The organism is Phytopseudomonas seleniipraecipitans (assembly GCF_900102335.1).
Taxonomy (GTDB): domain Bacteria; phylum Pseudomonadota; class Gammaproteobacteria; order Pseudomonadales; family Pseudomonadaceae; genus Aquipseudomonas; species Aquipseudomonas seleniipraecipitans.
The window spans coordinates 236,723-347,679 of the sequence record NZ_FNBM01000004.1 but is presented as its reverse complement, the minus strand read 5'-3'; the positions used below and the strand labels follow the sequence as shown (position 1 = coordinate 347,679).

The window sequence follows — 110,957 nt, the reverse complement described above, 5'->3', positions numbered from 1 at the left end:
TTTTACCCACGATGCTGCCGCGCTGTTCGTGAAAGGTTTGCATGTCGGCCAGCAGCTGGCACGGGTGCAGGTCATCCGACAGGCCGTTGATCACTGGCACGCGGGAGTTGGCGGCGAATTCGGTCAGGGTGCTGTGAGCGAAGGTGCGGATCATGATCGCATCGAGCATGCGCGACATGACGATCGCCGAGTCGGCGATCGGCTCGCCGCGGCCCAGCTGGGTGTCACGCGGCGACAGGAAAATCGCCTGGCCACCTAGCTGAATCATGCCGGCCTCGAAAGACAGGCGGGTGCGGGTCGAAGCCTTCTCGAAGATCATCCCCAGCACGCGATTTTTCAGCGGCTCGAACAGAACGCCGCTGTTGCGCAAGCCTTTCAGCTCCATGCCGCGTCGGATCAGGCCCACCAGTTCATCCGGTGTGCAGTCCTTCAGCGAGAGAAAGTGTCTTGCGCTCATCGTTAACTACCTTTTGACAACAGGGCGCAGGTTCCTTTTTCACGGGAAAACGGAAGAACCTGCAGCTGGGGGCCGCATTGTGCGACGAAACGGGGAAGCCGCCGATCTTATAAGTAAATGACGCTTACGCGCAAATATCCCCGGATTTCCAGATGTGATGCTCTAAAAAGCCCGTCACAGACGATTGATCCGCCAGCCTGATGGGCTGGGATTCACGCCGCCGAGGCTGCTGGTGCGGCAGCTCGGCGGCCCCCATGATGGTGGCTTGAACAAGAAGACGAGGCTGGCCATGACCACGACCCTCCACCACCGCGCGTGCCACTTGTGCGAGGCCATTTGTGGCCTGACCCTCGAAGTCGAACAGGATGCTGATGGCGAGCACCACATCCGCTCGATCAAGGGTGACCGTGACGACCCGTTCAGCCGCGGCCACATCTGCCCCAAAGCGGTGGCGCTGCAGGATATTCAGAGCGACCCGGATCGCTTGCGCCAGCCGATGCGGCGCCTGGGTGATCGCTGGGAAGCGATTGGCTGGGACGAGGCTTTTGCGCTGGCCGCCGAGCGCCTGGCGGCGGTCCAGGCGCAACACGGCCAGAACGCGGTGGCGGTCTATCAAGGCAACCCCAGCGTGCATAACTATGGGCTGATGACTCACAGCAACTACTTTCTGGGCCTGCTGAAAACCCGCAATCGCTATTCCGCCACCTCGGTGGATCAGCTGCCTCATCACCTGACCAGCCACCTGATGTACGGCCACGGCTTTCTGATCCCGGTGCCCGATATCGATCACACCGACTTCATGCTTATTCTCGGTGGCAATCCGTTGGCTTCCAACGGCAGCATCATGACCGTTCCGGACGTGGAAAAGCGTCTCAAGGCTATCCAGGCGCGCGGCGGCCGGCTGGTGGTAATCGATCCGCGGCGCAGCGAAACCGCCGCCATCGCCGATCAGCATCTGTTCATCCGCCCCGGGCAGGACGCCGCGCTGTTACTGGGGATGCTCAGCACCCTGTTCACGGAGGGCTTGAGCCGAGCGACTCATCTGCCGATTGGCGGTCTGGATGAGGTAGAGCAAGCCGTACTGCCATTCAGCGCTGAACGCATGGCTTCGCGCTGTGGCGTTCCTGCTCTTGCGATCCGTCAGCTGGCGCGTGACTTCGCCGCTGCTGACCGTGCGGTTTGTTACGGCCGTATGGGCGTTTCCACCCAGGCATTCGGCACGCTGTGCCAGTGGTTGGTGCAGCTGATCAATCTGGTGACTGGCAATCTCGACCGGCCTGGCGGCGTGCTGTGCACCGAGCCGGCAGTCGACTTGGTGAGCACAATGTCCGGAGGGCATTTCGATCGCTGGCAGAGCCGGGTGTCCGGTTTGCCCGAATACGGCGGAGAACTGCCGGTGAGCGCCCTGGCCGAGGAAATGCTCACGCCCGGCGATGGCCAGGTCCGTGCGCTGATTACCGTGGCCGGCAATCCAGCCTTGTCGACGCCCAATGGCCGGCAGTTGGAGGAAGGGCTCGAAGGCCTGGATTTCATGCTCAGCGTGGACCTCTACATCAACGAAACGACCCGCTATGCCGACCTGATCCTGCCCTCTACAGGGCCGTTGGAACACGACCATTACGACACCACCTTCAACCTGTTCGCGGTGCGCAACGTGACCCGCTTCAATGAGGCGGTACTGCCCAAGCCGCAGGGTGCGCTGCACGACTGGGAGATTTTCATTGGTCTGGCAGAGGCGTTTGCCGCGCGTAGTGGCGTCGCGCTGAAACCGACGCAGCCGCCACAGCAGATGATCGACATGGGGCTGCGTACAGGCCGCTACGGGGACGGGTCGCCGCTCAAGCTCTCGCTACAAGCGCTGCGCGAGCATCCCCATGGCCTGGATCTCGGCCCGCTCGGCGCGAATCTGGCGGCACGCCTGAAAACCGCTGATGGCCAGGTTCAGGCCGCACCGGCGTTGCTGCTCGGCGACCTGCAGCGCTTTGCCGCTCAGCCCTCGGGCGATCCCGAGCAATTGTTGTTGATTGGCCGTCGACACGTGCGCAGCAACAATTCCTGGATGCACAACTATCACCGCCTGGTGAAGGGCAAACCGCGCCATCAGTTGCTGATGAATCCGCACGATATGCAGTCCCGTGGGCTCAGCGATGGCCAGCGAGTCAGCATTCGTTCTCGGGTGGGGGCAGTGGAGGTCGAGGTGCTCGCCAGCGACGAAGTGATGCCGGGCGTGGTCAGCTTGCCGCACGGCTGGGGGCACGGACGGCCTGGGGTGCACATGGGCATCGCCAGCGCGACGCCTGGCGCCAGTGCCAATGACCTGACCGATGAACGTCTGCTCGATCGTCTGTCGGGCAACGCCGTACTCAACGGGGTGCCGGTGCAGGTGGTAGCGGCCTGAGCGGCGAGTGCATGCGGGGATAGCCCGACCGAGCATTGCGCTCAGGTTTTGGTTACAATGCCTCCACGTATCGACCCGTGTGAGTCGGATAGTCCAGTTCTGAGGTGCCCCCATGGAAATCATCGAAACGATTAAAGAGCAGATCGCCAGCAACACCGTTCTGCTGTACATGAAAGGCGCTCCAAATGCGCCACAGTGCGGCTTCTCGGCTCGCGCTGCGCAGGCCCTGATGGGGTGCGGTGAGAAGTTCGCCTATGTCGACATTCTGCAAAACCCGGAAATCCGTACCAACCTGCCGAAGTACGCCAACTGGCCGACCTTCCCGCAGTTGTGGGTTGGCGGTGAGCTGGTCGGCGGTAGCGACATCATCAGCGAAATGTACGAAAAGGGTGAGCTGCAGACCCTGATCAAGGATGCCGTGGAAAAAGCCGGCGCCTGATCGACTGAGGCTCCAGAAAAACCGCCGCCTGCGAGGGCTGCGGTTTTTTTTCGTCTGCGCAAAAGTGGCGGTTGCCGAGAGGCCTGTCGATTGTCCCAGGACGTACGGAATTTGATCGTTGATCGTGCCCACGCTCTGCGTGGGAACGCATCCTGGACGCTCTGCGTCCGGTCGCGCATGTTGCCAGCCAGCCAGCCAGCCAGAGCGGGTGCGGGGCGCCCCGGCCTGTCGGCGCGTGGGGCCATCAAGGAGATAAAACCCACAAGTTGATCAAGCGCCCGTCTACGGCACTGTGACAGCCAGCACGCGTATGCAGCCTGGTTGTGGATAGTGCCAATGTACGTCGACGTCCCATAGACGTACGCCATAACGGCGCTCCGGCTGGGGTTGCTGGTAGGCGGGGCGAGGGTCCTGCGCCAGGCACTGTTCGATCAGCTCGACCAGTGGCTCGTTGAGGCGCATGCCGTGTTCGCGGGCCTGAGTCAGCGCGCTGTCTTGCCACCGCACCTCGATCCTGATGGGCGCGTCGGCAGCCATATGGTTGTGGGCATCAGCCACGCTGTCGGCGTAGGGCACATAGGGTTTGACGTCGAGCACCGGCGTGCCATCGAGCAGATCGATACCCGATAACCACAAGCGCCCCTTATCGACGCGATCCAGGCGCACCACCGATTGGCCGATGCCATTGGGGCGATGCGTCGCCCGGGTCGCGAATACGCCCACGGCGCGGTTGCCGCCCAGGCGCGGCGGGCGCACCTTGAGCCGTGGCGTATCTTCTAGCGCCTGGTGGAAGAGAAACAGCAGCCAGACGTGGCTAACCTGTTCGAGCCCCTGCACGGCGTCGCCCCCATCGAACGGCGCGCACAGCTCCAGCACGCCACGTGCAGCCGGCGCCAGTTGTGGCTGGCGCGGAATGGCGAACTTTTCCTTGAAGCAGGAGCGCACGTAACCGATGGGCGAAACCTGGTAGCTCATGGATTTCAGTCACGCAGGCGCTGGGTCAGGCCCTTGAGGAAGTTGCGCAGGAACTGATCACCGCAGACCCGGTAGTTGCTAGTGCCTTGCTTGCGGAACAAGGCGCTCATTTCCGGCTTCGACACCGGGCAGTCAACGCTCTGCATGATGGCGTGCACGTCATCTTCCTTCAGCTCGAATGCCACGCGCAGCTTCTTCAGCACCTGGTTGTTGGTGACCGGCAATTCCAGCGCCGGAGCAGGGCGGCTGTCGTCCTTGCCGCGCTTGAAGTACACCACGCCATCCAGCGCATGGGCCAGCAGCTCGTCGCTGCAGTCCTGGTAACCCGGCTCGTCATCCTTCTTAAGTACCGCTGTGATCTCGTCGACGGCGACGGTTTTGCCGCCTAGTTTGACGATCTCGGCCAGTTGCGCATCGCTGACATCGAGCATGTAGCGCAGGCTGCGCAGCACATCATTATTGAGCATGAAAATTCCTGATAAGAAAGGCCTCGCCAGTTGCGAGGTGAAAAGTAGGGTTAGAAGCGTTCTTTAGCCCCCAGATAGCGCCATTGTCCGGGCTGCACCTTGGACATTGGCACGCCACCGACGCGGATGCGCTTCATGCCGAGCACCTTGAGGCCCACGCTGTTGCACATGAACACCAGTTGACCGGGCAGCGGATTCTTCAGGGCGAAGCGCAGGCGGGTTTCGTTCTGCCAGCTGACCTTGCAGGGAGCCAGCGACGTGCCGTTGAACACCAAACCATGGTTGAGGCGCTTGAGGTCTCGCTCGGACAGCTCGCCGCTAACCTCGACCACATATTCCTGCTCGAGCTTGCTCAAATCGTCCTTGAGCTTGCGCTCGATACGCCAGTCCTGCGTCAGCACGTGCAGGCCGTCGGCGCCTGCTTGCAGGGGAATACACGGTGTCAGGTTGGCGAAATGGCCTTTGAGCGTGCGCTGCTCGGAGCGGTCTTCCGGCCAGCGGCTGTCCGGGCCGATCTCTTCGGCTGCGCGCTCGGGAAATCGTCCGCTGGGAATGTGCAGCAGCAGGGTGACCGGGACCAGCGGCTCGGCAACGGCGTCAGGCAGTAGGACGACGGTTTCGTCGGTGACCTTGCGCTGCGGCTCGTCGACCACTTCGCCGTTGACCGTCACCCAGCCACCCTCGATGTACAGTTCGGCCTCGCGGCGTGAGCAGCCGGTCAGTTCGATCAGGCGTTTGGAGAGGCGTAAGGGGTCGGTCATGGCGGGACATCGTCAGCAAAGTGATGCCCATTGTAGCGCCGCGCGGCGTGTGATGCGCGCAGGATGAAGAAAGCCGGGCAGAGCGCCCGGCTTCCAGGTGCTGCCGATCAGAAAATCAGCGAGAAGATGCCGATCACGACCAGCAGGCCGATAAGAAAGATGATACCGATGGTGCTGCCGAGGAACTTCAGCATGGGAGCGACTCCTTAATTGTCCATTCAGTATTGGGACTGGAGGCCGCTCGGCATCGTTCAGGGTAAATCTGTCCCCATGGCCGTTGCGACTATGGGGACAGATTGGATCAGCGGGACTTCGAAACGCAGGGGCTCCCGGTGGCCTACTAGCCGCCCAGGTACGCGTCTCGCACCTTTGGATCATTCAGCAGGTCATGACCGCTGCCCTGCATGACGATGCGGCCGTTTTCCAGCACATAGCCGCGGTCCGCCAGCTTGAGCGCCTGGTTGGCGTTCTGCTCGACCAGAAACACGGTCACACCGTCTCGGCGCAGCTGTTCGATGATCTCGAAAATCTGCTGGATGATGATCGGTGCCAGACCCAGCGAGGGCTCGTCGAGCAGCAGCAGCTTGGGCTTGCTCATCAAGGCGCGGCCGATGGCGAGCATTTGCTGCTCGCCACCAGACATGGTGCCGGCACGCTGCGCCAAACGTTCCTTGAGACGCGGGAACAGGTGCAACACCTTGTCCAGCTGCTCCTGGTTATCCGCCTTGCTGCCGAAGAAGCCGCCCATGGCGAGGTTTTCCTCGACGGTCAACCGTGCAAACACGCGGCGGCCTTCCGGCACCACGGCGATGCTCTTGCGCATGATCAGCGGGGTTTCCATGCCGACCAGCTCTTCGCCCTGGTAACGGATGCTGCCGCTGGTGGCCTGCGGGTTGCCACAGAGAGTCATCAGCAGGGTGGATTTGCCGGCGCCGTTGGCACCGATCAGGGTGACGATCTCACCTTGGCGCACTTCCACACTGACGCCGTGCAGCGCCTGGATCTTGCCGTAGAAGGTGGAAACGTTGTCGAAATACAGCATTACGCTTCCCCCAGGTAGGCTTTGATCACGTCCGGATTGTCGCGTATCTGCTCCGGCGTGCCGTCGGCCAGGGGCGTGCCCTGGTTGATCACGAAGATGTGGTCGGAAATGCTCATGACCAGTTTCATATCGTGCTCGATCAGCAGCACGGTCACGTTGTGCTCGTCACGCAACACACCGATCAGCGCTTTCAGGTCATCGGTTTCCCGCGGGTTGAGGCCGGCGGCCGGCTCGTCGAGCATGAGGATGCTCGGGCGGGTCATCATGCAGCGAGCAATTTCCAGGCGGCGCTGCTGACCGTAGGCCAGAGTGCCGGCGGTGCGGTTGGCGAATTCGGTCAGGTTGACCTGCTCCAGCCAATGCGCCGCGTAGTCCATGGCCTCGCGCTCGCTGCGGCGAAACGCCGGGGTCTTGAACAGCCCGGAGAGGAAGTTGGTGTTGATGTGGCGGTGTTGGGCGACCAGCAGGTTTTCCACCGCAGTCATTTCCTTGAACAGCCGAACGTTCTGGAAGGTGCGCACCACGCCTTTGCGGGCGATTTTGTGGCCCGGCAGGCCTTCGATTTGTTCTCCATTGAGAAGGATGCTGCCCGAAGTCGGTTTGTAGAAACCGGTCAGGCAGTTGAACACCGTGGTCTTGCCGGCGCCGTTCGGGCCGATCATCGACACAACCTGTTTTTCATTGACCGAGAGGCTGACCCCGTTGACGGCCAGCAGGCCGCCAAAACGCATGGACAGGCCGCTCACTTCTAGAATCGGGCGGCTCATCGTTGTTTCAACTCCAAGTGGGGGCGCTGCATGGGCAACAGGCCCTGCGGACGCCAGATCATCATCACGATCATGGTCAGACCGAATATCAGCATGCGGTACTCGTTGAAGTCGCGCATCTCCTGCAACAAGGTCATCACGATGGCGGCGAAGATGATGCCCAACTGCGAGCCCATACCGCCGAGTACGACGATCGCGAGGATCATGGCCGACTCGATGAAGGTGAACGACTCCGGCGTCACCAGCCCCTGACGGGCGGCGAAGAAGCTACCGGCGAAACCGGCAAAGCTGGCACCGATGGTGAAGGCCGAGAGCTTGACGGTGGTTGGGTTCAGGCCCAGCGCGCGGCAGGCGATCTCGTCTTCGCGCAGCGCTTCCCAGGCACGGCCGATCGGCATGCGCATCAGGCGGTTGATCACGAAGATGGCCAGCAGTACCAGCAACAGGGCGATCAGGTACAGAAAGATCACCTTGTAGGTGGAGTTGTAGGCGATACCAAGGAAGTCATGCAGGGTCTGGCCGCCATCCGGCGCGCGGCGATCCAGCGACAGACCGAACAGTTCCGGCTTGGGAATCGAGCTGATGCCGTTCGGGCCACCGGTGATCTCGGTAAGGTTACGCAGCATGATGCGGATGATTTCACCAAAGCCGAGCGTCACGATGGCCAGGTAATCGCCGCGTAGCCTGAGTACTGGGAAACCCAGCAAACAGCCAAACGTAGCGGCCATCAGCCCTGCTATCGGCAGCGCCGTCCAGAAGCCGAAGCCTGCGTACTCGGCAAGCAGCGCATAGGTGTAGGCACCCACGGCGTAGAAGCCGACGTAGCCCAGGTCGAGCAGGCCGGCGAGGCCGACCACGATGTTCAAGCCAATACCGAGCATCACGTAGATGAGGATCAGTGTGGCGATGTCCACCGCGGCCCGGGAGCCGAAGAACGGCCAGGCCAGGGCGACCACGAACAGCGCGAGCATGATCCAGCGCTGCACGCTGGGCAGGGTCAGCGCGTCCTTGAGGTTTTGCGGCACGCTGGGCAGAGCGCCCTTGAGCTTCTCGCCACCGAGCAGGCGATCACGCAGCACCAGGTGCCAGATGAACAGCAGGGCCGCGGCGATACCGATGGTCCACAGGGTCTTGGCGCTGGCGCCTTGTACCTGCAGGCTGATACCGACGACGCTGAGCTTGAGACCGAGGATCGGATAGGAAATCAGCAGCAGCAGGATACTGCTGAACAGGGCGGTCTTGAGGTTCTTGCTCATACCTTTTCAACCTCCGGGCGGCCAAGAATACCGGTCGGACGGAACAGCAGCACCAGCACCAGCAGGCTGAATGCGACGACGTCCTTGTATTGGTCACCGAAGATATCGGCACCGAATGCTTCGGCCACGCCGAGCACCAGGCCGCCCAACACGGCGCCAGGTATGCTGCCAATGCCGCCCAGTACTGCAGCGGTGAAGGCCTTGATGCCGGCGAGGAAGCCCAGGTGCGGGTTGATCACGCCGTATTGCATACCCAGCAGCACGGCGGCCACGGCAGCCAGTGCAGCACCGATGACGAAGGTCAGGGCGATAATGTTGTTGGTGTTGATGCCCAGCAGGTTGGCCATCTTCAGGTCCTCGGCACAGGCGCGGCAGGCGCGGCCCAGGCGGGAGCGGGAGATGAACAGGGTGAGGCCGATCATGGTCAGGAAGGTGACCACGAAGATCAGCACCTGCATGTAGGAGATCACCACGCCATTCATGGCGCTTTCGCCAAACACGAAATTGCCCGGTAGCGGGTTGGTGATGGCCTTGTCTTTGGAGTCTTGAGAAAGCATCACGGCGTTCTGCAGGAATATCGACATGCCAATCGCGGAAATCAGCGGGATCAGCCGATTACCGCCGCGTAGCGGCCGGTAGGCAACCCGTTCGATGCTGTAGCCGAAAGCACTGGTGACGATGATACTCGCCGCGAAGGCGCAGATCATGATCAGCGGCAGGCTGTCGAGGCCCATCATGGCCAGCAGGGTGATGGCGATGAAGGCGACGTAGGAACCGATCATGTACACCTCGCCATGGGCGAAGTTGATCATGCCGATGATGCCGTAGACCATCGTGTAGCCGATGGCGATCAGGGCATAAGTACTGCCAACGGTCAGCCCGTTAAGCAGTTGTTGCAGGTAGTGATAAAGATCAGGCATTGCCTAACTCCTGGGTTTACGCGCACGGCAGCGCTCGTGGCGCAGCGCGAAACCGGGGTTCTTTCATAAACAAAGCCCACTGCAGCAGTGGGCTCTTGGTTAAGAAGCTGTCCATGATCTGCTGCGAATTGGCCCTGCTGCGTTAAGACCAGGCCTGGAATGCGCATGTACACACGTACGCTGCGCTTCCTAACCTGTTCCTGCCGTGCAGGGCGCTAGCTCGCTAGCTCATGAATCAGCTTCTTTGGCGGGGACTTACTTGGCTTCGCTCTTGGTGCCGTCCTGGTGCCATTCGTAAACCACGAAGTTGAAGTCTTTCAGGTCACCTTTCTCGTCGAAGCCGAGGGTGCCAGTCGGGGTTTCGAAAGTGTTGGCGCGCAGTGCGGCCGCTACTTCGGCGGTGTCGGTGCTGCCGGCTTTCTCGATGCCACCCGCGATGACCTGCACAGCGGCGTAGGCCGGGAACACGAACGGACCACTCGGGTCTTCGTTCTTGGCCTTGAACGCTTCAACCAGCGCCTTGTTCTTCGGATCCTGGTCGAAAGACTGCGGCAGGGTGACCAGCATGCCTTCGGAAGCCGGGCCGGCGATGGCCGAGATTTCCTTGTTGCCGACGCCTTCCGGGCCCATGAAGCGAACGTCCAGGCCTTTTTCCTTGGACTGACGCAGCAGCAGGCCCAGTTCCGGGTGGTAGCCGCCGTAATAGACGAAGTCCACGCCTTGCTGCTTGAGCTTGGCGATCAGCGAGGAGAAGTCCTTGTCGCCGGCGTTGATGCCTTCGAACAGGCCGACTTTCACGCCTTTGGATTCCAGGGTTTGCTTGACGGCGCTAGCGATGCCTTCACCGTACTGCTGCTTGTCATGAATGACCGCAACGTTCTTCGGTTTAACGTGATCAGCGATGAAATTACCGGCGGTTGGGCCCTGCAGGCTGTCCAGACCGATGGTGCGGAAGATCAGTTCGTAGCCACGGGCGGTGATTTCCGGGCTGGTGGCAGCCGGAGTAACCATCAGGATGCCTTCGTCTTCGTAAATGTCCGAAGCAGGCTGAGTGGAGCTGGAGCACAGGTGGCCAATGACGAACTTGGCGCCATCGTTGACGATCTTGTTGGCAACAGCCACGGCTTGCTTGGGATCGCACGCGTCATCGTAGACCACGCCTTCGAGCTGAGCACCGTTGACGCCGCCGGCCTTGTTGATTTGCTCGATGGCCATTTTGGCACCGACGAACTGCATTTCGCCGTACTGGGCAACAGCACCGGTGACCGGACCTGCCATGGCGATCTTGATGGTGTCGGCAGCGACCGAGTAGCTGGCAGCGCCAGCGAGGGCCATAGCGGCGAACAGTTTGGAAACCTGCTTAGTAGCGTTCATTAGTGCTCCACTCGTTGTGTTCATTGTTGTAGTTCTGGTAGCCAAAGCAGCAGAACCGGAGTCGACATCCAGACCATACCCCCGGCAACTGTACCGATACAGTGTAGAGCGCAGATTTGCGCCTTGGAAAGGCGGCAATTGCGAGCGTAGGGTAAGAATGTCGCGTAATTGCAAGAAATGTATAGAAAAACGGCGGATTCCAGACTGGCGGATGGTTGACACAGGTTGCCTGCGCGCGCTCCGTCGTTATCATGGCGGCCGCTTAAAAACGGCTCTCTACATTGGAATCTGCCATGCACACTGAACCAAGCACCCTCTATGCCAAATTGCTCGGCGAGACTGCGCCTATCACCTGGCAGGAGCTGCAACCCTTCTTTGCACGCGGCGCATTGCTGTGGGTCGACAGTGGCGCGGATCTGATTGCGGTTGCCGAGGCTATTGCCGAAAACCATCACGACACCGTCGCCGCCTGGCTGGAGTCGGGGCGAGTGGCCGTGATGAACGACACCCACGCCCAGGATCTGCTTGCCCGTGATCCATCGCTTTGGGCCGTGGTTGTGGCGCCTTGGGTGCTGGTGCAGGAGCGCGCTGGAAAGTAGCGTGATCTGCGTGATTCGGCTCTAGCCGCTCTGGAATGGGCCTTCCAGGACCGAATTGCTTTTCTTCTGCTCTCTTTAGGGGCGCGGCATGCACCAATAACGTGCACGCCGGCGCCGGCATCATTGTCGCGGCGAGGTGTCTATGCTGAGGATTCGACGCCTGCCAGGCGTTCAAATGACACGCTCAGCAGAGGAGACCAGTCATGTACGAGCCCGGCCATTTACATCGTGGTAACAGTTTAGCGACGAGTGACACGCCCACTTACGCCATCGACCTGCACTACGAAGTGCGCAAGGATGCGGTCGAAGGGCCGATGCTGCACATGACCCTCAAAGGCGATATCGCCGGCACGGCGTTCGATGAATCGTTCGAGCTGCACCGTGATACCGCTTTCAACTTTGCCAGCGTGGTCAGCCGGCTGGCTCACAAGCATGGCCTGCCGACGCATGTGCTGCTGATCAGTCACGAGCATGAAGAATTCGATCTGATGTTCGAAGACATTCGCCAGCGGCTGGATGCCCACAGCGGCGATCCGGTCGACCTCGATCATCTGGAAAAAGATGGTTTATAAGCGCAGCTGATTCGCGCTGTCTTTCTAACGTGCTGCAGTACGGAGTGATGCATGAAGCTGTCCGCCAATCTGACCATGCTGTTCACCGAGCGTCCGCTACTGGAGCGCATCGTGGCAGCTGCCGCGGCGGGTTTCGATGGGGTGGAAATTCAGTTTCCCTACGAAATCCCGGCGTTGCGTTTGCAAGACCAGCTGGCGCGAGCGGGCATGCCGCTGGTGCTGATGAATTTTCCAGGCGGCGACTTCGTCACTGGCGGGCCAGGGTTGGCGGCAGTGCCAGAGCGACAGGCCGCTTTCGATCTCGCCTTGCAGGAGTCGCTGACCTATGCGGCCATGGTGCGGCCGCAGCTCATCAACGTATTGCCCGGGCGTTTGGCCGCGGGTGTTGCGCCTGAGCACGCAATGGCGACGCTGGTCGGCAATATCCGCAAAGCCGCCGAGGCGTTTCAGACCTTGGGCATCGGAGTGGTGAGCGAGGCGATCAACCCTATCGACATGCCGGGTTTTCTGGTCAACACGCCGACGCATCTGCAGGCACTGCTGGCGCAGGTCGGGCATGGCAATTTTCGGGCTCAGCTGGATATCTATCACATGGCACGCCAGGGGATTGATCCTGTCAGTGCCGTGGAGACGCTGGCCGGTCAGATCGGCCATGTGCAATTCGCGGATTGCCCGGGGCGAGGCGCGCCGGGCAGTGGCGACGTGAACTTCGTCGCGTTGCGCAAGGCGTTGAAGGAGGTCGGTTATCAAGGCTGGCTGGGCGCCGAGTACCGCCCCGAAGGAGACGATACCCGTGCCAGCCTTGATTGGATGACCGCGTGGCGGTCAGTTGACCAGGGGTGAGGAGACGCCGACCTCTGGCATCTTGAGCGCCAGGTTGGCCTGGCCGGCCTGCTGCGGCGCGCTCTGGTTGTAGGCATGGCGCCACAACGGATGCTGTTCGGCCTGCTGCCACAAGTGCGCATGCAGGCGAGCGAGCAGCACCGGATCGCTGAGCAACGCCAGCTTGCGCTTGCCGTCGAGTTTTTTCGGGCCGAGTTCCAGTGCCTCCTGCAGCGCTCGCTGGCGGGCGCGCTCGATCAGCGCCGCTTCGCCATGTCGGGCAGTCGCCATGGCGCAGGCCAACGCATTCGGGAAGGGCCGCAGCACCGCTTCCAGAAAGCCATTCTCCATCGCGTGGTCGCGGTTATGCCGGGTGTAGGCGTAAGTAGAGAGCAGCTCCTGCGGTGGGTTGGATTCTTCGGGGATCAGGAACAACTTGCTGCTCTTGCTGCGCAGGCCCAGGCTCAGGCGGCTGGAGAACACCGAGACCGGAATCGACAGCATCAGCGACACCACGATTGGCGACAGCCACCACAGGAAGTTCGGGTCAAGCCAGGCCACGCCCGCTGTCCACACGATACCCAGCAATGCCTGCCAACCGTGGCGGCGCGTGGCGTCGCCCCAGGTGGTGATGCCATTGTCACGCTGCGGCGAATTCCAGGTGGCCGACCAGCCCAGGAACGCCGCAGTCACGAACATGGTGTGGAAGAGCATGCGCACCGGCGCCAGCAGCACCGAAAAGAACATTTCCAGCAGCATGCTCAACGTCGCCTTGAAAGCGCCGCCGTAGGCCTTGGCGCCCTTGATCCAGATGAGGATCACGGCAAGCAGCTTGGGCAGGAACAGCAGGGTCAGGGTGGTGGAAAACAATGTCACGGCCAGTTGCGGGTTCCAACGTGGCCATACCGGGAACAGCTGGCCTGGTACCAGAAAGTACTGCGGTTCCATCAGCGTGTGGATGGCCAGCAGCGCCGTGGAAAGCAGCAGGAACATGAACCACAGCGGTGCCGACAGGTAGGACATCACGCCGGTGAGAAACACCGCACGGTGCACCGGGTGCATGCCCTTGACCAGAAACAGGCGGAAGTTCATCAGGTTGCCATGGCACCAACGGCGGTCGCGCTGCAGTTCGTCGATCAGGTTGGGCGGCAGTTCTTCATAGCTGCCCGGCAGGTCGTAGGCGATCCATACGCCCCAGCCGGCACGGCGCATCAGCGAGGCTTCGACGAAGTCGTGGGACATGATGGCGCCAGCGAACGAGCCTTTGCCTGGCAGCGGAGCCAGGGCGCAATGCTCGATGAATGGCTGCATGCGGATGATCGCGTTGTGGCCCCAGTAATGGGATTCGCCCAGCTGCCAGTAATGCAGGCCAGCGGTGAACAGCGGGCCATAGGCGCGGGTAGCGAACTGCTGCAGGCGCGCATAAAGGGTGTTCATGCCCGCGGCTTTCGGCGACGTCTGGATGATGCCGGCCTCGGGATTGGCCTCCATCAGCCGTACCAGTTTGGTCAGGCATTCGCCGCTCATCACGCTGTCGGCATCGAGCACCACCATATAGCGGTAGTCATCGCCCCAGCGGCGGCAGAAGTCATCGATATTACCGCTCTTGCGCTTCACGCGACGGCGGCGACGACGGTAGAAAATATTGCCGAAACCCTTGGTTTCCTGACACAGCTCCAGCCACGCGCGTTGTTCGGCGACTGCAATGTCGGCATCGCCAGTGTCGCTGAGCACGAAGAAGTCAAACTGATCCAGCTCGCCGGAAGCGGCGACCGATTCGTAGGTAGCGCGCAGGCCGGCGAAGACTCGCGGCACGTCCTCGTTGCAGATCGGCATGATGATCGCGGTGCGGGCCTTGGCGTCGATCTTCTCGTCGCCGGCGCTGCTGCCGGAAATACCGTAGCGGTCATAGCCGCGCAGCAACTCCCAGAAGCCCATCAGGGCTGTCCAGAAACCCGCCGACACCCAGCAGAAGAGCAGCGAGAACAGCGCAAGAATGCTGCCTTGCACCACGTAGGGCAGCACTTGTAGCAAGCTGGCCTGCCAGCCTTGCTCCATGACTTCCTGCAGGTTGATCAGCGCCCAGCCCTGATAGGGCAGGATGCTGTTCATGTACCAGGTGGCGACTGCAGTCTGCCCGAGCATCAGCAGCAGCAACACGTAGCGGCGCAACGAGCCGACCCGGCGCCAGCGTGCCGGCGTCAGTTCGCGTTTGGGCGGGCGTGGCGGATTGCTTTTGCCGAATAGCGAGCGAAAACCGCGGGTCAGCAGGTTGGTGCGCCACGGTTCCGGCGTCATCTTGGTGCGGCGCAACGGCGGCGCGGCGCGCAGGATCGGTCGGCCAGCGGCGTCCAGTGAGAGCAGGCCGGTAGCTTCCAGCGGCTCGCCGGCGCCAAGCTCGATCCGGCGGGCAGCCGACTTGTGAACGGCCTCTTCAGCGCCAGCCGCCTGCTCACCGGCGAGGCGGCTGTGCAGGTCGGTAAAATCGCGGCAGTCTGCCAGGGCTTCACGCTCGGTGGCACTCAGCGGCAGGCTGTCCAGGTACTCGTCCAGGGCGGACTGCTCGGCGTTTTTCATTGGGGAGTAACCGTGTTAGGCGGGAGTTGATAGCTCCAGGTTTCGCTGAGGGTTTCGTCACCCTCGACCAGAGCTGCGCGCATTTCTACCGCTTGCTTGGGGTCTTTGACCTTGAAGCGCAACGCCAGGCGCCAGCCTTTGGTTGCGGGGTTGTACTGCAGCTGGTTATCCAGCAGCTCAGCGTTGTCGTTGACGCTGAAGTTGGATGTTACCGCCGTGTCAGGCTTGAGCTTGGCAAGGGACGGCCCCTGGAAATCCACCAGCAGGGCAATGCTGCCGTCGAGCTTGCGGGTGAGGTTGGGCTGTTTGACTTCACCGGCGCTGCGCATGGTCTGTTTGACCCAGGCCGTGTCATTGCCCAACTGAGCGCGCTCGTCCTTGGTCCAGTGCATGCGGTAGTCGAACTCCATCGGCTCGCCTGGCTTGGGCTGCTCGTCAGGCGTGAAGAACGCCACGATGTTGTCGTTGGTTTCATCCGGCGTCGGAATCTCTACCAGCTCGACCTTGCCCTTGCCCCAATCACCCTTGGGTTCGATCCATACGCTGGGACGTTGCTCGTAGCGGTCGTCGAGGTCTTCATACTGAGCGAAGTCGCGGCCGCGCTGCAGCAGGCCGAAGCCTTTCGGGTTCTCGACTTCGAAGGTGCTCACAGCGAGGTTCTGCGGATTGTTGAGCGGGCGCCAGATGTGCTCGTCGTTGCCGGTATGGATCGCCAGGCCGTTGGCGTCGTGCAGGGCAGGCCGGTAGTTGGGCTTGCTCGAGCGCTGGCTAGGGCCATAGAGGAACATGCTGGTCAGCGGCGCGACGCCGAGTTTGTTGACGTTGTCACGCAGGAATACCCGCGATTGCACATCGACTACTGCATCCTTGCCGGGGCGCAGGATGAAGCGATAGGCGCCCGTAGCGCGGGGCGAGTCGAGCAGAGCGAAGATCACCAGGTGCTTGTCTTCTGCCTTGGGCCGCTCGATCCAGAACTCGCGAAAGTAGGGGAATTCTTCGCCACTCGGCAGCGCGGTGTCGATGGCCAGCCCGCGGGCCGACGAGCCGTACACCTGATCCTTGCCAATCACCCGGAAATAGCTGGCGCCCAGCAGGCTCATGATTTCGTCGGAATGGTCTTTGTTGTTGATCGGGTACATGACGCGGAAACCGGCGTAGCCGATATCCTTGACGGCGCCTTTATCGATCTTCAGGTCACCGAAGTCGAAACGCTCAGGGTCGTATTTGATTTCATTGACGCTGGTCGCGGTCACTTCGTTGAGTTTCACCGGGCTGTCGAAATGCATGCCCTGGTGATAGAAGCTCAGCTTGAACGGGGTCTTGCTGTCGGCCCACTGGTAGTTGTCTTCACGCGCCTTGATCTTCTGGTAATCGGCGAACTGCAGCGTTCGCAGCTCATTGGGCAGCGTGCTGGCGGGCGCTACATAGGGCTTGTCGAGCAACTCCTTGGCCTGTGAAGCGACATCGTCGAGCGAAAAAGCCAGTGCGTGAACACTGAACAGCGAGGTGGTGCAGGCCAGGCACAGCGCGGCTGGAAGCATGCTGTGACGGACAGATGCCTTGACGGTTTTGAGGATCACGGATCCCTCCAGAAAACAGTAGAAACAGCGGCACGGTGGGCCGAACATCTCATTCCGACCGCCATGCTTGCGGATGATTCCTCGGAATTTCTCCCGCTTCGCTCAGGATGTGCTACGCCTCACCGGCAGCCACTTGAGCAACTGCTTGCGGGTCGGCACTACAGCGTTCTCCTGGGCCCATACGCAGAGAATCACGGTAAGTAGCAGGAACAGCGGGTAGAGGGCGATCGACAAGGTCTGTTCACCGGCCTGGATTGCGCACTCGCTCCAGTTGGCGAAGCACTCGCCAGACGCCACGCCGAGCACCTTTTCCGACCGTGAAAAGAGCGTGAACGCCGGTACGTGGAGCACGAATAGCGGCAGCGAGGCCGCCCCCAGGCGCTGCGACCAGCGGCGCACCGGCTCACTGCTCGGCGAAGGCATCAGCGCGCACAGATAGATCAACATCATCTGCGAGGGCAGCAACAGGCCGTTGTGCAGCAGGTAGTACCAGTACTGCTCACCTTCGACCAGCCAGGCGGCGCCGAAAAAGCAGGTCAGCACGGTCGCGATCATCAGGCCAATGCCGGCAGCGCCCGGTTGGCGACCGGCGTCGCGCATGTCGCGAAACAGCCCATAGGCAAGGATGCCGGCCAGAAACTCCGGCAGGCGCACCAGCGGGTTGCGGTGCAGGATGCCGGTAAAGGGCATGCCGAAATCGCCGTTGAGGATCACGTAGATCGGCGGAATCATGTAAATCAGCGTCAGCACGCCAAGCCACAGTACCTTGTGCTTGAGGCGCGCCAGGCGCGGCGCCACGAACGGAAAGGTCAGGTAGAAGAAGAACAGCGTGGAAATCGACCAGAGTGGCGGGTTGAAGGTCAGATAGAGCGGGTTCCAGGCCTGCAGCATGAACAGTTGCAGCACGGTATTGAACGCCAGCTCGCCGTTGCCCATGAAGTGCTCGAGCGTGGTGCGCGAGATACCGGACATGTCTTCGTTGGTGTCGTACACCACGAAACGGATGGTGGCCTTGGTCTCGTCCGGCGGAATGCCCAGGTTGCTGATGATGAAGATGACCGCAATGGTCAGCAGCAGGGAAAAGATGTGCAGCGGATACAGGTTGGCGAAGCGTTTGCTCCAGAAGCTCATCGCTGGCTCGCGCAGGTCGCCGCGCTTGCAATACACGTGGGCGAGCAGAAACCCGGATAACACGAAGAAAGTGCTGGTGGCGAAGAAGCCGACGCCGCTGAGCTGCTTGATGATCGGCAGCTTCTGTTCCGCATAATTGTGCAGCGTATGGAAGACCACGATGTACAGGCCGAGTATGAAGCGCAGCCATTCGAGCCCGATGAAGTGTTCCTTGTCGGTTCGGGTCATCCCGTTCTCCTTAATGCCTCTGTCTGGTGCTATCGGCCGCCCTTTGGGCTGGGCGTGATGCGCGCAGTATCGCAAGCGCAGCCCTTCGGCTTCCGGGCGGCTTTCTGACAGCACAAATCGATTTTTGATCGATCTGCTTTACTCCTCATGCCGTGGCGCCAACGCCATCGCCCCTCATAAGCATGACGAATGATCATGGGGCTGCCGCTCATTCGGGGCCAACATGAATACGCCAGGGCCGGCGACGGCTTGGGCTCCAACAACAATAAGAGAGCACCGTCATGTCGCAGACCCAGCAAGCCGCGAATGCGTGGCGCATCCTGTTTTTGCTGTTCCTCGCCAACCTGTTCAACTTTTTCGACCGCACTATTCCCGCGATCATCATCGAACCGATCCGCATGGAATGGCGGCTGAGTGATTTTCAGCTGGGCATGATCGGCACCGCATTCACCTTGGTGTACGCCATCGCCGGCCTGCCATTGGGGCGCATGGCCGACACTGGCTCGCGTCGCAAGATCATGGGCTGGGGCCTGGCGGCCTGGAGCGCGTTGACTGCGGTGAACGGCCTGGCCTGGAATTACTGGAGCTTCCTGCTCATTCGCATGGGCATCGGGATTGGTGAGGCGAGCTACGCACCGGCCGCCAATTCGCTGATCGGTGATCTATTTCCGGCCCACAAACGGGCGCGGGCGATGGGCATCTTCATGCTCGGCCTGCCGCTGGGACTGTTGCTGGCGTTCTTCTCCATCGGTGCGATGGTTGCCGCGTTCGACAGCTGGCGCGCGCCGTTCTTCATCGCGGCGGTACCGGGGCTGATCCTCGCGGTGTTCGTGTTCTTCATCAAGGAGCCGCGGCGCGGCGCTGCCGAGGATATTCAGGTGGCTGCCACACCGGTCAGCCAACCGCTGCGCAAGGTGCTGCGCATTCCCACGTTCTGGTGGCTGGTGCTTGCTGGCTTGGCGTTCAACTTCGCCACCTACGCCTGTAACTCGTTCATGGTGCCGATGCTGCAGCGCTACTTTCTGATGCCGCTGCAGGAAGCGGCAGTCGCAACCGGCGTGATCGTCGGCCTCACTGGGCTGGTCGGCCTGACGCTGGGTGGCTGGATCGCCGACCGGATTCATCAGAAATACCGCAACGGGCGTTTGCTGTTTGCCGCTTTCAGCATGCTCGTCGCCACCCTATGTACCGGCTATGGCCTCTATGCAGGGCGCATCGAGATCGGCTTGTTCGTGGCGCTGTTCAGCCTCGGCTGGCTGTTCGCCTACAACTTTTATACCTGCGTCTATACCGCGATTCAGGACGTGATCGAGCCGCGTCTGCGGGCGACTGCCATGGCGCTGTATTTCGCGGGGTTGTATCTGCTGGGTGGAGGCCTGGGGCCTATTGCAGTAGGGCTGCTGTCCGACCACTTTTCCTCGGCAGCCATGCTGGCGGCAGGTGCCGACGAGATGAGCGAAACCTTCAAGGCGGTTGGCCTGCACGATGCCCTCTACCTGGTGCCGGTGGCCTTGCTGTTGACCATGCTGGCGCTGCTGCAGGCTTGCCGCTGTTTCGTGGGTGATGCGCAGCGGATGCGGGAGGGGCTCGTCGAATCGGCCGCAGCGGATGCGGCCGTCGTCAAGTAAGGGGTGGGATAACCCTGCTGACATGACACGAATCCGCGTCATGTCAGCAGGTTGAGCAGCCGACTTAGTCGAACAGCACCTTGGCGACATCGCTGTAGCGTTTGGCGAAATGCACGGTGATGCCTTCCTTGAGGTATTCCGGCAGTTCCTCGTAGGAACCGCGGTTGGCCTCGGGCAGGATCAGCTCGTAGATTTTCTGCCGGCGCGCGGCGATAACCTTCTCGCGCACGCCGCCAATCGCCAGTACCTGGCCGGTGAGGGTCAACTCGCCAGTCATGGCCACGCCTTTTTTCGGCGCCTGGTTACGGGCCAGAGACAGCAGAGCGCTGGCCATGGTTACACCCGCGCTCGGGCCATCCTTGGGCGTGGCGCCTTCTGGTACGTGCATGTGCACCAGTGCCTGATCGAAGAAGGCCGTGTCGCCCTTGTAGGTCTTCAGGTTGGAGCTGATGTAGCTGTAGGCGATTTCCGCCGACTCCTTCATGACCTCGCCGAGCTGGCCGGTGAGCTTGAAGCCGCGGTTCAGGGTATGCACACGTGTCGCCTCGATCGGCAGCGTGGCGCCGCCCATGCTGGTCCACGCCAGGCCGGTGATCACACCAACGCCGGAAAGCACTTGCTCGCTGCGGAATACCGGCATACCCAGGTACTGCTCCAGGTCCTTGGCAGCGATCTTGACCTTGCTCTGCGGGTCTTCGAGCAGCTTCACCACGGCTTTGCGCACCAGCTTGCCGAGCTGCTTCTCCAGCTGGCGCACGCCAGCTTCACGGGCATAACCCTCGATCAGCGCACGCAGCGCGCTGTCGCTGATCGACAGCTGTTTGGGCGATACGCCGGCCTTGTTCAGTTGTTTGGGCCACAGGTGACGTTTGGCGATTGCCAGTTTTTCTTCGGTGATATAGCCGGACAGGCGAATCACCTCCATGCGATCGAGCAGCGGGCCGGGGATCGAGTCCAGGGTGTTGGCGGTACACACGAACAGCACCTTGGAGAGGTCCAGGCGCAGATCCAGATAGTGGTCGAGGAATTCGACGTTCTGCTCCGGGTCCAGCGTTTCCAGCAACGCCGAGGCCGGGTCGCCCTGGAAGCTGCTGCCCATCTTGTCGATTTCGTCGAGCATGATCACCGGGTTCATCACCTCGACATCCTTGAGCGCCTGCACCAGCTTGCCGGGCAGGGCGCCGATGTAGGTGCGGCGGTGGCCCTTGATCTCGGCTTCGTCGCGCATGCCGCCGACGGAAAAGCGATAGAACGGGCGGCCCAGGGATTCCGCGATGGATTTGCCGATGCTGGTCTTGCCGACGCCGGGCGGGCCGACCAGCAGCACAATGGAGCCGGCGATCTCGCCCTTGAAGGCACCGACAGCAAGGAACTCAGTGATGCGCTCCTTGATGTCGTCCATGCCGGCATGGTGGTCATCGAGCACGTTGCGGGCGTGTTTGAGGTCGAGTTTGTCCTTGCCGACCACGCCCCACGGCACACTGGTGGCCCAGTCCAGGTAATTGCGGGTTACCGAGTATTCAGGTGAGCCGGTTTCCAGCACCGAAAGCTTGTTCATCTCATCATCGATGCGCTTGCGCGCCTGGTCGGGCAGGGTCTTGCCTTCCAGGCGCTGGCTGAACTGCTCGGCATCGGCGCTGCGGTCATCCTTGGTGATACCGAGTTCCTGCTGGATGATCTTCAGCTGTTCCTTGAGGAAGAACTCGCGCTGATGCTCGCCCACCGAACGGTTCACCTCGGCGGACAGCTCGTGCTGCAGGCGCGCTACTTCGACTTCCTTGCGCAGCAACGGCAGCACTTTTTCCATGCGCTTGAGAATTGGCACGGTATCGAGCACTTCCTGCAGTTCCTTCGACGGCGCCGTGGTCAGCGCGGCGGCGAAGTCGCTGAGCGGCGAGGGCTCGTTGGGGCTGAAGCGGTTGAGGTAGTTCTTCAACTCCTCGTTGTACAGCGGGTTGAGCGGCAGCAGCTCTTTGATCACGTTGATCAACGCCATGCCATAGGCCTTCACCTCGTCACGCGAGTCATTGGCGTTGCGCGGGTACTCGACTTCGGCCAGGTAGGGCGGGCGGTGATGCTTGAGCCAGCCGCGGATGCGCACGCGGGTCAGGCCCTGAGCGACGAATTGCAATTTGCCGTCGTCGTTGCTGATGTGATGCACGCGCACCACGGTGCCGTGCTCCGGCAGGCTGGACGTATCGAAATGGCGCGGGTCAGTGACCGGCTGATCGACGTAAAAAAGGGCCAGGGTGCGGTGTTCGGTCTTGCTGACCAGCTCCAGGGTTTCTGCCCAGTGTTCCTCGTTGAGGATCACCGGCAGTACTTGTGCGGGGAAGAACGGCCGATTGTGGATCGGAATCACATAGAGTTTGTCCGGCAGATTCTGGCCGGGCAGCATCAGGCTGTGGCTGGTCTGCTCCGAAGCGATCTCGATATCTTGCGGTTCGTTCATGCGGCACCTGTCTTTTCACGTTGAGTGTTAGATGGGGGGTTGCCGGCTTTTTTCAACATTTATTCGTGTGCAGGCTGGCCACAGCCTGTGTGCGAATGTTCCTTGCACTGCCACGCTTTCCACCGGTCGTGGCCCATACAGTTTTTGCATGCAACGCGGTAGAGTGCTCGCTTCGCTCATCGAGTCGCGAATCATGCTCAACGCCCGCCTCATGCGCCTGGACGACCAGGCCCACGAACACACTCACGACCACCATCAGTTGGTGATGTCGGTGTCCGGGCGTGCCGAATTCGAGGTAGTGGGGCGCGGCGGCGAGGTGTGCCGAATGCGTGCCTGCCTGGTGCCCGGCGATGCCGATCACCAGTTCGCCGGCATCGGCGATAACCGCATGCTGATCGTCGACCTCAACGATCAGGATATGTCTGCCGAAGACCTGCAACTGCTCGGCCATTTGTTCGACACGCCGCGTTATCCGCAGCTGGATGCCGACTTCCAACATTTGCTGTGCTATGCAGGTGCTGAGCTGGAGCGCTACGGCACTGATCCGCTGCTGGCGCGCTCGCTGGGCGGCGTGCTGCTGCGCGCCTTGCACCTTCGGGTATTCGGCGAGCAGGCCGAGCGCGGACACGGTTCACTGGATGTGCAGCGCCTCGATGCCTACATCGGCAGCAATCTGGCGCGGCGCATCAGTGTCGCCGAGCTGGCGCACGTCGCGTGCCTGAGCCCCAGCCATTTCCACGCCCAGTTCAAGGACAGCGTTGGCCTCACACCGCATCAATATCTGCTCAAGGCGCGCCTCGACTATGCCACGCGGCTGCTGCGCGAAAGTGGCCTGCCCTTGATCCGCATCGCTGAAGAGTGCGGTTTCTCCAGCCAGAGCGCGCTGACCACCGCAATGCGCCGCTATCTCGGCTTGACCCCGAAACGCCTGCGCGGTTGCGAATAGCCGCTTCGGCGGCTGGCGCGCGGCATTTCGTCCGTTATCCGGCTGGCTAGTGGCATTTTGCCTCTGCTTATCTCGATAAAAGCGTGATCTTATCCATTCCGCCAGCTAATCTTTCCGGCAGCCCTTCACATCACCGAAGAGCGCGCGTAGCGGTCTCGATAGAAGCCGGCGTGTCCTGGACGAGTTCATCATGATCAAACGGTTTTTCCTCACACTGCCGCTGTTATTTGCCTCGCTGGCCGCTGTCCAGGCCGCCAGCCTGCAGGGCGAGCTGGTGGACTCCAAGGGCGCACCGCTGGCCAATGCAGTGGTCACTCTGCAAGGCTCGGCGGTTGGCGCCGCTGCCCCTGGCAAGGCTGTGGTCGACCAGCATGAAATGCGCTTCGTGCCCAGCGTACTGGCCGTGCGCACCGGCACCGCGGTGACCTTCCCGAACAGTGACGACATCCGTCACCACGTGTATTCGTTCTCTGCGCCCAAGCGCTTCGAGTTACGTCTGTATCAGGGCACGCCCAGCGCGCCGGTGGTGTTCGACAAGCCTGGGCTGGTGGTGCTCGGCTGCAACATTCACGACTGGATGGTCGGCTACGTATACATCACCGATGATCCCTGGTTCGCCGTCAGTGACGCCCAGGGCAAGCTCACCATCGACAACCTGCCAGCAGGGGATTACCGCGTGACGCTTTGGCATTCGGCATTGCCGTCCATGCTGCCTCAGCAGGGCGGCAGCGTGACGGTCGGTGCTACTGCCGTACAGCAGCGCTTCCAATTGCCAATCGAGGCTCCCAGCGAAATCGAACCGCCCGGCGAGCCCGCCAGCGCCTTTGGTGACGCGTTCAAGAAAGCCGTAGAACATGGTTCGCACTAGCTTTCAGGCGCGCATTGCCAGTGTGTTGATCCTGCTGTTGCTGGTAGTGATCGGCGCTCTTTACTTTGCCGTGCAGGCTGCCACGAACGCCTCGATCCGCACCCAGGCCCGCGAGCAGCTGGATGTGGGCACCGCCATGTTCGGGCAATTGCTCGATATGCACGCGCGCCAGCTCAAGGACGCGGTGCAGGTGCTGACTACCGATTTTGGCTTTCGCGAGGCGGTGGCCAGTGATGACGAGGCGACCATTCGCTCGGCGCTGTTGAACCAGGGCGCGCGCATCAACGCCGGCGTGGTGATGATGTTCAACATGGACGGCAAGCTGACTGCCAATACGCTGGCCCCCCTGTCTGCTGCTCGTGCCGAACAGATCAACGCGCAGCTGAGCGGTCAGGGACAAAGTTTTCTAATGCCGTTCGATGGCAGCATCTATTTGCTGGTGCAGGCCACTGTCAGCGCGCCGCTGCCGATCGCTCGCCTGGTCATGGGGTTCGCCATTGATGACAGCTTCGCCCGTGAGTTGAATCAACTGACGCACCTGGATCTGACCCTGACCGGCAGCATGGAAGGGCAGCCTGATGTGCGCGTGAGCACGCTCGATGACATGCCGATGATCAGATTCGAGGGCGACAGCGGCGAAGTGCTGCACGGCGGCGAGCCATTTCTGGTGCAGCGTTTGGTATTGGCCAGCGGAGATGGCTTCCGCGTGCAGGCGCTTTTGCAGCGTTCGCTGGAAGAGGCGCGTAACTCCATCGCTGCGCTCAATCAGAAGATTTTGTTGATCGCCATGGCTGCGCTGGTGGCATCGCTGGTCGGTGCCTTGCTGCTGGCGCGCAGTTTGTCGCGACCGATCCGCCGTCTGGCAGACGCCGCAGACCGGGTCGGGAAGGGCGATTACGACGTCCCGCTGGCCCTTGACCGAGCCGACGAGCTGGGCAGCTTGGCCAAGGCATTCCAGGGCATGCAGCACGGCATCGCCGAGCGCGAACGGCAGCTGGCCTACAACGCGCTGCATGACTCGTTGACTGGCCTGCCCAACCGCAATCTGGCGCTCGAGCGCCTGGGCAGCGCGATCAGCGCCGACCGGCATATCGCTCTGCTGTACCTGGGCATCGGCAATTTCCGCACGGTCAGCGAGAGCTGCGAGGCCGGCGGCGGTGACCGTGTCGTGCAGCAACTGGTCAACCGGCTTCAGGTCGCACTGCGGCCCAGGGACAGCATGGCGCGGCTGGTGGGTGATGAATTCGTGCTGTTGCTCGAAGGCTCCGATGTCGACAGCGCGGTGGCCACCGCCGACCGCATCCAGCAGCTTTCCATGAAACCGTTCAAAGTAGATAACGTGGACCTCGCGCTGGACTGCCGAATTGGCATCGCCGCTTATCCCACCGACGGCTCCACACCTGAGGAGCTGTTACGTCGCGCCGCTATCGCCATGCAGGATGCCGGGCATCATGCAGGGCGGATTCAGGTGTACGAAAGTGGCCGCGACATCGCACTGCAGCGTCAGGTGCAGCTGATTCGCGACCTGCGCCGGGCCGCTCAGCAAGACGAATTATTGCTGCACTACCAGCCAAAACTGGATCTGCGTGATCGCACGAAAATTCAGGCCGAGGGCCTGTTGCGCTGGCAACATCCGCAGCTGGGCATGATCTCGCCGGGTGAGTTCATTCCGCTGGCGGAGCGCACCGGCAGTATTCAGCTGCTCAGCGCCTGGGTGATCGAAGAGGGTGTGCGGCAGTTACAGCACTGGCGCACGCTTGGTTTCTCCGTGCAGCTGTCGCTGAACATCTCCACCGAAGACCTTCTGGACACCGAGCTGCCAGCGCGGGTCGGTGAGCTGCTGGCTCACCATGACGTACCCGGCTCACAGCTGACGTTCGAGATCACCGAAAGCGGCGTGATGCTCAACCCGACTGTGGCGCTGCAGGTGCTGCACGGGCTGCGCGAGAAAGACATCTGCCTGTCGGTGGACGACTTCGGCACCGGCTACTCATCGCTCACCCAGCTCAAGCGCATGCCGGTGCAGGAATTGAAGATCGACCAGGCTTTTATTCGCGACCTGCACGAAACCAGCGAAGACGCCATGATCGTGCGCTCGACCATCGAGATGAGCCACAGCCTTGGCCTCACGGTAGTGGCAGAAGGCGTCGAGCTGCAGCGCAGCCTGGATTTGCTCGAGCGCTGGAACTGCGACAGCGTGCAGGGCTACCTGATCAGTCGGCCATTACCAGTGCAAGCCTTCGAAGCCTGGATGCAGCGGCCATCATCGTCTCCCAATTCTCTGGTGCATTGACCATGTTCGTAGCGCAAATGACCGGTGCCGTTCTGTTCGGCATGCTCACCACGGCAGCGTTCGCTGGTGAAGGACGACTCTTGGTGACCGGCGGTGCTACCAGCCTGGAAGGCGCTGCTGGTGGCGGCATCACGCCGTGGGCCGTGTTGTCCGGTTACGGCGAGCAGGGCGAGTGGGGCGCGGACGTATTCGCCACGCGCGTGGAGACTGGTGACTATCGGCTCGACGTGGCCGGTGTGGCCGCCGCCTATGGCAATCGCATCGAGCTGTCCTACGCTCGCCAGCGCCTCGACCTGGGCAACCTGGCGCGCGATTTGAGCCTACCCGAGAACAGCCTCAGCCAGGATGTCTTTGGCCTCAAGGTGCGGCTGTTCGGCGACCTGATCTACGATCAGCTTCCGCAGGTTTCCCTGGGTATCCAGCACAAGCGCCAGAAGGATTTTCTGATTCCCAGTCTGGTGGGCGCCCAGCGCAGCGAAGACACCGAAGGCTACCTGACCGCCAGCCGCCTGTTTCTCGGCGGCGCCTTCGGCTACAACCTGTTGCTCAATGGGGGCGTGCGCTACAGCCGGGCCAACGAGCTCGGGCTATTAGGGTTCGGTGGCGATCGCCGCGACCGCCACTCGGTGCTCAAGGAAGGCTCCGTGGCGGTGTTGCTCAACCGCTACTGGGCGGTTGGCGTCGAATACCGGGAGAAACCGGACAACCTCAGTTTCGCCGGTGAGAGCGACTGGGCCGACCTGTTCGTCGGCTACTTCCCCAACAAGCACCTGGCCATTGTGTTGGCGTACGCGCGGCTGGGCGAAATCGCCACGCTGGATAACCAGAACGGTGCTTATCTGTCCGTGCAAGGGAGCTTCTGAACATGCTGCGTTCACTGTGCATTGCGGCGTTTTCACTGGTCTTGCTGGTCGGCTGCGCCCAGCAACCCGCCAAGGATGACAGCCTTTACCGTGAGCTGGGCGAGAAGCCCGGTATCACCCGCATCGTCGAGGGCATGCTGCTCAACGTGGCGCGCGATGAGCGCATCGTGCATTTCTTTACCAAAGTCGATATCGCCGGGCTGCGCGACAAGCTGGTCGACAAGTTCTGTGTGATCGCCGGCGGGCCGTGCGTGTATTCCGGCGACACGCTGGAGGAAAGTCACAAAGGCCAGAAGCTGACGCCAAGTCACTTCAACGCCCTGGTCGAGGATCTGCAGGTCGCAATGGACAGCGAAGGCGTACCGACGCCGACGCAGAATCGCCTGCTGGCGCGCCTGGCAGCGTTGCGCGGGCAGATCATCGCGCAATGAGGCGCTGTGCCGCGTTTGTTTTCTCGTTGAGCAAATAGGCTTAAAGTCGCTGCCGTCTTTCTGCCTATTTTTCGCGAGCCTCTCATGTCCGTTACCTGGCACTGCAAACCCCACTCCGACCTCAGCAAGCACGAGCTGTACGCCGCCCTGGCGCTGCGCACCCAGGTCTTCGTCGTCGAGCAGAACTGCCCGTACCTGGAAGTCGATGGCCGTGATCTCGAAGGCGACACCTGCCATCTGCTGGGCTGGCAGGGCGATGAACTGGTGGCTTACCTGCGCCTGCTTGATCCCGCGCTCAATGAGGGTGATGTGGTCATCGGCCGTGTGGTCACCGCCGCCAGCGCACGCGGCGCCGGGCTTGGCTACGGCATGATGGAACAGGCGCTGCAGGCCTGTGCCCAGCGCTGGCCGGGTGTGCCGGTTTACCTGTCCGCCCAGGCGCACCTGCAGGGTTACTACGGGCGCTACGGTTTCGCCGCGGTGACCGACGAATATCTGGAAGACGATATCCCGCACATCGGCATGCGCCGCACGCTGTAAGCGACAGGCCTGCGTCGCCAGCCACTTTGTAGGAGCGCGCCATGCACGCGAAGTAACGGGCATGATCCGTTCCCACAACCTTGCGAAATCATCAGCCCGTAGGATGGGCGGCTGCCCATCAAGCCTGTAGCCGAACGACAAAGGCGGCCCGCTGCCGCCCATCACCGCTCAGTGGAAATCCCGACTGCGCACGTCCAGCCCCAACAGCCAGTCGGTCAGGTCGACCAGTCGCCCGGCGATCACGTGCTGCACGCCATTGGCGGCTTCCAGGTGGCCGTCGATGCGCAGCAATTGAGCCTGCAGTAGCGTCTTGCGTTGGCGCTCGGCGAGGTCCAGGCGCACCAGCACGTTGATCATGCCGAACTCGTCTTCGAGGGTGACGAAGGTCACGCCGCTGGCGGTTTGCGGGCGCTGGCGGCCGATGACCAGGCCAGCCACGCTGACCATCCGCCCAGGCTCCACGTGCTGCAGCTCGCGGCGGCTGCGGCAGCCGGCCGCGCGTAGTTTGCTGCGTAGCAAGGACAGTGGGTGTGGGCCGAGCGTGGTGCCCAGCGTCGCGTAATCGGTCAGCAGGTTTTCGCCGATGCTGGGGCGCGGCAGCGCGATGCTGGTTTCCGTCTGCGCCGGCAGGCTGGCGAACAGCGGTAACTGCGGCTCAACGCCGGCGATGGCCCAACGCGCCTGATGACGGTGGCCAACCAGTGCCTGCAGCGCGCCGGCATCGGCCAGCCGGGCGCGGGCATTGTTGTCCAGCCCTGCGCGCTGGCACAGGTCGGCAATGTCGTGGAAGGGCGCAACGCTGCGGGCGGCGACGATGCGTTGCGCCGCGTCCTCGCGAAAACCTTTGACCAGGCGCAGACCGAGGCGGATCGCCGGTTGTGGCTTGTCGATGGCTTCCAAGGTGCAGTCCCACCCGCTGTAGCGCACGTCCACCGGATGAATGCGCAAGCCGTGGCGGCGTGCGTCCTGCAGCACCTGGTCAGGGTTATAGAAGCCCATCGGCCAGCTGTTGATCAGCGCGCAGGCGAAGGCCGCGGGCTCGTGGCACTTGAGCCAGCAACTGGCGTAAGTAAGCAGGGCGAAACTGGCCGCATGGGATTCGGGAAAGCCATAGCTGCCAAAACCCTTGATCTGCTCGAAGATGCGGCCGATGTATTCGAGCGGATAGTTCTTCTCGAGCATGCGTTCTGTCAGCCGCTTGCGGTGTGGCTCCAGGCCGCCGTGGCGCTTCCAGGCGGCCATGGAGCGGCGCAGCTCATCGGCTTCGCCAGCGCTGTATCCTGCTGCGATGATCGCCAGCTCCATCACTTGCTCCTGGAACAGCGGTACGCCCAGGGTGCGCTCGAACACCGGCTTCAGTTCCTCGGACGGGTAGGTCACCGCTTCTTCCTTGTTACGCCGCCGCAGGTACGGGTGCACCATATCGCCCTGAATCGGCCCCGGCCGCACGATGGCCACCTGGATCACCAGATCGTAGAAGGTCGCGGGACGCAGGCGCGGCAGCATGGCCATCTGCGCGCGGGATTCGATCTGGAACACGCCCACGGTGTCTGCCCGGCTGATCATCGCGTAGGTGGCCGAGTCTTCCGGTGGCAGGCTGGCCAGCGTCCAGCGTTTGCCGCGGTAGTCGGCCAGCAGGTCGAAGCAGCGGCGCAGGGCGCTGAGCATGCCCAGGGCAAGCACATCGACCTTGAGCAGGCCGACGGCGTCGAGGTCGTCCTTGTCCCACTGGATCACCGTGCGGTCGGCCATGCTGGCGTTTTCCACGGGCACCAAGGTGTCCAATGGGTATTCAGAAATCACGAAGCCGCCAGGGTGCTGCGAGAGGTGGCGGGGAAAGCCGATCAGCTCGCCCGCCAGCACCAGCGCGCGGTGCAGCACCTTGCTCTGCGGGTCGAAGCCGGCTTCGCGCAGGCGCTCGGCATCAGGAATACGGTCGCTCCAGCGGCCACAGCAGGCGGCCAGAGCATTGATCTGGTCCGGCGGCAAACCCAGCGCCTTGGCGACATCACGAATCGCTCCGGCGCCGTGGTAGGTGCTGACCACCGCGGTCAGTGCCGCCCGCTCGCGGCCATAGCGGCGAAACACGTACTGGATGACCTCCTCGCGACGGTCATGCTCGAAATCCACGTCGATATCGGGCGGCTCGTTGCGCTCGCGGGACAGGAAGCGTTCGAACAACAGCCGGCTGTTACCCGCCATCGGGTCCAGCTCGGTGATGCCGAGGGCGAAGCACACCGAAGAGTTGGCCGCCGAGCCTCGTCCCTGGCAGAGAATCGACTGCTCACGGGCGAAGCGGACAATGTCGTGCACGGTAAGGAAATAGCTTTCGTAATGAAGTTCGCAGATCAGCGAGAGTTCTTTTTCTATCTGTGCGCGTACTTTTTCACTGATGCCGCCAGGCCAGCGCCAGCGGATGCCGTCCTCAACCAGCTTGCGCAGCCATGAGCTGGCGTCGTGGCCAGCCGGCACCAGCTCATGGGGATACTGATACTTGAGTTCGTCGAGGTCGAAACGGCAGCGCTCGGCAAGGCGCAGGGTTTCGGCCAACAACCGCGGCGGATACAGCTCGGCCAGTTCCTCGCGGCGGCGCAGGTGCCGCTCGCCATTGGCGAACAGGTGGGCGCCGGCTTCGGCTACCGGCAGATGGTGACGGATCGCCGTCATGCAATCCTGCAGGGCACGGCGGCCGCGGGCATGCATGTGCACATCGCCGCAGGCGACCGGCTGGATAGCCAGCTGCCCGGCCAAGCTCAGGCAATGTTGCAGGTGCGCCTGGTCATCGGCGCCACGGTGCAGCTCCACACCCAGCCACAGCCGTTCAGGGAAGCGCGCCTGCAGCCAGGCGCCAGCGCTGTTGTCATCCTCCGGGCGAGGCAGCCAGATGGCCAGCAAGCCTTCGGGTGCTGCGGGCAAGTCTTCATTCAGCAGCCGGTAGCGACCTTTTTCTGCCCGCCGCCTGGCACGGGTGATCAGCCCGCACAACGCCTGGTAGCCGGTCAGGTTCTCGGCCAGCAGGACCAGCCGGGCGCCGTTCTCCAGCAGCATTTCGCTGCCGACGATCAATGCGACTTCATGCTTCTTGGCGGCCTGCCAGGCACGCACGATGCCGGCCAGGGTGCATTCATCGGTGATCGCCAGCGCGCGGTAGCCGAGCAGCTGCGCGCGCTCGAACAGCTCATCGGCGCTGGAGGCGCCACGCTGGAAGCTGAAGTTCGATAGGCAGTGCAGCTCGGCATACTCGGGCAGGCTCATGCGAACCATCCGTGCAGCTGCAGCGGGCCGTCTTCGCCGACACTGCGGAACGCCCAGCCGCGCTGGCCGTTGCGGGTTTCTACCAAGTAGTAATCGCGGCGCACGTCTTCGCCATCCCACCAGCCGGACTCGATGCGCTCCGGTCCCATCAGAATGCGCAGCCCGCCTTCACGCAGCACCTGCGGTTCCGCCAGCAGCCAGGTGGGGCGCGCGCCGCTGTGGCGGGTCAGCGAACTGCTGGCCGTCTGCGTGCGCCAGGCTTTTTCCGGGCGGTGGTCGGCATGGGCATTCAGGCTTAGCACTGCGTCGTCACCCAGGCGCGCCCGCAAGCGTTCGCGCAACTGCTCCCAGCCCAGGGTCTGCTGCGGGCGCTCGTCGAACAGGGCCTGATGCTGCGGCACGAAAACCGGCAGATCGCGGGCCACCAAGCGGATCGCCAGCACCGGCGAGCGCAGTTGCAGCTGTTCCAGGCGGCCGCGGGTGAACTCCAGCAGCATCGCCGCCTCCCGTTCAGTGCTGAGCAGGCCGACTGGCACCTGACTGTCATCGCCCTCACGGTGTTCCAGGTGCAGCACGAAACGCTGCACGCCGCAGTCCCGACCTGCCAGGTAAGCGGCCAGGTCTGCCGTCAGCCGGCGCAGCGGAAACAGCAGCGCCTGGGTCGACTCCACCTCGAAATGCAGCTCCAGGCGCGTATCGAACACATCTGGCGGCCGGTAATAGTCCAGCGCCAACGGGCGTACGCCGAGCAGGGTATCCAACTGGGCGAGCAGTTCCGGCGGAAAGCGCCGCGCCAGGCTGTCACGCGGCAGCGCCTGCAACTGGCGCACCTGACGCAGGCCCATGCGTGCCAGCGCTGTGACCAGCTCGGCAGGCAGGCCGATGCGATCCAGTGGCATGGCCGCGATGCGCTGGCGCAGCGCCTGTTCGTCGCTCACCGCCAGGCCATCGTGGAGGTTGGCGAGCATCCGCGCCGCGGCCGGGTTATGCGCCAGGGTGATGCGGTGCCGAAAGCCCAGCGCCGTCAGCTCCTCGCGCAAACGCGCCTCGAAACGTGGCCAGGGCCCAAATAGCGCGAGGCTGGATTGCACCTCCAGCAGCAGGCAACGCGGGTAATGCAGGCTCACCTGGGAACTGAAGCCATAGGCCCACGCAGCGAGAAAATTACGCCAGCGCTCGATCTCCGCGGGCTCGTACTCGGCGCTGGCGAAGGCGCAATTGAGCGACTGTGCGGCCGTCAGCGTCTGCCCAGGGCGCAAGCCAAGCGCCCGCGCCGAGGGTGTGACGGCCTGCAACAGCCGGCGCTGCGGTGGGCCGCTGAGCAGCACCAGCGGCGTGTCGCTGTCTTCGCGGCCACGCAGTATTCCGTCCATGGCCAGTTGCGGCAGCAGAATGCAGGCCCAGCGCATGTCATCGACCCCACGCGGTCAGCGGAAACGCGCGTGCTGGCGGCTGCCCGCCACGGCACTTGAGCACGCGCACCTGGGCTGGCTGCGCCTCAATGGTCAGGCGCAAGGCCGCGGGTGAAGGGTTCTGCGCCTCATGCAGCGGGCGGTAAGCGAAGGCTAAGGTCTGCCCGGTTTCCGCGGCAATCTGCAGGCGGCGCAAGGCGCGATCGTCGGCGCGCTGCGGCCAGAGCACCACCGCACCACAGCTGCCCGAGCGCAGGCACTGTTCGGCTGCCCACAAGGCATCACGGGCAGATGCCTGGATAATCGTCAGCTGCGCCATTTCCACCCCGGCCGCCAGCCAGGCGCCGGGGTAGGGCAGATACGGGGGCGCGACCAGTACCACCCGCTCCCCCGCGCCACTCAAGCGCGCCAGCGTCGCCAGCAGCAAACGCAGCTCACCAACGCCCGGTGCTGCCACCAGCAACTCGCTCAACGCCGCTTCCGGCCAACCCCCGCCTGGCAGTGCTGCATCCAGCACAGGGTTGCCCGTGGGCTGATGACCGCTAGGCGCGACAAAGCTCTGGCCACGCCAGATACGGCGTTCATTGAGTAAATGATCGAGGGCAACGACAGAGGACATGGCAATCGGACGACAGAAAAATACTGTTTAAATGTACAGTATTTTGCGCAAGCGACAAGCCAGCATCCGCTGAGTGGATCACTCCGCATTCTGCTCAATCGACAGCAAATCGGTGGCAGACGCCAAACTACCCAATGTCTCGATAGCCTGGGAGGCTTCAACCACAAGGCCTGGGGCCGTTAGCCTGTCTGGTTGGCGTGAGCCGTTGTCAGGCAGATTGAGGCAAGCAATTGAAACCAAGCGAAAAAAATCGCCTGACGGGCTTCGCCAAACCGAATTCTGCTGATATCATGCGCGCCGCCTGGGAAGATGCCGGAGTGGCCGAACGGGACGGATTCGAAATCCGTTGTATCAGCGATGGTACCTAGGGTTCAAATCCCTATCTTCCCGCCATATCTCAAGCCTAAGCCCCTGAAATTCCTAGAGTTTCGGGGGCTTTTGCTATCTGCGGCATGCAAAGTGTCGAAGAAGTGTCGAAGAATCGCTAATCCGACGCACGGTAGGCCGCTGGTAGGCTCTTGCGCTGTGCTAACGTTGTGAAAACTTCCAAGGAGTACGGAATGAAATTTACCGGTAAGGCTTCTGCGTCGAGCTCTATCTTGAAAGGACTGGGTAAATTAGCGATAGGCACTGGCAAGGTTGCTCTAGCTGTTCTTGAGTTGAGTCAAGCAGGCCAGAGAGCACACGAGAAGCGTGAAAAGGCTCGCCTTGCAAAATACTCGTCTACACCGTCGCACAGCTCTTTTGATGATTTTATTGAGCGCAACGGTGATAGACCGCTGAGTGAATGCAGGAATGAACTGCGCAATCAGATGGAGCAAGTGCGCCAAGACTCTTACCAAGAAGGTGGAGAGGCGCTTCGTAAAGGTGTGTTGCGCGAAGTCGAGTGAAACCATCGGCATGCTAATCACCTAAAGAGAGCTGGGAAATCCAATCTAGGGCCCAGCTTTATCGCATCTTGCAAATGATCGGGTGCCAAGTGCGCATATCGCATGGTCATGGTTAGAGATTGATGGCCAAGGATCTTTTGCAGAGTGAGGATGTTTCCTCCGTTGATGACAAAGTGGCTGGCGAAGGTGTGCCGCAGAACGTGGGAAGCCTGACCTGCAGGTAAGACCAGCTTGGTAGCATCCAGGGTCTTGTCGAAGCTGTTGAGGCAGTTCGAGAACACGCCATGAAGCTTGAAGTGCCGGTGGATCTGCTGTTCCAGCAGCGGGTCTATCGGGATAGAGCGGACACGCTTGCCCTTGGTGTTTACGAAGGTCACCAGCCCACCCCGTACACGTTCTGGCGTCAAAGCTTGTGCCTCACCCCATCGAGCACCCGTAGCGAGACAGATCGCGGCGACCATAGCGACATGGGGCGTCCTGCAGCGCTCATGAATGACCTCGAACAGGTGGTCGACCTGAGCATCGGTCAGGTAGGCCAGTTCCTTTTCCTGCAGGCGTAGCGGCTTTACCCTAGACAGCGGGTTGGGGTAGTCGATTTCTTCGAGCTGGTGCAGCACGTTGAACACAGAGCGAAGATAACCAAGCCGGTTATTGAGCGTCTTGGGGTTAGCACCTTGAGTGAGCTGTTTTGCCCGGTACTCAGCGTATTGCTTGCCAGTCATCTTGATGGCTATCGGATTGCGAAGGTCTTTAGCCATACCGTCCAGCAGGCGACGGCGAGCGTCACCATCCGAAAGCGTGTGCGCATGCAAGGTGGCCCAGCGATCAATCAGTTCCTGCAGCCGACGAGTGTCTTTCAGCCTAGGTGACCATTCAGGTGTTTCAACGACCTTGGCCCGGCAGGTTGACTCAAACCGCATAGCTTCGGCTTTGGTCTTGAAGGTCTTACGGAAGCGCTTGCCTTTGGCCGGTTCGATATCGGCCTTCCAGCGACCGTCAGGAAGCTTTTCGATTGCCATCAGATGGCACGCCCCCATCGAACATGCCTCTCTGTGAGTAGATCCCTGATATGGCGATATAGATCGTCCTGGGTCATGTCCTTGGCGGCGTAGTGATCGCGGATGACCGGCCAGCAGTCCCATTGCTGGAGGGTCTTAAACGCCTTTTTTGCGCCCACCTTTTCCCTTGCCAGCAGGCTGATGAAGTTTCCCAGGAACAGCTCAACGTTCTTGCCGGAGAAGCCCCGCGAGGTCTTGTAGTAACGCTTGTACTCGGTGTCATCGAGCAGCGAATCAACAGGCAGATCGACACGCACGTCTTCACGGATAAGCGTCCAGATGGGCTCAAAATAGCCAGGGCGGCAGAGCAGCTTGAATTGGAGCAGGCCATAGCGCCACAAGCCGTCCAGATGCCCAGCGAAGGCAGCAAACGAGCTGGTGTCGATCAGGGCGCCGGACTTCAGGTCAATAGAGCCACTGGCGAATTGCTGGATGACCGAGTGGTGATAGCGCAGCTCTACGCGCCATACATCGGCGTCAGGATCGTAGTTGTCCGGGTCTTGTGGATCGAAGCTGTCGCGGCGCTTCCAGACGCTTTCCCAGTAGTCGAGCTTGTCGGTTGCCCTAGCCTGTTCGGTCTTGTTGTAGATCGCCAATTGCACGCCACTGGCCGAACCGAACATGAAGGTTTCACCGCGACCATAGGTGCTGGATTTAGTCGTCCAGTTGATTTCATTGATGCCCGAAATATCGCGTTGAGTACGTGCACGGCAGTGCATGCGAGCCACCAGATCCACGGGCGGTTTCCAGCCTTGTAGGTCTAGGGCGAGGTGGACGGCGCACTGGTTGATTTCACGGTGACTCAGGACTGCTGCAGCGTAGTAGTCCATGTGTTCCTGCAGGCGCTCAGGCGACAGGGCGTCGATGGCATGGGGCGAGACTTCAATTTTCAGGTGGGCGCCGATGGCATCGATCTTGGCGTTGAAGTTCTTCACCAGCAGGATGATGCCGAGGTCAGAATTCTGCAGCTTGTACTGGTAGCCAGAGTCTTTGCTGACACGGCCCGAATGCCAGATCTGGTCAGCGAATTCGACCATGGTGCCGGGTTTTTCAAACAGGCTCATTACGTCAGGCCGGATCATGCCCCGGTACAACTGGCGCACGGTATCGACGCCACAGCGGAGCAGGCGAACATTCGTTAGATCAGTGATAACGGCGGTATGGGAATCAAAAAAGACACGGCCATTAGGCGTTTCTTTGAATTCACGGTTAACCCTGAGTTGGTCTTTTGCTGCCATTGCCTGTTTGCTCCAAATTGACACGAATCGACACTGTGTATTTGCTTCTTTCTGACGTGTTACAGGGACGTCGCGAAGGCGCGTGCCTCGCTCGCGCCTTCGCTCTGAACTGAACCTCTCCGGCGCTCGCTCGTTAGCGCCACGGCCGACTTGCGTACTCACCATCGGGCACCACATTCACGTTCTGACGGGCAGGAGTGAGGCTTCCTGCCATGGCTGGCTGTGAGGGTGTCGCACGCACGGGAGAGCCGTTTTCGAAGCGGCGCGCGGCTTCCTCTCGCTGTGCCGGTCGGCCAGGGCAGAAGGCTTTGCCCTTGAATCCCATCGGGTGGCTGATATCGACGATGCAGGAGCCGCGTATGTGGATCTGGTAGCCGAGCTGGTGCAGGTCGGCCAGCGATTGGCGGATAACCAGCCCCTCGGAGTCGACCACATCGAATTGGCCTATCTGCATGGACTTGCCGCCAGTCTCGGTGGTCATCACGGCTCGCACCACGAACGATCGCGGGGCGTAGGGGTGATTCAGCTCAATAGGAGGAACAGCAGCTTGTTGGCTGCCCAGAAGAGAAACAGAAAGAGGATTGCTCTTATCAGGAGGAACTGCAGGATTCTCAGCAGCAAGCGCAGGAGTGTTCGCAGGGGCTTGAGCAGCGGGGATAGGCTCTGACTTAGTAGCCGTAGAAGGGCCGAAGCTGACTCCACCAAGAGAAAAAACAGCCCCAATAAGAAGGGCCATAAATACCAGGAGAGCCAGAAGCTTAGGCGACCGGAGGAGGCTTTTGCCTGCCTTGGTATCCTGGGCAAGTCCGGTGGCAGTGGACTGGTAGAGTTTGAAGGTGTCGGGCTTGATTTTTCGGAACTCGACAATGGTTCCTTTCTCGGGTGGTCGGTTGAGCTGTGCATCATGCTGAGCCTCTTTGTAGCGGCCGCCGATGCCAATCACGGCCAGGTTCGAATGCTTGTAGGCCATCTCGCAGGTCATGCGGATGTCGTCGCGGATGTAGCTGATGTTCGGGGTGGTCAGGACGATGTCCCAGTTCCAGTGGCGGTGACGGGTCCAGCCATCGAGCCAGGAGATAGGGCGATCTGCCTTTTGGGCTTCCTCGGAGCCACCCGGATAGTCGAAGCGCTCTAGATCCTTTTCGCGCCACGCCTTGGGGAACACCAGCTGGGTTTCGTCGAAGATCAGGAACGCGCCCCGCGGTGCCCACTGAAACCATGTACGCATGCGTTCCATGTCATCGAGCTTTTCGAGGTCGAGGTTGATGATGTCGACCGAATCAGGAAGATCAGGCATCACCTGCAGCACCCGCTCCAGGGTGAAACCGCGCACGTTGGTGATGATCAGCCGGCCCTCTTTGAGCGCCCTAACAGCATCATCCTGAATCGCGCCCGAGGTCTTGTAGGAGCCGTTCGGGCCGTGGTGGATTTTGATCGACATGGTTACCGCCCAATGAACGGCACGAACTTCAGGGCGAAGCGTGTCGAGAGAGCGGAAAAGATGATGTTCAGGGCTTGGGGAATGCCGAAGAACGACAGGGTGCTGGCTACATCGCCGGGTAGGTCGCCATAGCGTTGGCGAACAGCCTCAGCCACGCCGATATCGGCCATGACACCCTGTGCAGCCTCATAAGCGACCTCAAGGGCGATCAGCTGGATCTGAATCCATGAATACATGGCGGCCTTAGTGAGCAGCACCATGGCATCTTTGACGAAGGCGTATATGCCGACGCTGAGGAAGTCCCACACCCATTGGAAGAATTGGATGATCTGGTCAAGGAAACCACCGAGCCATTCGAACATGTTTAACCTCGCAGGATGATCACAGCAGCAAGCGCAGCCGCACCGAGCAGCAGCGCATAGCGCAGGTAGGAAAGTGGGTCGGAGTAATCAGCAAGGCAGAAACGCAAATTGGTGGTCGTTGTGCCGAAGGAAATAGGGATGTTCTCGCAGGGGAGCGAGCCTCCGCCTGTACCCAGGTCGAGGTCGAACACGCCCTTGAAGAGGCTGGAGTACTCGCCTAGCTTTTGGTCGAGATCAGCGCGCACATCGGTGATGCGCTGATCCCACTCGGTGATGCCTTCGGAGAAATCGCCACCTTCGCCTTGCTTGAGGGTGCCTTCTGGGCCGGGTGGGCCTTCGCCTTCTTCCTCACCTTCGCCCTCTCCATCACCTTCCCCTTTGCCGTCGCCACTACCGCTGCCATCGCCTTTGCCATCGCCGGTGCAGTTAGCGCCAGTGCAGCTGGACGACTCACCACCCTTGGTGCCATCGGCATTGGTGGTGCTGTTGTTAACGTTGGTGGTGGTGTTCGAGCTGCAGGCACCGGCACCGGAGCAGTTCTTTTGCTCGGTGGTTTTGGTGGTCTTCTCGGTTTTGGAGCCATCAGGCTTGGTGGTCGTCTCGGTCTTGGTGGTGGTCTTGGTCTCATTGGCCTTGGGGCCTTTGTTGGCAGCTACGCACTGCATAACGCCGTTGACGCTGCCAACAGAACCGCCTTTAGCGACACAGCCTTGGTTATCCACTTCAACCTTAGTTTCGGTACAGGTAGAAACCTGTGAACCATCATCGGTAGTGGTGGTGGGTGTGCACTCGCTGTCGGACGCTGATTCGGTGGGTGCGGGTGGGTTGTTGTCAGTGCCATCAGACGCGGCGCATTCCTCACCGGAAAATATGCCAGTGACCCACCAGTAGGTTTTGGAGATATCGCCTGGCTTCTTGTAGGTTGCAACGGGATCTGAGGAAGATGCATCGACAACGACAATGCACTTATCGACGCAGGTTTCCATCTGGCCCATATCGCCACCGAAAGAATGGGACTGGCCTATTTTTGACTGGCACTGATTGGGTTCAGTCTCTTTGGCGGGATCACAGTCGCCTGTTGCTGGATTATAAATATCATCAGGACGCGGACAAGTTGAACCATAACGAACAACATAGCCCGCTTGCATCCAATAGTTATCCGCTTGCCGGAGCACCTCGCACCAAAACCTATTATCACCATACTCACGAAGGCGTAAAGTTGTATCGGGGTGAGCGGCGGAGCAAACAGATATTGGGGAAATGCCTTCTATGCCGGTCGAACCATGTTTCCAATAATAGTTCTGAGCAAAAACAAACTGCCCCGATCCAAGTAGGACAAGAGCAAGAACAACACGATAAAAAGAATTCCCCATACGCAATAAAAGAAGGGGCTTATTAAGCCCCTTCGACCCCATCAGAAAAACTCGCCGATTCGGAAGCCGGTGATGAATGCCCCGGCAATGAACGCGCCGAGCATTACTGACCAGAGCATGTGGGGTTACGACTTGCGCAGCATGCTGAAAATGACGCCTGCGCAGGCCAGCAGAGCGAGCGCAATAGCGACATAACCCGCAATGGTGCCAGCGCTGGTGGCGCCGGAGTTGATCTGAGCTTCAACGCCGCTGGTATCAACCTCAACCAGAGCAAAAGCTGGAGAGGCTGCGACACCTACAAAACCAGCAATGGCAGCATTGCGGGCGAAGCGACGAGCGCGACCGAAGTTGGAAGCGGTGTTTTTGAGCTGGGTTTTCATCAGTTGCATGGGTGTTACCTCATTCTTCGTAGGATTGATGCGACCATTCCACCGGAAAGGCCGATTGCGAAAACCAGTAGCGTTCCGCCAAAACCAACGGCGAAGGCTTCCGGCGAGAAACCACCCGCGACCAGGATGTCTACATATCCAGCGGCCTCGGGCGGAATCAGGTAGGCCTGTTGCCATCCAAGCTGGGTGCAGGTCATGGATGAGTCGGAACTGACCCACTCCATGCACACTTGAACGGCAACGACCGACATTCAGGGCGTCCTTAATGGGAGAACTGGCCGGCTACTGGAGCCAAGCGCACCGCATAGGCGAAGCCATCAGCGTTGCCCCAGGCGTAACCGCCCACAAAGGCCAGTGCAGCGATGAACAGATAGCGGCTCATGGCTCAGTCTCCCCAGCGCTTAGGGCTTGGCCGGTTCGGCAGGTTTGTTCGGAGTGGCAGCAGGCGCTGGGCTGGCAGCATTGCGGGGCTTGGTATCCACGGCTTCGATATGCAGGGCGAGGTTTTTGCCCTTGTTCTGGCCACCGCGGGCCACATCGAAGGTGATACGTACGAGCTGCAGGGGCTCGAACTGGGAGCCGGCGGCAAACACTTCGTCGGCGGCGTCTTCAGCGATAGCCATGCCGATGATCGACAGGCCGTGTTCGGTCTTGCCGTCCGGCTCATCGCCGTAGAAGACCTTGGCGTATTTGGTGTCTTCAACTTGGGTCATCTGAGTGCCCAGGAATGCAACTTCCATAGTCGAACGTGCCATTGGGTGTTTCCTCTTTTCAGTTGCGCGTTATTGCGCGGTTTACCTTTTTGCAGGCCGAGAGAGTCCCGCGAATGAACTGTTAAAGTTTCATTGCTCAGTATTAATCGGTCTGCGTGGTGAAACTATTGTCGCTGTATAAAGCCTGTAAGTCTCATTGCATTATTCTTGCTTGCTTTTCGCAGTGGCACTAATTGGCACGCAATGACACGCTCAATTAATTTGTTGATTAGTTCTGCCTATAACACCAAGGGCTTTGCCCTTGTGATCCCACTCTTGCCGCCGAGGGCTCAGGAGCGCGGGGCGGAGAAGCTGCCCCACACTCATGAGCGGAGGCTGGTTTTGTCCGGAGTGCGTTCAATAGTTCGCTCTGCCCGTGCCTCCGTTTGGCCGAACGATGAAGCGTGTTCGGACAAGCCGGGGGCGCGGCTATTGACCGTTGCCAAACGGGGTCGAAATGCCAGTTAGACGAGCCCGTACATGAAGACCGGGAGCAACAGCACCAGCACAGCGCCGGCCAGAATGAAGCCCATCTCAATGAGCGTCGGGTACTTACCGAACATAAACCACCCCATGAACGACCGGGCCTTGAAGGGCCGCGATGATCTCTTTCCAGTCATCGACACCCCAGTTCTCGGGGATGCCTTTTTGGTCGGCTACGTCCTGTTGGTGCTGGATGCGGCCAAGCTGCTGGCTGGCCAATGGCAGCAGCTCAGCCGCTTGGGCTACGGTCAGGACGATGCCGGGCATTACTCAGCCACTCCGCATGCCAGGACGACACGGCCCAAGGCATCAGCGAACACTTGATCCATTACTTGGGTGATTTCGCCCAGCTGCCAAACGCTCAAGCCCGTGCCAATTGCGATGCCGCCAAGAACAGGAATGCTCCAGCTGTCGATAATTCGGGCGATCAAACGAGCGTGACGGATGCGGTTAGCCTGCATAGCTCAGTTCTCCGACTCGAACAGATCCCAGCGCGGGACGTAGGGCGTTGGCTTGCCGGTGTCTTGCACAACGCTCCAGTACTTCGGCGGTCGCTGGCTTGGCTTGTGTTTCACGCAGTACGAAGCAGGCGTAGCGATCAATCGTCCATTTACCGTGGTGACGGTTGCGCGGCGGCACTGGGTGCACTGTGTGAACTGGAAGGGATCGGGTTTCGCCAGCTCGCGTTTCGACCAGCAGACAGAGCAGTCGCAGTCCGGCGCGTGCGGTTGGTGCAGATATTTGTGCATGAGTCACCGCCATTTCTCCGTAACGATCCGAATACCGATGCCAATAAAGACAACGAACGCCGCCAGCATTGAGAAAGCAGCTTCGAACGTGGAGTCCAGTAGCAAGGCCCCAAGCTGCTTAAGCAGGTGGGTGAACAGCACGCAGAAGGCGGCGTAAGCCGAGAACCAAAAGAGCCAGACGCAGAGGTCTTTGAACTGCTGAATAGAGAGCAGGTAACGCACTTTCATGCCGTCCACTCCTGCTCAAGCAGCCAGTGGCGGAGCATGGCGCTGTTGACCATGCGGCGTTTGCCGAGCTTTACAGTGGGGATCACCCCGCGCATTGCCCAAGCGCGGGCAGTGTCGTAGGTAAGCCCGTTGCGATCCGCCCACGATTCGACGGTTTCAACGTCCTGTTGCGGTGCTATCAGCTTGTTGGCGTCCAGCTGTTCCAGTCCCATGTCGTTCCGTGCCTATTCGTGTCAATATTGGGCAATGCGACGTTATCCAGCATTGCGCTATCCAAAATGGATAATCTCGAAACGGATCATGCCATTACTGATCCATATTGGATATATCACATATAGATCATTTGGTTATGATTAAAGAACGCGTTATAACAATCCTTAAAGCATCCCAAATGCGACTTCCAGAATTGGAAGAGAAGACTGGGATCAGTAGATACACGTGGAACAACCTCAAAAACCCAGCGCGTAATAGAGAGATCAAGGCCGAAGAGATTGAGGCGGTCGCTAAGATGTTCCCCCAGTACCGATGGTGGATGCTGACCGGCGAGGTCATGCCGGACAAAGGACAAGTCAGCCCAGAGTACGAAGAGGCCAACCGAAACTTGCCCAATCAAAACGCGGGATAGCCATTACAACGGAAATATCTAGGCGCTGGTATGCCCGAAGTCATAACTCTAAAGAGTTAGTAGGTTGGGGTACTTTTTTATATAAATAATTAGAGCCGGAGAGGCGTCTGTGGGAATTGTTAAAAGCTTAAAGATATCTGGTGCAGAAGCAGAGGGAGTTGGTTTAAAAGATGTTTTTATATCAAGAGCTGGCAGAATAGTTGCGTTAGCTGGGAAAAATGGATCTGGGAAGTCTAGGATTCTTAACTCCCTAATTAATGCTATGAATGCGCACTCTAGTTATCTTAAAGGCAAAGACAATCATGAGGCGCAGGTTAGACAATTTAGTGCCCTGATTAATGATCCGAATAATTCAAAACATTCTAGCATTCAGGCTTGGAGAGATACTCTCGAAAGTAGTTTGATTTTTGAGCGTCTCGCTCTTAGTATAGAAGTGTCGCCTGATCAGAGCTATGGTTATTTAAAGTTCGTTCCAAAAAATCTGTCATTAACTGATCCGCGGGAGCACAATTCTCTCCAACAAGAAGCTAGGTATAAAGAAACTGAAGGGCAAGGTGCTGAAAACCATGCCCACTGTCTCTTTTATATTCAAGAGTGCCAAGATCAATGGCGAGAAGCGACTCATCAAGATAAAACTGGGAGTTTTATCGATCCGGATGCTGAGCGCTCGTATTTGAGACTTGATGACTTAATATTTTCAATGATGAACGTACGGCTAGGGCGTGTAGGAAAATTTGCAACCATATTTGGAAAACCTATAGCTATTGCTGGTCTTTCTGATGGCCAAAAAGTTATTCTACAACTTTGCGTTGCTATTCATGCTCAAAAAACAAGGTTGGCAAATACAGTTTTTGTTTTGGATGAGCCAGAGAATCATTTGCATCCGTCGGCATCTATAGACTTATTCAAGGCGATTTACGAGTCCAATGAATCATCCCAGATATGGGTGGCTACTCACTCTGTGCCGTTGCTTGCTTATATATTTAGCGTTGAGCCAATGTCACTTTGGTATGTCGATGGCGGTAGTGTAAGTAATTCCGGTCGGAATCCTAAAGCTGTTTTAGAAAGCCTTCTAGGGGATGATGAACAGATCGGTAAATTAAATTCATTTACAGGATTGCCCGCAATACTGGCAAATGTGAATTATGCGGCTGAGTGCTTGCTGCCACCAAAAGTGATTAGCGGCAATGGTAGTAAAGATCCACAGGCGAGCCAAATTCAGACAGTGATCTCTGGGATTGCAGCTGTTAGGGAAAAACTTAAAATTTTGGAGTTTGGTGCCGGTGAAGGTAGGCTGCTTGATTCTTTAGCTGCTGAGCTGTCAGAGTACGGCACATCAATCAGTGATTTTTTTGATTATTATGCATATGAACCATTTCAAAATGATGGCGCGTGCTTGAGAGTTATTGAGAAATTTTATGAAAATCCCAAAAAAAGATTTTTTAGTGATGTAGATAGTTTTTTCACGGAAATGGATGATTCATCTGTTGATATTGTAGTGATGTGTAATGTTCTACATGAAATTTCGCCAAGAAAATGGATTGAAATCTTTTCAGAAGGCTCTTTGATGATGAGGGCTTTGAACGATAGTGGCTACCTTCTGCTTGTTGAAGATCAAAGGCTGCCTACCGGTGAAAATGCACATGAGTATGGATTCGTGCTTCTGGATACCCCTCAGCTTAAAACTCTATTCGATGTTGGTAGTGATGATGTTAAAGAAGGTAGATTTCTAGTTGATTCTCAACGAGATGGGCGACTTAAAGCACACTTAATATCGAAAAAATTGCTTTCAAGAGTAACCTTTGATTCAAGGCGAAGCGCTATAGAGCAATTGGCTAAGTCTGCAAAAATAAAGTTAGGAGAGTTAAAAAGTGCGGGAGGTACGTACCAAAATGGAATGCTGTATGGATTCTGGGTACACCAGTTTGCGAATTCTTCCATGTGTTTAGAAGAGTTATAATGGAAAAAGAGGACAGATTTATTTTAGCCATGGAGAGGTCGATAATATGAATGCAGATTGGGATGACGCGCCTTCCAGAGTTCAGCGCAAAGCTGGAAACGCCATTGTATGGTGTGTGTCGCTGATATTCGGCGTAGGTATCACAGGCGGTGGTCTCTATCTGGCGTCAGGGCAGATGAAACCAAACCCGCGAGCAGAAGCACAAGTGGCGCGGTTGAATGCCGAGGCGATACGCAAACACAACGAAGATGTGCGAGCACGTCAGCTAGCCAACCAGCAGCGCTATCAGCCACCACCCATGCAAGAGAAGAACTGGATCAGATCCAGCGAAGATCAGCAGAGAGAAGCGCAGACACAGCGAGAGCTTCGGGAGTGGTCACAGGCCCGCGCGCAAGAGCAGCACGCCCGGCAAAACTCATTCAGCGACGCTACCTATGTGCCTCAAGGCGCGAGGAACGTTGTGCCGTCTACTCCAATTCCAAGAGAGACATATAAGCCGAAGCCAAAGCAGCAGGAAATAGTGATTGTTGGCAAAGCTGATCCAAGGCTTCGCGACTACTGCCCTTATTCAAAAGGAAGCATAGAGCATCGCAATTGTAAAATGCGTATGGACTTGCATAGTAGAAATCAAGGTGGAAGTAGATAACTTCCGCTCTTATTAGGTAGGTTAATAGCCGCTAAGGACTAGCGAATGCTTCAAAGTGAGACCGATAAGCTTCTTAGATACCTTATGAGCGCCAAAAGGTATAACCCACCTATGCATCGAAGTAAGTATGCAGGCAGAGCTGAAAGCGTTTCGAACAAGGTAATGTTCTGTGCTGCAGCTCTATTTGGTGTACTGCTGGCCTTGGCTGCATATGTTTATTTCGCAGGCAACGCCTCTGAGGGCGTTAAACTAGCCGGTCGGGTGGTGGGTGTATTTAGCATGTTGCTTGCTACTGGTTCTTTGGTTCTAATGATATTGAGCAGCATAATATCATTTGTGCGGCTATCTAAAGATTTTTGTGACGACTTAATAGATCAAAAAAAACATGATATGGCTAATGCCAAATTTGTGATGAGTGTAACGGCGTCTGCTACTGAGTATTGCCAGAAGGTTTTAGAGCTGAAGCTGCGGAGAATCGAATATAGAATGTCCCAGTTCTTCGGTAATGGCGATAATTTGGCTCTAGTATCGCTTGGCGCAATGGGGTGGGCTGTTTATAAGGAGGTGGGTCAGGGTGCGAGCGTACTGAGCGATCTGCCTACAGTCGTTTCTTCCGCCATTATTCTCGCGCTTGCCTTCATGCTGGGGGTGTATATCGGCGCTCTGGTTGCCAGAAATGTTTCATATCAGTGCAGGTACGGCCTTGAGCTGATAGAGCTGGCCGAAACCCTCAAGAAGAAGGGATGAGTGTCGAAAAAAGTGTCGAAAACACTGTGCCGCATAGCCACGAATCGACACGCTAAGCCCCAGCAAAATCACACATTGGCACGCACTGTGCCGCACTGAAACCGCTCAAAAACGGGTTCAAATCCCTATCTTCCCGCCATATCTAAAGCCTGAGCCCCTGAAATTCATAGAGTTTCGGGGGCTTTTGCTATCTGCGGCATGCAAAGTGTCGAAAGCTACCGCAGCTTGCCGCTCAGCTTAGGAGTGGAGGCCACGTTCTGGCCACATGCACCAGGGCAAGAATCCACGCCGGGTCAGTTTCAATCTGATACACGAGCCGATAATTTTCGTGGGGAATCATTTCGCGTGTGCCGACGATCTGACCCTATGTCCCTTGTCGGGGAATTCTCTCAGATATGCTGCCGCAGCACTGAATAGCTCATCCATGCGCAAGGCAGCCGGAGGATTCTCCGCCGCGATGTATTCCCATATATCCAAACGATCCTACTCGGCTTCGGGCGTCCAGATGACCTTCATTGGTGGCCGAGCGCCTTGGCACGGCGTGCAGCGAATGCAGCTTCTACCTCTTCATTGGACCGGCCACGACCAGCCTCGACCGAGGCTCTGGCAACAGCCACCTTGTGCTGAGCGAATTCCTCATGCGCTTTGGCTTGCTGCTGCTGACGAATGTAATCGCGCATTACCTGGGAAGTCGGCAGGTGGGCAGCCTGTGCCGCAGCCATGAAACCGTCACGCAGTTCAGGCTCCAGCTTCAGGTTGAATACAGCTTCTTTAGCCATGACAGTTACTTTTGATCGTGTGTACGACGTATATACGTTTCAAGCATGTTAGCCATGCCTCAGAGGCTGTCAGCAAAGAGGCATCACGGTGTGATCAGTTCGATAAACCGCCGACAGACCAGCGTTTGACAGCGTCCTGCCACTGATCCGTCGACCGATCTACTCCGGCATTCTCGGAGCTTGGGTAGAGGAGGTGATGATGCTGGCCAACAGGCGATGAAGGTCTCTACGGTGGCCGCTGTGGGCTGCCGAGGCATGCTCGTCTGAGGTCATGACGACGGTCAAACCAAGCCGCGGCACCAGGTAAAGCATCTGGCCGCCATAGCCCCAGCCGTAGCGGATGTCTTCGCCTGCGATACGGGTCAGGAACCACGCATAGCCGTGCCCGTCGCCCGTCCAGGGCGAGCGCGTGCGCTGCTTCCAGGACGCCTCGATCCACGCTTGCGAGACCAGACGCTGGCCTGATGCCGTAACGCCGCCGCGACGGTAGAGCTCGCCAAAGGCCAGCAAGGAGCGCGGGCTCATGGCCATCTCGTTGCCGCCCATGTAGATGCCCTGCGGATCGCGGGTCCAGCTGGTGATCTGGAAATTGTCCAGAGGCCCGAGCCAATCGCGCGCCAGTTGCAGCGTCGAGCGCCCGCTCTGCCGGGTCAGTATTGCCGAAAGTAGATGCGTGGAGCCTGTTGAATAAATCATCCTGCCGCCGGGTTCGTCCTCGAAGGGGCGCGCCAGGGCCGCTCGTACCCAGTTGCGGCTGCCGACCCAGGCGCCGTAGTTCCGGCCGGATGTGGAGCCCAGCCCGGCTTGCATCGAGAGGAGGTTGCCGACCGTCAGCCGCTGCAGGCGTGGGTCGGGATTGGCCGGCAGCTCTGCCGCCACCAGCGGCGCCACTCGCTGGTCGATGCCCTCGAGAACGCCCTTGTCGATGGCGATGCCGATCAGCGCTGATAACACCAGCTTGGACGCCGACTTTATATTGGTGGCGGCGCTGGTGTTATGCCCTCGATAGCCACGCTCAGCGACGATCTGCCCCTCACGGGCAACCACCACCGTCTCCAACGGCACAAGCGCGGCAGCCTGATCGAGAACATCGTCAAGCGTGGTGGTTTGCGGTGCGGCCGCGGCATGCACAGGCGTGCTCCACGCCAGAGTCAGGGCGAGGGCGAAAGCACAGTGCGCCAATACTGCATGTACGCGGCTCGGTGGAAAGGTGATGGATACGATCATCGCTGAGCTGGCTCCGAGGCTGGCGAAAAGCAGGCGCTCATTCTGGATGGAGATGAGTTCCGATCCTGTTACCTTGTGTACTGTTGGTTAGCCAAAAATGATATTCATCCGGGTTCGGAGACGAACGCCCTGATTCCAACGTGTCTCAAGAGACTACTCGATGAGCGAAGCTGAGGTTTGCCCAAGATGCTCCGCGCATTTTTCGGCACGTGAAGCGTTGGTTTCCAGCGGCGTAGGTCTGACCCAAACCGTATTTTCCGGCAAAGACGTCCAGCTGAAAGTGCGCTGCCCGCATTGCCTGCATATCTTTTCGGCGAGCACGCTTCGCTTGTTCGGTTTTCTCTCCGCCAACGGTTTGCGTTGGGTCGTCGTTGGCATTCTCGTACTGTGCGTCGTGCTGGCTAATTATTTACCCGCTCACTGATGTTATTTTCCACGTTCGAGCCCGCCAGTGATTGGCGATAGTTTTATCTGAAAGCAAGCCAGCGGAGTCCAGGAGCCCTATTTTTTCCGTCATACCCAAAGAAGCCCGGTGCTGAAAGCAGCGGGGCTTTATCGTTTCTGCTCATCTAATTTCGACCGAGCCTGACGTAACAGTCGAATTAGAGGCGTTTTCTCCTTATGGCCAACGGCCAGAATTGCTTTGAATGTGCGAGGATTCGGCTTGCCATAAGCGCATCAATTGCTGAGCGCAACCAGCCCGAAGAACTGGCAGAGGTGGAGATCAGGGCTACCTACTTGGCAGACCATAAAGTGGGGTAGGGCTCGCGTGGTTAGAAATTACTTCGAAAGTAGCTAGGCACTGGTATAGCCAGGTTAAATCTAAGAGAGAAAATCAGGGAAGAAAATGACAAAAATAGCAAAGCAAGATTTTATATTTAAAAAGAATATGTCAATCGGTGAAGTTGATGCCGAGAATGACATGGTATTTCTTGAAAGTTGCTTTATGGATACGGGCGACTATGAGGCCCTAGAAGACACCGCAAGCTCAAAGTGCATAGTTATGGGCAGAACAGGCGTAGGTAAAAGTGCACTTCTGGAACAGCTTGAGAAAAACTCAGAGCGAGTAATCCGAATCAATCCAGAAGAGCTAGCGCTAAAGCATATTTCTAATTCCAATGTGTTGGGTTTCTTCGAAAGCCTTGGTGTGGATCTTGATATATTTTACAGCTTGCTGTGGCAGCACACATTAGTTGTTGAGCTGATAAAGAATAAATATGACATTGACTCTGCTGCAGCGAAGCGATCTTTTTTTGAACGCTTAGCGTTTCTTTCTTCCGACCCAAAAAAACAACAGGCACTTAATTATATTGAGGAGTGGGGAGATAAATTCTGGGTTGATACTGAAACGCGCATAAAAGAATTTACAGAACGCCTAGAGGAAAGTCTCAAGGCTTCAGTCGGAACGAATATTCCTGGAATAAAGTTTACTGTGGCTGCAGGTAAAACTTTAACTGAGGAGCAAAAAACAGAAGTAGTAAGCTATGGTAAAAAAGTAGTTAGTGCTGTTCAAATTGCAAAGCTAGCACAACTCATCAAGCTGCTTGAGGAGGATATATTTACAGATCCTCAGAAAAAAACGTATGTTTTAATTGATCGATTAGACGAAGATTGGGTAGAGGACAAGCTAAGGTATAAGTTAATTAGAGCCTTGATAGAGACGGTTAGGAAGTTTAGGAATATCAAAACTGTGAAGGTGGCAATAACCCTCAGGACAGATTTGATGGAAAGAGTTCTTGAGCACACTAAATCATCGGGCTTTCAACGAGAAAAATACGATAGCCTTTTTCTTCGCGTTGCCTGGGGGCGAGAGCATCTAGGGCAACTTCTAGATAGAAGAATAAATTATCTTTTAAAACATAAGTATACAAGCGCGGACGTATGTTTTGAGGATATTTTTCCGGCTAGAATTGAGAAGCAATCATCTTTGGATTACATGCTGGATAGAACGTTCCTACGTCCGCGTGACGCAATAATGTTTGTAAATGAATGTTTGGTTGAGGCTCAGGGTAAGACGCAAATTACCAATTCGATAGTCCAGCTTGCAGAAAAGAATTATTCGATAAAACGATTCGAGTCGCTGACGTATGAGTGGTTGGTTGAACATCCTAATCTATCCAAATATTTAGAGTTTCTCAGTCAGAAGAAGAGCTCTTTTAAGGTGAGTTCAATCAGCAGTGATGAGTTGGATTCTCTTGTTTTGGAATTGTCTGGTGAGCCGTTAGAGGGAGCAGATTTGTTAGTGAAAACATCGCATGAGTATATGCTGGCCAAATACCCAAATTCAGTTTCACATATAAACCTTTTTAAGCAGTACCTTTTATTTATTCTATATAGAGTTGGGGCGGTTGGTATTAAGGTAGATGGGCCAAGCTCAGTAAAGTGGATACATGATAGAACTCAGGATCTATCACCAAGAAAAATCGAAGGAACCTCAATCGTTTATGTGCACAAGATGTTATGGAGAGCATTGGCAATTGATAAGACTAGCTAGTATTTTCTTGAAAGAGTCACAGCTTGATGAGTAAAAGTGAACAGATTTGTTTATGAGCACAAGGAGCAGTGATGAGAGCTGACAAGGACGATATTCCTGATTATCTAAGGCCTAGCAAGAAACAAGGTCCGTGGCGAATGCTGGCGATCCTGGGTGTTGGCTCTGCAATCTTTTGGGGCTTGGTCACAGTATTCACAAAACCCATCGTGATCGACGTGGCGCAGCTTAAGCAGGCTATCCGCTTTGGTGGTGAACCCATATTCAACCAGCAGCCTGTACAGCCTCAGCAGCCACCAGCTGAAGCACTACAAGGCAACGATCAAGATTGGATCAGATCCAACGAAGCCCAACAGACCATCCAAGCCAACCGCGAGCTTGAAGAATGGTCACGGCAACGCGCCCAGGAAACATACGAGCGGCAAACAGTATTTAACGATAATAATTACGCGCCGAAGCAGCCAGTGAACACGTACAAGGCAGCGCCCGCACCTGCAGCACAACAGATTGCTTCAGCAGAGCGACCAAGGCAGCAGCAACGCACCGTGCAGCGCGAGCATACCTCGGAGTGGATCAAAAGCTGGAATGGCGGCACCAACTATCTTGCAGAGTGGATATCCGTCAATAACCACATCGACGGCACTACGGTTTGTGCGAACCACAAGCGCGGATCAATCGACTACCGAGAATGCCGTAAAGCTGCGAAGCAGCATTATCACGATGAGTGCAATACGTGGCGTGCTCGCTACAGCGAAGACCGAAAAGAAAGAAGTGACCGCATGAAGGAAAGGTATTGCGGTGCGGCAAGTCGCTTTAATCCAATGGGGTAGTATCGTCGTATTAAAAGAAAGATATTCGGGGAAGTAGAGGTCAGCATGGAGTTACCGTGCGTGGCGCTATAATGTCTTGAGGGTGGCGGTACCCATCGTTTTATAGTGTATGTCGACTTCTATAGGTTCGGATAATGCAATTTTATTCAGTATGATCTCTTTAGAAGCGGTTTAATTGGAAGGTGGTGCCGCTAGTAAAGGTTTATATTGGTTTTATTTAGCCGTTACCTGTTTGGGTGTGGGGGCTTACATTAAAGGTGTGGTTGGCGTTGCGATAATTGCTTTAGGCTATATTGTTGGGTTTATATGGGCTGGCATTAAATCAGTCAAGTTGTATGGATTTGTCAATGCCGTCATTGATAACGCCTAAATTCTAGCGTTGACCATGACTGCTAAACCAAGCCGGGATATCGCACGTACCATGCAGTACACGCCACACATCGATATGTTCTGTACTGTCGACGTAGAACACCATGTATGGATAGCCCTTAACTGGCCATGAACGCAGCCCAGGTAAGTCCAATTCGTGAGCATAGCGTGGTGAACCTGATTCGGGATAACGGCCTATCTGTCTGTAGGCGTGTTCCAGAGCATCAATAAAGCCAAGGGCCGCTGCTTCAGCTTGCTGCTCAAGGTAATAGGCGATGGCTTGGTCTACATCCTGGCTGGCCAGGGCTCTCGGGATGACTGGTTTTTGCGTCATCCGCGATCGTTCCTTACCCGGTCGCGTAGCGATTCGAAATAGTCAGTATCAGCGGGAGCAGCAGGAGCCGAAGCGGCACCCGCCAGCAGAAGGCCACGCAGGTTCTGACGATCCTGATCTTTGCGGATCAGTTCGCGCACGTACTCACTGCTGGTGCTGTAGCCGCGCTTATTCACCTGATCATCCACAAAGCTTTTCATGGTTTCGGGCAGGGAAATATTCATCGTGCTCATGGCTAGATACCTCTTTGCCAAATTTTGCCAATCATCCTAGCAGCTTCGGCGGTGTCGAAAAAGCGTCGAAAACACTGCGCCGGACAGCCACGAATCGACACGCTGAGGCCCAGTAAAATCACGCATTGGCACGCACTGCGATGCAACGATATCGCCTAAAAACGAGTAAAAATCCGCCATACAAAACAAGCCCCGATGCTTTTCAGCATCGGGGCTTTGTCGTTTCTAACCTGGATAACTCAACGCTCCAGCGTATTCGCGGCTCAAGCCTTATCCAGATCCGAAGCTTCGTGGCGCTCGGGTACTTGCTCGGCTTCATCACCCCAGGTGCGATTGACGCGTTTGCCGCGTTTTACTGCGTCGCGGTTGGCGATTTCGTCGGCCCAGCGCAGGACGTGCGGGTATTCATGCACGGCGAGGAATTCTGCTGCCGAGTAGACGTTGTTTCTCACCAGCTCGCCGTACCAGGGCCATACGGCGATGTCGGCGATGGTGTAGGTGTCGCCGGCCAGGTAGCGGTGCTCGGCCAGGCGTTGGTTGAGCACGTCGAGCTGACGCTTGGCTTCCATGGTGAAGCGGTTGATCGGGTACTCGAATTTCTCCGGTGCGTAGGCGTAGAAATGCCCGAAACCGCCGCCCAGATAAGGCGCTGCGCCCATTTGCCAGAACAGCCAGTTAAGGGTTTCGGCGCGGCCGGCTGTGTCCCTCGGCAGGAAGTCGGCGAATTTTTCCGCGAGGTAGAGCAGGATCGAGCCGGACTCGAACACGCGGGTGGGCGTGTCGGTGCTGCGGTCGAGCAGGGCGGGAATCTTCGAGTTCGGGTTGACGCCCACGAAGCCGCTGGAGAATTGATCGCCTTCGGAAATGCGGATGAGCCAGGCATCGTACTCGGCGCCGGCATGCCCGCGAGCCAGCAGCTCTTCGAGCAAGATAGTCACCTTCACGCCGTTGGGCGTGGCCAGCGAATACAGCTGCAAGGGATGTTTGCCGACCGGCAATTCCTTCTCGTGGGTGGCCCCGGCGACCGGCCGGTTGATCTTGGAGAACTGGCCACCGGACGCTTCCAAGTGTTGCCAGACCTTGGGCGGTACGTAAGTAGATTCGCTCATCGATTCCTCGCTATCGGCTCATGAACACTGCATGTGCGACCTAGGCTATCTGGATTGCGCGTGTGATTCGAATAGGTATCGCGCATGTTGATCATCAGTTTGGCTGATGCTTTCAGGCTGGAAAAAATCCGCTCGCGATGGAACCGGCCAGCAGATGCAGGAACCTTGGGCGTGCCGCCTGCTGTCAACGTGCCTAGTGGACAACAACATTCATACGCACAGAAAAGGTGGGCATGTGACCGAAAAGCGCATCACGGCGCAGCAGCTCGGGCTGAAGGCGGGGTTGGACGAGGCAGATGAAGCGGCGCTGTTCAAATGGCTGCTGGCGAGTTTCCTGTTTGGTAAGCCCATCCAACAGTCTGTGGCCGAACGGGCTTATCGGGTCATCGTCGAGCAATATCGGCAAGACAACCCAGCGAAGCTTCTACGCTGCGGCAAGCGCGAGCTGGTGCACATGCTTGGCCAGGCCCGTTACGTGCGCTATGACCTGTCCACCGCTGAGCGCCTTCTGAAACTGAGCAGGAAGCTTATCGACGACTATGACGGGGCGCTCACCACCCTCCGTCAGCGCAGCTCCAGCCAAGAAGACTTTGCGCGGCGCCTGGCCGAGTTCGAGGGAATAGGCCCGAAGACGGTGGAAATCTTCATGCGCGAGGCTGCGTTGGGTTTGTACGGCAGCGTATCGTCAGAACCAGGATGAGCGCTGCAACCTTTCGGCAGCGCTCGCATTCGTTCTCGGGTGTGTGCGAGTGGCGCTACTGGCCCTGCGTGCGACCGCGCTCGCGAGCGGTCTTCTTCTGCAGGATCAGCGACGCTTCGTTGTAGGCAGTTTGGAAGGCTTCGCTGCCGATCCACTTCACCGCCGCGTCCTCGTCATCATCATGGAAGATACTGCGGTAGGTGATCAGCAGGCCCATCATGAAGTCGGTCGCCGCGTCTTCCGCCTCCTCGGCTACCACTAGCTCCAGCACCGGGTATTGCAGGAACACCAGGCACATCGCGAGCAGGCTGATGCTTTCGCCCGCTTTCATGGCCTGGAACAGATCGTCGAAGTGAGCCGGGTCGAAGCCGTTCTCTTCGATGTCCTTGAAATCGAAGGTGCTCAGGTCGATCTCCACGTCATCGAAGGGCTCGTCGATCATCGGGTTGGCCAATACCGGATGGATGAGATTGGCCTTGGGCTTACCCATGCGGTTCTGCTTGGCCTTGGTCTTGGCCCGCTGGGCGCGTTTCTGCTGTTTATCAGGGGAAGCCATGGAGGCGAGTTCCTTGTCTGGCGCAGCCATCTTCATGGCCCAGGATAATCGGGCGCACATTGTATGCAGTCTTGCAGGGTTCGTCGGTGCTGGAGCGGATTTATTCTTGCGGTTCTGGCTGTTGCGCAAGAAGCGCGCGCCGGGAGCAACAGGGTATTTTGCATCGCGGGCCGGCGACCGGCGGGCGGTGCGCGTGGCTGATGGATTGCCCCGCTGCGTTGTATGCGATTACATTTGCAATGTTAAATAGCCATACCGACTGCATTGAGCGCCTCGATATTTCAAGGTACGTGCGTTCCGTAGTGCCTCCACTGCTCAGCTCCTGCTGCTGTATCTCCCTTGCGCGAATCTATGATCACCACCGTTGTCCTCAGCATGCTCTGCGTGCACTTGCTCTGTTTTTGCGTGATGTTTCTGCTGATCAGCAGGCGGCTGAGCGGCAAGAAATGGGGCATGGAAGTTTTTGCGCTCGGCAATCTTCTACTCGGGCTTGCCTATATCCTGCAGTTGCTCGGCGGACCCGCAAACTGGGGACTGCTGAGTGTTATCAACCACACGCTGACCCTGTGTGCGCCTGCTACGTATGTGCTGGGCGCCCTGCGTTTTTTTGATCGGCCCACGCCAGTATGGAGGCCGCTGTTCGCCTTGGCGGGTACCTACACGGCAACGCAGGTGCTGGTGTACTGGGTGCTTGGGACTGAGGCTCGCCATGCGTTGTTGGCGGGCTCGTGCGCATTGCTTTTTCTGGCCATGACCATGGCAGCGCTCTATGCCGGGCGAACCTTTGCCAAGGATCTGCGGGTTGAAATGCTCGTGTTTGCCACGTTGATTGGCGGTATCTGCGCTCTGAACGCAGCAAAGTTGCTGATCATCGTCTACGGGGGAGTGGGGGCGCTCGACATGAACAGCGGCTTTCAGAAGACCTTTTATATCTATATGTCGTTTCTGGGGACCGTACTGCCTCCCAGCGCCGTTTGGCTGGTTCTGCGCCGCCTTACCGATGAGCTGCGCGCCATGGCTGCCCATGACCCGCTCACTCGATTGCTGAACCGAAGGGGGCTGATGGATGGCCTGGATGCGCACTTCCGTTCGCGAACTGCGCGGCCTGCCTACTTGTTGGTCGTGGACGTCGATCTCTTCAAGCGTATCAACGATACCTATGGCCACAGCGTGGGCGATCTGGTGCTGCGCCATGTTGCCGATGTTCTCAGCGCCAACGCCCGCCAAGGCGATCTGACATGCCGGCTGGGTGGAGAGGAGTTTGCGGTTATCTGCCTCGATACTGACAGGGACGGAGCCCTGCAATTGGCCGAACGCATGCGTGCCGCGATCGAACTCAACGAAGTGTCTGGCGTCAGCCCGGACCGGCCGATTCGGTGCACGGTAACCATCGGCGTCTCTGGCGATTTCGCCAGCACGCAGGCGCTTGACGCGGCCATGCAGCAAGCAGACGGCGCGCTCTACCGAGGCAAGACGTCAGGGCGCAATCGCGTTGAATGGGGCTCCACACAAGAGGCCCGGTAGACCATCGCGGCGCACGAGTTCGGGCGCTTGCGTGCTGATGATTCTGTGATGAGCTACCCAGGCCGGGCCATGATCACCTTGGCAAACCCTTCGCCTGGTTCTAGATTGCCCGCTGCGCAGCCCGCGCCTCGTAGAGGATTGATGACTCATGCTCGGTCGCCAGATGCTTCTGTTGTTTCTGCTCTGCAGCGTTCTCTGCGCGCCTGCGCTGAGCCAGGTGTACACCTGGGTGGATGAAAACGGGCAGAAGCATTTCGGCAGCCAGCCTCCGGCCTCGCAACGAGGTGCCGAGTCGGTGAGCATCATCCAGGGCTACGTAGCCGAGCGCCAGGCTTCTGCGCCCGCAGCGCCTGCGCAGAACACAGCTGCCAGTGCTGCGCCAAGCCCAGGCACGCTCTCGAAACAAGAGATGTGCAAGAGCGCGCTACGCTGGACAGCCAGCGACCTGGAAAACCTCAAGGAACTGGCAGAGGCGCGCAAGGAGGCCGGCCGCATCACGGCTGCCGAGTATGCCGAAGGGCAAAAGAACCTGGCGGGCGTCGAAGAGCGAATCACCCGGCAGGGCTGCTTGACCAGCTCTGGCGAGGATCGGCAGCGCTACGAATGCCTTTCCAAAGGCGCCGGCGTGCTGGTTTGCTCGGGGCTGGCAGCCGCCGCGATGGAAGAGGCGACGGACGAGGCCAGGATGCGCGCGCAGAAGCGTTGAGCTGCTCATGTTGAATTGACCGGTTCCTGCTGAGTGTTCCTGCAAGCGAGGCATCACCTCACCGCGCACGTACGTTTCCTGACGCCGCCCCGGATGTCAGATGGCTGGCAACCTGCCTGCAATATATCCGTAACAAAGTCTTCATAAACTCACCGCACATACCCTCTCGTTCGAGTTTTCCCATGAGCCTTGGTCGTTCGCTGCGTGCCCAATTAGTAACGCTGATTGGCGGTGGTTTGGTGTTGATGCTGTTGATTGCGTTAGCCGGGTTCGCATTGTTGTCGCGGCAGCTGGATGGCTATCAAGCGTTGCTCAGCGGCCCTCTCGAAGAGGCGCGGCAGGTGGATGGGGCCAACCTGACGTTCAAGATCCAGGTGCAGGAATGGAAGAATGTGCTGCTGCGCGGCGCTGATGAAACGCAGCGCAATCGCTATTGGCAGCAATTTCAGGAAGAAGAACGACGGGTACAGACGCAAATCGGCCAACTGATCGACACCGCTGACAGCGGCGAGCTGCGGCAGCGCCTGAGCGAATTGCGCCGCGCCCACGCCGAGATGGGCCAGGCGTATCGCCGCGGTTATGAGGCTTTTGCTGCGGCCGGGTTTTCTGCGCAGGCTGGAGACGCCGCGGTGAAGGGCATCGACCGGGCGACCACCGAGCAGCTGTCGTTGCTGGTCGATGAGCTGCACGCGCGCAGCCAGGCCAGTGCCACGCAGTTGAGCGAGGTCGCCCAGCGCAGCGTGCTGTTCGGCAGCCTGGCGATGCTTGGTTCGGGTGTGCTGCTGGCGCTGTTCAGTGCCTGGCTGGTCAACCGGCGCATCACCACGCCGCTGTTGCAGGCGACCGGGCAGCTCGATCTGCTCAGCCGTGGGCAGTTCGGTGCGCGTTTGAGCGAAGGCCGCGAAGACGAAGTGGGCCGCTTGGCCCAGGCTGCCAATCGCCTGCGCGAGTTCATGCAGACGCTATCGCAACAGCTGCGCCGCGGCACGGGTGAGCTGGACGCCGCCACCCATGAGCTGAGCAGCGTGGCCGGGCACATCGGCCACGGCATTCGCGAGCAGTTTTCGCGTACCGACCAAGTGGCGACGGCCATGCACGAGATGAGCGCGACGGCTGACGAGGTGGCGCGGCATTCCGCAGCTGCAGCAAGGGCGGCGGATGAGGCCGATCAGGCCGCGCAGGAAGGCGAGGCGACCATGGCCCGTACTATCGCCACCATCGAGCAGATGCACGGCGAAATCACCCGCACCTCGGAAGTGATCACCCGTTTGGAAAGCGACAGCGAGCGCATCGGCGGTGTACTGGAAGTGATTCGCGGCATCGCCGACCAGACTAATCTGCTGGCGCTCAACGCCGCCATCGAAGCGGCGCGGGCGGGCGATGCTGGTCGAGGGTTCGCAGTGGTCGCGGACGAGGTGCGCAACCTGTCGTTCCGTACCGCCAGCTCGATCAATGAAATCCATCAATTGATCGCCAATGTGCAGAGCGCCTCGAAAGAGGCAACTGCGGCCATCAATGCTGGCGCCCAGCAGAGCGCTGCCGGGCGTACCCAGGTTGGCGTGGCGGGTGAGCGCCTGCACAGCATCACCCAGGCAGTCGAGGCCATCCGCGATATGAATCGACAAATCGCCACGGCTGCCGAGGAGCAAACCTCGGTCGCCGAAGACATCGCCCGCAACCTGGCGGAAATCGTCTCCATCGCCCAGAGCAACGAAGCCGACCTGCAGCGCAGCGAGTCGGCAGGTCGTGCCATGCAGGGGCTGTCTGGCGACCTGTCGACGCTGGTTGCTCGCCTCAAGGATTGATCGGCAAACCGCTCTCGCTGGGCTGTTTGGTCAGCCCTGCAGCAACAGACCCAGCATGCCTAGCGCCAAGGCGATCAATACCACTCCCGAGGCGCGTTCCAATGTTGGTAGCGCGCGCTGGAAGCGCAGCAACAGCCGCCCATTGCCAATGGCCAGTGCCACGAGCAGGTCCCAGCCAAGCACGACGGCGAACATCCACACGCCATAGAACAGCTTCCAACCAGCGCTGCTGTGTGCGCTGCCCAGCATGCTCGCCAGGCTGACGTAGAACAGCGCGTTCTTGGGGTTGAGGATGGCGGACAGAAAGCCCAGGCCAGCCGACTGCAACCACGTCACGTTGCGTACTGCCGTGGCGCGCGCGGAAGTCTTCAACTCACTGCTGCCGGCGTGGCGGATGAACAGTCCGCCGAGATAAATCAGGTACAGGCACCCGACCAGCTGCAGGGCGATGAAAGGCACGCTGCCCGGCTGCAGCACCGACACGCCGGTAAACGCCGCGCCGATGAACACACCGTTGGCCACGGCGATGCCCAGGCAGGCGCCGCTTGCGACTCGCCACCCCGCAGCCAGCGAGGTGCGAGCCACCAGGAAGAAATCCGGGCCGGGGGAAAGCAGCGCCAGGAAATGGGCGGCGGCAATGATCAGGAACTCTTGCATGGCAGGCATCGCTTCTCGAGACAGGATGCCAGCAGTCTGTGGCTGCGCGAATGGGGCTGTATTGAAGGAAATCGTCAGCCGTCACCCTGGAGTGATGGCTGACGCGTTGCGCTAAGCCAGCGGCTACGAATCTGTCAGCGCTGATGAACTCACGCCACCACGGGAATCAGCGGGTCGGCGGCCGCCAGGGCTGTCTCGCGGATGGCGGCCGGTGGATAGATCCACTGGGTGTTGATTTGCGTCTTCAGCTGCTTGCCTTCGGCGCCGGTCAGCACCACTTGGCGATCCCAGCCTTCGGTGTACAGCGCGCCCCATTCGCCGAGGTCCAGGCAGGTGACGTACTTGGTTTGGCTGTAAGGCATCGGCGCGACGCCGAGCAGGTCGGCGGCCGCATTGTTGCCGGCCGAGCGGCCCAGGGCGATGGCGTGCTGGCAGGTCATCAGGGCGTGATTGCCGAGGTCATCGGTGGCGGCAAAGGCGGTATCGCCGGCGGCGTACAGGTTATCCAGGCCCACGACCTTGAGGTTGCGGTCAACGTGCAGGCGGCCGTGGGCGTCGCGTTGGGCAGGTAGCTGTGCAGTCAGTGGCGAGGCGTGCACGCCGACTGTCCAGATCACCGTGAGGGCGTCGATGCGCTCGCCATCGGCGAGGGTGACGCCGCCTGCATCCACCGCGCTTACCGAACTGCCCAGGCGCCAGGTAACGCCCTGTTGAGCGCTGGCTTCGGCGACCACCGGTGCGACCTGTGCGCCGAGGCTGGCGCCGATCTGGGCGCCGCGGTCGACCACGATCACCCGAACATGGGCTTGTTCGCCGAGGATCGCCCGCAGCCGCGCTGGCATCTCGGTAGCGGTTTCGATGCCGGTGAAGCCGCCGCCGGCCACCACCACGGTATTGCGTGCCGGGCTGTCCGGCAGGTCGCGCAAGCCGGTGAGGTGGCGTTCAAGAGCTTCGGCCTGTTCCAGGCTGTCGACGTCGAAGGCATGCTCGACGCCGCTCAGGGCAGGGCGATTCACCTGGCTGCCGCTGGCGAGGATCAGACGGCTATAGCTCACGCTTTGCTCGTTCAGGTCGGCGTCACGGTAGGTGAGGGTTTGCCCCTCGCTGTCGATCCCGGTGACCCTGCCCTTCACGAAGCGCACACCGACCACGGCGAACAGCGCGTCCAGCGGTGCACGCATCCGCGCCACATCCGCTTCGTAGAAGCGTGGGCGAACATGCAGTTGCGCCTGGGGCGCGACCACGCAGATTTCGATGTCGTCGCGTGCCTGCAAGTCGAGCTGACGCGCCGCGCTCAGAGCGCTCCACAGGCCGGCGAAGCCGGTGCCGACAATCAGAATTCGTTGTTTCATTACAGAGTCCTCGAAAACGGTGACCTGCTCGCGGGTGGCGATGCAGGCGGGTCGCTACGACGTTAAGTGGTTATTAGCGGCTGACGAGGTGATTCTCTGCTTGAAGTGGATCAGCGTATTGATCCATAAAGCACCAAATGGATTGATCCAAGTGAGGTCGATATGGCAGGCAAACAGCAGGCGCCTCTGGTGGTTTCTCTCCCGCTCGGTGCGCCGCAGCCGGGCGAAAGCCTGCAACGCTGGCTGTATGCCGCGCTGCGCGAGGCAATTCTCAGCAACCGCCTGCCTTCGGGCAGCCTGCTGCCCAGTACGCGGGCGCTGGCCGAGCATTACAGCCTCGCCCGTGGCACGGTGCAGGCCGCCTACCAGCAACTGCAATCCGAGGGTTACCTGGATACCGGCAGCGGTTACGGCACGCGGGTCAGCGCGGTGCTGCCGGATGTGACGTTAAACGCCGGCTACGTGCGACGACGCATCACGCCGCCTGCAGAGCAGCAGCGCGAGGCGCCGATCACGCAATGGGCGCAGCGCCTGTCCGCCGAGAAGCCGGTGTTCATGGGCGGCGCCGTGCAGCCTGGGTTGCGACCGTTTTTCCCGCACCGCGGCGACGTGCTGGCGTTCCCCATCGACCTGTGGCGCAAGCTGCACACCGGGCACCTGCGCTCGTCACGCCTGCTGGATATGCTCGATGCTGACCCGGCGGGCCTGCCGGCGCTGCGCAGCGCCATCGCCCAGTACCTGTCGATTGCCCGCGGCGTGCAGGTGGGGGCCGAGCGCATCGTGATTCTTGGTAGCGTCCAGCAGGCGCTGGATTTGACCTTGCGGCTGGTGGTCGCGCCCGGCGAGCGGGTGTGGATGGAAGACCCGGGCTATCCCGGCGCGCGCCAGCTGATGAGCGCCAGCGGCGTGGCGATGGTCGATGTACCGGTCGACCGCGACGGCATGCAGGTCGAAGAGGGCATGCGCCTAGCAGCGGATGCGCGCATGGCCTATGTCACGCCATCGCATCAGGCGCCCCTGGGTGGCGAGCTGTCACCGGCTCGGCGTCTGGCGCTCCTGCGCTGGGCCAGCGAGAACGGCAGCTACATCTTCGAAGACGACTACGACAGCGAATACCGCTTCGTCGCCAAACCCATACCGGCATTGCGCAGCCTGGCTAACACCGATGCCTCGGTGATTCTCGCCGGCACCTTCAGCAAACTGCTGTTTCCGTCCCTGCGCCTGGCCTACGTGGTGTTGCCGCCGCAACTGGTGGAAAGCTTCACGCGGCTGGTCTCGCTGACCGCGCGGCACGCCAACAGCTTGTCCCAGGCTGTGCTGGCCGACTTTATCGCCGAGGGCCATTTTGACCGCCACCTGCGCCGCATGCGCAAGCTCTACGCGGCGCGGGCCGAGGCCTTCAGCGATGCGGCGCAAAGGCATTGGCAAGGGCTGATCGACGTACCGCCGATCCGTGCCGGGCTGGATGTGGTGTGTCGCCTGCAGGCGGGCGATGAGTTGGACGCCAAGGCGCGGCTGGCCGCGGAAGGCATCGATGTGATGCCCTTGCAACGCTACTGCGTCAAGCCGCAGCCGCCAGGGCTGGTGATGGGCTTCGCGCCCTATAACGAAGCTGCCATCGAGGGCGCGGCGAAGGATGTGGCGCGGATTCTTAGCCGCCGTTGAGGCTGGTTCAGCGCGCGACGATGATCACGGTGATGCAGATCATCGCCACCACGCCGAAGACCATCCGTGCGATCCATGGCGCTGTGAGCCAGGCGTTGTGGCGCCGGCGACCTGGCCGACGTTCTTTTCCGACAGCCAGCGATTGCCAGGCTGCTGACCCATCGGGTTGCCACAGTGTGGGCAGGCGTGAGCCTTGTCGGAGATACGGTTCTGGCACTCGGGGCAGTCGATAAGGCTCATCGCCCTCTGATGGGTGGCGATAGCGAAGGTGAGACTGAGCGGGTGCAGGCGAACTCCGCCACAGAGCAGAAGAAACGGGGGCTGTAGGGTTTTTGCAGGGGCAACTAGACAGCGCCCGCAGCAGGCTGCGGGCGCTTTATCACGTTACTTGCGGCGCCACTGGCCCTGCTGCTGGATGTACTGGCCGGACGGGGTCTTGTCGATGGCTTTCTGGCCAGCGATGGTCTCTACGTCCGTAAGCTGGATGCCGTTCTGCTGGGCGAGCTTCTGGTACTCGGCGCGGCGTGCGGCGTTGATCAGCTTGGCGATCTCGTCGGCCTGGCCACCGGGCTTGACCACGCCGAGGTAGCCGTTGGGCTGCTCACCGAGTTGGCCGCTGGACTTGGCATCACCCAGGGCGGACATCGCCTCGTTGAGGCTGAGAGCGTACGCCGGCAGGCTCAGGCTGAGCAGCAGCAACAGGCCGGCAAAAGGTTTGATCAGACTCATGTGCGCTTCCTCAGAACAGTCCGCTGGATTCACTGAACATGCTGTCCAGCGCCTTATCCACCTTGATATAGATTTCGTGCTCGATCTTCACATTCAGGTTGATGTTGATCGGCTCGTTGGGCATCGCCAGTTGTACCGTCGGGGTACAGGCTACGGTCAGTAGCCCCAGCAGCAGGGCGGTGATGCAACTACGCAAGCGCATGGCGCTTTCTCCTCGTCAAGGCTCCTTGGGTGCGGTGTCGCGGTGCAACAATCGCTGTTGCACGCGCCGCGTAATGATCTCGTTGACTCGATCCGTCAGCTGCAGGCTGGTGAGCAGCTTGGGGATGTCTTCCTCCAGATTGATGTTGAAATGAATGGGCCGGCCATTTTCGATGGCCGGGTTCTGACCTTCGAGGCGCATGCCCAGCAGCAGTTTGCCGTGCTGATCATAGTCGACCGAGCTGTTCAGGGTGGTGAACCTGAAGTCCTCCAGGGATTGGGTGACCAGCTGCATCGCCGGGTTGCTGCGGCCCAGTGCCTTGATCTTATCGGAGCTGAATTGCAGGTGCCCGCCCGGCTGGCGAGAGGCGATCTGCCCTTGCTCTATCTCGATACCGTTAGGCCCAAGGCGCACGGGCAGGTCGCCATCCAGCGTGCCGCTACCGGCCAAACCTTCTGCCGGGTAGAGGGTGAAAAGCTGCTGGAGTTCCAGGCCGCGAATCTGGATAGGAAACAGCTGGTTACCGGCCGCCAAGTCCCATTGTCCTGGCGTGAGGGTGACGAGCCCGCCCATCAGCGCGGTCTGCGCCAGGTTCACCTCGAGCGTGCCCTGGTCGGCGCTGCTCAGCGGCGCCACGTAGCGCATGCGCGCCTCGAGCGGGCCGATCGGCAGGCCGGGATTGGCCTGCTGGATTTTCAGTTGTTGGACGTACAGGTCAAAGCGCTGGCGCGCCAGCTTGAATTGCATGCGGGTATCCACGCCGCTGAGCTCGGAGCGGTCGTAGATGCCGCCCAGGCCCTTGCCAGTCAGCTCCAGGTCGACACTTGGTGCGTTGCTGCCGGCGGCCAGAGCCAGGTTCGCGGTGGCGTTCAGGCGCCCGCTGTTGAGGTCTAGCAGCGCCGGCCACTGCACCAGGGTTTTCGCCAGCGGGTTGCCGGAACGCAGGAACAGTTCGCCCAGGGTCGCCTTGAGCTGCAGGTTCTGCGCAGCGTCGAGGCGGGCATCGAGGTCGAGTTGCAGTTCACTGTCGTTGTTCAGCTTTGCGCGCAGAACGCCGGCCAGGTCGGCTGCGTCGAGCTGGCCCTGCAAGCGCCAGCCCTGAGGCTGAAGGTTGGCCTGTTCCAGGCGCGTGGTGCTCAGGTTAAGCGGGCCCTTGAACTGCCAGTGCTGCACGGCGCCGGCCTGCAGCTGCACGTTGAGGGTGCTGCCGCCAAGCCCGATTTGCAGCTGCTGTGCGTTCAAGTCGGTGCCCCTCACGGCGGCCGCCTGCAGCCGAGAGCCTTGAGCCAGCGTCAGCTCTACCGCCTGGCTATCGGCGCTGCCCGCCAGCATCAGCTCACTGACCAGATCGCTGGCTTGCCAGCCGGATTGGCTCGCTTTGCTGGTGCGTGTGGTCAGGCGTGTGTCGGCGAACTGCACCGCCCAGGGCGGCGCACTGGCCAACGCCAGGCGGCCTTGCAGCTCCAGATGGGTGGCGCCTTGCAGTGAAAGCACCAGCTTTAGCGGCAGGCTGCGCTCGGCCAGGTCGGCCCGCAGATCGCCGAGCGGCGTATCGGGCTGCAGCTGAACGCGTAGGGATTCGCTACGCAGCTCCGCCGGCACGGCGTTCAGCCAGTCGCCGGTCGGTTGGCTGAGTTGCAGGTCGGCCTCGACACGTCTGGCGATCCAGTGTTCGCCGTCGTTATGCGCTGCCAGCGCCAATTGGCCCTGCAGTTGTCCCAGACCAGGAAAGGGCCAGGGTTGCGGCAGGTTGCCTTTGAGGTCGAACTGGCCAGTGGCGGCCAGCAGGTTGTCCACGCTCAGCTCGCGTCCGGGCAGCTTCAGTTGCCAGGAGCCTTGCACGCCGACTTCGCCCGGCGCTGCGGGCCACTGGGTGTCTGCCGGTACCGTCCAGGCACTCAGCCAGTTCTGCAGAGCGGTCGCCTGAGTCAGCCCGGTGGCGTCGAGCTGACCGCTCCAGGCCAGGCCGTCGGCAACTTGTGCGAGGTTGCTGTTCGCGGTCATTTGCGGCTGCTGATCGACGGCCAGGGTCAGTTGCAGGTCTAGCGCGTGGCTGTGCGGTTGGACGGCGAGGGTGACGTTGATCCGCTGCGCCTGGTGGTCGAGATCAAGCTGCAGGGTGGTGCGATCAACCTCGTCACGCTGCAGGTTAAGGGCTCCGCTGGCGCTGCACTGGCCGCGGGCGCAGGGCAGGGCGGCGTCGAGCTTGTGGATAAAGAGGCTGCGCGGCAATAGCGCAAGTGGGGCGGCCAGTTGCTGGAGCTCGAGATCGGCTGGGGGCGTGGTGGGTGGTGCCTCGTCATCGGCGGGTAGCCAGCGGATCGCCAGGCGGTCGATATCGACGTGCTGCCAAAACGGCAAGCTGACGCCGAAATCACGCCAGGCCAGCTTCAGACCATGGCTGTGCAGGCTCAGGGTGCCAGCGCCGCTGCGTTGAGTCAGCTGCAGATTTTCAAGGTGCACGCCGGTGCCGGAGAGCGAAATACCGCTCCAGTCGAGTGTCTCGACGCCATTGCGCTGCAGCAGGTAGCGGCCGCTGAGATAAAAGGTGGCGATGAGCACCACCAGCAGCATGAAAGCAACAGACAGTCGCAGCGTGGAGCGGCGGCTGAGCATGGGCATTTATCCATCGGCAAGCGGATTGGCGACGGTAACCCGAAGCGGCATGGGCTGCCAAATGGGCTTTCGCGAAGGGAGTGGCTCACAGGTTTATGTCGTCGGCATGACAGGGGCGTATTTTGGTGCGTGGCCAGAACGCCCGTCTGTCAGGGCGCGGTGGCTATTGCAGCGCCGTCATGCCCCGCAAAAGGGCGTTGTAGGCGGCTTGCCGCGAGACTTGTGCACAATCGCGATGCGGCTTGTCAAGCAGCATATTAGCGCTTGCGAAAAGCCTATGAATGTCGTAGGTAATAATTTAACTATATGAAAAATATAGACTTTTTTGATGTGGCGAAAAAATAGCCAGTTTGACTCGGGGCCCCATACCATCGGCGTTGGGCGCCGTTTCGCCCATCATATGCACATAGTTATCCACAGCTTCTGTGGATTGTCACAAGCAGGCCAGACAGGAGTAGGGCGGGGTTTACCTGGCAACAAAAAAGAGTAGAGTGGCGCGCCTGTTCCGTAGCCCCGCTTTGTCTCTTATGCCCCGCGCGTTACCCCATCTCGATCTTCATACGCTTCCCGTCCGTGCTCAGGTGCCGGTCCGTTTTGCTACCTGGCTGCTGGATCGCTCGCGTCTGGGGCATGCCCCCAGCGTAAAGCGGATTGCCGGCCGTTTGCTCAAGCAACCTGCACGCCAAGGTGTGATTCAGGCGCAAAGCCGCCTTGGTCAGATTCTCTGCCGTGATTGCGGCAATACCCGCGATCGCCGAGTCGGTCTGGAATTGCTGCGTCAGGCTGCGCGAGCCGGTGACGGCGTTGCCCAGCTGGAACTGGGTCGTCTCTATTGTCAGCCTCGCCATCTAGAGCCGCAGCAAGCCAGGCACTGGCTGGAGCTGGCGGCGCTGCAAGGTGTCGACGAAGCCAGGGACCTGCTGGATCGTCTCTAGGGTCGGCTGACGCTTTCCTGGCGGATCGCCCGGCAAGTCCCGCATGCGCCGTTGGGGAGTTTGAAAGCAGAACGCCGCTCGCTGCGTGCTCCGCCTTGCGGAGCGTCGCCCGGCCTGGTGAGACTTCTCGCAGCAAGCGGCTTGCGCTGAAACCTCGGCAGACCCTACGGCCTGTTAATCAGGCCGCGTGGTTATACTGCGCGGCAGTCTCGCCTGGATATTGATATGCCCTTTGATCTCGTTTCGCTGCTGCCGGCCTTTCTGGTCGGCGCGCTCGTCGCTGCCGTTCCTTTATGGCTGCGTGCCGTCGCCCTGTCGCGCCAGGCCGAGGAGATGCGCCTGCAGTCCGGGCTTGCCCAGGAGCGCATGAATGCCGCCCAGCTGGCTCAGGCCGGGCTGAGTGCGCAGCTGGACAGTTGTCGCAACGAGCTGGCCGACATTCACGAGATTAAGGCAGACCAGCAGGCCGAACTCGCCGCGCTGCGTCGGGAAACGCACCTGCTGCAAAACGACCTGCAGCTGGCGCGTGAAGACATTAAAGACGGCCATACCCTGCGTGAGCAGCGCGAAGCCGAGTTGCGTCGCCTGGATAGCGAGCGAGCCGGGTTGGCTGCCGAGCTGCACGAGCAGCAGGAGCACCATCAGCAGCGCCTCGAAGACCTGCAAGGTGCCCGCGATGCGCTGCGGGCGCAGTTCGCCGAGCTGGCCGGCAAAATATTTGATGAGCGCGAGCAGCGCTTCTCGGAAACCAGCCAGCAGCGTCTCGGGCAATTGCTTGACCCGCTCAAGGAGCGCATTCAGTCCTTCGAGAAACGGGTCGAGGAAAGTTACCAGCAGGAGGCACGCGAACGCTTTTCACTGGGCAAGGAGCTGGAGCGCCTGCAGGGGCTCAATCAGCGCCTGAGCGAGGAGGCGATGAACCTGACCCAGGCGCTCAAGGGCCAGAAAACCCAGGGCAACTGGGGCGAGCTGGTGCTCGAGCGCGTGCTGGAGCACGCCGGCCTGCAGAAGGGGCGCGAGTATCACACCCAGGTCAGTCTGAAGAGCGCCGATGGCGAGCGTTTTCAGCCGGACGTGCTGATTCAGCTGCCGGGTGAGAAGCAGGTGGTGGTCGATGCCAAGGTCAGCCTGACCGCCTATCAGCAGAGCGTGGCTGCCACCGACGAGCCGACGCGGCAACTGGCCCTGAAGCAGCATGTGCTGTCCCTGCGCAGCCACCTCAAGGGGCTGTCGCTCAAGGACTACCAGCACCTCGACGGGCTGCACAGCCTGGATTTCGTGCTGCTCTTCGTGCCCATCGAAGCGGCATTCGCGGCGGCGCTGCAGGCCGATCCGGGCTTGTTTCAGGAAGCCTTCGACCAGCACATCGTGATCGTCAGCCCGACCACACTGCTGGCCACGCTGCGGGTCATCGACAGCCTCTGGCGCCAGGAGCGGCAAAGCCAGAATGCCCGTGAGATTGCCGAGCGGGCTGGTGCGCTGTATGACAAGTTCGTGGCGTTCATCCAGGACCTGGACGAAGTCGGCATGCGTCTGCAGCAGCTCGACAAGGCGTATGCCGGAGCGCGCAACAAGCTGGTCGACGGTCGCGGCAACCTGATTAGCCGGGCCGAAAATATCAAGCTGCTCGGCGCCCGGGCCAGCAAGAGCCTGCCTCCCGAGCTGCTCGAGCGAGCCGCGGGCCTGCCACTGGATGAACCGCTGGACGACTGACTCACGCCTGAAACATCCGCTGCCAAGGTGATTTGACCTACGGGCTGGACGTGCCCGAAATTTTGGCTATCTTGTCGGTTGTCATACTTCTAAAGGGTGTGGCAATTCAGCCTGGCTGAATGCTCGCCGAGCTACGTGCTCTTGGCGAATTTCAGTCTATTCAACAGATTGGCCATAACAAGGATAAGAATATGCCGCTCATCGAGCGCTTCACTGCGCCAGCAGCACCTCGCGTCTGGCAAGCAAAAAAGTATGTTGTCGTACCGCTTGCCTTGTTGTTCAGCGCTTCTGCGCTGGCACTGGATGCCCCGCAAAAGATTCAGGTCCCGACCCTGGCTTATGACGACAGCCAGATCATTCTGGTGTGGGAGAAGCCGGAAAACACCGCCGGCATCGTCGATTACCACGTGTACATGGACGGCAAGCGGCTCGGTGGCGCCAACGCCAACAACGATCGGTACTCGCCGGCCAAGCCGTATATCGACCAGTTCTACAAGGACGATACGGCAAACTTCCACCACCGTATTTCCCTTCACAACTACACCGTCGATGGCCTGAAGCCCGAGACCGAATACCGCTTCACCGTGCGTTCGGTGGACGCCAAAGGCAAGGAGTCCGCCGACAGCCCGGTGCTGGTGCAGCGAACCACGGCGGTGCCCGAGGTGTTCAACGTCGAGAAGCAGGGCGCCAAGGGCGACGGCAAGACGCTCAATACCGCTGCCATCCAGAAAGCCATCGACGCCTGTTCGCTGAACTGCACGGTGCTGATTCCCGCTGGCGTGTTCAAGACCGGCGCGCTGTACCTCAAGAGCAATATGACTCTGGAGGTCGCCGAGGGCGCGACGTTGCTCGGCTCGGAACGCGCTGAGGATTACCCGCTGGAGGGCTACATTCAGTACCCGTACTCAACCATGGTGCGCCCGGCGTCGCTGATCAACGCGCTGCCGCGTGACCCCCGCCAGCACCAGTCGTTCGAGAACATCCGCATCGTCGGCAAGGGCACCATCGACGGCAACGGCTGGAAGCGAAACGACGACAGCCAGGACCAACTGGGCAATCCGCTGCCGTTCTATCGGGCCAGCGACAACACCCGTTACATGGAAGACGGCATCCTCGCCAAGGATCAGGTCGAGAAGGCGGTGGCGCGCGGCATCATCGTCAAGGACGCGTACGGGCAGATGCGCTCGTCACTGATGACCCTGCGCAACGTCAAGAACGTGTTCTACGGAGGCTTCACCGTGCTTAACCCGGCGTACCACGGGATCATGAATCTGGAGACCGAGAATGTGGTGATGGCCAATACCGTGCACAAGACCTACGACGCGAATAACGGCGATGGCATCGAGTTTGCCAACAGTAAGGGCGCCATGGTTTTCAACAATTTCTTCGACACCGGCGACGACTGCGTCAACTTCGCCTCGGGCACGGGCGCCGATGCGACCAAGCAGCCGCCTCAGGAAGATGCCTGGATCTTCAATAACTACTTCCGCCGCGGCCACGGCATGGTGGTTGCCGGCAGCCACACTGGCGGCTGGATCCAGAACATTCTTGCCGAAGACAACGTGTCCGATGGCACCGACACCGGCCTGCGCATGAAAAGCACCAATTTCATGGGCGGCGGCGCGCGCAATGTCACCTTCCGCGACTCGGCGATCCGCAACACGGTCAAGCAGGGGGTGATCATGACCCTCGATTACCATGACCCCAACGCCATTCTCGACTACAAACGCTCGACCGTGCCGGGCCAGTTCCGCGACATTCGCGTGGCCAATGTGACGGTGGAAGATGCCGCCGGCGCGGCGATTCAGGTCAAGGGTGACAGCGCTCATGACGCCTACCACGAGAACATCGCCTTTGAGCAGGTGCGTTTCAAGGGTAAAGCCAAGGCGCAGATCGACGGGCTGCGCAACGCCAACTTCACCGATGTCAGCTTCGTCGGCAGCGACGGCAACCCCTGGGACATCAAGGGCAGCGAAGGCCTGAGTTTCGACCGTGTCGAGCCGCAGCCAAAGCAGTAGCGGTAAACAGCTGGCGCGGGTGGCTCAGTCGTCCCGCGTCAGCACTTCGAGCAGTTCAATGTCGAAATTCAGGTCCGAGTTGGGCGTAATGTGTGCGCCCATCTGGCGCTCGCCGTAGGCCAGGTGCGCGGGCACGAACAGGCGCCGCTTGCCGCCGACCTGCATGCCGATGATTCCCTGATCCCACCCCTTGATCACGCGACCGGTGCCGATCACACACTGGAACGGCTTGCCGCGCGAGTGGGACGAGTCGAACTCAGTGCCGTCTTGCAGCCAGCCGCGGTAGTGAGTGGTGATCAAGGCGCCCTTGACCGCGGCCTTGCCGTCACCCACGTGCAGATCTTCTATGCGCAGTTCATCACTCATGTTGCCGGTCCGGTCAGTTGTCGAGGGCCTGCGTTTTCGCAAGAAACGCTGCGCTTTGCAACCGCTGAACGCCTGTAAAGGCGTGTAGTCCGTTCACGACCGGGTGAGGCGTAATTCAACAGTGAGGCAATGGCAGCCATTGGCCGGAAACCGTCCGTGATACTTGGCCACGCGCGGCCGACGTCAGAGATCAGCATGCCTTATAGCAGCCGAAAGGCTTCCTGGCTCTTCGCCAAGGACAGATCACTGGGCTGGGGCGCATATTTTGCGCAGAACTAACCGGCGATTAGAGTCTCCATAGACGACTGGTCTAATTGTTGGTAGACTATTTTCACTATGAAGAAACCCGCTAACGAAATGCGCGAGCACATCCTTACTGTTGCCAGGGCGCTGATGACTCACAAGGGCTACACCGCAGTGGGCCTCAACGAGGTGTTGAGTACCGCAGGTGTGCCCAAGGGGTCGTTTTACTACTACTTCAAATCGAAGGAAGAATTCGGGCAGGCATTGCTTGACGAGTATTTCGATGAGTACCTGGCGCGTATAGCCCCGATTCTCAATCAACAGGCCAATGGAGCAGAGAGCCTTCTGGGTTACTTCCAGTACTGGATCGAAACCCAGCATGACGACTCGCTCTACAACAAATGCCTGGTGGTGAAACTGGGTGCGGAAGTTTGCGACCTCTCCGAGGTCATGCGTCAGGTGCTGGATAAAGGTACCGGCAGAATCGTCAAGCTGATTGCCGGGAGCATCGAGCGCGGTATCAGTGATGGCAGCGTCGTTACCACGGACAGCGTTGCGCTAGCCGAGGCCCTTTATCAGATGTGGCTCGGCGCCTCTCTGATGGCCAAAGTAAACCGCTCTACTCGGCCCTTCGAATCGGCACTGACCATGACGAAAAGCCTGCTCGGGTGAGCGGCTTTTTTTTACCTGAAAACTAGACGACTGGTCTACTAAATAGGATTTCACATGACTGACAATACCACTCGTACCGACCTGTTCGAGCCCACCCGCATGGGCGCCATCGAGCTCTCCAACCGCATCGTCATGGCCCCGATCACTCGCAGCCGCTATGCGGAAGACGGTATCCCCAACGAACTGCACGCCACCTACTACGCCCAACGCGCTTCGGCTGGCCTGATCATCGCGGAGGCCACGAACATTTCCGCGCAAGGGCGTGGCTATGCCGCTACGCCAGGAATCTGGAGCGAGGAGCAAACCGCTGGTTGGAAGAAAGTGACCGAAGCCGTGCATGCCGAAGGGGGCAAAATCGTGCTGCAACTCTGGCACGTCGGCCGCTTCTCCAGCGTCGCGCTACAGCCTGATGGTCAGGCACCCGTTGCACCCTCGGCGATCAAAGCCGAAGGCGATACCTACACCACCGAGGGGTTCGTGCCAGTGTCCATGCCCCGCGCGCTGGAAACCGGCGAGGTCCCCGGGATTATCGAGCAGTACCGCGTCGCAGCCAGCAACGCCAAGCGTGCCGGCTTCGACGGTGTGGAAGTTCATTCGGCCAACAGCTACCTGCTCGACCAGTTCCTGCGCGACTCAACCAACCAGCGCACCGACCAGTACGGTGGCTCTATCGAGAACCGGGCACGCCTGACCCTGGAGGTCACCCGCGCAGTGATCGAGATATGGGGCAGCGAACGTGTCGGCATCCGCCTTTCCCCCGTGACTCCCGACGCCGGTAATACACCGCCGGATAGCAACGTAATGGCCCTGTTCGGCTATCTGGTGCCTGAGCTCAATTCGCTCAACCTGGCCTACCTGCATTTCGTCGAAGGCGCAACGGCGACCAGTCGCGACGTGCCGGAAGGTGTCGATATGGATGCCTTGAGCGGTTTGTTCGCGGGCCCATACATCGGCAATAACAACTACGACCTGGACATGGCCATCGAACGTCGCGCCGAGAACAAGATCGACGCCGTCGCATTTGGCCGCCTGTTCATCGCCAACCCGGATCTGGTGCAGCGCCTGCGCACCGGTGCAGCTCTGACGATCGCACCACGCGAGAGCTACTACGGCGGTGGAGCCAAGGGCTACACCGACTGGCCGACGGGTAACTACTGAGAGCCGTCCGGCGCCACGCAGCCGGAGCCATCCATGGCGAGTGCCCAGGCATTCGCCACCACTCACGCGCTCGCTGCTGCGGGCGCAGGTATGAAGGGTCGATACATGAATTATCTGGATCAGAAAGTCATCGTCATTACCGGCGCGTCTTCCGGTCTCGGCGCCGCTGCTGCACGTGCGTTGGCCGCTCACAACGTGCGCATCGTCGCCGCGGCGATCGACGAGCCAGCTCTCGATGCGTTCGTCGCGGAGCTACGCGCCAGCGGCGTTGAGGCGGTCGGCAAGGTAACTGACGTGACCAACCTCGACGACGCCCATGCCCTGGCGCAATTCGCCAAGGACACCTACGGCTCCATCGACATTCTGATCAACAACGCGGGCCTGATGCTGTTCTCCAACTGGACCGACCTCGCCGTCAACGACTGGAACAAGATGATCGATGTCAACATCAAGGGCTATCTCAACATGATCGCTGCGGTACTGCCGCAGATGCTGGCGCAGAAGTCGGGCCACGTACTCAACATGGCCTCAGTCGCGGGTCATCAGGTCGCTGACGCTGCCGGGGTGTACAGCGCCAGCAAGTTCTTCGTGCAGGCGATGACCGAGTCGATGCGCAAGGAATTGGGCGTCAAGCATGGCATTCGTGTGGGCACTATCAGCCCAGGCGTGATCGACACCGGCTGGGCAGACAAGGTTGAAGATCCCGCGGGGCGCAAGGCCGCCAAGGAACTCAACAAGATCGCCATCTCCCCCGACGACATCGGCAAAGCAGTGGTTTACGCACTCAACCAGCCGGCCAACGTAACCGTGAACGACTTGATTATCTCGCCAACCCGACAGGACTGGTGAGGGCCCAAGAGCTATCGCGCGGGAACCCACAGGGCTGATCTTCTTACCCGAAGACGCTTGCGGGCTTATTCATTAATTTCCAAAGAAAGGATCACATCATGAGCAAACCAATCTACGTACATGAATACCAGGCCATCGTCGAAGTACTGAACCAGTACAACGAAGGCGGTAAGCACGCCAAGAGCAGCATCATGAAACCGGCCTTCAATGAGCAGGCAACCATCTTCGGCGTCGATGCCGACGGCAAGTTGGCCGGCGGCCCGATTCAGAGTCTGTTCGATACGATCGACAACCCGCCTTTCCGGCCCTCCCCTGAGGCTCAGGGCGTAATCGTCACTATCGATATCGTCGGCACTGCCGCTAGTGCGCGTATCGATACCAACGATATCTCGGGCTTCTGCTTCACCGACTTTTTCAACCTGTTGAAAGTCGAGGGCAAGTGGATGGTAGTCAGCAAGATCTACCACACCCACGTCGCCCCGTAATTCGCAGTCCGTGTAACTACGCCCGGTACACCGCGATGCAGAACGTCCAGCGACGATTGGCACGCTCTCTTTGACCTGGAGAAACGCTATGAGCAAGAACACCAAGGCAGTTGCCACCAGTGAATACGATGCGGTGATCGCAGTGGCTCAGAAGTACGTCGATGGCCTGCGGGTCGGTAGCGCTGCAAACGTGGCAGAGGCCTTCCACAAGGATGCGGTGATGTACGGCTTCACCAACGGTGAACTCATGGGTGGCCCGATTGCCAACTTATTCGACTTCATCGAAAAGAACGGCAAAGCCCCTGGCATCAGAACCCGCCTGGATGTGCTGGCGATCACCCCGACCACCGCCGTCGTGCGCGTCGATATGGAGAAAGACGCCATCGGTGCTGACTACAACGATTACCTGACGCTGATCCGCATCGACGGTGCGTGGAAGGTCATCGCCAAGGTCTATCACCAGTTCGAAGGCTGATTTCTCTGACCAGACGCAGGCCCCGGCAGAGCGGGTCGAACTGCCGAGCCGAGGCCTTCACGACGGTGTATCGCTCGACCCCACCCCATGAAAGGAGACGAAGATGAGCCAGGTATTCATAGTCGGCGGCGCCGGCAAGATTGGCCGCCGACTGTCCCAGCAACTGAGCAGGAATGGTCATCAGGCGCTGGCCTTGTACCGCAACCCGGAACAGACCGAGGAGTTGAAGTCGCTCGGGGCGATCCCAGTGCAGGGCAGCCTGCTGGAGCTGGATGTGGATGCACTCGCAGCGCTGATGGCCGGCAGCGATGTTGTGGTGTTCAGCGCAGGCGCGGGCGGCAAGGGCGGCCCACAGATGACCAACGCCATCGACGGCCAGGGCCTGGAACTGGCTGTCGCGGCAGCGCGAAAGGCGGCGGTTGCGCGTTTCCTGCTGGTTTCCGCATTCCCCGAAGCCTCTCGCGGCAAGCAAGTATCCGAGACCTTCGAGAACTACATGGCGGTCAAAAAGCGGGCCGACGTGCATCTGGCCGAAAGCGATCTGGACTGGATCATCCTCCGCCCTGGCACCCTGCTCGACACTGTGGGTACTGGCAAGGTACGCGCCGGTCTGGCGATCCCCTATGGCGAGGTGTCACGCGACGACGTGGCTGCCACGCTGCTGGAGATCATCCTCCGCCCGAACGTAAGCCGAGTGATCATCGAACTGACTCAGGGAGACACGCCGATCGGTGAATCCGTTCAACAGCTGGCCCGATCATAAGCGGCCAAGCCCCAGCGGTTTTGCGGTTAGCGGCTCGTGCCAGGGTCTCGCTATCTGTGCCAGTTGCAGCGGCTGATGGGGAATGCCCTGCCTCTGGCAGCGGCTACTTACTCAGAGACCGCTCAGCTCGGCGATAGACATACGACGCCGCACGATGTGACACAGCCCGACGTATAGGCCGTATCCGCAGAACGCGGCGCGGCCTTCATCAATGCCATTCCCAACAGCCATGCAGGCCAAAGCCTGCAGGAGTCCCCAATGCCTTCAGTTCACTACAACGCCCTGATCGACAGTGGCGCCAACCAGGTGTGGAAGTTACTCAAGCAATTCGGTGGCATTAGCCAATGGCACCCGGCTATTTCCGAGAGTTTGATCGAGGACAGCAAGCCAGGCGGTCTCGTTGGCTGCATTCGCCGTCTTACCCTGGAAAACGGCGCCATCCTGCGCGAGCGATTGCTGGCGATGGATGACAGCCAATTAAGCTTTTCCTACCGTTTCGAGGAAGCACCGATGCCGGTGGAAGACTACGTGATGACGGTGAAGCTGGTCCCTATCTGCGGGCTGGACCAGACCCTGATCCAGTGGTCAGCGCGCTTCGATAACCGCGAACTTGATCCCGAGGGCAAGCAGCTCGATATCATTCGTGAGCTGATCATTGGCGGGCACGATAGTCTGCGGGACTATATATGCCATTGATCCCAGTAAAACCACTCGAGAGCGAACGTGGTACTCAGGTACGGACTGACCTACCGTTCAGTCAATTGCGCCTTAACCACCCCGGCATCTGTTCGACATGGAGGCGTTGACAGATAACTGCTTCAAACATTTTCAATGTTCAGTGCAGATGCTTGGAAACAGCGTCATCCACCCTATGAGGGCCAGTCCCGCCTTACACCAGCGGCAGGTGCCGGCTGATCAGCGCGCGCAAGGCGGCCGGCTTCACCGGTTTGGGCAGGAAATCCAGGCCGGCGGCATGCACCTGGGCGATCAGCTCGGGGCGGCCGTCGGCGCTGATCACCACGCCGGGCACCGGCTCACCCAGGCGCGTGCGCAGCCAGGCCATCAGCTCGGTGCCGGTGTCGCCTTCGTCGAGGTGATAGTCGACCAGCGCCAGGTGCGGGCGCACCTCGCCGTCGAGCAATGCTTCGCATTCGGCGCGGTTACGCGCCGACCACACTTGGCAGCCCCAGCGCGAGAGCAGGCTGTGCATGCCGGTGAGGATGCTTTCTTCGTTATCGATGCACAGCACCTGGGTGCCAGTCAGCAATTGGCCACTGCCCTCCAGGCGTGGGCGCTGCACGACCGGTGTCTGGCTGCGGGCAATCGGCACGGTGACGCTGAACACGCTGCCTTTTCCCGGCCAGGAGCGCACCTCCAAGCTGTGACCGAGCACCCGGCACAAGCCGTCGGCGATGGCCAGGCCGAGGCCCAGGCCCTTTTCGGCGCGGGTCTGGTGACTGTCCAGGCGTTTGAATTCCTCGAAGATGGTCTGGCGCTTGTCCTCGGGAATCCCCGGGCCGCGATCCCAGACTTCCAGGCGCAGGTGCCCGCCCTGGCGGCGTACGCCCAGCAGCACGCGGCCCTTGGCGTAACGGAAGGCATTGGTGAGGAAGTTCTGCAGCACGCGGCGCAGCAGCTTGCTGTCGCTGTCGACGCGCAGCGTGCTGCCCTGCATATGGAAGTCGAGGCCATGCTCTGCCGCCAGCACCTTGAACTCGGCGCCCAGTGTGTCGAACAGGCTGTTGAGGGCGAAGGCGTTGCGGTCCGGAGTGATGCGGCCATTTTCCAGGCGCGAAATGTCCAGCAGGTCGCTGATCAGGTCTTCCGCGGAGCGTAATGAGCTGTCCAGGTGGCGGACCAGTTCCTGGGCCTCGCGCGGCAATGCTTCTTCCTGGTGGGAGAGGGCGGCAGAGAACAGCCGCGCGGCGTTCAGCGGCTGCATCAGGTCATGGCTGACTGCGGCGAGAAAGCGCGTCTTCGAGGCGTTGGCCGCTTCGGCAACCCCGGTGGCCGCGGTCAGCGCCTTGTTCAGCTGCGAGAGCTCAAAGGTCCGCTCGGCAACCCGCTGCTCCAGGCCTTCGTTGGCGGCCTTAAGGGCGCGTTCGGCCTCGCGGAATTCGGTGATGTCGGTGAAACTCATGACGAAACCACCGCCCGGCATCGGGTTGCCGATCAGTTCGATGACCCGGCCATTGGGAAACACCCGCTCGTAGCTGTGCGCGGTACCCTGGCGCATCCAGTACAGGCGTTTGGTGACGCTCTCTTCGACATCGCTGCTGCCGAGCATGCCGCGTTCGGCATTGAAACGGATGATCTCGGCAATCGGCCGACCCACACAGATCAGCCCCTCCGGATAGTCGAAGATTTCCAGATAGCGGTGGTTCCAGGCCACCAGGCGCAGCGACTGGTCGACCACACTGATGCCCTGACTGATGTTCTCGATGGCGCCCTGCAGCAGGGCGCGGTTGAACTGCAGCACCTCGCTGGCTTCGTCGACGATGCGCACCACATCCTCGACCTGCATGTCGCGGCCTTCAATGGCCGCCTTGACCACTGCGCGCGTCGACGAGGCGCCGAGTACGCCGGCCAACAGGCGCTCGGTGTGGGCGATCCATTCGCTGTTGGCCGGCTGCGCCGAGTTGAACACTTTGCCCTGGCGGGCAGCGAAGCGGCTAAAGCTGTGCTGAGCGCGCTCCTCGCCGACGAAGCGACCGGCCAACAACAGCAGGTCGTTAACTTGCACCGCCAGTGAGGTGCGCCCGCCGGCCTTGTTGCCGAAGTCGTGGTTGACGAAGCGCCCGGCCTGCCAGTGCTCGGACACTCGAGTGCGCGAGAAGGATGACACCCAGGCAAACAGCGTCAGGTTGCCGGCTAGCGACAGCACCACGCCGCGGGTCAGGGCGTCTACTTCGAAACCAATCGGCGCATACAGCAGAGTGCGCAGGCCAGGGAATATATCCAGCGGCCAGCCCAGGCCGCGGGCCAGCACCGGCAGTACCAGCGTGTAGACCCACAGCGCGGCGCCGGTGATCAGCCCGGCGAACACACCGCGGCGGTTGGCCTGCTTCCATACCAGGGCGCCAAACATGGCGGGCGCCAGTTGGCCGATGGCGGCGAAGGAGATCTGCCCGATGGTCGCCAGGCTGGCGTTGGTGCCGAGCAGGCGGTAGCACACGTAGGCCAGCAGCAGGATCAGCACGATGCTGACCCGGCGCGCGGTGAGCATCCAGTGGCGGAATGCCTCGAACGGCCGCTCGGTGCTTTTGCGGTGCAGCAGCCAGGGCAGCAGCATGTCGTTGGAAATCATCGTCGACAGCGCCACCGAGGCGACGATCACCATGCCGGTGGCGGCCGAGGCGCCGCCGATGAAGGCCAGCAGGGCCAGGGCAGGATGGGCTTCGGCAAGGGGCAGGCTGATCACGAATGAATCCGGGCTGACGCCGCCTGGCAGCAGCATCTGCCCGGCCAGGGCGATGGGAATCACGAACAGCGCGGCAAGCAGCAGGTACAGCGGAAATACCCAGCGTGCCAGGCGCAGGTCGCGCGGTTCGGTGTTCTCCACCACGGTGACGTGGAACTGGCGAGGCAGGCAGATGATGGCGATCATCGCCATGCCGGTCTGCACCAGCATGGCCGGCCAGTTCACCGCCACCGCCCAGTATTCCTCCAGTTCGGTGTTGCGCTGCGCCTGGCTGAGCAGGTCGCCGAAGCCGTTGTACAGGCCGTAGGTGACGAAGGCGCCCACCGCAAAGAACGCCAGCAACTTGACCAGTGATTCGAACGCGATCGCCAGTACCATGCCGCGGTGGTGTTCGGTGACGTCGAGGTTGCGAGTGCCGAACAGAATGGTGAACAGCGCCAGGATAAGCGACACCACCAGGGCGGTGTCCTGGGCGCGGGTGCCGTCGGGATCGGTCTCCGAGCCGATCAGCAGATTCACGCCGAGCACGATACCCTTGAGCTGCAGGGCGATGTAGGGCAGCACGCCGACCAGGCAGATGAGCGCGACGACGATCGCCAGCGATTGGGATTTGCCGTAGCGTGCTGCAATGAAGTCGGCAATCGAGGTGATGTTTTCCTGCTTGCTGATCAGCACCATCTTCTCGATCACCCAAGGGGCGAAGAGCAGAAGCAGCATCGGCCCGAGGTAGATCGGCAGAAATGACCACAGCTGCTCGGCGGCCTGGCCGACCGCACCGAAGAAAGTCCAACTGGTGCAATACACCGCCAGCGACAGGCTGTAGACCCAGGCGCGCACGCGCGGCGGCAGCGGCTTGCGCCGACGGTCGCCGTAGAAGGCGATGGCGAACAGAACGGTCATGTAGAGCAGGGCGACCGCCGCGATTAGCCAGCTGGACAGCGACATGCAGACTCCGGAGAAAACTTAGGGGGCTTGCTTGGGTCGTATCTTGGCACGCTCTCGTGCACCTGAGCGTGCGGATATCGAGGGCAGCGAAGACACCCCAGTAGTGTCGCAGCAAAGCGCCGCAACGTCAGGCGCGACCAAGGTCGCACATGCATGACGGGCGCCGCTGCGGCACGCTGTTGCAACCTGGTTCATGGCAGACAGGCCCCGCATTCGGTGCGAGACTGACGGGCCTTCGCCGCTGTTCGTGGAGAGAATCAATGTTCAAGCCGCAGTTGATCACGCTGCAACGTGGCGCCCTGCGCATCGAGCCGCTGCTCGATGGCGACATCCCGGCCCTGGTGACCCTGGCCGAAGCCAACCGCCAGGAGTTGAGCTACATGAGCGGCACCCAGCGCCTGGACTGGTATCGCCAGGCCCTGCACGAGCAGCGCGAGGATCGGGCGCTACCGTTCGTGATCCGTCTGGGCGAGCAATTGGTCGGCACCACGCGCTTCGCCGATTTCATGCCGACCCTGCCGGCCGTGGAGATTGGTTGGACCTGGCTCGACGCCGGCCAGCACGGCACCGGCCTCAACAGCATGATCAAGTACCTGATGCTGCGCCACGCCTTCGAAAGCTGGCAGATGGTGCGTGTGCAGCTGAAAACCGCCGGCAGCAACCTGCGCTCGCAGCGCGCCATCGAGAAGCTCGGCGCGATCCGCGAAGGGCTGCTGCGCAACCACCGTCGCCTGGCCGACGGGCGCCTCGATGACACGGTAATCTACAGCATCACCGATCAGGAGTGGCCGGTGGTCAAGGCCGGGCTGGAGGCACGCTTCGGCGTTTGAGCACACCGATTGGGATCGCGAACAGGCCAGTTACTGCGCCAGGCTACGGTGTGCGATCGCCTCGCTTGCGTATGATTGTTCAAGACGCCGCCAACTTGACCGCTTAACCTTGTGCGCTGCTGGGTAGCTCCATTGGACTGCGCGTCCATGCGAGTGCAGGCGGTGCGATTTGGGTTTTGCCGTTGTGACTGCGCAGTCTTCGCGATTCGCCCCGAGGTCGGGGCTTCTACAGGGTTTTTGGTATGTCCCGTCAACACGAATTCTTCCAGGGCCTGCGCGACATGCTGCCCATGCTGCTCGGCGCCATGCCGTTCGGCATCATCTACGGCAGCCTGGCCGGTGCCGCCGGGCTCGATGCCTGGCAGACCGTCGGCATGTCGGTGCTGGTGTTCGCCGGCTCCGCGCAATTCATTGCCATCAGCCTGCTCGGTGGCGGCGCCACGCTGGCGGTGTTATGGCTGACCACCCTGGTGGTGAACCTGCGCCACGCCTTGTACAGCGCCACGCTACAGCCTTTCGTTCGTCATCTGCCCAAGCGCTGGCGCGTGCCGCTGGCCTTCTGGCTCACCGATGAAGCCTTTGCGGTGGTGCAGCAGCGCTACGCGCAAAGTGATGACTCACCCAACAAACACTGGTACTTCCTGGGTGCCGGCCTGGCCATGTACGGCAACTGGGTAAGCTGCACGCTGATCGGCCTTGTATTTGGCCAGGCGGTGCCGAACCTCGCCGCCTGGGGCCTGGATTTCGCCATGATTGCCACGTTCGTCGGCATTGTCGTGCCGATGCTGCGCAATCGCCCGCAGATTGCGGCGGCGCTGGTGGCGGCCGTGACCGCCCTGATCTTTCATGACTTGCCATACAAACTCGGGCTGATGGCTGCCGCCTTTGCAGGCATCGTTGTCGGCGTAGCGCTGGAGCGGTATCAGCGGTCGCCGCTGCAGCAGGAGCTTTGTTGATGGAAAACTGGATCCTGATCTTCGGCATGCTGGCGATCACCTTCGCCACGCGCTACAGCCTATTCGCCTTTCCCAATCTGCGCTTTCCCCAGGCAGTACGTCAGGCCCTGCATTACGTACCAACGGCGGTGCTCACTGCCATCGTGGTGCCCGCCATGCTGCTTCCGGACGGCAAGAACTGGGCGCTGAGTTGGGACAACGCCCACCTACTGGCCGGCTTGGCGACAATCGCCATTGCGGTGGTTACTCGGCATCTGCTGGCGACCATCGGCGGTGGCCTAGTGATCTTCTTCCTGCTGCGCTGGGCGCTGGGGCAGTTGCCGATCTAAGGTCGAGATTGTTCCACTTACCGCAATAAAGTAGTGCCAATAACGCGTATTCCTCAACTCGGCAACCTGTCGCAAGCTGGCCTCACGAATCGGGAACTCTCCCGGTCCACCGTCAGCCAGGAGCCGACCCATGAAAATCCATCACTTCCCACTCTCAGGGCATGCCCATCGCGCTGTTCTGTTCGCCTCGCTGCTTGGCCTCAAGCCCGAACTGGTAGAGGTCGACCTCGCTGCGGGTGAACACAAGCAGCCTGAGTTTCTGGCGCTCAACCCGTTCGGTCAGGTGCCGGTGCTGGAAGACGACGGCGTCGTCATCGCAGACGCCAACGCCATCCTTGTCTACCTCGCCAAGAAAACCGGGCGCACTGACTGGCTGCCGGAAGACCCCGCTGGCGCAGCCGCTGTGCAGCGCTGGTTGTCCGTGGCCGCAGGCGAGCTGGCTTACGGGCCGTGTGCGGCACGCCTGATCACGGTATTCGGCTACGACCTCAACGCTGAAGAGGTGATTGCTCGCGCCCACGTGCTGCTCGCTCGCCTGGAGCGTCACCTAAGCGGTCGCCAGTGGCTGGCAGCCGACCACCCGACCATCGCCGATGTGGCGCTGTACAGCTACCTGGCCCGGGCGCCGGAAGGCAATGTCGACCTGTCGTCCTACGCACAGGTCCGGGCGTTTCTGGCGCGCATCGAGGCGCTGCCGGGCTTCGTCGCCATCCCCGAGACCGCTGCCGGGCTGACCGCCAACGCCTGATCCGCCACGCCGCCGCCACTGAGGAGATCCGCACATGGCCGACCACCCGAACACGCCTGCTATCTGGCACCAGGGCGAAACCTTCATCCAGGAAAAACTTGGCGTCGCCGAGCGGATGAATGCGGTCGGCAAGCGCGCGGTACGTAGCTTCATGCCCGATCAGCATCGCGATTTCTATGCCCAGCTACCGTTTATCGTGCTGGGCAGCGTGGATGCCCAAGACGATGCCTGGGCCAGCCTGCTCGAAGGGCAAGTTGGCTTCATCGCCTCGCCGACGGCCGCCACGCTGGACATCGCTGCCCGCCCGCACCCCGATGATCCCATCGCGCAAGGAATGGGCGATGGCGCTGCGCTTGGCCTGCTGGGCATCGAACTGCATACCCGTCGGCGCAACCGTATCAATGGCTTGGTGACTGCCGGTGCGCAGGGCCTGCGGGTCGCGGTCAAAGAGAGCTTCGGCAACTGCCCGCGCTATATCCAGCAGCGCGACTTCACCTTTTCCCGTGATCCGGCGGCCCCGTTCGGCAGCGAGGTGAAAGAGCTCCCGGTGTTGGATGCAGCAGCGCGGGCGTTGATCGGAGGAGCAGATACGTTCTTCGTCGCGACCTATGCCGATGTCGAAGGGCATCGCCAGGTCGACGTCTCGCACCGTGGTGGTAACACCGGCTTTGTACGGGTCGAGGCCGACGGCACGCTGACCATCCCGGATTTCAACGGCAACCTGTTCTTTTCCACCCTTGGCAACATACTGCTCAACGGCAAGGCCGGCCTGCTGTTCGTGGATTTCGCCACGGGCGATGTGCTGCAGATGAGCGGTGATGCCGAGGTTATATTCGAATCACCAGAAATCGCTGCCTTCCAAGGCGCCGAGCGGCTGTGGACGTTCCGGGCGCGGCGTATCGTGCGCCGCCCAGGTGCGGTGGCCTTGCGCTGGACGTTGCGCAGCGACGGTTGGGCGGACAGCTCGCTGCTCACCGGTAACTGGCTGCAGGCTGCTGACCGGTTACGCGCCGCCCGATACGCCACGCAATGGCGGCCGATGAAGGTCGCGCGCATCGTTCAGGAAAGTCAGTCGATCCGCTCGCTGCACCTTGAACCTGTCGATGGCGATGGGCTGCTGCCGCACCTAGCCGGCCAGCACCTGCCGATTCGGCTGAGGCTTGGCGCCGATGAAAAGCCGCTGATTCGCACCTACACCTTGTCGGTCGCGCCGTCCGATGGCGTCTACCGGATCAGCGTCAAACGTGAAGGGCGAGCCTCGCAATTTATCCATGACAGGCTGCGCGAGGGCGACCTGATCGAAGCCCGAGCGCCAGCCGGTGCGTTCACGCTCGATGCGCAGGAGGAGCGTCCATTGGTGCTGCTGGCCGGTGGTATCGGCATCACGCCGATGCTGGCGATGCTGCGGCATGTGGTTTACGAGGGCTGGCGCCAGCAGCGGATCAGGCCGGTCACCCTGTTCTACGCGGCGCGCTCGAAAGCCGAGCGCGCCTTCGACCGTGAGCTGGCCGATCTGGTCGCCGCAGCCCAGGGGGCGGTGAAACTGGTGCGCGTTCTCAGCGACACCCGTGGTGCCGAGCCGGGCGTCGATTACGACACGGCAGGGCGTATTGATATGGCGCTGCTGACCCGCTATCTGGCATTCGGTGATTACGCGTTCTACCTGTGCGGGCCGCCGGCTTTCACCCAAGGGCTGTATGACGGGCTACGCGGTTACAACATCGCCGACAAACGTATTTATGCCGAGGGATTCGGCCCTGCGTCGCTGGTGCGCAGTAGCGATCAACCAACGACGGTTGCCGTGACACTGCCGCCCGCCACCGAGCCGGTACCGGTGCTGTTTACCGAGTCGCTGAAGGAAGGGCGCTGGACACCGGGTTCCGGCACCTTGCTGGAGCTGGCCGAGGCCCGCGGCCTGGAGCCGGAATTCAACTGCCGCGAAGGCTCGTGCGGTACCTGCAAAACCCGCCTGCTGAAAGGTGCGGTGAGTTATCTGAAACAACCTGCCGCCAAGCTAGGCGACAACGAAGTGCTGATCTGCTGTGCAGTACCGGCGCAGCCGCAAGGCGCCGATGACGACCGCCTTGAACTGGCGCTCTGACATTCACCCATAACCTGTGTTCTTAACGTAAATGAAGGGTTCTGCCATGTCCCGTCCACCGCTACCTCCGTTCAATGAACAATCCGCCATCGAAAAAGTACGCTTGGCCGAAGACGGCTGGAACAGCCGCGACGCCGTCAAAGTGGCGCTGGCGTATACCGTCGATACCCGCTGGCGCAACCGAGTCGAGTTTGTCAGCAGCCGTGCCGAGGCCGAAGCCTTCCTGACCCGCAAATGGAACCGCGAGCTCGACTACCGGCTGATCAAGGAACTGTGGGCCTTCACTGGCAACCGCATCGCCGTGCGCTACGCCTACGAGTACCGTGACGACAGCGGCCAGTGGTTTCGCGCCTATGGCAACGAGAACTGGGAGTTTGCCGAAGACGGCCTGATGCGCGCTCGCCACGCCAGCATCAACGAACAGCCGATCAGCGAAGCCGAGCGCAAGTTTCACTGGCCGCTAGGGCGCCGGCCCGATGATCATCCGGGGCTCAGTGACTTCGGTTTCTGAGTAGCGGGGCGCCATCGTCCGAGGGTCTCGGGTTGCTTGAGGATTTGGAGGCAGAAGCAGATAGCTGCATTCTCCCTGCGGGAGCCGGCCGTGCCCGCGATTTTTTCGCGCATGGCGCGCTCCCACAAAAAGCGCGTCGATGACAGCTATCGCAATACCTCGCAAGGAGCAGGCTGTAGGGTGGATGACGCTTCACCTACGCGGCCCGACCCATCCACCGCTCTGCAATCGCAATGGTGGACAAAAAGAGCGTTGTCCACCCTACGGTGGGAGCAGATGGTGTCGCCACGTTCCTGTCACTGGTATCGATTTCGCGAACCAGTCTTGAATGATCGAGAGCAGGTTCTGAATACGCAGTCGCATCGCCTTTCGGCAGCCATCGGATACGGCATACTCCCTTCGCTGCGTCACTAGCGCAGCCAACGCTTAAGCAGAGGAGCGACAAGCGGATGGATCGTTGGCAGGCGATGCGGGTATTTGTGAAGGTTGCGGAAACCGGCAGCTTCACCAGCACGGCGCGGCAGATGCACATGAGTGCGCCGGCGGTGACGCGCATCGTTGCCGGCCTCGAGGATCTGATCGGCGCGCGGCTGCTGGTGCGCACCACACGCTCGGTGAAAACCACCGATGCGGGTAGCCGCTACCTGCAGGACTGTCGGCGGATTCTCGGCGATATCGCCGAAGCGGAAATGGCCGCCGCCGGTCACTACGCTGAGCCGTCCGGCACGCTGGCCATCACCGCGGCTTCGATGTTCGGCCACCTGCACGTGCTGCCGCTGGTGCTTGATTACCTAGATGCCTACCCGGGCATGCATGCGCGCACCTTTTTCGTCGACCGCCCGGTGAACATCGTCGATGAGGGCATCGACGTGGCGATTCGTATCGGCCACCTGGCGGACTCGGGCTTCACTGCCATTCAGGTCGGCGCGGTGCGTCGGGTGATCTGCGCAGCGCCGTCCTATCTGCAGAAATACGGCGTGCCATCTACCCCTGCCGGTTTGAAAAACCACCGCATCGTCGTATCGCAAAGCGCCTGGGCCTCACCAGAGTGGCGCTTTGCAGAAGGGCAGCGGGTGCTTGTCGATCCCGTCCTGCAATGTAATACCAACGAGTCGGCGATCGCTACTGCCCGAGCCGGTTGGGGGCTGACCCGCGTTCTGCATTATCAGGTCGGCCCGGCCCTGCAGGAGGGCGCGCTGCAGATCGTGCTCGGCCCCTTCGAGGAGCCGCCGTTGCCGATTCACGTGCTTTATCCAGAGGGGCGCCAGGCGCCTGCCAAGGTGCGCGCTTTCGTCGATCTGGCCGTGGCGCGGTTGCGCGGCAATCCGCTGTTCAATTGATGGCATCGCACCGCTGAGCAATGGCGTGTCGCACCAACATTAATGCTCTCGGATGTAGCTTTGCCCGAGCAGTTGCAGTCCAATGCTCAGCGTATCCAATAGGGAAGGTATCGATGAGCCAGCAATCGCAATTCGCCCTGTTGAAGAGCCGGCGCTTCCTGCCGTTCTTCATCACCCAGTTGCTGGGCGCGTTCAACGACAATATCTTCAAGCAGTCGCTGATCCTCGCCATCCTCTTCAAACTCAGCCTCGACACCGACCGCAGCCTGCTGGTCAACGTCGCGGCCATGCTGTTCATCCTGCCGTTCTTCCTGTTTTCCGCGCTGGGCGGCCAGTTCGGTGAGAAATTCGCCAAGGACTGGTTGATCCGCCGGCTCAAGTTCTTCGAGATTTTCATCATGCTGGTCGGTGCTGCCGGTGTGCTGCTCGGCAACCTGCCGCTGATGCTCGCGGTGTTGTTCGTCATGGGCATGCAGTCCGCGCTGTTCGGCCCGGTGAAGTATTCGATTCTGCCCCAGGCGCTGAAACCCGAGGAATTGGTGGGCGGGAACGCATTGATCGAGATGGGCACTTTTCTGGCCATTCTGGCCGGCACGATCGGCGCCGGGATTATGCTGACCAGCGCGAATTACAGCGTGATCGTCGCTGCCTCGGTGGTGCTGTTTGCGACGCTGGGGTACCTCGCCAGTCGCGCCATCCCGCGTGCCGATGCGGCGTTGCCAAGCTTGCAGCTGGATTGGAACATCCTTCGCCAGACCTGGTTCACGTTGCGCATGGGGCTCACGCGACCAAAAGTGGTGTCGCGCTCCATGCTTGGCAACTCATGGTTCTGGTTTCTCGGCGCGGTGTACCTGACGCAGATTCCAGCCTATTCCAAGGAGTGGCTGCACGGTGATGAAAGCGTGGTCACGTTGATTCTCACCGTATTCTCGGTGGGCATTGCGCTCGGCTCGATGCTGTGTGAGCGGATGAGCGGGCGCAAGGTGGAGATTGGCCTGGTGCCGTTCGGCTCCATTGGCTTGTCGGTGTTCGGCATTCTCTTGTGGTGGGGCTCGGGTGGCGTGCCGCAGGCGGCGCAACCACACGATTGGCTGGCATTACTCGGCTACGGGCATACCTGGTGGGTGCTGGGCTCGATTCTCGGTATCGGCGTGTTCGGCGGTTTTTACATCGTGCCGCTGTATGCGCTGATCCAGTCACGCACCGCCGAGAACGAACGCGCTCGGGTGATCGCCGCCAACAACATCCTCAACGCACTGCTCATGGTGGTGTCGGCGCTGGTGTCGATCCTCCTTCTCAGCGTGGCAGGTCTGTCGATCCCGGAGCTGTTCCTGGTGATTTCCCTGATGAACGTGGCGGTCAACAGCTACATCTTCAAGATCGTTCCCGAGTTCACCATGCGCTTCCTTATCTGGCTGCTTGGCCACTCGATGTACAGGGTGTCGCACAAGGGCCTGGAGGCGATCCCGGACGAAGGGGCGGCGGTGCTGGTGTGCAACCACGTGTCGTTCGTCGACGCGCTGCTGATTGGTGGCGCGGTACGCCGGCCGATCCGTTTCGTCATGTACTACAAGATTTACAACCTGCCGGTGCTCAACTTCATCTTCCGCACCGCCGGCACCGTGCCGATTGCCGGGCGCAGCGAGGACCTGCTGGTGTTCGACGCGGCGTTCAAGCGCATCGGCGAATACCTGCGCAACGGCGAAGTGGTATGCATCTTTCCGGAAGGCAAACTGACCGCCGACGGCGAGATCGACGAGTTCAAGGCGGGCGTCGAGCGTATTCTGCAGGACAACCCGGTGCCGGTGATTCCCATGGCGCTGGGCGGGTTGTGGGGCAGCTTCTTCAGCCGTGATCCGCAGAAGCGCCTGTTCCGGCGTTTCTGGTCGCGGGTGGAGTTGGTCGCAGGAACTCCCATCGAGGCCACCGCGGCTACGCGGCAGGTATTGCAGGCCGAGGTGGCTGCGTTGCGTGGTGACAGGCGCTGAGCTGTTCCGGTACGTTCCCGAGCGTCGCTGCGCTCGACCCAGAGGCGCGGCTAGGCCGCTTGCTCAAAGACAGAGCCCGCCAATCGGCGGGCTCTGTCTTTTCAGGCGTGACTCACTTTGAGACCGATCAGGCCGCAGATGATCAGCGCCACACTGAGCAGGCGCAGCAGCGCCATCGATTCGCCGAACAGGATGATGCCGGCGATGACCGTGCCCACGGCGCCGATGCCGGTCCAGATGGCATAGGCGGTGCCTAGCGGCAGCTCTTTCATGGCCAGGCCAAGCAGGCCAAGGCTGACTAGCATCGCGGTGACGGTCAGCACGGTAGGCAGAGGGCGGGTGAAACCTTCGGTGTATTTGAGACCGACAGCCCAGCCGACCTCGAACAGGCCGGCGAAGAACAGGATGATCCAGGACACTTTGACCTCCACGTGGCAATGGGGTCGTCCCCGACAATTCAGCACGTGGGCCCAGGGTCGTCCCTGGCGTGCTCCAATAGTGTGCACGAAACCTGCGCCGGGGATAAAGCCTTGGTCAGTCGGTGTGCTTGTCGTCTTTCATGCGTCGATACAGCGTGGCCAGTAACGGCCCCGAGAGATTGTGCCAGACGCTGAACAAGGCGCTGGGCACCGCCGCCAGTGGCGAGAAATGCGCACTGGCCAGCGCCGCGCCCAGGCCCGAGTTCTGCATGCCCACCTCGATGGACAGCGTTTTGCGCTGCGCCAGTGGCATGCCGCAGAGTCGCCCGGCCAGATAGCCGATGCCCAGTCCGAGGCTGTTGTGAAGGATCACCACCGCCATGATCAACAAACCGGATTCGGCGATCTTCGCCTGGCTGGCCGCGACCACGGCGGCGACGATGGCGACGATCGATACGACCGACACCAGGGGCAGTACGTCGACTGCCAGTTTGACCCGTTCGCCCAGTAAGCGCTGAGCAACCAGGCCGAGGATGATGGGCAGCAAGACCATCTGCAGAATCGAACTGAACATTGCCCAGAACGACACCGGCAACCACTCGGAGGCCAGCAGCCAGATCAGCGCGGGCGTCACGATTGGTGCCAGCAAGGTGGTCACCGCAGTGATGCCGACCGACAACGCCAGATCACCTTTGGCGAACCAAGTGATGACGTTCGACGCAGTACCGCCAGGGCAGCAACCGACCAGAATCACCCCCACTGCGATTTCTGCCGGCAAGCCCAGCACCTTGCAGAGCAGCCAGGCCAGCAGCGGCATGATGATGAACTGCGCCAGCACGCCGATCAGCACCCGAACCGGATGCCTGGCCACTTCGCGGAAGTCCTCGGCCTTGAGCGTCAAGCCCATGCCGAACATGATCAGGCCCAGCAGCGGCACGATCCACGCGGTCAGCGGCAGAAAGGCACTCGGGATCAGAAAGGCCAGAACAGCGAACAGCAGTACCCACAGGGCGAAGGTGTTGCCGACGAAGCGGCTCAGAGCGATCAAGGCAGGCATGGCGGTGATTCTCGTAATGAGGTGTCGCTAGGCTCGAAGCCGGGAGAGCTACGAAGCCGGTTATTGTTGGATTTCAACGAAAGCTTATAGCTGCAGGGGGCGCAGGACGCCCGGCAGATGCTTTTTTGCATGCTGCGGGTGAGCGCGGCGCGGTGGACGGTTAAGGCGCCGTCCACCGCGCGGGCTTGTGCGAATTCAGAGACCTTGCGGGGTGTCTTCGCCGCCGAGGGCTTCGAACAAGGCCGGCAGGAACTCGATCAGGGTCAGCATCATCAGCGTGAAGCTGGCGTCCTGCTGGCCCAGGTCATCATCGCCGCCATCCTGTTCGGCCTGCTCTTGCAGCAGGTCTTCAAACTTCAGGCGCTTGACCACCAGCTTGTCGTCGAGCACGAAAGACAGCTTGTCCTGCCAGGCCAGGGACAGCTGGGTGACCTGCTTGCCCGAGGTCATGTGCAACTGCACTTCTTCACCGGTCAGATCCTGGCGCTTGCAGCGCACGATGCCGCCATCCTCGTGGGTGTCGCGCAGTTCGCATTCATCCAGCACGTGGAAGTCGTCGGCGGCCTTCTGGGCCTTGACCCAGTCGGTCATGGTCGCGCTTGGGGCAATTTTCACGGTCAGTGGGCGAACCGGCAGCGAGCCAATCGCTTCACGCAGGGTAGAAAGCAGGTCTTCGGCGCGCTTCGGGCTGGAGGCGTTGACGATGATCAGACCTTGCGCTGGCGCGATGGCGGCAAAGGTCGCCGACTTGCGGATGAAGGCGCGCGGCAGGAAGGCCTGGACGATCTCGTCCTTGATCTGGTCGCGCTCCTTCTTGTAGACCTTGCGCATCTGCTCGTTTTCGATTTCGTCGACCTTCTCCTTGACGGCGTCCTTGACCACGCTGCCCGGCAGGATGCGTTCTTCCTTGCGCGCCGATATCAGCAGGAATCCCTGGCTTACATGCACCAGCGGGGCATCTTCGCCCTTGCCGAATGGAGCAACGAAACCATAGGTGGCCAGTTCCTGGCTCGCGCAGGGACGAGCAGGCTTGGCGGCCAAGGCTTTTTCGAGTGCTTCGGTGTCGAAGGGAACGTCTTGGGTGAGGCGATAGACCAGCAGGTTGCGAAACCACATGGGCGGGGTGTCTCCAGTTTGCGGGCGCGCGTGAGGCGCGAAAAATCGTGTGTTCGGGCGCAGAGCGTCTGCAGGGTTTGCAGGGCGTGGGCAGTCTGGCGGCAAGGGTGAAGACGCCGCGCGATGATCAGACCAGCGCGAGGGCGCATTATTCCTTTCGGCGAGCCATTAGGCCAACCCTGTATCGAGGCGTGGGCAGTTTCCGTGCTGAAACGCTGATGAATCCTAAGCCTTTGGAACGACAATAAATTTTTTTCGCAAAGGGGGTTGCCAAGGTGCAGGGCGCTCTCTAGAATGCGCCCCACTTCGAGAGTGAAGGGTGATTAGCTCAGCTGGGAGAGCATCTGCCTTACAAGCAGAGGGTCGGCGGTTCGATCCCGTCATCACCCACCAACTCGTAGTATGCGCAGCGGTAGTTCAGTCGGTTAGAATACCGGCCTGTCACGCCGGGGGTCGCGGGTTCGAGTCCCGTCCGCTGCGCCATATATCGCTTCCAGGGCCCACTGAACACCCGGAAGCAACGCAAAAAAGCGCCCTAGGGCGCTTTTTTCGTTTCTGTCCTATCGCCATCTGTATGGCGGCCCTGGCTTGTTGACCAGGGTCGCACACGCCTCTGATCAGATCGCGCCAGGGCGGAACGGTGGCTCGTCGTCGATATCCTCGAAACCCTCGGCCAGGTTGGGGATGTCATAAGCCTCGGGCTCGTCCTTGCGACCGAGCCCAGCGAGGCCGACGACCGCGCCGATTGCCAAGCCTGCGGCGACAAATGCCCACGGGCGGCGATGCAGCGCTCCGTTCAGCTTGTCCGCGCCGTGTTTCACTTGATCCTTTACGGTTTGCGCGCCATCCGCCAGGTCATGCAACTTCTGTCTGGCTGCGTGGGTGCTCTGGTGCAGCGCCTGTTTGGCTTCGTGCAAGGCATCGGCCAACGATTCGTGGTCGGTCGGCTCAGCAAACTCCTCGACTGGCTGCGGGCGCCCGCGAGTCTGCTCGATCGCCAGCCAGGCCAGGCCGATAGCGGTCATGGCGACAGGCACCGGATTGGACTTGATGGTTTGCCCCAGCCGCTCGGCCAGTTCCAGCCCGCCACTTTCGCGCCCGTAAGCCAACGCCTGATCGATGAGGCGTTGCGGCGTTAGGCGCGCCTCGACGTCGTCGATCAACGCGTCGATGCGGCTGCGCTGCTGATCGATTTCCTGCTCGAGCACATCCGGGGCTTTCAGCGATTCGGCTGCGATGGTGCTATGAGTACTCATGACATTTGCCTCTGCACGGCTTCCTTGTCCTTCTGTAAGGAGTCCAGGGTGCGTTCGGGGGTGAGTTGAGACGGCGCGAATTTCTGCTGACCGATCCTGAGCATGATCAAACCGATCACCACGACCACGACGCCGACGATCAATGCTGCCAGCCAGGGCGCTACCACGGTGCTCAAGCCATATACGGCAGAGAGCAGCAGCATCAGCAGGCCGCACAGCAGCACGATGGCGCCGCCAGCGACGGCCGCGATGCCGGTCTTGGTGGCTTGCAGCGAGGCATTCAGCTCAACCTTCGCCAATGCCAGCTCTTTGGTGAACAGCGTCTGCACTTCCCGTGTCAGCTGGCGTAGCAGGCCGAGCAGAGAAGGCTCCATTGGAGGTTGTTGCCGCGGATCGTCGTTCATCACAGGGCTCCTTTTCGCACGTATCTACCGGGAAAGCGTTCAGGTTTGCGTAACACCAGGCTGAGCGCCAAACCAAAGGCCAGACCGCCCGCTGCCAACCAGAAAGGATGGGCGCGAGCGAAGCGATCGACACTGTCTACCGCGTCACTGCGGACATTGTTGAGGGCGTCGCGCAGCGCCGTGAGCTGGCGCGCAGCTTCACTCAGCCGATCCGGCCCATGCGCGGCGTCGAGATTTTCCAGATCGGCGATAGTCGAGCGGGCCATGCTTGCCAGCGCTTCCAACTCATCATTATGCGACTGATCCGTGTGGATACGGGCGCGCAGCTGTTCTTCAGCATCATGCTGCCAGTGCCCAGATATAAGGGTCGGCGGACGCTTGTGCGGCCGCTCGTTGCTGTCGTTATCCATGTGGCTACACCTGTTCATGCTTGAAAGGGGCTGCGCGTCTCTGCTCAGCGGCTCTGTTCGCGGCTGGCCAGTTCATCCGCAACTGAGGTTTCGATGTCCATCGGCGCCGGAGTCACCGGCGTGATCGGTGCTGTCGGCGCAGTTGCCATTGGCGTGGCACGCGTGCGGTCGGCCAGCTCCTCGGCCATCAATACCAGCTCTTGCAGGCGTTGCACGCGAGCACGCAGGTAGCGGATTTCTCCCAACGGATCGTCCATGGCGCTTTTCACGCTGCAATGGCCGCTCAGGCCACGCAGCAGCAACAGGCTGCCGGCGCTCAACTGGCGGGTACCCTGCTGGCCGTGTTTGCCGGCGCCCAGCGCGGCAAGCAACAAGCCTCCGCCGATGGACAGCAAGCGTTCCCAACCCCTTACGTTCTGGCGTGCGGGCTGCTGTCGAGTGGGTTGCGATTGCGGTTCAAAGGCGACCATGGATTCACTCCTACTGATGGTTGATGAATGACCGGGTGCCCGCGCTCAAACAGGGTCGGGCTGTGGCTTGTCCGGTAAGACATCGTTATCCGGTTCATGGGGATGGCCGAGGGGCGCGGGCTCGCCTGGCGCGTCCAGTGCGCCGGGCGCCTGGGTGGGATCTTCGCTAGGTACTCGCTGGCTCATGATGCGTCCTCCGGTCTGCTCTCTAGGTGGTTTGAGGGTGGTGGGCGCTGCATGTTCGATCTTTTTGCCGAGAGGTTTGCAGGCACCGCCAGGCCGTTGGGCAGCGGCCAGACGCAGGCGTAGCGGCGGGTTGGCAGAAACCTTAAACCTCCGCCGATTGGCTCCGGTCAAGATTGTTACGCCTGCGCAGAGATGCGTTCGGGCTTACAGTCGCGCACGCTGACGCCGCGTGGCAACTCCATCCATGTCGGCCCGCCACGGGCCTGAACTTCGAGCGAGTTTTCCATGAGCATGACAGTCGCAGATTTCATCGTCGAACGCCTCTATCAGTGGGGTGTTCGACGCATTTATGGCTACCCGGGCGATGGCATCAACGGCGTATTCGGTGCGTTGGCCAGGGCAGACGGCAAAATCCGTTTCATTCAGGCGCGGCACGAGGAAATGGCAGCCTTTATGGCGGCTGCCGATGCCAAATTCTCGGGCGACCTGGGGGTCTGCATTGCCACCTCCGGCCCGGGCGCCGCGCACTTGCTCACCGGTCTGTATGACGCGCGCATGGACCACATGCCGGTGCTGGCGATTGTAGGCCAGCAGGCGCGCAATGCGCTCGGCGGGCACTACCAGCAGGAAGTGGACCTGCTGTCGATGTTCAAGGACGTCGCGGGTGCCTTTGTGCAGCAGGCCAGCTCGCCGGCTCAGGTTCGTCATCTCGTCGACCGCAGCATCCGCACCGCCCTGGGTGATCGCCGTGTGACCGCGATGATCCTGCCCAATGATCTGCAGGATTTGCCCTATGAGGAGCCGGCGCGGGAACACGGCACCCTGCATTCCGGTGTCGGTTACAGCCGTCCACGGATGCTGCCGTACGAGGAGGATCTGCGGCGCGCTGCCGAGGTGCTGAATGCCGGCAAGAAGGTGGCGATTCTGGTCGGCGCCGGTGCGCTCGGTGCCAGTCAGGAGGTCGCGCAGATTGCTGAGGTGCTCGGCGCGGGCGTCGCCAAGGCGCTGCTCGGCAAGGCGGTACTGCCCGATGATCTGCCCTGGGTGACCGGCTCCATCGGTTTGCTTGGCACCAAGCCGAGCTACCAGTTGATGAATGAGTGCGACACCTTGCTGATGATCGGCTCGGGCTTCCCCTATGCCGAATTCCTGCCCAAGGAAGGCCAGGCGCGCGGCGTGCAGATCGACATCCAGGCGGACATGCTCGGCCTGCGCTACCCGATGGAGGTCAACCTGCAGGGCGACTCCGCGGAGACCCTGCGCGCCTTGCTGCCGCTGCTTGAACGCAAGACGCTACGCACTTGGCGTAAGCGTGTCGAGCGCTGGACCGGGCAATGGGAAACCACGCTACAGCGCCGCGCCATGGCCTCGGCTGATCCGATCAATCCCCAGCGGGTCGCCTTCGAGCTGTCGCCGCGCCTGCCGGATCGTGCCGTAGTGACCTGCGACTCCGGCTCCTGCGCCAACTGGTTCGCTCGCGATGTGAAGATTCGCGAAGACATGCTCTGTTCGCTGTCCGGTGGGCTGGCGTCGATGGGCGCAGCGGTGCCCTATGCCATTGCGGCCAAGTTCGCTCATCCGGATCGTCCGGTAGTGGCGCTGGTTGGTGATGGTGCGATGCAGATGAACAACATGGCCGAGCTGATCACCGTCGCCAAGTATTGGCAGCAGTGGCAGGACAAGCGCTGGATCTGCGCGGTGTTCAACAACGAGGACCTCAACCAGGTGACCTGGGAGCAGCGCGCCATGGAGGGTGATCCGAAATTCTCGGCGTCGCAGGACATCCCCAACGTCGCCTACCACCGGTTCGCCGAGTCGATCGGCCTGAAGGGCATTTATGTCGACCGCGAGGAAGATGTCGCCCCGGCGTGGGAAGAGGCGCTGGCGGCGGATCGGCCGGTACTGATCGAGTTCAAGACCGACCCGGACGTGCCGCCGCTGCCGCCGCATATCAGCCTGGCCCAGGCGAAGACGTTCGCTACCACGCTGTGGCAGGGCGACCCGAACCAGCGTGGCATCATTCGTCAGGCCACCAAGCAGGTGCTGGGCTCGATCCTGCCGGGCAAGGCTCGCCGCTAGCCCTCGGCCAAATGCTGCGCGTGCCAGTGCGGCAGGCGCAGCAGGGCGAACTCTGCCGCTTCATCAAGTACCTGCGAGCGGTCACCGGCGAAATGCTCGGTGCTGGAATACAGGTGCATCTCCCCCGATTCGCTACGAAACGCCCAGGCAAAACACAGCGTGCCCGGCGGGATGTCGTCCTGCCCATCCGGGCCGGCTACGCCGGTGGTCGCCACTGCGACATTGGCGGGGCTGCCATTCAGCGCGCCGCTGGCCATTTCCCGGGCAATTTCCTCGCTGGTCAGGTTGAAGGCATCCAGCGTCTCCTGGCGCACGCCTAGCAGGCGCTTCTTGGCGGCAGGTGAATAGACGACATGGCCGCTGTCCAGGCATTCACCACTGCCGGGAATCTTCGCCAGCAAGGCGACGATCATCCCTGCCGTGCAGGATTCCGCTGTGGTCAGGTACAGCTTGTGCTGCCGCAGGTAGTCGAGCAGCGCTTCGATACTGTGCATAAGAGTTTCCTGTTGTTTCCACCGTCCTGAATATCGAGAGGCGCGCAGGCCTGCGGGTGCGGGGATTCTGATCAGCGGCGCTGGCCATGACCGGCTCCGTGGCACCTGCGCTTTACATGAACTCTGCCGCTTGTCAGCCAGTCAGGTGTTACAGGCTCAAAAAGGGGAACCCCATGCACATCTCATTGAAGAATCAGGTTGCCCTCGTCACCGGCGCCAGTTCAGGCATCGGCGCGGCGTCGGCCAAGGCGCTGGCTGATGCCGGTGCGGCGGTGGTGCTCAACTATCGCTCCGGCCGTGAGGCTGCCGAGCAGCTCGCTGGGGCGATTCGTGACAACGGCGGCCAGGCGATTGCGGTTCGCGCCGATGTGTCCAGCGAAGCAGAGGTCGAGGCAATGTTTGCCGAAACCGTCGCCGCGTTTGGACGGCTGGATATTCTCCTCGCCAACTCCGGCATGCAGCGCGATGCGCCCACGGTGGACATGAGCCTGGACGACTGGAATCGTGTACTGCAGGTCAACCTCACCGGGCAATTTCTGTGCGTGCGCGCGGCGTTGCGACAGTTTGCCCGGCAGGAGATTCGCGAGGACGTATCGCGCGCTGCGGGCAAGATCATTCAAATGAGCTCGGTGCACCAGCTTATTCCCTGGGCCGGGCACGCCAACTACGCAGCCTCCAAAGGCGGCCTCGATCTACTGATGCGCAGCGTGGCGCAGGAGGTCGGCGAGCAGCGCATCCGCGTCAATGCCATTGCACCTGGCGCGATTCGCACCGCGATCAATCAGGACGCCACCGAGGGCGAGGCGGGCAAGTCGCTGCTCGAATTGATTCCCTACGGCCGCATCGGTGAGGCCCAGGACATCGCCAATGCGGTGGTCTGGCTGGCTTCCGATGCCGCCGATTACGTTCACGGCACGACCCTGTTCATCGACGGTGGCATGAGCCTTTATCCGGAGTTTCGTGACAATGGCTGATATCCAGGCGCGTCAGATACCCATCGAGGCGCACGGCATCATCGGTGATATGCGCAGTGCAGCGCTCGTCGCCGACAGTGGTTGTGTGGACTTTTTCTGCTGGCCGGATTTCGACAGCCCGTCGATCTTCACCGCGCTGCTCGACAGCCCCAAGGCTGGGGTCTTTCAGCTCGCCCCGGATCTGCCGAATGCGCGGCGCCAGCAGCTCTACCTGCCAGACACCAACGTACTGCAGACACGCTGGCTGGACGATCAGGCGGTTGTGGAATGTACCGACCTGATGCCGATCAATGCCGACGTGGATGATGACCCGCGGCTGATTCGGCGCATCCAGGTGGTTTCCGGCAGCGCCCGAATCCGCATGCGCTGTCGGGTTCGTCACGATTACAGTCGCGCCGACACCCAGGCGCAGATGAATGGAGCGGATGTGGTCTTTCACGCGCCTGGGCAGCCGAGCTTGCGCTTGTCCTCCAGCCAGACGCTGACCGTCGACGCGCATTGCGGGATCGCCGAGTTCGAGCTGCGCGAAGGCGAGCACGCCGAGTTCGTGCTTGGCGCGCTGGACGACCCACTGGTGGCTGCCGGTGCCTGCGAGCATTGTCTGCAGGAGACCCTGACGTACTGGCGACGCTGGATCAAACAGTCCAACTACCGCGGGCGCTGGCGCGAGATGGTGCATCGTTCGGCATTGGCGCTGAAGCTGCTGACCTCGCGCAAACATGGCGGCATTATCGCTGCGGCAACGTACGGTCTGCCTGAAGCGGCGGGTGGTGAGCGCAACTGGGATTACCGCTATACGTGGATTCGCGACGCCTCCTTTACCGTCTATGCCTTCATGCGGCTGGGCTTTTCCGAGGAGGCCATCGGGTTCATGCGCTGGGTGCGCGAGCGAGTGGACGGTTGCACCGAAACGCCCGCCAAGCTGCGTATCCTCTATAGCCTGCGCGGTGAGCATCAGTTGCCGGAAAGCTCTCTCGATCATCTGGCGGGTCATGGCGGCGCGCGGCCGGTACGCATCGGCAATGAAGCGCATGAGCAAACCCAGCTGGATATTTTCGGCGAGCTGCTGGACGCGGTGTACCTGGCCAACAAATACGGCGAGGCGATTTCCCATGACGGTTGGCGGCATGTGGTCGATATCGTCGATCAGGTGTGCGCCAGCTGGCAGCAGAAAGACGTCGGCATTTGGGAGATTCGTGGCGAAGAACAGCATTTTCTGCATTCGCGCCTGATGTGCTGGGTGGCGCTGGATCGAGCCATCCGCCTGGCGCAGAAGCGTTCGCTGCCTGCACCCTTTGCGCGCTGGAACGAGCAGCGGCAGGCCATTCATGACGACATCTGGAGCAACTTCTGGGACCCGGACGCGGGGCATTTCGTCCAGCGTATCGGCTGCCGAGATGTTGATGGTTCCATGTTGCTGATGCCTCTGATGCGTTTCGTGGCGGCAACTGATCCGCGCTGGCTGGCCACGCTGGAAGCCATCGAGCAGCAATTGGTACGCGACGGCATGGTCTATCGCTACCGCACCGACGACGGCCTCAAGGGTGAGGAAGGCTCGTTCGTCGCCTGTTCATTCTGGTATGTCGAGTGCCTGGCACGCGCCGGGCGCACCGAGCAGGCGCATCTAGAGTTCGAGCAGCTGCTGCGCTATGCCAACCCGTTGGGCCTGTATGCCGAAGAGCTGGATCGCCGCGGTCATCATCTGGGCAACACGCCTCAGGCGTTGAGCCACCTGGCGCTGATCAGCGCTGCCAACTTTCTCGATCATAAACTCAGTGGTGAGCGAACCACTTGGCAGCCCTGAGGATCGGAGCAGTCGAGCGCAGCGGTCAGGCCCGCTGTTCGCTCGGTAGCGCATTGCGCACCGGGAGCACGTCGAGAATCTCGATGCCGAGTTGCTGAATCATCTGCCGGACCGAACCATTGGCGGCTAGCCCCAGTGGAGAGTGACCAGCCGGCAGTTCGGCATTGAGAATGGTGAATTCCACTGCCTTCATATTGGGAATGAAGCGAGTGGTAAGGGTCTGTACGCGCTGTTCGCCGTCGCGTGAATAGATGATCAAACAATCCATTGCTCACTACCCCCGAAATCTGTGGTTGTCGTGCAGGCCATAAGGCTACGCCAGGGACGAGGCGGGCACCGTTGATGGCCTGCATTTCGATGATCCTGCAGTCAGGCCGGGTGCCGTGCCGCTGCGTGTGTGGCAGCGAACGTATTACGCATGGGAAAGCAGGCCCTTGCGGTACGGGTCTTGTTGCCCGAATTCGCAGCTTAGACGAGAAATTGCCAGGAGAAGGTACCGCGACAATTGCGACAACGGTGTGAACCCTCGTTGCAAGATGATCGACGGCAGCACCGCGCTATCGGTAGTGGTTGACTACTGTACTCGCAGGCTTGCCGCTGAAATGGTTCAGGTACTGGCCTTGAGGCCTGCCCAGGCGACCGCAGCGAGAATCAGCATGCCGCCCAGTAGCATGCCGATGGTCGGCACCGAACCGAACAGCAGCCATGCCCCGGCGATGGCATAGATCGGTTCCATGGCAATCACCACCGCAGCGGTATGGGTGCGTACATGGCGCAGCGAGGCGATGAACAGGCTATAAGCCAGCGCCGTGCACAATACGCCGAGCGCGGCCAGCTGCCACCAGTCGTGGCTGGTAATTGCGGGAAGCTCAGGCAGGCACCAGGGCAGCAGCACCACGCTGATGGCCAGGCATTGCCACCAGCACGAGGAAAGCCCGTCGACCTTGCTGGAGAAATGCTTGTTGGCAACCGCGATGGCTGCGTAACTGGCGCCCGACAGCACGCCCCAGAGCAAGCCCTCGGTAGCGCCGTCACTCAAATCGAATGAGGGCGTGACGAGCATCAGCCCCACCGATACCAGCAGCAAAATGAGACTGTCGGTGCGGCCCATGCGCTGGCCGAAAACCAGCCGCTCGATCAGCGCGGTGAAGGCCGGGAACGAAGCGAACCCCAGGGTGGCCACCGCCACGCCGCCTGTTTGCACCGCCAGAAAAAAGAGAATCCAATGCCCGCCCAGAGCGACGCCAGTGGCCAGCAGCTTGGCCACGGTAGCGCCACTTACCCCATGCCACGGGCGCAGATTCAGGCACAGGCAAATCACGCTCAAGGCGAGCAGGGCGAACGCTGCCCGGCCGAGTACGATCATGCTCGCGCTGACATTCAGCGACTCGCCGAATAGCGCGGAAACGCCAACCAGCAGAGCAGCTGAGTGCAATTGGACCTGGGCGATGCGATGGCTCATGGATGAAACGCCTGGAAAAATACATGGAGTGCTCAGGCACGCTCATGCGCCACGTAACCTGCGCGACCCGGCCTGCTCTCCTCGCTAAGGTGCCGGTTACCGCACACGGTGAAAAGAGGTTTCATCAAGCCTTCGCTGACGGCGTCAGCGAAGGCTTAAATCGCGGGGGCTCACGAAGTGATTTTTACCGGTGTTTCCATTGCCTGGCGCTCTTCGGTAATGCGAGCCAAGGCCTCTTCCGGGGTGATCTGGCAGCGAGGAGTGAGCAGTGACACCGCCACACCGGCGGCAACCGCGGCCAGCACGGCCGGAATACTCGGGTTACCCCAGTAAGCCGTCCAGTCTGCATTGGCGATGATGGCCAGCGAGGTGCAGGACGCTGCGATCAGCGTGGCGATTGCGCCTTGCCAGTTATAGCGGGGCCAGAACTTGCCGAGGATGGCGCAGACGAACATGCCGGCCATGACCGTGGCGATCATCTTGGTGATGTAGCTGATGATGTTGTCCGAGGTCAGTGCGAACGCCAGTGCCAAGCCAATCGTGAACAGCAGCGCAAAGCGCGAATAGCGCACGATGCGTGCGGCCGGTGGCGTATGGCCGGTGACCAGGATGTAGACGTCGCGCATCAAGATGGACACGCCTGCCAGGGCGTCTGAGCTCGCGCTGGACATCGTGGCGGAGAGGCCTGCGATCATCACCAGCAAGCCCAGCCCGAGCGGCAATACCTGGGTTGCCAGGAACGGGAACGCGTAGTTGCTGTTTTCCAGATTCGGCGCGAGGGTGTGAGCGGCCATGCCGATGATTGCCGGAATGATGGAAAAGCCGAGGTACAGCACGCCGGTGAAGATAAACGAGCGGCGCACGCTGCTGACCGAATCTGCCGAGTAGATGCGCTGGCGAAAGGACGGCGTTGCGAGCACGCCGATCGCCACCACGGCGGCGAGGGATATGGCCGGAATCAGCCCCAGGCTGCTTATCCCTAGAATACCTGTGGTGGCGGCGTCCATCTGGTCGCTGAGGTGTTCGAAACCGCCTATCTCGACCAGCGCGAACACGGCCATGGCGATGAAACCGATGAACAGCAGGATGGCCTGGATGGTGTCGGTCCAGACAACGGCCAGGTAGCCACCGATGATGCAGTACAGGCCGAAGCCGACGGCCACCACGAATTTCGCGGTGTTCAGGTCGATATCGGTAATCCAGGCCAGGTACATGCCGCCACCCAGGATGTGCGCTCCCAGCCAGCCGATGCTGGCGATGTAGATCAGCAGCGCCACTACGTTACGCACAACCCGGCTGCCGCCCACGTAATAGGCCAGCTCCTCGCTCATGGTCATGAAACGCAGTTTGCGCACCGAGGCGAACAGCACTGCCAGCAGCAGAATACCGATCGAGCCGCCGATGCCGTACAGCGCGCCGGCCCAGCCGTTGTTGTAGCCGAAGCCCACCGCGCCCATGCTCGAGCCGGTGCCGACCATGGTGGCAACTGTGGTGCCGATGGTGAGAAACAGCGGAATGCTGCGCCCGCCGAGAAGGAAGTCGTCGCCATTGGAGCGGTGGTTGCGCGAGACCCACCAGCCCAGCGCGATCATGGCGAGCAGGTACACGAAGAAACTGCCGAGAAAGATGTTGCTGTTCATACCTGACCTCAGATTGGAATGATTGTTGATGAGGTAGCGGTAAGCGAGCCAGGCAGTGCCGCACCTGGCTCGGCCTTACGGTGATGAAACGATGGGTCTCCTTCGATGCGAGCGAATGATCAGGCGCGAGAGGCCTTGAAGCACTTCACGTCGACCTCGACCTTGCAGTCGACTACCAGATCCTGAACGCTGCAGATGCGCGCGGGCGGATGGTCAACGAAGACCTCTTTGAAGACCTTGTTGAACGAGCTGAAGTAGCGCGCATCGGTCAGCACGGTGGTTACGTGCACCACGTCTTCTATGCCGTAGCCGGCCTCGGCCATGATGTCGAGGCAGTTTTGAAAGGCCAGGCGCGATTGCTCGACGATGCCGCCTTCGACCACCTCGCCGTCTTTCATCGGCGTCTGGCCGGAGACGTACAACCAGCCACCAGCCTCGACTGCGCGTGAGAATGGCAGCTTCTGCCCGCCGGTTCCGGTTCCGCCTTCGGCGCCATAACGTTTAATGCTCATAAGGTTCTCCTGGGTGATGATTAAAGTTCGGGGGATTTGGCCGCGCGTTTGAGCAGGCGGCCGGCGCGTTCTACGAGGCGCCCGTGCTGATAGGCCACTGCGCCGTTGACCACCACCAGCTCGATACCTTTCGCGGCGGCGATTGGGGTGGTGAAGGTGGCGCTGTCCTGCACCTTGTCGAAGTCGAACAGCGTCAGATCGGCATAGGCACCGACGCGAAGCTCGCCGCGATCACACAGGCCAAAGCTGCGGGCGGAAAGGCCGGTCATCTTGTGAATGGCTTCGGGAAGCGTGAATAAGCCCTGGTCTCGGCAGAAATGCCCAATGACGCGGGGGAACGCGCCCCACAGCCGCGGATGCGGATGGGGGTCGTTCGGCAAGCCATCTGAGCCGACCATGCTCAGCGGATGCCGCAAGATGCGACGCATGTCGTCTTCCGCCATGTTGTGATAAACCGCGCCGGCAGGTTGCAGGCGGCGCGCGGCGTCGAGCAGTGAGACGCCCCAGGTGTCGGCGATGGCTTGCAGGGTCTGACGCGCCATCTGCGGGTGCGCATCGGACCAGGTGATGAATATCTCGAACTCGTCGGTAACCTGCCCAAGGTCGAGGGTCGAGGAGCCGGCGGTGTATGGGTAGCAGTCGCAGTGACAGCTATGTTGCTGCGCCGCCTGCTCGAGTTTTTCCAGGGCCAGTGGCGCGGTACCCCAGTTGCCGACCCCGGCGCATTTCAGGTGGGAAATGACCAGCGGCGCCTGGCCATGGCGAGCGGTCGCCACGGCTTCGTCCATCGCGTCGAGGAGCCCGGCGAACTCATCGCGAAGGTGAGTGGTGTAGATGCCGCCCGCTGCGCCGACTTCTTCAACCAGTGCCTGCATCTCGGCCGCCGGCGCGTGCCGGGCGTTGATATAAGCCAGGCCTGAACTCATGCCGATGGCACCATCAGCCAGCGCCTGGCGCAAGGTGGTGCGCATGCGCTGGATCTCATCAGTGCTGGCGGGACGATCGAAACGCTCCATGAACGTCGCGCGCAGCGCCGTGTGCCCGACCAGCGCTGCGACGTTGACGCTCGGCTGGGCCGCCGTAACCGACTCGGCATAGGTGGCGAACGCGGGGTAACGGAAGTCCTCGACGCGGCCGAGCAGGTTCATCGGGTCGGGAACGGTGGGGCCTGAAAGGCTAACCGGCGACGCGCTGATCCCGCAATTACCGACGATGACGGTGGTAATGCCCTGAGTGAGTTTGGGCAGCATCTCCGGCATGCGTATGACATTGATGTCGTCGTGGGTGTGCACATCGATGAAGCCGGGGGACAGACACCGACCGTTGCCCTCGATGCAGGTATCCGCCGACCAGTCGCGCAGGTCACCGAGCGCGACGATGCGCTCGCCAGACACCGCCAGGTCGCCGGTAAAAGGTGCGGCTCCCGTGCCATCGATGAGCTGAACGTTACGAATCAGCAGGCTGGCGTGCTGTGGCATGTCTCAATCCCCCAGGGGCTGACGGTTGTGGCCGCCACGGTGGGCGTCGAGCGTGAGCTTCAGGCGGCGCAGCTTGTCTCGTGAGCGTTGCCGGTGTCGCAATGCCAGGCGCATGGCGAGCACATCGATGGCCGCCAGCATGGCGTAGCGCGACGAGGACGGGTGGTAGATGAAATCGGTTTCGCGTGCGGCGATGGGCAGCACCACATTGGCCTGCTGCGCCAGGGGGGAGTCCGTCGCGGTAAGGGCCAGTACTTGGGCGTCATAACTGCGGGCAATACGCGCCGCATCGACGATTTCCGGGGTGTAGCCGGTGACCGACAGCGCCACCACCACATCACTGGGGTCGAGCGTGGCGGCGACCATGCGTGGCATCAGCGCCTGGGAATACGCGCTAACCGCATAACCCAGGCGCACCAGGCGGAACTGCATCTCCTGAGCGAGCACCACCGAGCCGCCACCGGCGCCGAAAATGATGATCTGCCGCGCGCCATCGAGCAGATCGAGCGCACCCTCGATGTCTGCATTGGCGATGAGTTCGCGGTTGAGGTCGAGCGTCTGCTTGGCAATTTCGTATACCGCGCCGATGCCGTCTTCTTCGCTGGCCTCTTGGATGAAGCGGCGACCGACCGCGAGTGACTGTGCGAGGCGCAGCTTGAGGTCACGCACATCCTGACAGCCGATGGACTTGGCAAAGCGAGTGACGCTGGCATCACTGACGCCGGCGCGGGCTGCGATGGCTGAGATGTTGGCACTGGTCACGAAATCGATATCGTCGATGACCATCGCCGCCACCTTGCGCTCGGCTTCGCGCAAGGTCGGGTAGCGTTCTGTGATGCGCGACAGGATGTCGATTTCCAAATTCACTTCATGACTCCGTTGCTTACCGAAGGCGGATCAAAAGAATCGTGCCTAGGTTGTGATAATTTCTAACTTAAAAAAATAATTTGTGATAGTTATTTTCCGTGATTCAATCCAATCGATCTCGTAAGGCCTGACTGCACGGCCTTCCATGCAAAAAAACCGAGAAGGATCCAGACATGCGATCTGCTGACCTGAGCGAAGCGCCGCAACCCGGCGTGGAGAAAGCCGCAATCATCGGCGCGGGGCGCGCCTTGCTGCAGGACGTCAGCCTGCCTGCAGCGGTCGTTTACGAACGCCCTCTACAGCACAACATTTCCTGGATGCAGTCGTTTGCTGAGCGCCATAGCGCTCGATTGGCGCCACATGGCAAAACCACCATGACGCCTGGCCTGTTCCATCGTCAGCTCGAGGCCGGGGCGTGGGGGATTACGCTCGCCACTGCTACTCAGTGCGTGGCGGCTTTCGAGCACAGGGTGACGCGGCTGCTGATGGCCAACCAGCTCGTCGGCGCTGCAAATATGGCGTTGGTGGCCGGTTTGATCGCCAAGGGCGCCGAGTTCCACTGCGTGGTCGACAGTGTGGAAAACGTGCAGGCACTCAATGGCTTTTTCTCGGCACGAGGCTTGCAACTGCACGTGATGATCGAACTGGGTGTCGAGGGCGGTCGTTGTGGTGTGCGCAATGATCGCGAGCTGGAGGCGCTGCTGACCGCGCTCGAGCAATCACCCGCACTGAGCTTGTCCGGCATCGAAGGCTATGAAGGCATCATTGCTGGGCAAACCCCGATCACCGACGTGCGTGCTTACGCCGATCGACTGGTCGATACACTCATGCGCCTGAAACGCACGCATGCATTCACTACCAGCAAGCCGGTGGTTACCGCGTCTGGTTCGAAGTGGTTCGACCTGATCGCCGAGGCCTTCGATCGCGCCGATCTGCGTGATGAGTACACACCGCTGCTGCGCCCTGGTTGCTATGTGGTTCATGACCACAAGCTGTACGCCGGTGCGATGGAAGAGGTGAAAGGTCGGCACCCGGACCTGCAGGGTGAGTTGCTGCCTGCGCTGGAAGTGTTTGCTCATGTTCAATCGCTGCCCGAGCCGGGGCTGGCTATCGTTGCGCTCGGCAAGCGCGATATCGGATGTGATCCCGACTTGCCGATGCCGCAGCGCCTGTACCGCGAAGGCCATCCGCCACGTGATGTTAAGGGCTGGGGCGTCAAGCTCATCATGGACCAGCACCTGTTTCTTTCGGTGCCGGGCGGGGAGGCGCTTGCAGTCGGTGACATCCTGTCCTTCGGCACGTCGCACCCCTGTCTCACTTTCGACAAATGGCGGCAGGTGCTGCTGGTCGACGATGCGCTGAACGTCATCGAGGTGATGCCGACACGTTTCTGAGACGTCCCTGCTGGGCCATTGCAGGCCCGGCTCCGTAGAAAATCCGACAGCTATGCGCACAAGTACAGGAGCGCCTATGACGATTCTTTCCAACGCGGCTGCACCGGCCACGGTCGGCTTGATCGGTGAGTGCATGGTTGAACTTCAACAGCACGCCGACGGTGGTATGCGGCAAACCTTCGGAGGGGACACGCTCAATACGGCGGTTTACCTCAGTCGCTTGTGTCGCTGCGATGGCGTGGTCGTCGATTACCTCACCGCTGTGGGCGACGACGCACTGAGCCAGGCGATGCGCGCGCGCTGGCGTGAAGAAGGCGTCGGTGATGGACAGGTGCGGATCGTGGCGGACCGTTTGCCTGGCCTCTATATGATCCAGACCGACGCGCAGGGCGAGCGAACGTTTCTCTACTGGCGAGGCGAGTCCGCGGCGCGCTACTGCTTTGATGGGTCGGGCGCCGATGAGCTGTTGGCTGCTCTTGGCGATTACCAAATGCTCTATCTCAGTGGTATCAGTCTGGCGATCCTCACCGTTGAAGGGCGTCAGCGATTACTCGATGCCCTCCGTCAGGCGCGTGCTCGAGGCACGCGTATCGTGTTCGATAACAATTATCGGGCACGGCTATGGCCGGATGCGGCGCATGCACGCGCACACTATGCAGAGCTCTTGGGCATGGTGGATATCGCACTCGTCACCTGGGAGGACGACGTTGCGGTATTCGACTTCGAGACGCCGGAGCAACTCTTCAACTATTACGCAGACCAGGGCGTGGGCGAGGTAATCGTCAAGCGCGGCGCGCGCAGCTGTCTGCTGCAAACCGCCGATGGTCGCGCTGAAGTGCTGGCAGAGCCAGTCGAACAGGTTGTGGATACCACCGCCGCCGGTGATGCGTTCAGCGCCGGCTACCTGGCCGGCCGCCTGCAAGGCTGCGATCCGCAGCAAGCGGCGCGCTGGGGGCACCGCTTGGCAGGTGCCGTGATTCAGCACCCAGGCGCGCTGATCCCCTTGAACGCCATGCCGTCCATGCCGGTGCTACGCTAAGGCAGGTTGACGCGCATCGCAGCGCTGGATAGGCAGGGATGTGTCACCCGCTTCATGTTTCGCAACCCTGGCGCTGCACGCCTTGCAGTTGAAATTGAGAGGAGGTGGGTTATCTTTGATCCCCTCTGGGTAGGTTTTTCGAGGATCGTCGTATGAACTGCGCAGTCTTGGGTATCGACTATCCGATCATTCAGGCACCCATGGCCGGCACTGCCACCCCGGCGCTCGCTGCGGCGGTGAGCAATGCGGGCGGTCTTGGCTCGATTTCGATTGCCGCGGTTAAGGCCGAGGTTGGCCGGCAGATGATCATCGAGACCCGCGCCGGAACCCGTCGTCCTTTCAACATCAATGTGTTCTGCCATCGCCCCAGCATTGCTGATGCAACGGCAGAGCACGTTTGGCTTGAACACCTGCAACCTTATTTCGCCGAGCTTGGCAGCGATGCGCCGTCAGCTATCGGTGATATCTACAGCAGCTTCTATGATGATGACGGCCAGCTGGACGTTTTGCTTGAGCAGCGCCCGCCGATCGTCAGCTTTCATTTGGGGCTGCCGCCGCAGGATCGTATCGATGCGCTGAAGAAGGCAGGCATTATCCTGCTGGCCTCGGCGACCACGCTGGAAGAGGGGCGTTTGCTGGAAGCGGCCGGCATCGATCTGATCGTCGCGCAGGGCATCGAAGCTGGCGGTCACCGTGGGGTCTTCGAACCGCAGCGTGGCGATCAGGGTATTGGCACGCTGGCGCTGGTGCGGGTGCTGGTTCGCCATCTGTCGCGACCCGTGATCGCGGCGGGTGGCATCATGGACGGCGCCGGCATTGCTGCCGCCATGGCCCTGGGTGCCAGTGCTGCGCAGCTGGGCACGGCGTTTATTCTCTGCCCCGAATCCGCAGCCAATGACGCCTACCGGCGCATGTTGAGCAGCGAGCGGGCACAGGTTACCCAGGTGACCACGGCGATCTCGGGCCGTCCGGCGCGCGGCATCGTTAATCGGTTCATCGCTGAAGTGGGCGCACCCGGGCATCCGCCCGTGCCTGGTTTCGGCATCGCCTATGACGCCGGCAAGCAGCTTATCGCTGCCGCAGCGAAGGCCGGCAACGCAGAGTTCGCGGCACACTGGGCCGGGCAGGGCGCAGCGCTGGCGCGAGCACTGCCTGCGGCACAGTTGGTTGAGGTGCTACAGCGCGAGTACCTGGCTGCGCGGGGCTAACTGCCCTGGCGCGGTCGATATACGCGGCTGGAAATGCTCACGCCGTTGCCGTCCGGGTCTTTGCTGTTGGCGAATCCGTAGCCCTGAGCCTGGTGGATCGGGCCGAACTCCAGTCCGTTGACCAAAGCACGGCTGCGGAAGGCTTCCAGGTTCTCAACGTCGAACACCAGCTTCACCCGAGCCTGATTGCCCTTCAGCGATTTGGCGGCGCGGTGCACCAGCAGAATCAGGCCGCCACGTGGGTGATGTAGCTCAACCACGCCCTGGCTCTCCTCGCTGGGCACGAAGCCGAAATGCTGCTCATAAAAGGCACAGGTCTTGACCGGGTCATTGGCATACAGCATGACTTGGCTGCTGGGCGCACTCATCGGCGAGCTTCCTGAAAGGCGGGTGGGAGGGTGCTCCACGATGGCGGGGCATCTGGCGATAGAACAAAGCAGAATGTTGGTGTCGAGAAGGGCCGACAGAGGATGTCGGCCCTGAGCAGGAGGCTGCCCGAGTCAGGCAGTATGCAGCTGGACTTCTTCAATGGTGTCGTGCCGCACAGGTGCTTCGACCCCGGTCAGTTCGCTGATCAACAGCCATTGTTGATCGAGCTCCTGGCTCACGGCGCCCAGGCGGGTAATCATCTTGGAGGCCGCCGAGCGCACGCCGCTGTCGTCGCTGCGTAGCAGATCGAACGAGAGCGCGGTCATAGCCGCCGTCATATGGGTGATGGTGCGTGACGTGAGCGTGAGCAGCTCGGTCAATTGTTGTTCTTTTGCGTTCATCTCGCGCTTCCTTGACTGTACGAGTCGATGCACTGCATTGAGGGATGTGCCGGGCCGTCAAAATCCTTGAGCCAGCCTTGAGTGGACACCGTTCACGATTGGCGGTCGTGATGCCTGCAAAATGATACCACCGTCACGCCAGCTGTAGACAAGAGGCCTCTCGACGAGATGAAGATAATTTTCATATGCGCGTTTAACCTGCACGACCCCGGCCTTTGGGCCTTGCAGCGGCATGTCCCACCCGCTTATTGATGCGTTGATGATAAATATCGGCCGCCCGGTGCGCCGGGACGGCGGCAACGTTTAAACTGCGCCTCACCAGCGCGGCATGAGGCTTTTCCCGCGTCTGGTCCTGGGTTGGCGCTGTAAGAACTTGTCGCATGCCGGCAATGCCGGCCCTGGAACGCCCCCTACAATCTTTCGCATCGTTGGCCCGCTGGGCCGGCGTGTTCTCGTCAGGAGAGTTTCGATGTCAGTTCAGCACGACCCGGTGCAACGCGCCGATTTCGACCAGGTGATGGTACCCAGCTATGCGCCTGCGGCATTCGTGCCAGTGCGTGGGGCAGGGTCGCGCG

General features: G+C 60.6%; 109 protein-coding genes and 3 tRNA genes (2 of these 112 running past the window's edge). 53 read left to right on the top strand and 59 right to left on the bottom strand.

The window, feature by feature from the left end:
• Positions 1-457, bottom strand: the beginning of a protein-coding gene (gene argF / locus BLS60_RS11705; protein ID WP_070883231.1) for an ornithine carbamoyltransferase. The gene continues 464 nt to the left of window position 1, outside the view; 457 of the gene's 921 nt are visible here — the first part of the coding sequence; it begins with the start codon at positions 455-457; its stop codon lies off the left edge, out of view.
• Positions 458-746: 289 nt separating this feature from the next.
• Here argF and BLS60_RS11700 point away from each other — a divergent pair, with 289 nt between their 5' ends.
• Together BLS60_RS11700 and grxD are read left to right on the top strand one after the other, a co-directional pair.
• On the top strand, positions 747-2,855 hold the full coding sequence (locus BLS60_RS11700; RefSeq protein ID WP_092368129.1) for a molybdopterin oxidoreductase family protein: 2,109 nt from the start codon (positions 747-749) through the stop codon (positions 2,853-2,855).
• A 112-nt stretch (positions 2,856-2,967) separates the two neighbouring features.
• On the top strand, positions 2,968-3,294 hold the full coding sequence (grxD, locus tag BLS60_RS11695) for a Grx4 family monothiol glutaredoxin (protein WP_070883229.1): 327 nt from the start codon (positions 2,968-2,970) through the stop codon (positions 3,292-3,294).
• A 282-nt stretch (positions 3,295-3,576) separates the two neighbouring features.
• Here the strand turns inward: grxD and tsaA are convergent, their stop codons facing one another.
• The 9 genes from tsaA to BLS60_RS11655 form a co-directional block, all read right to left on the bottom strand.
• A complete protein-coding gene (tsaA, locus tag BLS60_RS11690) occupies positions 3,577-4,269 on the bottom strand; it encodes a tRNA (N6-threonylcarbamoyladenosine(37)-N6)-methyltransferase TrmO (RefSeq protein ID WP_092368126.1) in 693 nt (230 codons plus the stop codon).
• A gap of 5 nt (positions 4,270-4,274) precedes the next feature.
• Positions 4,275-4,736, bottom strand: a complete 462-nt coding sequence (locus BLS60_RS11685) for a YehS family protein (RefSeq protein ID WP_070883227.1) — start codon at positions 4,734-4,736, stop codon at positions 4,275-4,277.
• Positions 4,737-4,786: 50 nt separating this feature from the next.
• Positions 4,787-5,497 carry an rRNA pseudouridine synthase gene (locus tag BLS60_RS11680; RefSeq protein WP_092368123.1) on the bottom strand — a complete coding sequence of 237 codons (711 nt, stop codon included), beginning with the start codon at positions 5,495-5,497 and terminating at the stop codon, positions 4,787-4,789.
• Positions 5,498-5,604: 107 nt separating this feature from the next.
• Positions 5,605-5,691 carry a small membrane protein YohP gene (locus tag BLS60_RS21980; protein ID WP_111463138.1) on the bottom strand — a complete coding sequence of 29 codons (87 nt, stop codon included), beginning with the start codon at positions 5,689-5,691 and terminating at the stop codon, positions 5,605-5,607.
• Between the two features lie 146 nt (positions 5,692-5,837).
• Positions 5,838-6,539, bottom strand: coding sequence for an ABC transporter ATP-binding protein (locus tag BLS60_RS11675; protein WP_070883225.1), 702 nt, complete (start codon positions 6,537-6,539; stop codon positions 5,838-5,840).
• Complete coding sequence (livG, locus tag BLS60_RS11670) at positions 6,539-7,306, bottom strand: high-affinity branched-chain amino acid ABC transporter ATP-binding protein LivG (protein ID WP_070883224.1); 768 nt, start codon at positions 7,304-7,306, stop codon at positions 6,539-6,541. The genes BLS60_RS11675 and livG overlap by 1 nt, the downstream gene beginning before the upstream one ends.
• Positions 7,303-8,562: a high-affinity branched-chain amino acid ABC transporter permease LivM gene (locus tag BLS60_RS11665; RefSeq protein ID WP_070883223.1), complete on the bottom strand. Its 1,260-nt coding sequence runs from the start codon at positions 8,560-8,562 to the stop codon at positions 7,303-7,305. The genes livG and BLS60_RS11665 overlap by 4 nt, the downstream gene beginning before the upstream one ends.
• Positions 8,559-9,482 (bottom strand): high-affinity branched-chain amino acid ABC transporter permease LivH, encoded by a 924-nt coding sequence (gene livH, locus BLS60_RS11660; protein WP_070883222.1) that lies wholly within the window; start codon positions 9,480-9,482, stop codon positions 8,559-8,561. The genes BLS60_RS11665 and livH overlap by 4 nt, the downstream gene beginning before the upstream one ends.
• 255 nt (positions 9,483-9,737) lie before the next feature.
• A complete protein-coding gene (locus BLS60_RS11655; protein WP_092368120.1) occupies positions 9,738-10,856 on the bottom strand; it encodes a branched-chain amino acid ABC transporter substrate-binding protein in 1,119 nt (372 codons plus the stop codon).
• Positions 10,857-11,149: 293 nt separating this feature from the next.
• On the opposite strand from BLS60_RS11655, the gene BLS60_RS11650 reads away from it, so the two are divergent.
• From BLS60_RS11650 to BLS60_RS11640, 3 genes are all read left to right on the top strand, one after another.
• Complete coding sequence (locus BLS60_RS11650; protein ID WP_092368117.1) at positions 11,150-11,455, top strand: DUF2288 domain-containing protein; 306 nt, start codon at positions 11,150-11,152, stop codon at positions 11,453-11,455.
• Positions 11,456-11,658: 203 nt separating this feature from the next.
• Positions 11,659-12,027: a DUF5064 family protein gene (locus tag BLS60_RS11645; protein ID WP_092368114.1), complete on the top strand. Its 369-nt coding sequence runs from the start codon at positions 11,659-11,661 to the stop codon at positions 12,025-12,027.
• A 51-nt stretch (positions 12,028-12,078) separates the two neighbouring features.
• Positions 12,079-12,870: a hydroxypyruvate isomerase family protein gene (locus BLS60_RS11640; RefSeq protein WP_092368111.1), complete on the top strand. Its 792-nt coding sequence runs from the start codon at positions 12,079-12,081 to the stop codon at positions 12,868-12,870.
• Here BLS60_RS11640 and mdoH read toward each other — a convergent pair.
• The 3 genes from mdoH to BLS60_RS11625 all read right to left on the bottom strand — a co-directional run bounded on the left by mdoH (position 12,853) and on the right by BLS60_RS11625 (position 18,365).
• Positions 12,853-15,426 (bottom strand): glucans biosynthesis glucosyltransferase MdoH, encoded by a 2,574-nt coding sequence (mdoH, locus tag BLS60_RS11635; RefSeq protein ID WP_070883217.1) that lies wholly within the window; start codon positions 15,424-15,426, stop codon positions 12,853-12,855. The genes BLS60_RS11640 and mdoH overlap by 18 nt on opposite strands.
• Positions 15,423-16,967: a glucan biosynthesis protein G gene (locus tag BLS60_RS11630; RefSeq protein WP_092368251.1), complete on the bottom strand. Its 1,545-nt coding sequence runs from the start codon at positions 16,965-16,967 to the stop codon at positions 15,423-15,425. The genes mdoH and BLS60_RS11630 overlap by 4 nt, the downstream gene beginning before the upstream one ends.
• A gap of 141 nt (positions 16,968-17,108) precedes the next feature.
• Positions 17,109-18,365, bottom strand: a complete 1,257-nt coding sequence (locus BLS60_RS11625; RefSeq protein WP_092368108.1) for an acyltransferase family protein — start codon at positions 18,363-18,365, stop codon at positions 17,109-17,111.
• A 281-nt stretch (positions 18,366-18,646) separates the two neighbouring features.
• Between BLS60_RS11625 and BLS60_RS11620 the strand changes: the two genes are divergently transcribed.
• On the top strand, positions 18,647-19,993 hold the full coding sequence (locus BLS60_RS11620) for a spinster family MFS transporter (RefSeq protein WP_092368105.1): 1,347 nt from the start codon (positions 18,647-18,649) through the stop codon (positions 19,991-19,993).
• A 64-nt stretch (positions 19,994-20,057) separates the two neighbouring features.
• Here the strand turns inward: BLS60_RS11620 and lon are convergent, their stop codons facing one another.
• The gene (lon, locus tag BLS60_RS11615) at positions 20,058-22,445 is read right to left on the bottom strand and encodes an endopeptidase La (protein ID WP_070883214.1); all 2,388 of its coding nucleotides are present in this window, start codon (positions 22,443-22,445) and stop codon (positions 20,058-20,060) included.
• A gap of 193 nt (positions 22,446-22,638) precedes the next feature.
• Here lon and BLS60_RS11610 point away from each other — a divergent pair, with 193 nt between their 5' ends.
• The 6 genes from BLS60_RS11610 to BLS60_RS11585 all read left to right on the top strand — a co-directional run bounded on the left by BLS60_RS11610 (position 22,639) and on the right by BLS60_RS11585 (position 28,386).
• Complete coding sequence (locus tag BLS60_RS11610; protein ID WP_092368102.1) at positions 22,639-23,391, top strand: AraC family transcriptional regulator; 753 nt, start codon at positions 22,639-22,641, stop codon at positions 23,389-23,391.
• 190 nt (positions 23,392-23,581) lie between these two features.
• Positions 23,582-24,259, top strand: a complete 678-nt coding sequence (locus BLS60_RS11605; RefSeq protein ID WP_070883212.1) for a hypothetical protein — start codon at positions 23,582-23,584, stop codon at positions 24,257-24,259.
• Positions 24,246-26,552: a bifunctional diguanylate cyclase/phosphodiesterase gene (locus BLS60_RS11600; protein ID WP_070883211.1), complete on the top strand. Its 2,307-nt coding sequence runs from the start codon at positions 24,246-24,248 to the stop codon at positions 26,550-26,552. Before BLS60_RS11605 ends, BLS60_RS11600 begins: the two co-directional genes overlap by 14 nt.
• Positions 26,553-26,569: 17 nt before the next feature.
• The gene (locus BLS60_RS11595) at positions 26,570-27,415 is read left to right on the top strand and encodes a DUF3034 family protein (RefSeq protein WP_092368248.1); all 846 of its coding nucleotides are present in this window, start codon (positions 26,570-26,572) and stop codon (positions 27,413-27,415) included.
• Between the two features lie 5 nt (positions 27,416-27,420).
• Entirely contained in the window at positions 27,421-27,846 is a 426-nt protein-coding gene (locus tag BLS60_RS11590) for a group I truncated hemoglobin (RefSeq protein WP_420848455.1), read from the top strand.
• Between the two features lie 84 nt (positions 27,847-27,930).
• Entirely contained in the window at positions 27,931-28,386 is a 456-nt protein-coding gene (locus tag BLS60_RS11585; RefSeq protein WP_092368096.1) for a GNAT family N-acetyltransferase, read from the top strand.
• 168 nt (positions 28,387-28,554) lie between these two features.
• Here the strand turns inward: BLS60_RS11585 and BLS60_RS11580 are convergent, their stop codons facing one another.
• Genes BLS60_RS11580 through imuA form a run of 3 tightly spaced genes read right to left on the bottom strand, consistent with a single transcriptional unit; the run spans position 28,555 to position 33,672 of the window.
• Positions 28,555-31,641, bottom strand: coding sequence for an error-prone DNA polymerase (locus BLS60_RS11580; protein WP_092368093.1), 3,087 nt, complete (start codon positions 31,639-31,641; stop codon positions 28,555-28,557).
• Positions 31,638-33,050: a Y-family DNA polymerase gene (locus tag BLS60_RS11575; protein WP_092368090.1), complete on the bottom strand. Its 1,413-nt coding sequence runs from the start codon at positions 33,048-33,050 to the stop codon at positions 31,638-31,640. Before BLS60_RS11575 ends, BLS60_RS11580 begins: the two co-directional genes overlap by 4 nt.
• Position 33,051: 1 nt before the next feature.
• Positions 33,052-33,672, bottom strand: a complete 621-nt coding sequence (gene imuA, locus BLS60_RS11570) for a translesion DNA synthesis-associated protein ImuA (RefSeq protein ID WP_092368087.1) — start codon at positions 33,670-33,672, stop codon at positions 33,052-33,054.
• Positions 33,673-33,975: 303 nt separating this feature from the next.
• On the opposite strand from imuA, the gene BLS60_RS11565 reads away from it, so the two are divergent.
• Positions 33,976-34,065: transfer RNA gene (locus BLS60_RS11565), tRNA-Ser, on the top strand.
• A gap of 167 nt (positions 34,066-34,232) precedes the next feature.
• Positions 34,233-34,562 carry a hypothetical protein gene (locus tag BLS60_RS21335; protein WP_143024596.1) on the top strand — a complete coding sequence of 110 codons (330 nt, stop codon included), beginning with the start codon at positions 34,233-34,235 and terminating at the stop codon, positions 34,560-34,562.
• A 17-nt stretch (positions 34,563-34,579) separates the two neighbouring features.
• Here BLS60_RS21335 and BLS60_RS11555 read toward each other — a convergent pair whose 3' ends face one another.
• The 12 genes from BLS60_RS11555 to BLS60_RS11485 form a co-directional block, all read right to left on the bottom strand.
• Positions 34,580-35,581 (bottom strand): phage integrase, encoded by a 1,002-nt coding sequence (locus BLS60_RS11555; RefSeq protein ID WP_092368245.1) that lies wholly within the window; start codon positions 35,579-35,581, stop codon positions 34,580-34,582.
• Complete coding sequence (locus tag BLS60_RS11550) at positions 35,581-36,858, bottom strand: hypothetical protein (protein WP_092368081.1); 1,278 nt, start codon at positions 36,856-36,858, stop codon at positions 35,581-35,583. The genes BLS60_RS11555 and BLS60_RS11550 overlap by 1 nt, the downstream gene beginning before the upstream one ends.
• 133 nt (positions 36,859-36,991) lie before the next feature.
• Positions 36,992-38,299: a zonular occludens toxin domain-containing protein gene (locus BLS60_RS11545; protein ID WP_092368077.1), complete on the bottom strand. Its 1,308-nt coding sequence runs from the start codon at positions 38,297-38,299 to the stop codon at positions 36,992-36,994.
• A 2-nt stretch (positions 38,300-38,301) separates the two neighbouring features.
• Positions 38,302-38,661 carry a DUF2523 family protein gene (locus tag BLS60_RS11540; RefSeq protein WP_092368074.1) on the bottom strand — a complete coding sequence of 120 codons (360 nt, stop codon included), beginning with the start codon at positions 38,659-38,661 and terminating at the stop codon, positions 38,302-38,304.
• A 2-nt stretch (positions 38,662-38,663) separates the two neighbouring features.
• Positions 38,664-40,076 (bottom strand): hypothetical protein, encoded by a 1,413-nt coding sequence (locus tag BLS60_RS21535; RefSeq protein WP_208597295.1) that lies wholly within the window; start codon positions 40,074-40,076, stop codon positions 38,664-38,666.
• Positions 40,077-40,159: 83 nt separating this feature from the next.
• On the bottom strand, positions 40,160-40,423 hold the full coding sequence (locus tag BLS60_RS11525; protein WP_244153397.1) for a capsid protein: 264 nt from the start codon (positions 40,421-40,423) through the stop codon (positions 40,160-40,162).
• 5 nt (positions 40,424-40,428) lie between these two features.
• Positions 40,429-40,674, bottom strand: coding sequence for a hypothetical protein (locus tag BLS60_RS11520; protein ID WP_092368065.1), 246 nt, complete (start codon positions 40,672-40,674; stop codon positions 40,429-40,431).
• A gap of 150 nt (positions 40,675-40,824) precedes the next feature.
• Positions 40,825-41,178: a hypothetical protein gene (locus BLS60_RS11515; RefSeq protein WP_092368062.1), complete on the bottom strand. Its 354-nt coding sequence runs from the start codon at positions 41,176-41,178 to the stop codon at positions 40,825-40,827.
• Positions 41,179-41,727: 549 nt separating this feature from the next.
• Positions 41,728-41,925, bottom strand: a complete 198-nt coding sequence (locus BLS60_RS11505; RefSeq protein WP_092368059.1) for a hypothetical protein — start codon at positions 41,923-41,925, stop codon at positions 41,728-41,730.
• Positions 41,926-42,122: 197 nt separating this feature from the next.
• Positions 42,123-42,407 (bottom strand): lysogeny maintenance protein PflM, encoded by a 285-nt coding sequence (pflM, locus tag BLS60_RS11495; protein WP_092368053.1) that lies wholly within the window; start codon positions 42,405-42,407, stop codon positions 42,123-42,125.
• 3 nt (positions 42,408-42,410) lie between these two features.
• Entirely contained in the window at positions 42,411-42,635 is a 225-nt protein-coding gene (locus BLS60_RS11490; RefSeq protein ID WP_092368050.1) for a hypothetical protein, read from the bottom strand.
• Positions 42,632-42,847, bottom strand: coding sequence for a MerR family transcriptional regulator (locus tag BLS60_RS11485; RefSeq protein WP_092368047.1), 216 nt, complete (start codon positions 42,845-42,847; stop codon positions 42,632-42,634). The genes BLS60_RS11490 and BLS60_RS11485 overlap by 4 nt, the downstream gene beginning before the upstream one ends.
• Before the next feature lie 137 nt (positions 42,848-42,984).
• On the opposite strand from BLS60_RS11485, the gene BLS60_RS11480 reads away from it, so the two are divergent.
• From BLS60_RS11480 to BLS60_RS11470, 4 genes are all read left to right on the top strand, one after another.
• The gene (locus tag BLS60_RS11480; protein ID WP_092368044.1) at positions 42,985-43,260 is read left to right on the top strand and encodes a helix-turn-helix domain-containing protein; all 276 of its coding nucleotides are present in this window, start codon (positions 42,985-42,987) and stop codon (positions 43,258-43,260) included.
• 109 nt (positions 43,261-43,369) lie between these two features.
• Positions 43,370-45,220, top strand: a complete 1,851-nt coding sequence (locus BLS60_RS11475; RefSeq protein ID WP_167357666.1) for an AAA family ATPase — start codon at positions 43,370-43,372, stop codon at positions 45,218-45,220.
• A 46-nt stretch (positions 45,221-45,266) separates the two neighbouring features.
• A complete protein-coding gene (locus tag BLS60_RS21325) occupies positions 45,267-45,866 on the top strand; it encodes a hypothetical protein (protein WP_143024595.1) in 600 nt (199 codons plus the stop codon).
• Between the two features lie 111 nt (positions 45,867-45,977).
• Positions 45,978-46,613, top strand: a complete 636-nt coding sequence (locus BLS60_RS11470) for a hypothetical protein (protein ID WP_143024594.1) — start codon at positions 45,978-45,980, stop codon at positions 46,611-46,613.
• 512 nt (positions 46,614-47,125) lie between these two features.
• Here the strand turns inward: BLS60_RS11470 and BLS60_RS11460 are convergent.
• Both BLS60_RS11460 and BLS60_RS11455 read right to left on the bottom strand, forming a co-directional pair.
• Positions 47,126-47,392, bottom strand: a complete 267-nt coding sequence (locus BLS60_RS11460) for an antitoxin of toxin-antitoxin stability system (RefSeq protein ID WP_092368035.1) — start codon at positions 47,390-47,392, stop codon at positions 47,126-47,128.
• 159 nt (positions 47,393-47,551) lie between these two features.
• Positions 47,552-48,619: a serine hydrolase domain-containing protein gene (locus BLS60_RS11455; protein WP_092368032.1), complete on the bottom strand. Its 1,068-nt coding sequence runs from the start codon at positions 48,617-48,619 to the stop codon at positions 47,552-47,554.
• Between the two features lie 160 nt (positions 48,620-48,779).
• Here BLS60_RS11455 and BLS60_RS11450 point away from each other — a divergent pair, with 160 nt between their 5' ends.
• From BLS60_RS11450 to BLS60_RS11440, 3 genes are all read left to right on the top strand, one after another.
• On the top strand, positions 48,780-49,043 hold the full coding sequence (locus tag BLS60_RS11450; RefSeq protein ID WP_092368029.1) for a zinc ribbon domain-containing protein: 264 nt from the start codon (positions 48,780-48,782) through the stop codon (positions 49,041-49,043).
• Positions 49,044-49,466: 423 nt separating this feature from the next.
• The gene (locus BLS60_RS11445) at positions 49,467-51,113 is read left to right on the top strand and encodes a P-loop ATPase, Sll1717 family (protein ID WP_092368026.1); all 1,647 of its coding nucleotides are present in this window, start codon (positions 49,467-49,469) and stop codon (positions 51,111-51,113) included.
• A gap of 71 nt (positions 51,114-51,184) precedes the next feature.
• A complete protein-coding gene (locus BLS60_RS11440) occupies positions 51,185-51,940 on the top strand; it encodes a hypothetical protein (protein WP_092368024.1) in 756 nt (251 codons plus the stop codon).
• Positions 51,941-52,313: 373 nt separating this feature from the next.
• Here the strand turns inward: BLS60_RS11440 and BLS60_RS11435 are convergent, their stop codons facing one another.
• The 3 genes from BLS60_RS11435 to yghU all read right to left on the bottom strand — a co-directional run bounded on the left by BLS60_RS11435 (position 52,314) and on the right by yghU (position 53,985).
• On the bottom strand, positions 52,314-52,643 hold the full coding sequence (locus BLS60_RS11435) for a type II toxin-antitoxin system RelE/ParE family toxin (RefSeq protein WP_092368021.1): 330 nt from the start codon (positions 52,641-52,643) through the stop codon (positions 52,314-52,316).
• The gene (locus BLS60_RS11430; protein WP_092368018.1) at positions 52,640-52,876 is read right to left on the bottom strand and encodes a type II toxin-antitoxin system ParD family antitoxin; all 237 of its coding nucleotides are present in this window, start codon (positions 52,874-52,876) and stop codon (positions 52,640-52,642) included. Before BLS60_RS11430 ends, BLS60_RS11435 begins: the two co-directional genes overlap by 4 nt.
• A 263-nt stretch (positions 52,877-53,139) precedes the next feature.
• On the bottom strand, positions 53,140-53,985 hold the full coding sequence (gene yghU, locus BLS60_RS11425) for a glutathione-dependent disulfide-bond oxidoreductase (protein WP_092368015.1): 846 nt from the start codon (positions 53,983-53,985) through the stop codon (positions 53,140-53,142).
• A 250-nt stretch (positions 53,986-54,235) separates the two neighbouring features.
• Between yghU and BLS60_RS11420 the strand changes: the two genes are divergently transcribed.
• On the top strand, positions 54,236-54,685 hold the full coding sequence (locus BLS60_RS11420; protein ID WP_092368239.1) for an HhH-GDP family DNA glycosylase: 450 nt from the start codon (positions 54,236-54,238) through the stop codon (positions 54,683-54,685).
• Positions 54,686-54,740: 55 nt separating this feature from the next.
• Here the strand turns inward: BLS60_RS11420 and BLS60_RS11415 are convergent, their stop codons facing one another.
• Positions 54,741-55,241, bottom strand: a complete 501-nt coding sequence (locus tag BLS60_RS11415; protein WP_092368012.1) for a hypothetical protein — start codon at positions 55,239-55,241, stop codon at positions 54,741-54,743.
• A gap of 351 nt (positions 55,242-55,592) precedes the next feature.
• Here BLS60_RS11415 and BLS60_RS11410 point away from each other — a divergent pair, with 351 nt between their 5' ends.
• From BLS60_RS11410 to BLS60_RS11400, 3 genes are all read left to right on the top strand, one after another.
• Positions 55,593-56,765, top strand: a complete 1,173-nt coding sequence (locus BLS60_RS11410; RefSeq protein WP_092368009.1) for a GGDEF domain-containing protein — start codon at positions 55,593-55,595, stop codon at positions 56,763-56,765.
• A 148-nt stretch (positions 56,766-56,913) separates the two neighbouring features.
• Positions 56,914-57,471, top strand: coding sequence for a DUF4124 domain-containing protein (locus BLS60_RS11405; protein WP_092368006.1), 558 nt, complete (start codon positions 56,914-56,916; stop codon positions 57,469-57,471).
• A gap of 182 nt (positions 57,472-57,653) precedes the next feature.
• Entirely contained in the window at positions 57,654-59,276 is a 1,623-nt protein-coding gene (locus BLS60_RS11400; RefSeq protein WP_092368003.1) for a methyl-accepting chemotaxis protein, read from the top strand.
• Positions 59,277-59,306: 30 nt separating this feature from the next.
• Here BLS60_RS11400 and BLS60_RS11395 read toward each other — a convergent pair whose 3' ends face one another.
• Positions 59,307-59,933, bottom strand: a complete 627-nt coding sequence (locus BLS60_RS11395) for a LysE family translocator (protein ID WP_092368235.1) — start codon at positions 59,931-59,933, stop codon at positions 59,307-59,309.
• 149 nt (positions 59,934-60,082) lie between these two features.
• Positions 60,083-61,285, bottom strand: coding sequence for an NAD(P)/FAD-dependent oxidoreductase (locus BLS60_RS11390; protein ID WP_092368000.1), 1,203 nt, complete (start codon positions 61,283-61,285; stop codon positions 60,083-60,085).
• Positions 61,286-61,447: 162 nt separating this feature from the next.
• Here BLS60_RS11390 and pdxR point away from each other — a divergent pair, with 162 nt between their 5' ends.
• A complete protein-coding gene (gene pdxR, locus BLS60_RS11385; protein WP_092367997.1) occupies positions 61,448-62,950 on the top strand; it encodes a MocR-like pyridoxine biosynthesis transcription factor PdxR in 1,503 nt (500 codons plus the stop codon).
• A 384-nt stretch (positions 62,951-63,334) separates the two neighbouring features.
• On the opposite strand, the gene BLS60_RS11375 is transcribed toward pdxR, so the two are convergent.
• From BLS60_RS11375 to BLS60_RS11365, 3 genes are read right to left on the bottom strand one after another with little or no spacing between them, the layout of a single operon-like run.
• Positions 63,335-63,679, bottom strand: coding sequence for a YdbL family probable chaperone protein (locus tag BLS60_RS11375; protein ID WP_092367994.1), 345 nt, complete (start codon positions 63,677-63,679; stop codon positions 63,335-63,337).
• 10 nt (positions 63,680-63,689) lie between these two features.
• Positions 63,690-63,881 (bottom strand): YnbE family lipoprotein, encoded by a 192-nt coding sequence (locus tag BLS60_RS11370; RefSeq protein ID WP_070881779.1) that lies wholly within the window; start codon positions 63,879-63,881, stop codon positions 63,690-63,692.
• Positions 63,882-63,896: 15 nt separating this feature from the next.
• Complete coding sequence (locus tag BLS60_RS11365; RefSeq protein ID WP_167357665.1) at positions 63,897-66,497, bottom strand: intermembrane phospholipid transport YdbH family protein; 2,601 nt, start codon at positions 66,495-66,497, stop codon at positions 63,897-63,899.
• 527 nt (positions 66,498-67,024) lie between these two features.
• On the opposite strand from BLS60_RS11365, the gene BLS60_RS11360 reads away from it, so the two are divergent.
• The 3 genes from BLS60_RS11360 (at position 67,025) to BLS60_RS11350 (ending at position 71,163) form a co-directional block, all read left to right on the top strand.
• A complete protein-coding gene (locus tag BLS60_RS11360; RefSeq protein WP_143024593.1) occupies positions 67,025-67,432 on the top strand; it encodes a tetratricopeptide repeat protein in 408 nt (135 codons plus the stop codon).
• A 225-nt stretch (positions 67,433-67,657) separates the two neighbouring features.
• Positions 67,658-69,145 (top strand): DNA recombination protein RmuC, encoded by a 1,488-nt coding sequence (locus BLS60_RS11355; RefSeq protein WP_092367988.1) that lies wholly within the window; start codon positions 67,658-67,660, stop codon positions 69,143-69,145.
• A 191-nt stretch (positions 69,146-69,336) separates the two neighbouring features.
• Positions 69,337-71,163 carry a glycosyl hydrolase family 28 protein gene (locus BLS60_RS11350; RefSeq protein WP_092367985.1) on the top strand — a complete coding sequence of 609 codons (1,827 nt, stop codon included), beginning with the start codon at positions 69,337-69,339 and terminating at the stop codon, positions 71,161-71,163.
• A 24-nt stretch (positions 71,164-71,187) separates the two neighbouring features.
• On the opposite strand, the gene BLS60_RS11345 is transcribed toward BLS60_RS11350, so the two are convergent.
• Positions 71,188-71,529: an FKBP-type peptidyl-prolyl cis-trans isomerase gene (locus BLS60_RS11345; RefSeq protein WP_092367982.1), complete on the bottom strand. Its 342-nt coding sequence runs from the start codon at positions 71,527-71,529 to the stop codon at positions 71,188-71,190.
• Positions 71,530-71,865: 336 nt separating this feature from the next.
• Between BLS60_RS11345 and BLS60_RS11340 the strand changes: the two genes are divergently transcribed.
• From BLS60_RS11340 to BLS60_RS11310, 7 genes are all read left to right on the top strand, one after another.
• Positions 71,866-72,444: a TetR/AcrR family transcriptional regulator gene (locus BLS60_RS11340; RefSeq protein ID WP_092367979.1), complete on the top strand. Its 579-nt coding sequence runs from the start codon at positions 71,866-71,868 to the stop codon at positions 72,442-72,444.
• A gap of 54 nt (positions 72,445-72,498) precedes the next feature.
• Entirely contained in the window at positions 72,499-73,602 is a 1,104-nt protein-coding gene (locus tag BLS60_RS11335) for an alkene reductase (protein ID WP_092367977.1), read from the top strand.
• Positions 73,603-73,707: 105 nt separating this feature from the next.
• A complete protein-coding gene (locus BLS60_RS11330; RefSeq protein ID WP_092368229.1) occupies positions 73,708-74,451 on the top strand; it encodes an SDR family oxidoreductase in 744 nt (247 codons plus the stop codon).
• Between the two features lie 98 nt (positions 74,452-74,549).
• Positions 74,550-74,936, top strand: a complete 387-nt coding sequence (locus BLS60_RS11325; RefSeq protein WP_092367974.1) for a nuclear transport factor 2 family protein — start codon at positions 74,550-74,552, stop codon at positions 74,934-74,936.
• An 88-nt stretch (positions 74,937-75,024) separates the two neighbouring features.
• Positions 75,025-75,411 (top strand): nuclear transport factor 2 family protein, encoded by a 387-nt coding sequence (locus BLS60_RS11320; protein WP_092367971.1) that lies wholly within the window; start codon positions 75,025-75,027, stop codon positions 75,409-75,411.
• Positions 75,412-75,514: 103 nt separating this feature from the next.
• On the top strand, positions 75,515-76,174 hold the full coding sequence (locus tag BLS60_RS11315) for an SDR family oxidoreductase (protein WP_092367968.1): 660 nt from the start codon (positions 75,515-75,517) through the stop codon (positions 76,172-76,174).
• 258 nt (positions 76,175-76,432) lie between these two features.
• Positions 76,433-76,870 carry an SRPBCC family protein gene (locus tag BLS60_RS11310; protein ID WP_092367965.1) on the top strand — a complete coding sequence of 146 codons (438 nt, stop codon included), beginning with the start codon at positions 76,433-76,435 and terminating at the stop codon, positions 76,868-76,870.
• A 193-nt stretch (positions 76,871-77,063) separates the two neighbouring features.
• On the opposite strand, the gene BLS60_RS11305 is transcribed toward BLS60_RS11310, so the two are convergent.
• Entirely contained in the window at positions 77,064-80,540 is a 3,477-nt protein-coding gene (locus BLS60_RS11305) for a hybrid sensor histidine kinase/response regulator (protein ID WP_092367962.1), read from the bottom strand.
• 260 nt (positions 80,541-80,800) lie between these two features.
• Between BLS60_RS11305 and BLS60_RS11300 the strand changes: the two genes are divergently transcribed.
• The 8 genes from BLS60_RS11300 to BLS60_RS11265 all read left to right on the top strand — a co-directional run bounded on the left by BLS60_RS11300 (position 80,801) and on the right by BLS60_RS11265 (position 89,343).
• Positions 80,801-81,370 (top strand): GNAT family N-acetyltransferase, encoded by a 570-nt coding sequence (locus tag BLS60_RS11300; protein ID WP_070881786.1) that lies wholly within the window; start codon positions 80,801-80,803, stop codon positions 81,368-81,370.
• A 242-nt stretch (positions 81,371-81,612) separates the two neighbouring features.
• Complete coding sequence (locus BLS60_RS11295; protein WP_092367959.1) at positions 81,613-82,326, top strand: AzlC family ABC transporter permease; 714 nt, start codon at positions 81,613-81,615, stop codon at positions 82,324-82,326.
• Complete coding sequence (locus tag BLS60_RS11290) at positions 82,326-82,655, top strand: AzlD domain-containing protein (protein WP_092367955.1); 330 nt, start codon at positions 82,326-82,328, stop codon at positions 82,653-82,655. The genes BLS60_RS11295 and BLS60_RS11290 overlap by 1 nt, the downstream gene beginning before the upstream one ends.
• 130 nt (positions 82,656-82,785) lie before the next feature.
• On the top strand, positions 82,786-83,403 hold the full coding sequence (locus tag BLS60_RS11285; protein ID WP_092367952.1) for a glutathione S-transferase family protein: 618 nt from the start codon (positions 82,786-82,788) through the stop codon (positions 83,401-83,403).
• A 34-nt stretch (positions 83,404-83,437) separates the two neighbouring features.
• On the top strand, positions 83,438-85,504 hold the full coding sequence (locus tag BLS60_RS11280; protein WP_092367949.1) for a 2Fe-2S iron-sulfur cluster-binding protein: 2,067 nt from the start codon (positions 83,438-83,440) through the stop codon (positions 85,502-85,504).
• Between the two features lie 46 nt (positions 85,505-85,550).
• Positions 85,551-86,015: a nuclear transport factor 2 family protein gene (locus tag BLS60_RS11275; RefSeq protein ID WP_092367946.1), complete on the top strand. Its 465-nt coding sequence runs from the start codon at positions 85,551-85,553 to the stop codon at positions 86,013-86,015.
• Between the two features lie 449 nt (positions 86,016-86,464).
• The gene (locus tag BLS60_RS11270; RefSeq protein WP_092367943.1) at positions 86,465-87,355 is read left to right on the top strand and encodes a LysR family transcriptional regulator; all 891 of its coding nucleotides are present in this window, start codon (positions 86,465-86,467) and stop codon (positions 87,353-87,355) included.
• 113 nt (positions 87,356-87,468) lie between these two features.
• Positions 87,469-89,343, top strand: coding sequence for an MFS transporter (locus BLS60_RS11265; RefSeq protein ID WP_092367940.1), 1,875 nt, complete (start codon positions 87,469-87,471; stop codon positions 89,341-89,343).
• Between the two features lie 101 nt (positions 89,344-89,444).
• Here the strand turns inward: BLS60_RS11265 and sugE are convergent, their stop codons facing one another.
• The 3 genes from sugE to rdgC all read right to left on the bottom strand — a co-directional run bounded on the left by sugE (position 89,445) and on the right by rdgC (position 91,935).
• Positions 89,445-89,762 carry a quaternary ammonium compound efflux SMR transporter SugE gene (gene sugE / locus BLS60_RS11260; RefSeq protein ID WP_092367937.1) on the bottom strand — a complete coding sequence of 106 codons (318 nt, stop codon included), beginning with the start codon at positions 89,760-89,762 and terminating at the stop codon, positions 89,445-89,447.
• 115 nt (positions 89,763-89,877) lie between these two features.
• Positions 89,878-90,819, bottom strand: coding sequence for a bile acid:sodium symporter family protein (locus tag BLS60_RS11255; protein WP_092367934.1), 942 nt, complete (start codon positions 90,817-90,819; stop codon positions 89,878-89,880).
• Between the two features lie 195 nt (positions 90,820-91,014).
• Positions 91,015-91,935: a recombination-associated protein RdgC gene (gene rdgC, locus BLS60_RS11250; RefSeq protein ID WP_092367931.1), complete on the bottom strand. Its 921-nt coding sequence runs from the start codon at positions 91,933-91,935 to the stop codon at positions 91,015-91,017.
• Between the two features lie 317 nt (positions 91,936-92,252).
• On the opposite strand from rdgC, the gene BLS60_RS11245 reads away from it, so the two are divergent.
• Both BLS60_RS11245 and BLS60_RS11240 read left to right on the top strand, forming a co-directional pair.
• Positions 92,253-92,328: transfer RNA gene (locus BLS60_RS11245), tRNA-Val, on the top strand.
• A 13-nt stretch (positions 92,329-92,341) separates the two neighbouring features.
• Positions 92,342-92,418, top strand: a tRNA-Asp gene (locus tag BLS60_RS11240).
• A gap of 134 nt (positions 92,419-92,552) precedes the next feature.
• On the opposite strand, the gene BLS60_RS11235 is transcribed toward BLS60_RS11240, so the two are convergent.
• Genes BLS60_RS11235 through BLS60_RS21480 form a run of 5 tightly spaced genes read right to left on the bottom strand, consistent with a single transcriptional unit; the run spans position 92,553 to position 94,661 of the window.
• A complete protein-coding gene (locus tag BLS60_RS11235) occupies positions 92,553-93,191 on the bottom strand; it encodes a DUF3618 domain-containing protein (protein ID WP_092367928.1) in 639 nt (212 codons plus the stop codon).
• A complete protein-coding gene (locus BLS60_RS11230) occupies positions 93,188-93,595 on the bottom strand; it encodes a phage holin family protein (RefSeq protein ID WP_070881796.1) in 408 nt (135 codons plus the stop codon). The genes BLS60_RS11235 and BLS60_RS11230 overlap by 4 nt, the downstream gene beginning before the upstream one ends.
• The gene (locus BLS60_RS11225; RefSeq protein WP_092367925.1) at positions 93,595-94,005 is read right to left on the bottom strand and encodes a hypothetical protein; all 411 of its coding nucleotides are present in this window, start codon (positions 94,003-94,005) and stop codon (positions 93,595-93,597) included. The genes BLS60_RS11230 and BLS60_RS11225 overlap by 1 nt, the downstream gene beginning before the upstream one ends.
• A 44-nt stretch (positions 94,006-94,049) precedes the next feature.
• Positions 94,050-94,475 carry a YgaP-like transmembrane domain gene (locus BLS60_RS11220; RefSeq protein ID WP_070881798.1) on the bottom strand — a complete coding sequence of 142 codons (426 nt, stop codon included), beginning with the start codon at positions 94,473-94,475 and terminating at the stop codon, positions 94,050-94,052.
• 45 nt (positions 94,476-94,520) lie between these two features.
• Positions 94,521-94,661 (bottom strand): hypothetical protein, encoded by a 141-nt coding sequence (locus tag BLS60_RS21480; protein ID WP_167357664.1) that lies wholly within the window; start codon positions 94,659-94,661, stop codon positions 94,521-94,523.
• Between the two features lie 285 nt (positions 94,662-94,946).
• On the opposite strand from BLS60_RS21480, the gene BLS60_RS11210 reads away from it, so the two are divergent.
• A complete protein-coding gene (locus BLS60_RS11210; protein WP_092367922.1) occupies positions 94,947-96,740 on the top strand; it encodes a thiamine pyrophosphate-requiring protein in 1,794 nt (597 codons plus the stop codon).
• Here BLS60_RS11210 and BLS60_RS11205 read toward each other — a convergent pair.
• Complete coding sequence (locus tag BLS60_RS11205; protein WP_092367919.1) at positions 96,737-97,234, bottom strand: CinA family protein; 498 nt, start codon at positions 97,232-97,234, stop codon at positions 96,737-96,739. The genes BLS60_RS11210 and BLS60_RS11205 overlap by 4 nt on opposite strands.
• Positions 97,235-97,407: 173 nt before the next feature.
• On the opposite strand from BLS60_RS11205, the gene BLS60_RS11200 reads away from it, so the two are divergent.
• Positions 97,408-98,208, top strand: coding sequence for a glucose 1-dehydrogenase (locus tag BLS60_RS11200; RefSeq protein WP_092367916.1), 801 nt, complete (start codon positions 97,408-97,410; stop codon positions 98,206-98,208).
• Positions 98,201-100,012, top strand: a complete 1,812-nt coding sequence (locus BLS60_RS11195) for a glycoside hydrolase family 15 protein (RefSeq protein WP_092367913.1) — start codon at positions 98,201-98,203, stop codon at positions 100,010-100,012. Before BLS60_RS11200 ends, BLS60_RS11195 begins: the two co-directional genes overlap by 8 nt.
• Before the next feature lie 25 nt (positions 100,013-100,037).
• Here the strand turns inward: BLS60_RS11195 and BLS60_RS11190 are convergent, their stop codons facing one another.
• From BLS60_RS11190 to BLS60_RS11165, 6 genes are all read right to left on the bottom strand, one after another.
• Positions 100,038-100,280: a hypothetical protein gene (locus tag BLS60_RS11190; protein WP_092367910.1), complete on the bottom strand. Its 243-nt coding sequence runs from the start codon at positions 100,278-100,280 to the stop codon at positions 100,038-100,040.
• 339 nt (positions 100,281-100,619) lie between these two features.
• On the bottom strand, positions 100,620-101,474 hold the full coding sequence (locus tag BLS60_RS11185; RefSeq protein WP_092367907.1) for a DMT family transporter: 855 nt from the start codon (positions 101,472-101,474) through the stop codon (positions 100,620-100,622).
• Between the two features lie 170 nt (positions 101,475-101,644).
• A complete protein-coding gene (locus tag BLS60_RS11180) occupies positions 101,645-103,114 on the bottom strand; it encodes a sodium:solute symporter family protein (protein WP_092367904.1) in 1,470 nt (489 codons plus the stop codon).
• Between the two features lie 119 nt (positions 103,115-103,233).
• A complete protein-coding gene (locus BLS60_RS11175; RefSeq protein WP_092367901.1) occupies positions 103,234-103,626 on the bottom strand; it encodes a RidA family protein in 393 nt (130 codons plus the stop codon).
• 20 nt (positions 103,627-103,646) lie between these two features.
• Positions 103,647-105,104 carry an N-acyl-D-amino-acid deacylase family protein gene (locus BLS60_RS11170; RefSeq protein ID WP_092367898.1) on the bottom strand — a complete coding sequence of 486 codons (1,458 nt, stop codon included), beginning with the start codon at positions 105,102-105,104 and terminating at the stop codon, positions 103,647-103,649.
• A 3-nt stretch (positions 105,105-105,107) separates the two neighbouring features.
• Positions 105,108-105,971, bottom strand: coding sequence for a MurR/RpiR family transcriptional regulator (locus BLS60_RS11165; protein ID WP_092367895.1), 864 nt, complete (start codon positions 105,969-105,971; stop codon positions 105,108-105,110).
• Positions 105,972-106,144: 173 nt separating this feature from the next.
• Between BLS60_RS11165 and BLS60_RS11160 the strand changes: the two genes are divergently transcribed.
• The 3 genes from BLS60_RS11160 (at position 106,145) to BLS60_RS11150 (ending at position 109,612) form a co-directional block, all read left to right on the top strand.
• Positions 106,145-107,365, top strand: a complete 1,221-nt coding sequence (locus BLS60_RS11160) for an amino acid deaminase (RefSeq protein WP_092367892.1) — start codon at positions 106,145-106,147, stop codon at positions 107,363-107,365.
• Between the two features lie 76 nt (positions 107,366-107,441).
• On the top strand, positions 107,442-108,404 hold the full coding sequence (locus BLS60_RS11155; RefSeq protein WP_244153396.1) for a sugar kinase: 963 nt from the start codon (positions 107,442-107,444) through the stop codon (positions 108,402-108,404).
• A 152-nt stretch (positions 108,405-108,556) separates the two neighbouring features.
• Complete coding sequence (locus BLS60_RS11150; RefSeq protein ID WP_092367889.1) at positions 108,557-109,612, top strand: NAD(P)H-dependent flavin oxidoreductase; 1,056 nt, start codon at positions 108,557-108,559, stop codon at positions 109,610-109,612.
• Here the strand turns inward: BLS60_RS11150 and BLS60_RS11145 are convergent.
• Positions 109,609-109,980: a VOC family protein gene (locus tag BLS60_RS11145; RefSeq protein WP_092367886.1), complete on the bottom strand. Its 372-nt coding sequence runs from the start codon at positions 109,978-109,980 to the stop codon at positions 109,609-109,611. The genes BLS60_RS11150 and BLS60_RS11145 overlap by 4 nt on opposite strands.
• A 132-nt stretch (positions 109,981-110,112) precedes the next feature.
• The gene (locus BLS60_RS11140; protein ID WP_070881809.1) at positions 110,113-110,382 is read right to left on the bottom strand and encodes a hypothetical protein; all 270 of its coding nucleotides are present in this window, start codon (positions 110,380-110,382) and stop codon (positions 110,113-110,115) included.
• Positions 110,383-110,851: 469 nt separating this feature from the next.
• Between BLS60_RS11140 and BLS60_RS11135 the strand changes: the two genes are divergently transcribed.
• Positions 110,852-110,957 carry the 5' portion of an aspartate aminotransferase family protein gene (locus tag BLS60_RS11135; protein WP_092367883.1) on the top strand. Its footprint extends 1,118 nt past the window's final position, so 106 of the gene's 1,224 nt are visible here — the first part of the coding sequence; the start codon lies at positions 110,852-110,854; the stop codon falls past the right edge of the window.

What these genes read in the sequence shown, in the direction of transcription:
- BLS60_RS11700 (WP_092368129.1), top strand. Translation starts at nt 747, where the DNA reads ATGACCACGACCCTCCACCACCGCGCGTGCCACTTGTGCGAGGCCATT.
- grxD (WP_070883229.1), top strand. Translation starts at nt 2,968, where the DNA reads ATGGAAATCATCGAAACGATTAAAGAGCAGATCGCCAGCAACACCGTT.
- tsaA (WP_092368126.1), bottom strand. Translation starts at nt 4,269, where the DNA reads ATGAGCTACCAGGTTTCGCCCATCGGTTACGTGCGCTCCTGCTTCAAG.
- BLS60_RS11685 (WP_070883227.1), bottom strand. Translation starts at nt 4,736, where the DNA reads ATGCTCAATAATGATGTGCTGCGCAGCCTGCGCTACATGCTCGATGTC.
- BLS60_RS11680 (WP_092368123.1), bottom strand. Translation starts at nt 5,497, where the DNA reads ATGACCGACCCCTTACGCCTCTCCAAACGCCTGATCGAACTGACCGGC.
- BLS60_RS21980 (WP_111463138.1), bottom strand. Translation starts at nt 5,691, where the DNA reads ATGCTGAAGTTCCTCGGCAGCACCATCGGTATCATCTTTCTTATCGGC.
- BLS60_RS11675 (WP_070883225.1), bottom strand. Translation starts at nt 6,539, where the DNA reads ATGCTGTATTTCGACAACGTTTCCACCTTCTACGGCAAGATCCAGGCG.
- livG (WP_070883224.1), bottom strand. Translation starts at nt 7,306, where the DNA reads ATGAGCCGCCCGATTCTAGAAGTGAGCGGCCTGTCCATGCGTTTTGGC.
- BLS60_RS11665 (WP_070883223.1), bottom strand. Translation starts at nt 8,562, where the DNA reads ATGAGCAAGAACCTCAAGACCGCCCTGTTCAGCAGTATCCTGCTGCTG.
- livH (WP_070883222.1), bottom strand. Translation starts at nt 9,482, where the DNA reads ATGCCTGATCTTTATCACTACCTGCAACAACTGCTTAACGGGCTGACC.
- BLS60_RS11655 (WP_092368120.1), bottom strand. Translation starts at nt 10,856, where the DNA reads ATGAACGCTACTAAGCAGGTTTCCAAACTGTTCGCCGCTATGGCCCTC.
- BLS60_RS11650 (WP_092368117.1), top strand. Translation starts at nt 11,150, where the DNA reads ATGCACACTGAACCAAGCACCCTCTATGCCAAATTGCTCGGCGAGACT.
- BLS60_RS11645 (WP_092368114.1), top strand. Translation starts at nt 11,659, where the DNA reads ATGTACGAGCCCGGCCATTTACATCGTGGTAACAGTTTAGCGACGAGT.
- BLS60_RS11640 (WP_092368111.1), top strand. Translation starts at nt 12,079, where the DNA reads ATGAAGCTGTCCGCCAATCTGACCATGCTGTTCACCGAGCGTCCGCTA.
- mdoH (WP_070883217.1), bottom strand. Translation starts at nt 15,426, where the DNA reads ATGAAAAACGCCGAGCAGTCCGCCCTGGACGAGTACCTGGACAGCCTG.
- BLS60_RS11630 (WP_092368251.1), bottom strand. Translation starts at nt 16,967, where the DNA reads ATGCTTCCAGCCGCGCTGTGCCTGGCCTGCACCACCTCGCTGTTCAGT.
- BLS60_RS11625 (WP_092368108.1), bottom strand. Translation starts at nt 18,365, where the DNA reads ATGACCCGAACCGACAAGGAACACTTCATCGGGCTCGAATGGCTGCGC.
- BLS60_RS11620 (WP_092368105.1), top strand. Translation starts at nt 18,647, where the DNA reads ATGTCGCAGACCCAGCAAGCCGCGAATGCGTGGCGCATCCTGTTTTTG.
- lon (WP_070883214.1), bottom strand. Translation starts at nt 22,445, where the DNA reads ATGAACGAACCGCAAGATATCGAGATCGCTTCGGAGCAGACCAGCCAC.
- BLS60_RS11610 (WP_092368102.1), top strand. Translation starts at nt 22,639, where the DNA reads ATGCTCAACGCCCGCCTCATGCGCCTGGACGACCAGGCCCACGAACAC.
- BLS60_RS11605 (WP_070883212.1), top strand. Translation starts at nt 23,582, where the DNA reads ATGATCAAACGGTTTTTCCTCACACTGCCGCTGTTATTTGCCTCGCTG.
- BLS60_RS11600 (WP_070883211.1), top strand. Translation starts at nt 24,246, where the DNA reads ATGGTTCGCACTAGCTTTCAGGCGCGCATTGCCAGTGTGTTGATCCTG.
- BLS60_RS11595 (WP_092368248.1), top strand. Translation starts at nt 26,570, where the DNA reads ATGACCGGTGCCGTTCTGTTCGGCATGCTCACCACGGCAGCGTTCGCT.
- BLS60_RS11585 (WP_092368096.1), top strand. Translation starts at nt 27,931, where the DNA reads ATGTCCGTTACCTGGCACTGCAAACCCCACTCCGACCTCAGCAAGCAC.
- BLS60_RS11580 (WP_092368093.1), bottom strand. Translation starts at nt 31,641, where the DNA reads ATGAGCCTGCCCGAGTATGCCGAGCTGCACTGCCTATCGAACTTCAGC.
- BLS60_RS11575 (WP_092368090.1), bottom strand. Translation starts at nt 33,050, where the DNA reads ATGCGCTGGGCCTGCATTCTGCTGCCGCAACTGGCCATGGACGGAATA.
- imuA (WP_092368087.1), bottom strand. Translation starts at nt 33,672, where the DNA reads ATGTCCTCTGTCGTTGCCCTCGATCATTTACTCAATGAACGCCGTATC.
- BLS60_RS21335 (WP_143024596.1), top strand. Translation starts at nt 34,233, where the DNA reads ATGAAATTTACCGGTAAGGCTTCTGCGTCGAGCTCTATCTTGAAAGGA.
- BLS60_RS11555 (WP_092368245.1), bottom strand. Translation starts at nt 35,581, where the DNA reads ATGGCAATCGAAAAGCTTCCTGACGGTCGCTGGAAGGCCGATATCGAA.
- BLS60_RS11550 (WP_092368081.1), bottom strand. Translation starts at nt 36,858, where the DNA reads ATGGCAGCAAAAGACCAACTCAGGGTTAACCGTGAATTCAAAGAAACG.
- BLS60_RS11545 (WP_092368077.1), bottom strand. Translation starts at nt 38,299, where the DNA reads ATGTCGATCAAAATCCACCACGGCCCGAACGGCTCCTACAAGACCTCG.
- BLS60_RS11540 (WP_092368074.1), bottom strand. Translation starts at nt 38,661, where the DNA reads ATGTTCGAATGGCTCGGTGGTTTCCTTGACCAGATCATCCAATTCTTC.
- BLS60_RS21535 (WP_208597295.1), bottom strand. Translation starts at nt 40,076, where the DNA reads ATGGGGTCGAAGGGGCTTAATAAGCCCCTTCTTTTATTGCGTATGGGG.
- BLS60_RS11525 (WP_244153397.1), bottom strand. Translation starts at nt 40,423, where the DNA reads ATGCAACTGATGAAAACCCAGCTCAAAAACACCGCTTCCAACTTCGGT.
- BLS60_RS11520 (WP_092368065.1), bottom strand. Translation starts at nt 40,674, where the DNA reads ATGTCGGTCGTTGCCGTTCAAGTGTGCATGGAGTGGGTCAGTTCCGAC.
- BLS60_RS11515 (WP_092368062.1), bottom strand. Translation starts at nt 41,178, where the DNA reads ATGGCACGTTCGACTATGGAAGTTGCATTCCTGGGCACTCAGATGACC.
- BLS60_RS11505 (WP_092368059.1), bottom strand. Translation starts at nt 41,925, where the DNA reads ATGCCCGGCATCGTCCTGACCGTAGCCCAAGCGGCTGAGCTGCTGCCA.
- pflM (WP_092368053.1), bottom strand. Translation starts at nt 42,407, where the DNA reads ATGCACAAATATCTGCACCAACCGCACGCGCCGGACTGCGACTGCTCT.
- BLS60_RS11490 (WP_092368050.1), bottom strand. Translation starts at nt 42,635, where the DNA reads ATGAAAGTGCGTTACCTGCTCTCTATTCAGCAGTTCAAAGACCTCTGC.
- BLS60_RS11485 (WP_092368047.1), bottom strand. Translation starts at nt 42,847, where the DNA reads ATGGGACTGGAACAGCTGGACGCCAACAAGCTGATAGCACCGCAACAG.
- BLS60_RS11480 (WP_092368044.1), top strand. Translation starts at nt 42,985, where the DNA reads ATGATTAAAGAACGCGTTATAACAATCCTTAAAGCATCCCAAATGCGA.
- BLS60_RS21325 (WP_143024595.1), top strand. Translation starts at nt 45,267, where the DNA reads ATGAATGCAGATTGGGATGACGCGCCTTCCAGAGTTCAGCGCAAAGCT.
- BLS60_RS11470 (WP_143024594.1), top strand. Translation starts at nt 45,978, where the DNA reads ATGCATCGAAGTAAGTATGCAGGCAGAGCTGAAAGCGTTTCGAACAAG.
- BLS60_RS11460 (WP_092368035.1), bottom strand. Translation starts at nt 47,392, where the DNA reads ATGGCTAAAGAAGCTGTATTCAACCTGAAGCTGGAGCCTGAACTGCGT.
- BLS60_RS11455 (WP_092368032.1), bottom strand. Translation starts at nt 48,619, where the DNA reads ATGATCGTATCCATCACCTTTCCACCGAGCCGCGTACATGCAGTATTG.
- BLS60_RS11450 (WP_092368029.1), top strand. Translation starts at nt 48,780, where the DNA reads ATGAGCGAAGCTGAGGTTTGCCCAAGATGCTCCGCGCATTTTTCGGCA.
- BLS60_RS11445 (WP_092368026.1), top strand. Translation starts at nt 49,467, where the DNA reads ATGACAAAAATAGCAAAGCAAGATTTTATATTTAAAAAGAATATGTCA.
- BLS60_RS11440 (WP_092368024.1), top strand. Translation starts at nt 51,185, where the DNA reads ATGAGAGCTGACAAGGACGATATTCCTGATTATCTAAGGCCTAGCAAG.
- BLS60_RS11435 (WP_092368021.1), bottom strand. Translation starts at nt 52,643, where the DNA reads ATGACGCAAAAACCAGTCATCCCGAGAGCCCTGGCCAGCCAGGATGTA.
- BLS60_RS11430 (WP_092368018.1), bottom strand. Translation starts at nt 52,876, where the DNA reads ATGAGCACGATGAATATTTCCCTGCCCGAAACCATGAAAAGCTTTGTG.
- yghU (WP_092368015.1), bottom strand. Translation starts at nt 53,985, where the DNA reads ATGAGCGAATCTACTTACGTACCGCCCAAGGTCTGGCAACACTTGGAA.
- BLS60_RS11415 (WP_092368012.1), bottom strand. Translation starts at nt 55,241, where the DNA reads ATGGCTTCCCCTGATAAACAGCAGAAACGCGCCCAGCGGGCCAAGACC.
- BLS60_RS11410 (WP_092368009.1), top strand. Translation starts at nt 55,593, where the DNA reads ATGATCACCACCGTTGTCCTCAGCATGCTCTGCGTGCACTTGCTCTGT.
- BLS60_RS11405 (WP_092368006.1), top strand. Translation starts at nt 56,914, where the DNA reads ATGCTCGGTCGCCAGATGCTTCTGTTGTTTCTGCTCTGCAGCGTTCTC.
- BLS60_RS11400 (WP_092368003.1), top strand. Translation starts at nt 57,654, where the DNA reads ATGAGCCTTGGTCGTTCGCTGCGTGCCCAATTAGTAACGCTGATTGGC.
- BLS60_RS11395 (WP_092368235.1), bottom strand. Translation starts at nt 59,933, where the DNA reads ATGCAAGAGTTCCTGATCATTGCCGCCGCCCATTTCCTGGCGCTGCTT.
- BLS60_RS11390 (WP_092368000.1), bottom strand. Translation starts at nt 61,285, where the DNA reads ATGAAACAACGAATTCTGATTGTCGGCACCGGCTTCGCCGGCCTGTGG.
- pdxR (WP_092367997.1), top strand. Translation starts at nt 61,448, where the DNA reads ATGGCAGGCAAACAGCAGGCGCCTCTGGTGGTTTCTCTCCCGCTCGGT.
- BLS60_RS11375 (WP_092367994.1), bottom strand. Translation starts at nt 63,679, where the DNA reads ATGAGTCTGATCAAACCTTTTGCCGGCCTGTTGCTGCTGCTCAGCCTG.
- BLS60_RS11370 (WP_070881779.1), bottom strand. Translation starts at nt 63,881, where the DNA reads ATGCGCTTGCGTAGTTGCATCACCGCCCTGCTGCTGGGGCTACTGACC.
- BLS60_RS11365 (WP_167357665.1), bottom strand. Translation starts at nt 66,497, where the DNA reads ATGCTCAGCCGCCGCTCCACGCTGCGACTGTCTGTTGCTTTCATGCTG.
- BLS60_RS11360 (WP_143024593.1), top strand. Translation starts at nt 67,025, where the DNA reads ATGCCCCGCGCGTTACCCCATCTCGATCTTCATACGCTTCCCGTCCGT.
- BLS60_RS11355 (WP_092367988.1), top strand. Translation starts at nt 67,658, where the DNA reads ATGCCCTTTGATCTCGTTTCGCTGCTGCCGGCCTTTCTGGTCGGCGCG.
- BLS60_RS11350 (WP_092367985.1), top strand. Translation starts at nt 69,337, where the DNA reads ATGCCGCTCATCGAGCGCTTCACTGCGCCAGCAGCACCTCGCGTCTGG.
- BLS60_RS11345 (WP_092367982.1), bottom strand. Translation starts at nt 71,529, where the DNA reads ATGAGTGATGAACTGCGCATAGAAGATCTGCACGTGGGTGACGGCAAG.
- BLS60_RS11340 (WP_092367979.1), top strand. Translation starts at nt 71,866, where the DNA reads ATGAAGAAACCCGCTAACGAAATGCGCGAGCACATCCTTACTGTTGCC.
- BLS60_RS11335 (WP_092367977.1), top strand. Translation starts at nt 72,499, where the DNA reads ATGACTGACAATACCACTCGTACCGACCTGTTCGAGCCCACCCGCATG.
- BLS60_RS11330 (WP_092368229.1), top strand. Translation starts at nt 73,708, where the DNA reads ATGAATTATCTGGATCAGAAAGTCATCGTCATTACCGGCGCGTCTTCC.
- BLS60_RS11325 (WP_092367974.1), top strand. Translation starts at nt 74,550, where the DNA reads ATGAGCAAACCAATCTACGTACATGAATACCAGGCCATCGTCGAAGTA.
- BLS60_RS11320 (WP_092367971.1), top strand. Translation starts at nt 75,025, where the DNA reads ATGAGCAAGAACACCAAGGCAGTTGCCACCAGTGAATACGATGCGGTG.
- BLS60_RS11315 (WP_092367968.1), top strand. Translation starts at nt 75,515, where the DNA reads ATGAGCCAGGTATTCATAGTCGGCGGCGCCGGCAAGATTGGCCGCCGA.
- BLS60_RS11310 (WP_092367965.1), top strand. Translation starts at nt 76,433, where the DNA reads ATGCCTTCAGTTCACTACAACGCCCTGATCGACAGTGGCGCCAACCAG.
- BLS60_RS11305 (WP_092367962.1), bottom strand. Translation starts at nt 80,540, where the DNA reads ATGTCGCTGTCCAGCTGGCTAATCGCGGCGGTCGCCCTGCTCTACATG.
- BLS60_RS11300 (WP_070881786.1), top strand. Translation starts at nt 80,801, where the DNA reads ATGTTCAAGCCGCAGTTGATCACGCTGCAACGTGGCGCCCTGCGCATC.
- BLS60_RS11295 (WP_092367959.1), top strand. Translation starts at nt 81,613, where the DNA reads ATGTCCCGTCAACACGAATTCTTCCAGGGCCTGCGCGACATGCTGCCC.
- BLS60_RS11290 (WP_092367955.1), top strand. Translation starts at nt 82,326, where the DNA reads ATGGAAAACTGGATCCTGATCTTCGGCATGCTGGCGATCACCTTCGCC.
- BLS60_RS11285 (WP_092367952.1), top strand. Translation starts at nt 82,786, where the DNA reads ATGAAAATCCATCACTTCCCACTCTCAGGGCATGCCCATCGCGCTGTT.
- BLS60_RS11280 (WP_092367949.1), top strand. Translation starts at nt 83,438, where the DNA reads ATGGCCGACCACCCGAACACGCCTGCTATCTGGCACCAGGGCGAAACC.
- BLS60_RS11275 (WP_092367946.1), top strand. Translation starts at nt 85,551, where the DNA reads ATGTCCCGTCCACCGCTACCTCCGTTCAATGAACAATCCGCCATCGAA.
- BLS60_RS11270 (WP_092367943.1), top strand. Translation starts at nt 86,465, where the DNA reads ATGGATCGTTGGCAGGCGATGCGGGTATTTGTGAAGGTTGCGGAAACC.
- BLS60_RS11265 (WP_092367940.1), top strand. Translation starts at nt 87,469, where the DNA reads ATGAGCCAGCAATCGCAATTCGCCCTGTTGAAGAGCCGGCGCTTCCTG.
- BLS60_RS11255 (WP_092367934.1), bottom strand. Translation starts at nt 90,819, where the DNA reads ATGCCTGCCTTGATCGCTCTGAGCCGCTTCGTCGGCAACACCTTCGCC.
- rdgC (WP_092367931.1), bottom strand. Translation starts at nt 91,935, where the DNA reads ATGTGGTTTCGCAACCTGCTGGTCTATCGCCTCACCCAAGACGTTCCC.
- BLS60_RS11235 (WP_092367928.1), bottom strand. Translation starts at nt 93,191, where the DNA reads ATGAGTACTCATAGCACCATCGCAGCCGAATCGCTGAAAGCCCCGGAT.
- BLS60_RS11230 (WP_070881796.1), bottom strand. Translation starts at nt 93,595, where the DNA reads ATGAACGACGATCCGCGGCAACAACCTCCAATGGAGCCTTCTCTGCTC.
- BLS60_RS11225 (WP_092367925.1), bottom strand. Translation starts at nt 94,005, where the DNA reads ATGGATAACGACAGCAACGAGCGGCCGCACAAGCGTCCGCCGACCCTT.
- BLS60_RS11220 (WP_070881798.1), bottom strand. Translation starts at nt 94,475, where the DNA reads ATGGTCGCCTTTGAACCGCAATCGCAACCCACTCGACAGCAGCCCGCA.
- BLS60_RS21480 (WP_167357664.1), bottom strand. Translation starts at nt 94,661, where the DNA reads ATGAGCCAGCGAGTACCTAGCGAAGATCCCACCCAGGCGCCCGGCGCA.
- BLS60_RS11210 (WP_092367922.1), top strand. Translation starts at nt 94,947, where the DNA reads ATGAGCATGACAGTCGCAGATTTCATCGTCGAACGCCTCTATCAGTGG.
- BLS60_RS11205 (WP_092367919.1), bottom strand. Translation starts at nt 97,234, where the DNA reads ATGCACAGTATCGAAGCGCTGCTCGACTACCTGCGGCAGCACAAGCTG.
- BLS60_RS11200 (WP_092367916.1), top strand. Translation starts at nt 97,408, where the DNA reads ATGCACATCTCATTGAAGAATCAGGTTGCCCTCGTCACCGGCGCCAGT.
- BLS60_RS11195 (WP_092367913.1), top strand. Translation starts at nt 98,201, where the DNA reads ATGGCTGATATCCAGGCGCGTCAGATACCCATCGAGGCGCACGGCATC.
- BLS60_RS11190 (WP_092367910.1), bottom strand. Translation starts at nt 100,280, where the DNA reads ATGGATTGTTTGATCATCTATTCACGCGACGGCGAACAGCGCGTACAG.
- BLS60_RS11185 (WP_092367907.1), bottom strand. Translation starts at nt 101,474, where the DNA reads ATGAGCCATCGCATCGCCCAGGTCCAATTGCACTCAGCTGCTCTGCTG.
- BLS60_RS11180 (WP_092367904.1), bottom strand. Translation starts at nt 103,114, where the DNA reads ATGAACAGCAACATCTTTCTCGGCAGTTTCTTCGTGTACCTGCTCGCC.
- BLS60_RS11175 (WP_092367901.1), bottom strand. Translation starts at nt 103,626, where the DNA reads ATGAGCATTAAACGTTATGGCGCCGAAGGCGGAACCGGAACCGGCGGG.
- BLS60_RS11170 (WP_092367898.1), bottom strand. Translation starts at nt 105,104, where the DNA reads ATGCCACAGCACGCCAGCCTGCTGATTCGTAACGTTCAGCTCATCGAT.
- BLS60_RS11160 (WP_092367892.1), top strand. Translation starts at nt 106,145, where the DNA reads ATGCGATCTGCTGACCTGAGCGAAGCGCCGCAACCCGGCGTGGAGAAA.
- BLS60_RS11155 (WP_244153396.1), top strand. Translation starts at nt 107,442, where the DNA reads ATGACGATTCTTTCCAACGCGGCTGCACCGGCCACGGTCGGCTTGATC.
- BLS60_RS11150 (WP_092367889.1), top strand. Translation starts at nt 108,557, where the DNA reads ATGAACTGCGCAGTCTTGGGTATCGACTATCCGATCATTCAGGCACCC.
- BLS60_RS11145 (WP_092367886.1), bottom strand. Translation starts at nt 109,980, where the DNA reads ATGAGTGCGCCCAGCAGCCAAGTCATGCTGTATGCCAATGACCCGGTC.
- BLS60_RS11140 (WP_070881809.1), bottom strand. Translation starts at nt 110,382, where the DNA reads ATGAACGCAAAAGAACAACAATTGACCGAGCTGCTCACGCTCACGTCA.